Here is a 115,303-nt window from a genome sequence, read left to right as displayed (position 1 = left end):
CGGGGTCTTGGTGGGGGGTTTCCCCCCTTTTCCCGGCGTCCTTTCACCGGGTGCCATCGTCTTTCACCCCTACACCCCCCTCGCACCCCTTGAAACGCTGACCCCTTGAATCCCCTGGACACACGAAAGCCGCCAACTCTGGGCGAGTTTGCGGCTTAGGTGCGCTATGCTTTGGCCATCACAGTAGCAGGAGAGAGACTCGAACTCTCGACCTCACGATTATGAGTCGTGCGCTCTAACCGGCTGAGCTACCCTGCCCCACTTCCCCAAACTTCTCACAATCCCCACTCGATCGCAAACCCAAAACTCGAGTGCCGGGACGCAAACGGCCGGCCCTTGCGGACCGGCCGAGTGCAGATGGCGGGGGCGGGATTTGAACCCGCGACCTTCGGGTTATGAGCCCGACGAGCTACCAGGCTGCTCCACCCCGCGTCAGAAGGAGTAACCTAGCGTCAGGGCAGCGAGAGTCAACCCCGACGAAGCGAATTGTGCCGCGCCAGCCGAAGCGCGCACTACGGCGCGCGCGACGTATCCGTGCGCATTCGGTACAGCAACTCTTTCTCGCCGCGCACCATGCCCCACTCTTCGCGCGCCATGCGCTCGAGCCGGACCGGATCGCTCGTCACCGCTTTCAGTTCCGCGCGCAGCGAGTCGACGTCCTCAACCAGCATGTCCACGTTCTGCGCCAACGCGGCTTTGCGGTCACGTTGCGTGAGCAGGTCGGAGGTGCCGTACTCACCGCCCTCGATCGCATACACGAGGACGGCGAGTGCGCCAACACCCCAGGCCACACGCTTCATCAGGGGCGTCATGGGTGCATCAGAGGCCGAAGAGCGCGCCACCCGGATACTCCGCGTAGCCTTCCAGCTGCTCTTCGATGCGCAGCAGCTGGTTGTACTTCGCCACACGATCGCTGCGCGACGGCGCGCCGGTCTTGATCTGACCCGCCTGCGTCGCCACCGCCAAGTCGGCGATGAACGTGTCTTCGGTTTCGCCGCTGCGATGCGAGATGATCGCGTTGTAGCCGGCCGCGCGCGCGAGTTCGATCGCTTCGAACGTTTCGGTAAGCGTGCCGATCTGATTCACCTTCACCAGAATCGCGTTCGCCACTTCGGCTTCGATGCCCTTCGCGAGGATCTCGCTGTTCGTGCAGAACAGGTCGTCGCCCACTAGCTGGCAACGGTCGCCCACGAGCTCCGTGAGATATTTCCAGCCATCCCAATCGTTTTCGGCCATGCCGTCTTCGATCGACACGATCGGATAGTTCTCCAACCAGCCGGCGTACTTGTCGGCGAGCGCCTGCGGGCTCAACGACTTCGCACCGCTCTTCTTGAAGTGGTACTGGCCACCCTGAAACATCTCGCTGGCCGCCACGTCGAGCGCGAGCGCGATGTCATGACCGGGGCGGAAGCCCGCCGCCTGAATGGCTTCGATGATGATCTTCAGCGCGTCTTCGTCGCTCTCGAGGTTCGGCGCAAAGCCACCTTCGTCGCCCACGCCGGTGGCCAGCTTGCGCGCCACGAGCACCTTCTTGAGCGCGTGGAACACCTGCGTGCCCATGCGCAGCCCGTCGCTGAACGACTCGGCGCCAACTGGCACGATCATGAACTCCTGGAAGTCGACGGTGTTGGTCGCATGCGCGCCACCGTTCAGGATGTTCATCATCGGCACCGGCAACGTGCGCGCCATCGGGCCACCGAGATAGCGATACAACGGTAGTCCGACTTCGAGCGCGGCGGCACGCGCCACGGCCATCGACACGCCGAGCAGGGCGTTGGCTCCAAGACGGCCCTTGTTCTCGGTGCCGTCGAGATCCATCAGCGCTCGGTCGATCGCGATCTGATCAGTCGCGTCCATCTCCTCGAGCGCTTCGTTGATCTCGGTGTTCACGTTGTTCACGGCGGTCAGCACGCCCTTGCCACCATACCGCTCCGGATCGCCGTCGCGCAGCTCCACCGCTTCACGCTCGCCGGTGCTGGCACCGCTCGGTACAGCGGCGCGACCGGCGCTGCCCGTTTCAAGAATCACGTCGACTTCAACAGTGGGATTGCCGCGGCTGTCGAGAATCTCGCGCGCGCTGATGGAAACGATAGCAGCCATATGATAAAAGCGAAGTAGGGAGTAAGGAGTCGGGAGTACGGCGTAGAGCTAGGCGGAGGCTTGCTCGGCCTCCTGCGGTACGGCAGGGCGAACCGGCTCGATTGCCGGATCGACCCCGTAATGTGCACGTAAACAGTCGGCCATGCGCTGACGGACGCGCTCGGCGAGGTCGTCGCGGTCGGCGTAGGTAAGGCCTTCCGTTGGAATCGGCTCCAGCAGATGCACGTGCACGGTGCCGGGTGAGGCGCGGAATTCGGTGCGGGGGTTGACCTCGATCGTGCCGTAGATGACGACGGGGACGATCGGGGCGCCGGAGCCGATGGCCAGTACGAACGGGCCCTTCTTGAAGGGGCGCAGGGCGTAGGAGTAGCCGCGGGTGCCTTCGGGGTATACCAACACGGGGTGCCCGGCCCGGATTTTCGACGCGGCGTCGTCGTACGCGCTGAAGGCGGCTTTCCGGTTTTCGCGGTCGATGTAGATCACGCCCACGGCGCGTGCGGCCGGTCCGAACAGCGGGATCTTCTCCAGCTCACGCTTGGCCACGAATCCGTAGTGCGGCAAGGCGGCGATCATCGACGGGATGTCGAACCAGCTCACGTGGTTCGCCATGAACACGCGCGGCGCGCCCTCGGGCAGTTGGTGTTCGTCATGCACCACCACCTTCACGCCGGCGGCACCCAGCAACCACGAGGCCCACCAGCGGGGAGTCTTCTCGTAAATGCTGTTTGGGCCGTGCGGGCGCCCCAGCAACTCGGCCAGGAGCGTGATGCTGCCGAACAGGACCGTTCCAACCAACAGGGCCAATGCCGTGAATGCGGTACGCATTACCGCAAGGTCACCCATTACGGACCCGAATTCAACGCGGGATCTGACCCATCGCAAAGTGGTCGAAGCCGCGAGCTCCCGAGGGCACGGTCGCGGTCGGTTGCGCGTCGGCCGCGTCACGAACCACGCCGACCACCGTGAGTGGCACGGCACTGATCGCCGCCCAACCCGCCGCCAGTTTCTCATATGCCTCTACCGGAATACAAGCGAGCAGCTCGTACTCTTCCCCGCTCCGCATCGCCGCCTCGGCCGATATCCCGGGACCGGCGGGCACCAGTGCCGCGTCCAGCTCGAGCACCACGCCACTGGCTGCCGCCACGTGCCGAGCATCGCCGGCCAATCCGTCGCTGACGTCGATCATCGCCGTGGCACCGGCCAACGCCAAGGCCTCGCCTTCGGTCCAGCGGGGCCGTGGGGACGCGAAACGCCCCCGGGACCATGCAACGGGGCTCTGGCCGGCATCCCAGGCCTGTATGGCCGCGCCAGGCCCTCCCAGCAGGCCAGTGACCAGCACCAGATCACCGGCCCGCGCACCACTGCGCGAGACGACCCGTTGCGCACACCCGATCACCGTGGTCGTAATCGAGAACACCGCACCGTGGCTGAGATTCCCCCCCACGATACGCGCACCGGCCTCGCGGATCACCGCGCCCATTCCGTCGGCCACCTCGCTGAGCGCCTCCCGCCACGTGTCGGGTATGACGAAAGCAATCAGCACGGACTCCGCGCGGGCACCCATCGCCGCCAAGTCGCTCAGCGCCGCCACCGCCGCCCGCACACCCACTTCGCGCGCTGAAATCCAGGCGCGGCGGAAGTGCACGTCTTCCACGCAGGCATCAACGCTGACCACGCGCGTGCCGTGTGTGCTCGGCGCCAACACGGCGGCATCGTCGCCGATATCCACGGCCAGATCACCCCAACGCGCCATCAGCGCGCGGATCGTATCGAACTCCGCCCCCTCGCGCATGGCCTGATGCGGCCGCGGCTCGAGACTCACGCCGGCCTCGTGAACGCGCTCATGGCAACCCGCCATCACCGCGTCGTCGCAGGCGAATCAAACCCTGCGGCGTGCCGAACCACATGTAGTCGCGATTCACTGCGAGGTCGAGCACCGGTCCCGGCAGATCGCCCGGCACACGCAACACGCGCGTTGCGCCATCACGACGCGACACGACCACCACGCCGTCGGTGCCGGCCAGCCACATGGTGCGCTCGTCGATGGCCACTTTGGTCACGCGCCCCACCTGTCGCACGTCGAGCAGGTCCACGCGCACTGGCTCCACCCCTCCGCGCGGCGCGAGACGCAGCACTGCATCGTCGGTGGCGGCCAGCAGCACGGTATCACTCCACGCCAGCGCGCGTACGGCGCGACGCAGCGCAGGGTCGCTGCCCACCGGCCGCGACACCACGCCACCCACACTCCCATTCGGCGATACGATCGCCATCACGCCCGCTTCGGTACCGATCCACAGCGTGTCGCCCGTGAACTGCAGCGCGTGCACCGGCATGTTGTCGAGCAGCCGCACCCCGACACCACGCGTACGCACATTGCGCGTGTCGCTGCTGTCGCTCACGTACACAAGACCACGCGCCGTACCGGCCCATGCGCCGTCGTCGCGCGTGGCCACCGAAAGCACCCGTTCATCCGGGAGGCCATCGAGCACGCCCCACACTCGCATCGTCTGTGTGCCATCGAGGCGCACGCGCACGAGGCCACGATCGGTACCGAGCCACGCGCGAGAGGCCCGCGTGATCAGCGACAGACCGCGTACGCCTACGAGTGGCACCGAGATGGTGCCGTCGATCCACCGGAATCGCTGCAGATCGCTGCCTACGAACGACAGGCCACCGCGATCGATCGACTGCCCGAGGCCGGCCGCCCACACGCCATCGGCCGCCAGCGCGAGCGCACCAACACCGGGCTCAATAAGACCGTACGGCAGCGGCGTGGATTGCATGAACGTCGGATCGAGCCGGAACAGGCCATCGCCGGCGGTACCGAGCCACACTTCACTCGCGCGCTCGGGCGAAGCCGCACCGCTGACGATCTGCACGTTGCGCAGCGGGCGATCGCTTTGCTGCGTGCGCAACAACAGCGACGGCTGTGTGCGCAGTGTCGGAAACTGCGTGTACAGATCGCTGAGCGTGCGCGGAAGAATGAGCGCGCTCGCCAACGGCGGCCGCACGATCGGCGTGGCGATACCCACGCGCGAGATGCGTGTCCACTCACCACCGGCGCGAACGATCGCGTCGCCAGTCGCCGCGCGATCGAACGCGATGAGATCGGGCACACCGGTCACGATGGTGCGCTGCAGCTGCTCGGTAAGCGGGCGATACATGATCACGCCGCCGGGCACGCCCAGCCACAGCGCGTCTTCCACCGGATCGCCGGCGAGCACGGTGATCTGTTGATCGGTCAGCCCGTCGTCGCGGGTCAGCGGCGGCAGCCAGCTGTTCATCATGCGATCGTAGATCGCGATGCCACTGCTGCCCGCCGCGAACACGTAGCGGCGCGATACGGCCACGGCCTGCACGTTGCTGAAGCTGCCGATGCGCTGTCGCTCGTCGCGTCGCCCAAAGCCACCGAGCGGGCCGGACGAGCCGTTACCCGAGCCTCCGCCGGCCCCACTCACCGCACACGATGACGAGGTCAGCACCCCGACCGACAGCGCCGCGAGTGAAGCGGTCAAGCGAAAAGAGCGCACAGTCAGGCGGGCGAAGGAAGGTCGGCGAGCACACCAGGAGGAAAGGTGACGGGCTGCTCGAGCAGGCGCCACGCCAACGGCAGCGCATCAAAGACGGTCTCGAGTGTGCCACCGCGAACGCCGCCGTGCTGCTTGGTCGCGAGTTCCGCCGCGCGCCCGTGCACGGTGGCACCGCACACGGTAGCCTCGAGCGGCGCCAGTCCCTGTCCCAACAGCGCGACGATCAATCCGCTCAGCATATCGCCGCTGCCCCCCGTGGCCAGCAGTGGTGTGCCATGCGGCACCACGGTGATCGGCCCACCGTCGGGCGTGGCGACGATCGTGGGAGTGCCTTTCAGCAGCATCGTCACGCCGCCGCGCATGGCGAACTGCCGCAGGGCATCCACGCGCGCATCCCACGACGCCGGCACGGGCGTGCCGAGGAGGCGCGCGAATTCGCCTTCATGCGGCGTACACACCACCGCACGCGAATGGCGCGTCCAGTGACGCATCAGGGCGGCGGCCTCGGTGCCGAGTGTATTCGCGACTTCGGCGATGAGCCAGAGCGCATCGGCATCAAGCACCAGCGGGCGATCGCGATGTTCGTTCACGACGCGCTCGAGCAGCTGCGACGAACGCGTACCACGACCGAGTCCGGGTCCAATCGCGAGCGCGTCGCAACGATGCAGCGTCGTGTGGTCGTCGCGCGCGCCTGATTTGGCAGCCGACTCGCGTACGGGCCACCGTTCGGCCAGCGCCTGCGGCACCGTGAGCTGTACGGCGGACACACTCGGGCCATCAACGATGGCGTGCGCCAAACCAGCGCCCGCGGACAGCGCGGCGCGTGCCGCCAGGATGACCGCACCGGCCATGCCTTCGTGCCCGCCCACGATCGCGATGCGTCCCCGACGGCCTTTGTGCGCATTCCACGCGATCGGCGGAAGCCATCGCGCCAAGTCCTGCCCGTTCGACAAATGCCACGCCCCATCGGCCCGATCGGGGTCGCGACCGAACTCCGCCCCGAGGCCAATGTCGAGCAGCACGATGCGACCGGCATGACCGCGTGACAACAGAAGCCCACGCTTGATCGTGCCGAAGCAGAGCGTCGTGTGCGCCGCCGGACTCCCCTCGGCGATGTCACCCGTGGTGGCATCGAGTCCGCTGGGCACATCGAGCGCGATGACCGCGGCGCCTCCATCGCGCGCGAGGGTGATGCGCGTGCAGGCCGCCCAAACGGGCTCGCGCAGCGCGCCATGATGCCCCGTGCCAAGTAAGCCATCGACCACCAGTCGTTCATGGCCGGAGGGTGCGCCGTGCACGAGCGCCGGTGCGGCGAGGTGCATCGCCCGTATCGCCTCGGGCGTGCGCGGTGGAGCTGCGGCGTGCAGGCGCACCGCCACACCGGCGCGTGCGAGCTGCGCGGCGACGATATAGGCATCACCGCCATTGTTGCCGCTACCGGCGAACAGCGCGACGCCGCGCGAGAGGTGCGTGCCCCAGTCGCGGACGATAGCGGCGGCGGCTGTGGTGCCCGCCTGCAGCATGAGGTCGAACGACGCGGTACCGGCGGCAATCGCCGCGTGCTCGCGCGCCGCGGCTTCGGCGGCGGTGGTGACGCGCAGGGCGTTCACCGGCAGGTCATGCGGTAGACGCGCCGCCGATCAGACGTGCGCGGTGCTCCAGGGATACTCGCGGCCAAACGCATCCTCGAAGTTGAACACTCCGAAAAAATCATCGCGCGAGTCCTGCGGCTGGCTGATGAGCAAGCCCATGTCGACGAGCGTGAATACGATGTCCCCGATGTCACTCGTGGCCTTGAGGCCCCAGTGCTCGAGCACGAGTCCTGCCATGACGCCGAAGCGCTGCAGCGCCAATTCACGACACGAGTGCGCGAGCTCGGGACCCGTGATGTGTCGACGTTCCGTGAGTCGCGCCTGGCAATGCTCGAGTGACGCGAGCACGAACAGATACGCGCGTTCGTCGAACCGCTGCTCGCGCAGACGGATCTGATCCATGATGCCTTCACGGAACGCCAACTCGGTCACTGCTGCTGCTCCTGAACGTGTCTGTGTCGTCTCTCCGCACTGGACGCACGCCCGTCGCGCGGTGCAACGGATGCGCGACGCCGATCCGCCGAAATGCAGCGGGCCTCCAGTGCACGAATACTGGAGGCCCGGGCACCACCTGACAACTCCTTGCGAACGGCGCCGCGCTTGGTCCGTAAACCCGCGTTATACCCGCGCCACCGACCGGTACAGCGGATACGCGTCGGCCAGCACCTTCACGTCGGCCTTCACTGCCGAGATCGTGTCGAGATCTTCCGGCGCCGAGAGCACGCGGTCAATGAGCGCGGCGATCTGGCGCATCGCGTCGGCACCCATGCCACGCGTGGTTACCGCCGATGTGCCGATGCGGATACCGCTCGTGACAAACGGCGACTGCGTCTCCTTCGGCACGGTGTTCTTGTTGACCGTGATCCCGGCTTGATCGAGCACTTTCTCGGCCACCTTGCCGGTCAGGCCCTTGCTGCGCAGATCCACCAGCATAAGGTGATTGTCGGTGCCTCCGGACACAATGTGATATCCGTGCTCCATAAGCGCCTTGGCCAGCACGTGCGCGTTTTCCACAACTTGACGGCAGTACGCCGTGAACGACGGCTGCAGCGCCTCGTGGAACGCAACGGCCTTGCCGGCGATCACATGCTCGAGCGGCCCCCCCTGCATGCCGGGGAACATCGCCTTGTCGATCGCCTTCGCGTGCTCGGCCTTGCACAGAATGATGCCGCCGCGCGGACCACGCAGCGTCTTGTGCGTCGTGCTGGTGACCACATCGGCGAACGGCACCGGCGACGGATACACGCCCGTCGCGGCGAGTCCGGCGAAGTGCGCCATATCCACCATGAAGATGGCGCCGACTTCTTTCGCGACATCAGCGAACGCTTGCCAGTCGATCGTACGCGAGTACGCGCTGTAGCCGGCGATGATCATCTTCGGCTTGTGCTCGCGCGCCTGCGCTCGCATCTGCTCATAGTCGATAATGCCGTCTTCGGTGACACCGTACGACACCGCCTTGTACAGCAAGCCGGAGAAGTTCACCGGCGAGCCGTGCGTGAGGTGCCCGCCCTGCGAGAGGTCCATGCCGAGGAACGTGTCGCCCGGCTTGAGGAACGCGAGGAACACCGCGGCATTGGCCGACGCACCGCTGTGCGGCTGCACGTTGGCGTGATCGGCACCGAACAGCTGCTTGACACGGTCGATCGCCAACTGCTCGATCTTGTCCACCACTTCACAACCGCCGTAGTAGCGCTTGCCCGGGAGTCCTTCGGCGTACTTGTTCGTGAGCGTCGAGCCAACGGCTTCCATCACGGCCGGCGACACGAAGTTCTCGCTGGCGATCAGCTCGAGACCGTCGCTCTGCCGCTGCGTTTCCTCGTCGATCAGATGCGCGATGTCCGGATCCGCCTGCGACAGGGCATCCCCCGGCGGCAAGCGATCCCACTGCGACCAGTTCGCGCTGGCTCCACCACTCATGTCGTGCTCCCCGAGGCGTCAGCCTCACTGTCTTCGCGTTCGATCTTCGCCACGCGGCCCTGATGACGACCGCCTTCGAACGGCGTCGTCAGCCAGGCCTGCAGAATGGCGAGGGCATCTTCGTCGGACACGAATCGCGCCGGCAGCACCAGCACGTTCGCGTCGTTGTGTTTACGAGCGAGTGCGGCCACGTCGGGGTTCCACGCCACCGCGGCGCGCACGCCCGGATAGCGGTTCGCCACATACGACATCCCGAGTCCGGTACCGCACAGCAGCACCCCGCGGGCCGCCTGCCCGTCGGAGACTTCCTGCGCCAGCGGATGGGCATAGTCGGGATAGTCGGTGCTCGCGGTGCTGTGCGTCCCGATGTCTGCCACTTCGTATCCCATCTCGGCGAGGGCCAAACGCAAGCGCTCCTTCAACTCGAAGCCCGCGTGGTCGGACGCGATGGGGATACGCTCCCCCGGCTTTGCCACATCCACCATGGTCAGTTGCTCCGTTGACTGCTCAGGATTCCTTGTTGGGATACTGCGGCCACGTCTTGATCATACCGCGAACGGCGTGGATCCGCTGCTCCGCCACGCGATCGGCGGCCTTGTACGTCGGAATGCCCGTATCCTTGGCGAGGCGGAAGACGCTCAGCACGGTCTGGTAGATCTCGTCCGCCTTGCGCAGCGACCGCTCGCGGCTCCAGCCGGTGAGCTCGCTGTACACGTTGATCACCCCGCCGGCGTTCGCGACGTAGTCGGGTGCGTATAAAATGCCGCGCGCCTCCAGCGCGTCACCATGTCGATCTTCGAGCAGCTGGTTGTTCGCCGCACCGGCCACGATCTCGACGTTGAGCTGCGGGATCGTGTCGTCGTTGATCACGCCGCCGAGTGCGCAGGGCGTGAAGATGTCTGCCTTCGCGCGGTAGATCTCGTCGAGCGCCACCGCCTTTGCCCCCATCTCGTCGACGACGCGCTTGATGCGGCCGGCATCGATGTCGGTCACGATCATCTTGGCGCCCGCGGCATGCAGCTCCTTGGCGAGATAGTAGCCCACGTGGCCAAGGCCCTGAATCGCGATCGTACGGCCGTCAAGGCTGTCGCTGCCCCACTTCTGGCACGCCGACGCCTGAATGGCGCGGAACACCCCATGCGCCGTCACGCTCGACGGGTCGCCTGACTTGGAGCCGATGCCGGTCACGTGCTTCGTTTCCATGTGCACGAAGTCCATATCCTCGACCGTCGTGCCGACGTCTTCCGCCGTGACATAGCGCCCGCCCAGCGAATCCACGAAGCGACCATGCGCGCGGAACAGCATTTCGCGATTGGTCGTCTTGTTATCGCCGATAATGACCGACTTGCCGCCGCCGAGGTTGAGTCCGGCGACCGCATTCTTGTACGTCATGCCGCGCGAGAGCCGCAGCGCGTCGACGATGGCCGCTTCTTCGGACGCGTAGTTCCAGAAGCGGCAGCCGCCGAGCGCGGGGCCGAGCGTGGTGTCATGAATCGCGATGATACCACGATAGCCGGACGCCTTGTCATGGCAGAACACCACCTGCTCATGACCCATCTCGGCGATGGTTTCGAAATAATGCATAGGTGAGAACCGGAAAATCAGTCTGGAAGAGATCCGTCGTTCGCGGCCGCTGCGGCCAAGGTTTCGCGGGCGATCACGATGCGCTGAATCTCCGACGTGCCTTCGTAGATTTCAGTCACTTTCGCGTCGCGAAAAAAGCGTTCGACGGGATAGTCGGTCACGTAACCGTAGCCGCCAAACACCTGCACGGCCTGCGTCGTGACCCACATGGCCGTCTCGGTTGCAAAGAGCTTGGCCATGCTGCTGAAGCGCGTGATTTTCTCCCCGCGCTGCTTGGCCGCCGCGGCCGCATGCAAGAGCGTGCGGGCGGCGGTGATACGCGTCGCCATGTCGGCGAGCTTGAACTGAATCGCCTGAAACTCGGCGATGGGCTTGTTGAACTGCTTGCGCTCGCCGGCATAGCGCACGGCGGCTTCGAGCGCCGCGCGCGCAATGCCGATGGCCTGCGCCGCGATGCCGAGTCGCCCGTGATCGAGCGAGCCGAGCGCGTACACGAAGCCCTTCCCAACTTCGCCCAGCAGCCGGTCACCCGGCACGCGGCAATTGTCGAGATTGATCTGCAGCGTCGGCGACGCGCGCAGCCCCATCTTGTTCTCCTTCTTGGCCAGATGAAAGCCGGGCAGATCGGGCGTGAGAATGAATGTTGAGATGCCCTTGCTGCCTCTGCGGTCGTCGGGCGAGTCGGTGCGCGCCATGCAGAGGATCACGCCCGCTTCACTGCCGTGCGACACCCATGCCTTGGTGCCACTCAAGAGCCAGTCGTCACCATCACGCACGGCCTGACAGCGCAACGCGGCGGCATCGGAACCGGCCTCCGGCTCCGACAGCGCGAAGGCACCGAGGAGTTCACCGCGCGCCATTGGCGGCAGGAAGCGCTGCTGCTGCGCGTCGGTGCCGAATTCGAGAATCATCTGCGTGGGCAGCGAGTTGTGCACGCTGAGCAACACGGCCGCCGAGGCATCACCGACCGCGATTTCTTCGAGCGCGAGCAGATAGCTCTGCGCATCAAGATCGAGTCCGTCGAAACGTTCCGGCGTGAGCATGCCGAAGAATCCCAGCTCGGCCATCTGCGTGACCATCACGCGGTCGAAGCGCGACTCCTGATCGCGCTCACCGGCCAGAGCGACGAGTTCGCGCTGGGCATAGGCGCGCGCGAGCGACTGGATTTCCCGCTGCGTTTCGTTGAGATCGAGAAGAGACATGGCGGGTCAGTACTGGTAGAAGCCGCGGCCGGACTTGCGTCCGTACCAACCCGCCGCGACGTACTTCCGGAGCAGCGGGCACGGACGGTACTTCGGATCACCGAGACCGTTGTGCAGCACCTCGAGAATCGCGAGGCAGGTATCGAGGCCGATGAAGTCGGCGAGCGTGAGCGGTCCCATGGGATGATTCATACCGAGCTTCATCACCGTGTCGATGGCTTCGGGCGTGCCGACGCCCTCCATGACGCAGTAGATGGCTTCATTGATCATCGGCATCAGGATGCGATTCGCCACAAAACCCGGGAAATCGTTCACCTCCACCGGCGTTTTTCCGAGCCCCTTGGAGAGACGCATGACCGTGTCGGTCGTGGCGTCGCTGGTAGCGAGGCCGCGAATGACCTCCACCAGTTGCATCACCGGCACCGGGTTCATGAAGTGCATGCCGATCACCTGCTCGGGGCGCTGGGTGCGCGCGGCGATCTCGGTGATGGAGATGGAGCTCGTGTTGCTGGCGAGGATCGCGCCGGTCGGCGCGAACCGATCGAGGTCCTCGAAGATGCGGAACTTGAGATCGGTACGTTCGGTGGCCGCTTCCACGATGATCGCGGCATCGGCCACGGCATCGAGCGAGGTGGAGGTCGCGATCCGCGCGAGGGCCGCTTCGGCAGCACTCGCCTCGATCGCGCCCTTCTTCACCTGCCGATCGAGATTCTTGGCGATCGTGTCACGCCCCTTGGCGAGCGCGTCGGCGTTCACGTCGATCAAGGTGACGGCGTGACCGCTGGTCGCGAACACATGCGCGATGCCGTTGCCCATCTGCCCCGCGCCCACCACAGCGGCGCGATCCAAAGCTGCCTGCACAGGCTCCTGCATATCGTGTCGACTCCAAAAAGTTAGGTCTGTGTCAGTGAACTGCGGCGTCGAAGTCCGACGGCCAGCGATCCACCCAACACCAGCATCGCCACCAGCCCGCCTTCCGGGCCCCATGCGCCGCCAGTAATCCAATCCGACCCGCTCAGTGCTGCCCGGTAGCCCGGTGTCGCGAACGGCAGTCCGCTCACCGGCACGTGCAGCACCGCCGCCATCACCCAATTCCAGGCGAGATGCGCCGTCCACGCGGCCGGCAGACTCGCGGTGCGCTCCCGCACGAGGCAGAGGCACAGACCGGCCAGCATGACCACCAGCGTGGTGCGCACGTTCGCGCCGGGATTCATCAGGTGCACCGCCCCGAACGCCACACTCGAACTCAACCGGGCCACCCACAGGCCCGCAGCCTCTTCGGCCACGGCGTAGAGGTAGCCACGAAACACCAGCTCTTCCCACAGCGCCGCCGGCCCCAGTAGCAACAGGAGCCGCAGCGCCGTCCCTCCCCAGCTGTCCTGCACGAACGCGGCGCCATCGATGCTTGCCGTGGCCGTCGCTTCGATCCGCATCGCGCCAACCGCCCACAACACACCCGCCGTGCCAACGATCGCCGCCGTGCCCAACAACGCGCCGGTCCGGAGGTGCTTCCAGTTCCACGTCCCCGGCCCAAGCGCCATCACCGACCACGGCACGTCGTCCACAAAACGCAACGCTGCAGAGCAGGCCGCCGCGACGCCGATCAGCATCGTAAACGGATACATCGGCACCGTTTCGCCGACGCTCCGAGACAGCAGACCGAACAACGGTCCGAGTACCGACTCGGCGATCCCCTGGGCGAGAATCCAGGCGACGCCGAAGCTCAGGAGCCGCCAGGGAACCCGCAGAACTTTGTTCACGACACGACGATCAGTCGACGCGCTCCACGGACAGCGCCACCGCGTCTCCACCGCCCAGGCAGAGCGTGGCGATACCCGTCTTCTTTCCACGATCGGCCAGCGCATGCAACAGCGTGACGAGCACGCGTGCGCCGCTGGCTCCGATCGGATGGCCGAGGGCAATCGCGCCACCGTTCACGTTCACGCGGGCATCATCCCACGACAGGCCGAGACCGTCGGCCAGCGCCTGCGACGCGAACGCTTCGTTGGCTTCGATGAGGTCGTAGTCGGCGATGGTAGTGCCCGACTTCGCCATCAGGTTCTTCACCGCCGTGATGGGCGCGAAGAACAGATCCTGCGGCTCGCCGGCGCCCGTGGCATACGCCGTGATGCGGGCCAGAATCGTGAGGCCATGTTCGCGCGCGTACGCTTCCGACGTGACGACCACCGCGGCCGCCCCATCGTTCAGCGACGAGGCATTGCCGGCCGTGACGGTGAGGTTGCTGTTGTCGCCCTTGCTCGGGAACGCGGGACGCAAGCCGGCCAGCGATGCTTCGGTCGTATCGGCGCGCGGGCCTTCGTCCACCGAGATGATCGTCGGTCCCTTCCGCCCCGGGATCTCCACCGGCACGATTTCGGCGGTGAACTTGCCAGCCTGTTGCGCGGCGACGGCCTTCGCATGCGAACCCGCGGCAAACGCATCCTGCTGCGCCCGCGTGACGCCGGCCTTCGTGGCCGTGTACTCGGCATGCACGCCCATGTGGACGTTGCAGGTAGGGCACCACAGACCATCCTTGATCATACCGTCGACCATCGTCTGGTCGCCCAGCTTTACTCCGCCACGCATCCCGAACACGTAGTGCGGCGCGTTACTCATGCTTTCCTGGCCGCCGGCCACGATCACCTGCGCATCACCGGCCTTGATGGCCTGCGCGGCAAGCATCACGGCCTTGAGGCCGGAGCCGCACACCTTGTTGATCGTGAGGGCGGATGCCGTGGCGGGCACGCCTGCCTTGAGCATGGCCTGACGTCCGGGAGCCTGGCCCGTACCACCCTGCAGCACGTGGCCCATGATCACTTCCTGCACCGCGTCGGAGGCGACGCCGCTGCGCTGAAGCGCGGCACGGATCGCGATGGCGCCAAGCTCCGGCGCAGAAAGGGGCGAGAGGCCCCCGAGATACCGCCCGATCGGCGTGCGCGCGGCACCCACGATGACAGGCTGGCGAGATAGGTCGCTCATGTAGGACAAGGAGTGGCGGGAACGTGCAGGTACAGCCTCTCAGGTGCAGCCTCTGAAAATAACCGATCTCACAGCGAAATCGGCGAATTCCGGAGGCGATGCCCCTCGAATTTCGCCGATTTCGTTTCGTCCCAGCCTAGCGGCCGGTCATCCCTTTGATCTGCTTCACGGCATAGTCGACCTTCATCTCGAACAGCTTCTTCCCCAGTTCCTTGCTGGCTTTCCGGGCGTCGCCGGTGATTCCGTTGTTTTTCCGTGGCGGCGCATTGGGGTCTGGAGCGGCCCCACGCGGACCGGTCGGCACCGGATCGCCGACGGCGTTGGGAAGCTGCTCGAGTCGGACCCAGGTGCCGTCGCCGAGGTACAGCATGCTCGACGTGTCGGGAATGCCGGCGTGCGAGCTGGACGGGAAGCCGTTGGCCTTCAGATACGCGTCGAAGTCGGCGTTGGCCGTGGAATACACGGCGTCGCAGTACAGCACCTTGATCCCCTGCGCCGCGTACTTCTCGCTCAGCGACTTGGCCACGTCGGCATAGACGTTCGGCTGGCCACCACCGTGATCGCCCATGAGCACGACGGTCTTGAAGCCGGTGGCGATGGACTGTTCGCTGATGCGCTCGAGGATGCCCTTCAGCAGCTCGGGCGTGAGCCCGATGGTGCCGGGGAGCGTGGCACTGGCGTTGTTCGGCGTGTACGGCAGCACCGGCATGGCGATGGCATCACCGAGCTTTTCGGCGATCGTGCGCACGATAACGCGTCCCATGAGATTGTGGCCGCCGTTCACGTTCTGCGGTCCACGCTGCTCGGTGCCCCCGGTGTAGAACAGCGCCGTCGTCTTGCCGGCGGCGAGCGCGTCCTTGACCTCGGGCCACGTCATCATCTCGAATTCCACGAGCGGCTTGCGCGGCTGCGCCTGCGCGGCGGCAGCAGGCGAGAGCAGAGCGGCAGCGAACAGCGCAGCGAGCGCGAGGCGACTGGTCATGTTGGCGATTTGCGGTGGGGAGTGTGGCAGGGGACTACCGGTATGCTACGCCCTAGGTGCCCGCTTTGCTGCCCGCGTGGGAGGGGGACCTGCGGTCGGCATGCGGGTCGGGCGGGTTTAGGGGAGTCGCGCGCGGAACCGCGCTGTTGCGACCGGACGAGATCGAGAGAATAGATCGCGCCCTAGACCACGCGGAGCAGTGTGCACTAAGTTCTGCCGCGTGGAGACGCTCACGATCGGAGCACCAATCCCATCCGGTGCGAGCGGCGGCCCTCGGGTAATTCGTACCAATCACGAGAACTGACAATGTCTTCGCACGGACGCGGAATCGACGAGCGGTCCAGCCAGCTCGGGCGGGCAACAGCTACAGGCCGCCGCTTTCGCTCGGTACTTGATGGATGGGTGGTGGCACTCGTGCTCGTGCCCACGGGCTTTGCGTTGCTGATGGTCCTGCTGGAGGCCGGCCTCACGTCGCGACGCGCGCTGGTGGCCGCGGCCCTCGTGCTTGGAGGTGGGGTGCTCCTCCCCGCAGTGCTATACGCTGTCACCGTGTACCATCTCACCGACAGCGAGTTGCTGGTTCGCGTGGGACCGTTCACGACCCGCGTTCCGTATGCGTCCATACGGACTATCGAACCGTCGAGGGACATGACGTCTGCTCCAGCATTTTCTCTCGACCGCTTGCGGGTTGAGTACGGTGAAGGCCAGTACGTGCTGATCTCCCCAATGCAACGGGAGGCGTTTCTCGAGTTGCTCGCGACGCATCGACGCGCGGTCGCTTCGCTTCCTCGATTCTCGTAGCCCGCGTCTCAAAAAACTGTCGCGTGTGCGCACGTCTCGCGGGAACCGTCGCACTCGCGGAGGCAACAGTACCCCCAACGCTGTTCCCCGCGGCGAGTGCGAGGCCCGGCACCGATCTCTCGCTCCCCCACTGCAGCGGCGACAGCCGCCTCCGTGTCAGCCGGTCGGGACGGGCGGTCCCTGCAGCCGCCTCTGCGAAGGAGGGGCCGGCGCCTCCGGCGCGCGGCCATCCCGCCGCAGAAAGCGGCGAAAGGGATCCACCCGGCACGACCGAGCGCCGCCCCAGCGCAGTTTCAGCGCCGTCTCAACGCAAGAAACCGCGAGCAATCAGTCGTCGTAGCCGACCACGAGGTTCATACCCGCTTGCTGAGCGCGCTGCACCGCCGTGCCCGTCGCCGTAAGCAAGCCGTCCACGCTGATCACGGAATCCGTCACCTCGGCCACCCCCACCGACAGCGTGCACCGCACGCCCTGCACGTCGCCGCTGAACACATGGCGTTGCATGCGCTCGCGGATACGCTCGGCCAGCACCAGGCCGCCGGACAGCTCCGTGCTGGGCAGCAGTACCGCGAACGCTTCGCCACCCACGCGACCGACCACGTCGGTGGTACGCGATTCCTGACGGCACACCCACGCGATCGCGCGCAGCCACTCGTTGCCGAACGCCTCACCGTGCTGCTCGTTGATCTCGCGGAAATTGTCCGGATCGACCAGCAGCATCGTGAGCGGCTGCCCGTAGCGGCGCGCGCGCGCCACTTCGGACGACGCCACATCGAAGAACGCCCGACGAGCCGACACGCCGGTGAGGTAATCGGTGGTGCTCGACGCATCGTCACGCAGACTATCCTCGAGACGGCGACGCTCCGACACATCGTGTGTGACCACCGAGAATCCATTCGCCGTGCCATCCGTGGCGCGGAGCGCGGCCACCACCGTGCTGGCCCAGAACAACGAGCCATCTTGACGCTGGCGATGCCCTTCTTCCTCGCACCACCCGTTACGGGCGGCCAACGCCAGCGTGTCCTGCACGTACGCATCACCACCGCTGTCCGGCGGCAGCAACAGCGTCATTGGTTGCCCCACCACGGCGGCGGCGGGAAACTGGTGTACGCGCTCCGCCGCTTCGCTCCACGAGTCGACCGTGCCCTCGGCGTCGACGGTGAAGATCGCGTAATCGCGCACAGCGCCTTCCACCGCCCGCAACCGCTGATCGGCACGCGACAGTTGTCCGCGGGCCGACGCCAGCGCGCCGGCGTCGTTCACCACGGCCACGATGTGCCCCGGCGACACCTTCACCAACGACAGGTGCACCCCGCGTTGCTCGCCGGGGGCCAGCAGTTCGAGGGCATCGACAATCACGCCACGCGGTGAGTCGAACCCACGCACACGTGCGGCGAGGTCGGGCGCGACCGCTCCCAACGCCACGAACAGGTCATCGAGCGAACCTGCGCGCGTGAACGGCGTGAGCAGCGTGCGCGCCGCCAAATTGGCGACTTCGACTCGCCCTTCTTCGTCCACCTCCACGAGGCCGACAGGCGCCAGCACGAACAGGTCGAGCAGCGCCTCGGGGGTCACGTGGTCGCCCCCGTCTGTTCCGTCGAGTTGGCGGCCGCGTCGCTGGCCGCAGCCACAACATCGGCCGGAATCGCCAGTGTGCGGTCGGCGACTTCGTGCAGCACGCGTGCGATGAACGCATCGGACGACATGATGTCCTGCTTCTTGCCCGCTCCACGCGACCGCAGCGCGACCGTGTTCTCATCGGCCTCGCGACGGCCGATCACGCACATGTACGGCACCTTGTTCACTTCACCTTCGCGCACGCGGTAGTTCAGCGTTTCGTTGCGCGCGTCGAGCGTGGCGCGAATGCCGGCGGCTTTCATTCTGGCCACCAGCGCTTCGGCATGCTCGTTGTAATCGATCGCGATCGGAATCACGCGCACCTGCTCGGGAGACAGCCACACCGGGAACACTCCGGCGAAGTGCTCGATCAGGATGGCGATGAACCGCTCGAACGATCCACTCACCGCACGGTGGATCACCACCGGACGATGCGGCGCGTTGTCCTCACCCGTGTAGGTGAGGTCGAAGCGCTCGGGCGCGTTGTAGTCGAGCTGGATCGTACCGAGCTGCCAGGCACGCCCGATGCTGTCCATGACGTCGAAATCGATCTTCGGGCCATAGAACGCGCCGTCCCCTTCCTTCATTTCGTACGGACGGCCAGTGCTGTCGAGCGCGGCGCGCAGCGCCGCTTCCGCCCGATCCCACAGTTCATCGGAACCGATGCGCTGCTCCGGACGCGTCGCGAACTTGAGCTTGGCGGTGAGCCCGAACGTGTCGTAGTAGCCGAGAATGAAATCCATGAGGAACTTGACTTCGTCGGCGATCTGATCTTCACGCAGGTACACGTGGCAGTCGTCCTGCGCGAACTGCCGCACGCGCGTGAGCCCTGACAGCGCGCCCGACAGTTCGTTGCGGTGCAGCACGTCGAACGTGACGTAGCGCATGGGCAGATCACGATACGAATGCTTGCTCGACGCGAAGTACAAATGGTGCGACGGGCAGTTCATCGGCTTGAGCGACATGTCGTGCTCGCCGGTCTCACTGTCGAGCACGAGGAACATGTTCTCCTTGTACTTGCCCCAGTGGCCCGACTGCTCCCACAGCGCCTTGTTATACAGCAGTGGCGTCTTGATTTCCTTGAACGCGTCCTGCTGGCGCTCGCGCACGAACGCTTCGAGCGTGTTGTACAACGTGGTGCCCTTGGGCGTCCAGAACACAGCGCCAGGCGCGACGGGAAACAGCTGGAACAGGTCGAGCGCCTTGCCGAGCACGCGATGGTCGCGCTTCTTGGCCTCCTCGAGATTGTGCAGGTGCTGCTCGAGGTCGTCCTTCTTGAAGAAGGCCGTGGCATAGATGCGCTGCAGCATCTGGCGCTTCACATCGCCGCGCCAGTAGGCGCCGGCGGTCGTGAGCAGCTTGAAATGCTTGAGGTATGACGTATCCGGGACGTGCGGGCCGCGGCACAAATCGATGAACGGGCCGTCGGTATACGTCGAGATGACTTCGTCGCTGCCCTCAAAATCGTCGAGGCGTTCGAGCTTGAGCGGATCGTCGGCAAAGCGCACGCGCGCTTCACTGAGCGACACTTCTTCGCGCACGAACGGATACTTCTCGGCCACGACCTTCTTCATCTCGGCTTCGAACGCGGCCAGATCTTCGGGCGTGAACGGCTTCTCGACTTCGAAGTCGTAGTAGAAGCCGTCATCGATCGCGGGACCGAACCCGATCTTGGCATCGGGGCGTAATCGGCGCACCGCCGTGGCCAGGATATGCGCGCCGGAGTGGCGCAGCACCTGCACGGCACGCGGGTCCTTCTCCGTAATGACCACGAAGGAACCCGAGGCGCGCAGCGGGGTCATGAGGTCCAATACCTCTCCATCCACCGCGACGGCCAGCGAGGCCTGCAGCAGGCGCGCCCCGATCGAGCCCACGACATCGCGCGCCAGCGTCCCGGGTGGGACCTCGCGAGTGGAGCCATCGGGGAGAGTCAGGACGATGTGCGCGTGAGCAGCAGCGTCAGCAGCAGATTGCGAACCGGCAGTCATCAGGAGCGGGCAGAAAGGTGAACGCCCTCGCCGAGCGAGGACGGTCAAGTTATCCTTGCACAAGGAGTCACGCCAAGTTCAACCGCGATCCTCTTCTCGTTCGTGGTGAGCTGGCGTCGCGTCACGGAGGTGGCATCATGGCACAATCCCCATTCAGGAAGCGTCCGACGCGAACGTCTTCGGTGCTGTTGGTAGCGCTCGGCGCAGTGGCTGGCGTCGCGCTGGGCATGCTGGTGGCCGATCGCGTCGGCGGTGTGGACGGACTGCTCCGCCGCGGTGGCCGTGGCAGCCGGCGGCAACCCGGCCCTGAGGGGTGGCGCGGCGATGAGCGCCGCACCGACTCGTTTGATGAGCTCGCCGACGATGATTCGGAGCTGTCTGGCGAGTCGATCGCCCACATGCACGTCCGTCGTCGTGGAGAGCCATCGGCGTCGGTCCCTGAGGCTATGCCGGACCGCCTGTCCACCCGCGAGCGTCTCCGGGACCGCATGCGCGACCGGCGCACGCGCTCCATGGAGCCCCAGGCTGCCGTCTCACCGCTGGCCGACGCGGTCGTCATTCCGATGGGTCCATCGGTGCCGACCCACGAGGAGCTCGAGTCCCGCGTGCTCGAGGCGTTTCGCCATGATCCGGTGCTTGAGGCCCGGGCCATCGACATCGGTGCCGTCGGCGCGGGCACGATCGAACTGACCGGCTGGGTAGAAAGCACCGGGGAGATCGCGCATGCGCTCACGCTGGCCCGCGGGGTTCCCGACGTGACCTCAGTGGTCGATCACCTCGCCGTTCGCGGGCCGGGATCGATTCAGAGCCACCGGACGGCGCAGTACGAGACACCGCACCGACGGTGAGCCGGGCGTGAGCCGGTCGCGTGCCGATCGGTGTTATCTTGGGCCATGACTGCGCCCGACACGAATTCGCTTCCGACGACCTACGACGCTGCTGCCACTGAGTCCACCTGGTACGCCCGGTGGACCGAGCACGGCGTGTTCACGGCCGATGCCGAACGCGCCGCCACGCGCGAGCCGTTCGTGATCGTGATCCCGCCACCCAATGTGACGGCCGTACTGCACATGGGGCATGGCCTCAACAACACCGTGCAGGATGTGCTCATTCGCTGGCGCCGCATGGCCGGCGATGAAGCACTCTGGCTGCCGGGCACCGACCATGCCGGAATCGCCACGCAGAACGTGGTGGAGAAACAGCTCGCCGCGCAGGGACAGACGCGCTTCGACGTGGGTCGCGGGCCGTTCGTGGAGAAGGTCGCCGAGTTCGTGGAACACACCGGTGGCGAGATCCTGAATCAGCTCAAGGCCATCGGATCGAGCGCCGACTGGTCGCGCACGGCCTACACGTTCTCCCCCGCCCTCTCGAAGTCGGTGCGTGAGGCGTTCGTGCGCTTGCACGAAGACGGCCTGGTGTACAAGGGCCATCGCGTGATCCACTGGTGCCCGCGCTGCGGCACCTCGCTGTCGGATGAAGAGGCGGAGTTCACCGACACGACGGGCAAGCTGTATCACCTCAGGTACCCCCTCGCCGACGACCCGACGCAATCGATTACCGTGGCCACCACGCGCCCGGAAACGATGCTCGGCGACGTGGCCGTGGCCGTCAATCCCGAAGACGAACGCTATCTCACGATGATCGGCCAGCAGGTTGTGCTGCCGATCAACGGCGTGCGCATTCCCATCATCGCCGACACGTACACCGACGCCGCGTTTGGTACCGGTGCCGTGAAGATTACGCCCGCGCATGACGCCAACGACTTCGACGTGGGCAAGCGTCACGGCTTGGCGATGCCGGTCATCATCGATGCCGAGGGCATCGTGCGTGAAGTCGAGGACGCGGCCGGACGTGTGCCGGCCGCGTTGGCGGGGCTTGATCGCGCCGAGGCGCGCACGGCCATCGTGAAGCTGCTGGAGGCTGAAGGCGCGCTGGTGAAGGTCGAGCCGCATGCGCACGCCGTGCGTCATTGCTATCGCTGTGACACGGTGGTGGAGCCACGCCTGTCCGATCAGTGGTTTGTGCGTATGCGTCCGCTCGCCGACAAGGCGCTCGACGTGCTGCGCGGGGGCCAGCTGCGTATTCTGCCGGATCGTTGGGAAGCGGTGTACGTGAACTGGCTGGAAGGCATTCGCGACTGGAACATCTCGCGGCAGATCTGGTGGGGGCATCGCGTACCCGTGTGGTATTGCGACAATCCGGCCTGCTCGCAGGAGCCGATGGTGTCGCGCACGGACGTGACCGCGTGCCCGTCGTGCCATGGCACGGTGCGTCAAGACGAGGATGTGCTCGACACCTGGTTCTCATCGTGGCTGTGGCCCTTCTCCACGCTGGGCTGGCCCGACGAAACGCCGGACCTCAAGGCGTTCTACCCGGGCGACGTGCTGGTCACGGCGCCGGAGATCCTGTTCTTCTGGGTGTCGCGGATGGTGATGTCAGGGTGCTGGTTCCTCGACCAGACGCCGTTCCACACGGTGTATCTGCATGGCACGGTGCGCGACATGCAGCACAAGAAGATGTCGAAGTCGCTAGGCAACGGGATCGATCCGCTCGACGTCGTGAAGCTGTACGGCGCCGATGCGCTCCGCTGGACGATGACGGCCGGTCTCGGTCTCGGCGTCGACGTCATGCTCGACCCCAACGATCTCGAGAAGTCGTTCGCGCCCGGGCGCAACTTCTGCACGAAGCTCTGGAACATCGGGCGCTTCCTGTTGTCACGCGTTGGCACCGAACCGTTGCAGTCGTTGTCGTCGATCGCGCCCGAGCGACTCACGGCCGCCGATCAGTGGATCCTCGATCGTCTCGATCAAGCCATTCTCGACTGCGACGCCGCCTTGGGTCCGCCGCGACCGGCCAACGGGCACAGCTGGACCGAAGCGGAACGCGGGCGCGGTCTTCGCTTGTCGGAGTACGCCGAGGCGGCCCGCCGGTTCGTGTGGAACGAGCTGGCCGACTGGTATCTCGAGGCGCTCAAGCCGCGCCTGTACGCCACGGAGGGTGAAGACCGCGAAGTGGCGCGTACGGTGCTGGCACACGCCTTCGATGGGGCGCTGCGGTTGCTCCAGCCGGTGGTGCCGTTCATTACCGAAGCACTCTGGCAGCAGCTGCCGAACACACCGTCGGGCGCGTTCCTGGCCCAAGCCGCTTGGCCGCGGTCGCGTCGGGCCGATGGCGCGACGCCGGCTGGCGCACAGGCCTTCGAGTACGCCCGTGATGCGGTGCAGGCGATCCGCAGCGTGCGTTCGGAGTACAACGTGAATCCGGGTGCGTGGGTGGAGGCGATGCTGGTGGCTCCGGCCGGTATCGCGGAGTTGCTCGATGCGCAGCGCGACACGATTGGCTCGCTGGCGCGCGCGCGCGTCGCGATGGCGTCGGTGAACCCCGGAGGCGCGTCGGCGCAGCTGTTACTGCGTGACGGCGTGGAACTGGTCGTGCCGCTCGCCGGCATGGTGGATCTCGAGAAGGAGAAGCAGCGCTTGCAGGCAGAACTCACGCAACTCGAAACGCAGCTCAATGCGCTCGACGGCCGTCTGGCCAACGACAAGTTCGTCGCGAAGGCGCCGCCGGCGCTGGTCGAGGCAGAGCGCGCCAAAGCCGAAGACTGGCGCGCGCGCTGTGCGTTGATGCGCACCAAGCTCGGTACGTTCGGCGCGTGAAGTCCGCGATGAAGGCCGTTGCGCTGCGGGCGGCCGCGCTGCTGCTGCTCACCGCTTGCGCCAATCAGACAGCGCCGCCGGGCGGTCCCGCTGATCTGGCGCCGCCGCTCGTGCTGAAGGTGACGCCGCAAGACAACGCCGTCGGCGCCAAGCCGAAGGCCGTCGTGCTGCAGTTCGACGAAGTGATCAGCGAAACGCCCAAGGGTGCAAAGGACATCGCCGACCTGGTGTTCATCAGTCCCAAGAGTGGCGTGCCCAAGGTGGACTGGGGACGCTCGAAGATCGAGATCCGTCCGTCGAAGGGATGGAAGCCGAACACCGTGTATTCGGTAGTGATCAAGCGGGGCCTGCAGGACCTTCGTAGCAACGGCATCGACAGCACCATACGATTGGTATTCAGTACCGGCGGACCGATTCCGACCACGCGCATTACCGGCGTGGCCTTCGATTGGGCGGCCGGCAACGGACTCTCGGGGGCATTGGTCGAAGCCATCGCGCCAGACAGCACCACGTATCAGGTGGTCGCCGATTCCACCGGCCGGTATGTGCTGCAGTATCTGCCACCCGGCCCGTACCTGTTGCGTGCGTATGGTGATCGGAACACCAATCGCAGTCTCGATCCCATCGAAGTGTGGGACTCGGTGAGCGTGACGCTCACGCAGTCGGCCGACATCGAGTTTTATGGCTTCGCCCACGACACGGTCGGCTTGCGCGTATCAGAAGTGACGCCGCTGGACAGTGCCGTGCTGAAAGTGGTGTTCGACAAACCGTATGCACCGGGGCGCCTGTTCGGCCCCGAGGATGTGCTCATCAGGCGCAACGATTCAACGATCGTGCGCGTGAAAGCGGTGCAGACGATTCCCGAGCGCAATCTGGCCGACTCGCTGCGAGCGAAAGTGCGTGCCGACTCGGTGGCGCGTGTGGCGGCGTTGCGCGATTCCACACCGGCGTTGCGCGCCCGTACCGATTCCTTGGCGCGCGTCAAGCGCGCCGATAGTCTGGCCGCCGTGGCACGCACCGAACGCGAGGCACGGGCCCGTGCGGCGGCGCGTCGAGGCCGCCCGGGTGCCCCGATCGACACGACGCCGCCGCCCAAGCTTCGTCGCCCGCTGCTGTACAAGGAGATCTACGTCACGCTCGACACGGTACTGGAGCCGCAGAAGCAGTTCCGGCTTACCGTAAGCAACTTGCGCAGCCTCTCCGGCACGGTCCGCTCACCGGCGCGCACGTTCACCACGCCACGCGCCCCAAAGCCCGACAGCACGAGCGATGCTGCCAAGCGAGACAGCACGAAACGCGATACCACCGCGGTACGACGGTGACCGCGTCGCCCGCTGAACACGCACCGGTTCCCGCGCTGTTCATCGACCGCGACGGGACACTGATCGCCGATGCGCACTACCTCGCCGATGCCAGTCGCGTGCAGCTGATTCCTGGTGCGGCCGCGGCCGTCGCCACAGCGAATGCGGCACAGGTGCCGGTGGTCGTCGTCACGAACCAGTCGGGCATCGCTCGCGGACTGATCACGACGTTCCAGTACGAAGCGGTGCGTGATCGCACCAACGCGCTGCTGAGCGCCGATGGCGCGGCGGTACTGGCCACCTACCACTGTCCGCACTGGGGACGTCCCAAGGAGCCGTGCGAGTGCCGCAAGCCGGGCCTCGGCATGTATCGCGATGCGGCCGCAGCCTATGCGCTCGACCTGGCGCACAGCGCGTATATCGGCGATCGGTGGCGCGATGTGCAGCCCGCGCTGGCCACCGGCGGCATCGGTATTCTGGTGCCCGGCATCGAGACGCCCTCGGCCGACGTGGAAGAAGCCCGCTCGGCGCTCTCGGCCCGCATCTTCATGGCGGACACCATTCTGGAGGCGGTGTCGATTGCGTTGGCGATGATCGGCGCCCGAACGCCCCTGCAGCCACCGTCGGGAGCGCAGTAGTTTGGGCGCTATGACGTCACGAGCGCGTATCTCGGTGCTGGCCTCGGGTGGCGGGTCCAACCTCCAGGCACTGATCGACCACTTTACCGGTCCAGACGCCAGCGCCGGTGCGATCACCTTTGTTGCGTCCGATCGAGCGGAGGCGGGCGCGCTCGATCGCGCGCGCACCGCGGGAATCGCCACCGGCGTGCTCGACGCGCCGAACGACGGCGATGCCATTCTCTCGCTGCTCGATACGGCCAAAACCGATGTGTTGGTGCTGGCCGGCTACCTCAAACTGGTGCCCGAGGACGTCGTGCGCGCCTTCCGCGGACGCATCCTCAATGTGCATCCCGCGTTGCTGCCGGCCTTCGGTGGCCCCGGCATGTACGGCATGCGTATTCATCAGGCCGTGCTCGATCACGGGGCCGCGCTCACCGGCGTGACTGTGCACTTCGTCGACGAGCACTTTGATCGCGGACCGATCATCGCGCAGTGGCCGGTGCCGGTCCTGCCGGGCGACGACGCGACCTTGCTGGCGGCGCGCGTGCTGCGCACCGAGCATCGCCTGTTGTCGCTGTGCGTGGCCGCCGTGGCATCGGGCGCGATCGTTCTCGGCGATGACGGTCACGTGCACGGACATCTCGACAACCCCGTGTCGGTGCATGCCCCCGAATGGCGCTTTGCGCTGGCCGAGGACGCCGCAGGTCCTTCGCCTGATTTTGCCAGCGATGTCGCGCGACTCTTTCCGCGCTGATTCTCTTCCGCGGTTCTTCTCCCTCTTCTGCTCCCGTCTCCATGCGCGCGTTGCTTTCCGTTTCCGACAAGTCCGGTCTTGTGCCATTCGCCACCGGCCTCGCTCAGCAGGGATACGAGCTGGTCTCCACGGGCGGAACGGCCAAGGTCCTGCGGGAAGCCGGTCTTGCCGTGAAGGACGTCAGTGAGATCACCGGATTTCCGGAGATGCTCGACGGACGCGTGAAAACGCTGCACCCGGTGATTCACGGTGGACTGCTGGCGCGACGCGACATGGCCGAGCACATGGAGGCGATCAAGGCGCACAATATCGGCACCATCGATCTCGTGGTCGTGAACCTGTATCCATTCCGCGAGACGGCCGCCAAGCCGAACGTGCATGCGGAAGAAGTCATCGAGAATATCGACATCGGCGGCCCGTCGATGTTGCGGTCGGCGGCGAAGAACTTCGCGTCGGTGTGGGTGATCGTCGATCCCACCGACTACGCGCATGTGCTCGAGATCGTGCAGTCGGGTGGCGACGACCTTGCGTTCCGCACCCTGCTCGCTGAGAAGGTGTACGCGCACACGAGCGGCTACGATTCGGCGATTGCGCAGTGGTTTGCGCAGCAGCGCGGCGAGCCGTTCCCCGATCGCTATCCCATTGCCTTCGAGAAACAGCAGGCACTGCGCTACGGCGAGAACCCGCAGCAGCGCGCTGCGTTCTATGTGGAGAAGCCGGGCGCCGGCCTTGGCGCCTTGGTGCAGAAGGGCGGCAAGGAGCTCTCGTTCAACAACCTGCTCGACCTCGAGGGCGCGCTGCTCGCGATCGAGCCGTTCGCCGATCAGCCGGCGTGCGCGATCATCAAGCACACCACGCCGTGCGGCGTCGCCACCGGCATCGACGCGCTTTCGGCGTACAAGAAGGCGCTGGCCTGTGATCCCGTGTCGGCATTCGGCAGCGTGATCGCGTTTACCGTGCCGGTCGATGTGGCGGCGGCGGAGGCGATCTCCAGCCTGTTCGTGGAGTGCATCGTGGCGCCGTCGTTCTCCGATGAAGCGGTCGAGATTCTTGGCCGCAAGAAGAACCTGCGTGTGCTGGAAGGTCGCGCGACGTGGGCCAAGGGCGGCATGGACTACAAGCGCGTGCGAGGTGGCCTGTTGGTGCAGGATCGCGCCCCGGCGCCGATGGAGCCGGCCCAGTGGAACGTGGTGACCAAGCGGCAGCCCACGACCGACGAGATGGTGGACCTCCACTTCGCGTGGAAGTCGGTGGCGAGCGTCAAGTCGAATGCCATCGTGCTCGTGCACGACGGCGCCACGATCGGCATCGGAGCCGGTCAGATGTCGCGTGTGGATGCCAGCTTTCTGGCCGTGCACAAAGCGACGAGTGTGGGCCATGTCACCGAGGGGGCGGCGCTCGGCTCCGACGCCTTCTTCCCGTTTCGCGACGGGATCGATCAAGCAGCTGCGGCTGGTGTAAAGGCTATCGTGCAGCCCGGTGGGTCGGTGCGCGACGCCGAAGTCATCGCGGCGGCCGATGAGCATGGTATCGCGATGGTGTTCACCGGCGAGCGCCTGTTCCGCCACTAAGTTCCACGTCCCTCGTTGTCTATTTACGTCATCTTCAGCGACATCACGATTCATGATCACGTTCTCCCGTGCCACCCGTGCCGCGCTGGTTTCGGCCACCGGCCTGCTCCTACTTTCCGCCTGCTCTGATAACACGCCCACGAGCCCTGCGGACCGAGCGCGCTTTTCGTCGGCCGTGGTGTTCGGCGCCAGTCTCGACGACACGGGGAACGCGTGCAGTGTCAGTCCCGCCAGCTGCCCGCCAACCCCATACTTCAACGGTCGCGCCTCGAACGGCCCGTTGTGGGTGGAGCTGGTCGCGGCGAATTACGGCACGACGGTTACGCCGTCGCGCAACGGCGGAACGAATTATTCGTATCTCGGCGCGCGCACCGGTGGCATTCCCGGTACCACGCAGGGCGTGCCCAACATGACTCAGCAGGTGGAGGCGTATCTGTCGGCCAGTGGCGCGGTGGCGCGCGCCAACACGCTGTTCGTGCTGAACGCCGCTACGGTCGGCAACGACATCAACGACGCGCTGACGCAGTCCTTCACGAATCCACAGGCGCCCACGACGATCATCGGCAGTGCCGTGGCCAATACGGTCGCCATGATCAACCGCCTCTATGCGGCCGGCGGACGACACATTCTGCTCGTGAACAGCACCGACATCGGCCGAACGCCACTGGTGCGCGCGCAGGGTCTCGCCGCAGCCGCTGGTGCGACACAGCTCTCGATGCAGTTCAACGCGGCCATCGCCACGCAGCTGACGACGCTTCGCACCACGTTGCCGTCGTTGAACCTAGACCTGCTCGACCTGGGCGCACTGACCGCCACCGTTTTGGCCTCCTCGACGTCCTTTGGGTTCACCAACGTTACGCTGCCGTGCGTGAGCTCGGCTCCGCCGTCGCTCTGCACGACGCCCGACAGCTTTTTTTACTGGGACGGGTTCCATCCGACTGCCTCCGCGGGTCGCTTGGTCGCGCTTCGCGCCATCGCGGTGCTGGATTCCGCAGCAGCCGCGCGTTGAGCGATGGAATGCCCGGGGCCTCCCATCGCCATCGCGTGGCACCTCTGGATACCATGCGGGTTAGAGATTCGGTGTCGCCTCCCTCTGCCGGAGAGTTCGTGATGGTTCGACGTGTGACGTTGCTCGGCGCCGCCGCTTTCGGCGCCATCATGACCGTGACGGTCGCGGTCGCCCCACTCGCGGCGCAGAGCAAATCGGCGAAGGCGATCGCCACGCCATCGCCCGTGCTGGTCGGCGGGTGGAGCGGCACGGCCACCGTGCCGCTGCCGGACAGCGTGATCGTGGTACCGGTGCTCTACACCTTTACACAGATCGGTACCACGATCGCCGGCCAGGCGATGGTGCCCGGTCAGGGCTCCGGGCCGATCTCAAACGTGGTGCTCACCGGCAAGCAGGTGCGCTTTCGTGTGACTGCGCCCGAAGGGAAGCTGCTCGAACATGACGGCAGGTTCGGCGCCGACGGCAACATCGAGGGCATGGTGAGCATGGACAAACAGCCCATCGCCAAGTTCAAGATCTCGCCGAGAAAGGACTCGAAGTCGACCCCGAAGAAGTAGGCGCCACCGGCACGGGTGGCTCAATCTTGAGCGCCTGGAACGCCGCGTTCGACACCAAGCAGTACGCGGCGAAGCAGTAGAAGCCGGTGCCGGCCGCCGCCGAGAGATTGGCGGTGCCCTTCCCGACCAGCAGCGCGATGAGCATGCCGACGGCAAACACGTCGGCCATCGACCATTTGCTCATCGCCTGCACGACGCCGTACAGCCGATACGAGGTCGCGCTGCCACGCAGCGCAAAGATTGGCACCAAGAGCGCCGCCTTGAGCACCGGAACGAGCACGCTGAACAGCACGATCAGTCCGGCTACGAAATTGTTGCCCGTGTTGTGCAGGCTCTGAATCGCGCTGATCACGCTGCGGGTTTCGTTGGATAGTTCGCGCGTGTTGCCGAACAGCTCCATGGTGGCGCGAATCGTGAGCACCGGTTGCACGAGTCCCGGCCACAGCAGCACCAGCGAGACCAGCGCCAGTATGATCGCGAGTTTGTTTCGTGGTGTCATGGGAATGAGCTAAGCGGTGAGTTGCGTGATCGCGCGAACGAGGGCATCCAGTTCGGCGGTCGTGGTGAAGAGCTGCGGCGTGACGCGCACGCCGGTCACACCGGCGGTGTCGATCGCCACCGTGAGAATCTTGAAGCGATCCATGAGTGCCGTGGCAAGATCACCCGGTGTCATGCCGTCGATGCCCACGTTGGCGATCGCGCCGGTGCGCGCGGGATCCGTCGGCGTGAACAGCCGTACGCGCGGCACAGCGCGCACCTTCGTGGTCCAATACTGCTGTAGCCAGCGCAAGCGGGCTTCCTTTCGCTGAATGCCGATCTCCTCGTGGAAGGTGATCGCGTCCTCGATGGCGAGATCGGTGTGGACGGGATGCGTGCCGGTGTGATTGAGCTTGGCGATGCTGCTCGCGGGCTGTCTTTCATCGCCGTAGATCGGCCACAGCTGCTCGATGGCATCGCGCCGCACGTACAGCAGGCCGGCACCGAGCGGCGTGCCAAGCCATTTGTGCAGGCTCGCCCCGTAGAAGTCGCAGCCGAGGTCGGGAATGCGGAAGTCGAGTTGAGCGAAGGCATGGGCGCCGTCCACCATGACGGGCACGCCGCGTGCGTGGGCCATGTCGCAGATCTTCTTCACCGGCAGCACGTGACCCGTGATGTTGATCATGTGACAGACCATCAGCAGACGGGTGCGCGGCGTGACGGCATTGGCGTACACCTGCACGATCTCGTCGTCGCTGCGCGGGTCGAGCGGCACGGTGACCTTGCGATTCACGATGCCCCAGCGGCGGCCCATCAGCGCGAACTGATCGAGCATGGCGCCGTAGTCATGCACCGCCATCACCGCTTCATCGCCGGCCTTCCAGTCGAAGCCGGAAATCACGGTATCGAGCGACTCGGTGGTATTGCGGGTGATGATCAGCTCATCGGGCGAGCATCCCGCCAATGCCGCCAAGCGGGCCTGCACGCGCGCCTTGTTGCTGCCCTGCACCGTGCGCATGTAACGCGAGCTCTGGGCGTTCACGGCCCGGACGTGGCCGATGAACTGCTCCAGCACCGGCTGCGACTGCATGGAGTAGTAGCCGTGCTCGAGGTGGATGTAGTCGACGGGGACCAGATACTTGGCCCGGATCACGTCCCAGAAATCGGCTCGACTCGCCAGCTCATCAACTGGCAGGCGGGAAAAGGCCTTCAGCTGGGCCGGACTGAACAGTAGGCCCAGAGAGGCGCCTCCCAGCGCGCCGCCCACGGTACGGAGAAATTCACGCTTGTCCATGCGTCGGGGGAGATGAGGGGCCCGGACCCGGCGGGAAGCAGTTGTGCCCCCCGTCGCTGCCTGCGAACTTACCTGATTGTGTCAGCTCCGGCCGCCCCCGGTCCGGAGCCGCCCCACCTTCCGTCCAGTCCATGACCGTCGCAGCCACCGCTACCGCGACTGCCGCTTCCCGGCCAGCCGCCGCCATGAGTGCCGGCGCGGCCGAGCTTGATTACCGCCCGTCCTACTTGGCCGCCGGAATCGCCGGCCTCGTCGTGTTTCTCCTGTACCTCGTCACGCTGGCCCCGACGACGTCCATGTGGGACACGAGCGAGTATATCGCGGCCGCGTACGTCCTCGGGATTCCGCACCCACCGGGCAATCCGTTCTTCGTCCTGATCGGACGCGTCTTCGCGATCCTGCCGATCGCGCCCACCGTCGCCATGCGTATCAATGTGCTGGCGGCGCTGTCGAGCGCGGTGTCCGCCGGGTTGTGGTTCCTGATCACCGAGCGCGTGCTCGTGCAGTGGATGCCGCGTCGCTGGCAGCGCATCGCCGGTGGTGCGCTCGCCGCCCTCATCGGCGCCACCGCATTCACGGTGTGGAATCAGTCGGTCGTGAACGAAAAGGTGTACACGGTCTCACTGGTGGGCCTCGCCATCATTTGCTGGCTCACGGTGCGCTGGTGTGATGATCCGGAAGGCCCGGTGGCCGACCGCTTGCTCGTGCTCATCGCCTACCTGCTGGGACTCGGCTACGCCAACCACATGGCTGGCATGCTGGCCGCGCCGGCGGTCGGACTCGCCGTACTGATCCGTCGTCCGTCGTCGATTCTGCGCTGGAAGTTGCTGGTGGCCTGCGGTGCAGCGCTGGTGTTCGGCATGACGCCGTTCGCCACGCAGCCGATCCGCGCCGCGCACTTCCCCGCGATCAACGAGGGCGAACCGACGGGCTGTGTGACTGAGCTCAAGATGGATTGCACCTTCTCGGCGCTCACGTACGACCGCTTCATGTACAACTTCAACCGTGGTCAGTACGGCAAGCCGGAGCTCGGTGAGCGCCAGGCGCCGCTGACCGCGCAGGTCGGTATGTACTGGTTGTACTTCAAGTGGCAGTGGCTCCGTGACGCGTACCAGGAGAACCCAGGGCTGCAGAACGGGCTCGCCGTGTTCTACTTCATTTTGTGCATCCTCGGTGGCTGGATGCACTTCAAGAAGGACCGACGCAGCTTCTGGTTCTTCGGCCCACTCATCGGCACGATGACGTTCGGGCTGATCTTCTACTTGAATTTCAAGTACGGGCACAGTCAGGCGCTTGAACTCGGCGAATCGGTGCCGCGCGAAGTGCGCGATCGAGACTACTTCTACCTCTGGAGTTTCTCGGCGCTGAGCGTGTGGGCCGCGCTTGGCCTGATCTATCTCTGGGAAACGGTGGCGAGCCTCTTCGGCGCCGATGAAGTGAAGCTGGGTCGCGATACGGTGGTGGAGCCACGTACACGCAGCTTCCTGTTGGCTTCGCCGTTGCTGGCCGTGGCGTTCATCCCGCTGTTCGGTAACTGGCAGCAGGCGTCGCGGAATAACCAGACCGACACGACCGATTTCGCGCGCGACCTGCTCAACTCGGTCGAGCCGTACGGCATCCTGATCACCGTCGGCGACAACGACACCTTCCCGCTCTGGTACGCGCAGGAAGTCGAAGGCATCCGGAAGGACGTCATCGTAGCGAATACGTCGCTGATGAATACCGACTGGTACACGCGACAGATGATCCGTCGCCCGGTGTTCGAGTACGATGCGGCCAAGGGTCCGGAGATCTACCGCAATCAGCAGTGGAAGAAGCCGGTCGGTCCGCCGGTGAAGATGACGTTCGACGAGGCAGATGCGCTGCCACTCGCCATTCAGACGCCGCCGAACGCCGCGTTCCAGAAGGGCGATATCATCGCCGCACCACGCTCGCCGCAGCTTATGCGCGCCGATCAGCTGGTATACTTCATGATTCGCGACACGTACCCCGATCGGCCGATATACTTCAGCCGCACGGCCGGCGGATACCCGTACGAACTCGGTCTCGAGCGCTATGTCCTCACGCAGGGCATGGCCAAAAAGCTCGTGAGCCAGCAGATCATTCCGGGGCGCGACACCGTGCTCATTCAGGGTGAAGGCATGGTCGATGTGAAGCGCTCGTACGACCTATGGACGAAGGTGTTCACGGCCACGAAATCGCTGGCCGCCCGCAAGGGCTGGGTAGACGACGCGTCGGTCGGCATTCCCGATCTGTACGTGATCAGTGGCGTCACCCTGGCCGAGGCGCTCGCGCAGACGGGCCAGGTCGCCCGCTCCGACTCGGTGTATCAGCAGTCGAAGGGCATCGCGACGGCCATGCGCCGCGCGCAGGTGTTCGGCTTCGACCGTCAGCCGGCGATGCCGGTGGTGCCGGGCGCCGACGTCGGTCCGCAGCAGCAGTTGCTGGTGCCGCAGACCAAGCCCGACTCCAAGTAAGCACGACCACTCTGTCGAAGGCCGGGGATCAACGACATGTTGATCCCCGTCTCGTTTCCCACCTTAGGAGTTTGCCCCGTGCGTCGCTCCCGTTTTGTGTTTGGGCTGTCTTTCGGCCTCTCGATCGCGGCGTCTCTCTCGCCGTCTGCACTCGTCGCCCAGCAGCCGCCCGCCACTCAACCGCAGCCTCCGCGCGGATTCCGCGGTGGCACCTCGATCAAGCCTGGCGAGGAATGCCCCGCCGGCACGACGGAGATCCGTCCGAACAACTGCCTCGCGCCGGCGTCACCGCCGCCGAGCATTGTGGACTATCGCCCCAAGTCGACGTTGATCGTGCCCGCGGCCGGCATGAAGTGGAAGGCGAAGTATCCGGTCGTCGATTTCCACGGCCATCCGTCGGGACTGCTCGGCAATGCCGACGGCATCGCGCGGCTCGGCGCCTCGATGGACTCGGTGAACGTGCGGCTCATGATCGCCGCCGACAACGTGAGCGGTGATCGGCTCACGCGCACGATGGAGCTGGTGAATGGCTCGCCCACCATGAAGAATCGCGTGCGGCTGTTGACCGGCGTGAACCTGAATGGCGTGGGCCCTGGCTGGGCGGCAAAGGCCGTGGCGCAGCTCGAAGCCGACGTGAAAGGCGGCGCGGTCGGTATCGGCGAAATCGGCAAGGGCTTCGGCTTGAGCACGAAGAAGGCCGACGGCACGCGCTTGCGGCTCAACGACCCCGATCTCGATCCCATCTGGGAAGCGGCGGCGCGTCTCAAGCTGCCCGTGTTCATTCACACCGCCGACCCGCAGGAGTTTTTCCGCGAAGTCGACAACACCAACGAACGGTGGCTCGAGCTCACGCTCTTTCCCGAGCGGCTGTATCCGCAGGACAAGTATCCGAGCTTCAATCAGCTCATGGCCGAGCGCGACAGCCTGTTCCTGCGCCATCCGAAGACGACGTTCGTGGCCGCGCACCTGGGCTGGCACGCCAACGATCTCGGACGACTGGGTCGCATGTTCGACAAGATGCCGAACGTGCTCGCTGAAGTGGGCGCGGTGCTGTACGACATCGGTCGTCAGCCGCGCAGCGCGCACGACTTCTTCATCAAGTATCAGGATCGCCTGCTCTTCGGCAAAGACTCGTTTCAGCCCGAAGAGTATCCGTACTACTGGCGCGTGTTCGAAACGCGTGACGACTACTTTGACTACTACCGCGACTATCACGCCTTTTGGAAGCTGTACGGCATCGACCTGCCGGACGTCGTGCTGAAGAAGGTGTATTACCAGAACGCCCTGCGCATCATGCCGGCGATTCAAATTGCGGGCTGGCCGAAGTGATTTCGGTGCTGCTGAACGATCGTTGAACTGATCACACAGAGGTGAGGAGAAAAGGAGACAAAGAGAACATTCGTTTTGTCTCCTTTTCTCTTTACCTCTTTGACTCTGTGTGATCAGTTCAGCGATCTCGCCCCAACACTGACGCCGCAATCGCGTCGAGCCCGCCGCGCATCGGATCGCACACCGGCACACCGAGTTCTGCACCAACTCGCGCCGCGTACTTACGCCACGCGTCGTCGGACAGCGTGGAGGAATTGATGCTCACGCCCGCCAGGCGCACGTTGCGGTTGGTAACGCGTGCGGCGGTGAGATACTGCGCCACCGCAGCGGCGAGCGGCGGAATGGGATGATTCGGGCGGTACTCGATCGTGAGCCGCGCGGGGTCGTGACAGAGTACGATGCAGTCGGGCTGGGAGCCGTGCAGCAAGCCCAGCGTGACACCGGCGTACGCCGGATGAAACAACGAGCCCTGCCCTTCGATCACATCCCAGTGATCGGGCGCGTTGTCGGGCGACAACACCTCGGCCGCACCGGCAATGAAGTCGGCCACCACCGCGTCAATGGCGATGCCTTGGCCGGCGATCATGATGCCCGTTTGTCCGGTGGCGCGGAACGTGGCCTTGGCGCCCCGCGCGCGCAGCGCGTTGGTGAGCGACAGCGCCGTGTACTTCTTGCCCAGCGCGCAGTCGGTGCCCACCGTGGCCACGCGCATGCCGGTGCGCTTGTTCCCCGTGCCGGCGGGGAACGTGGCATCGCTGTGCCGCACGTCCATGAGGCGCACGCCGTGCTGCTGAGCGGCGGCCACGAGACTCGGAAACGATGTGAGCCTCGTGTGCATCCCGCTCACGATGTCGAGCCCATTGGCGATGGCCGCTTCGAGATCGGGGAGCCAACTATCGGGCACGCGTCCGCCCACCGAGGCGATGCCGATCACGAGGCTGCCGGCCCCCCGCGCGGCGGCATCGGCGGGCGACAGGCGAGGCAGCCCAACGCTGACGGTAGCCTGCGGCAAACTCCACTCGCCGATCACGTCATCCGGGCACCAATCGCGCAGGCCGCAGGCGGTCTTGGCATCGGTGGGGTGGGTGGAGTCGCCCAGGTACAGGAGGTACGGTTTGCGGAGTTCAGGCATGGCGTGCACTCACGAGGCGGTGGCGTGAAATCCTATGTCGCGTGCGCATGATCGACGCTACGAGGGAACACGCGCGGTCAGCACGAAGAGTCCCCAGAAGCGGTCGATCTTTTCGCGCGCGATGTCGATGCGCTCAAAGTTGGCACCGGTCACGAGGCGTTGCACGTCGACCGAGGAGAATGTGTGCGCATGGGCGCGGTCGACGACTCGCAGGACCACGTCGAGCGCGCGCATCGTCAGAAAGTCCGCGCACCAATCGACGAGGACCAGGCGGCCGCCGGGGGCGAGCACGCGACGCATTTCGCGCAGGGCGCGTGGAGCATCGTCCACATAGTGCAAGGCGCTGGTGCTCACAACCGCGTGCACGCTCGCATCGGCCAACGGCAGCGCCTCGCCACTGCTCTCAGCCAGCAGCACCGCCGGAGCGAGTCGGGCGCGGGCGCGGAGCAGCATGCCGACCGTGGCGTCCACCCCGATCAGCCGGGCTGACGGCTCGCGGTGGTGGAGCTGCGCCAGCAGCGCGCCGGTGCCGCAACCCACGTCGAGCAGCCACTCGTTCGGCGTGAGTTCGAGCCGGGACGCCGCCAGCGCCGTGGAGGCGGCCACGTACCCCTTCCACCGCTGGTCGTAGTGCCCTGCCAGCGCGCCATACTCCCGCTGGACGGCGCGGAGGCTCACGGGCGGCCTGCGTGGCTCAGAACGGCGCCCGGGGGCAAGCGGCGCGGCGAAGACATCGAGGACCCGTTGGGGGTTGCCCGCGCGGGGCCCTCGCCATTTTCTTCACTGAGGGCAGCGGCAGCGATGTCGCGCACGAGAAGGCGTGGTGGCCGAGTGGTTTAAGGCAGCGGTCTTGAAAACCGCCGAACCTGAAAGGGTTCCGTGAGTTCGAATCTCACCTACGCCGTATATACAAAGAAAGACGCCCGCGATCGGCATGCCGATCGCGGGCGTCTTCTGTTTCGAGCAACGCTTACGGCGTCACGACCGCGCGCAACGTGACCGCCGAATACGCCGTGTAGCCGACCACACGCACGCGCCAGGTACCGGCGACGACATTCGTCGTGATCGTACAGGTCTCGTTGGGACCTGCCGTTTCGGCGATGCAGGCGGCCGTCGTCGCGCCAGGACGATACACTTCAATGTCCGGGTCCTGGCTGCCGGCGCCCGTCGTCGTGACCGTGATGCCCGTCGCACCAGCCGGAACATCGATGAGGAACACGTAGGCCGAGTTGAGCGGGCCGGCGATCACCTGCGCGACGTTGTTCAGCAGCGGATTGAATGTCAGACTGCCCGTCTTCCCTTCGCTCGTCGCGGACACCGTGAAGGTACCGGGCGTCAGCGCGGTCACCAGACCGGTCGCGGACACGGATCCGGTGGCGACCGCGGTCGAGGCCCAAACAATCGGACGATTCGACAAAACGTTGTTGTTCGCATCGCGCAGTGTTGCGGTCAGCTGCTGCGTGCCGCCGGTCGCAAGGACCTGCGTCGTCGGCGAGAGCGCGACGGTGTTCACCGGAGCCAACGCTTCAACGATCACGTTCACAGTGGCCGTCCGGCCCTCGCTTGTTGCGGTGATGACCGAAGTACCAGGCGCAATACCGATAACCACGCCGTCAGTGTTGATGGTGGCGACGGAAGCCGCCGACGACGACCACGTGACGGAGCGCGCGACCAAGACGTTGCCCGATCCATCAAGCGTTCGGAATGACAGCGGGAATGCCTCACCGACGGCCACCGGACGGGCCAGACTCACGATGGACACCGTCGCCACCGACGCCACGCCCTGCAGCGAGGCAATGCCCGTCACGCCGTCGATCGTGGCCCGAATGGCCGTGCTGCCCGTCGTCAGCATGGTGACGAGACCGGCCGACGACACGGTGGCGATCGTCGGCTCAGCCGAGGTCCACGTGACCGTGCCCCCGGAGATCGTGGCGCCAGCCTTGTCGAGCAACGTGGCCGCAAGCTGCTGCGTCTGGCCGACGCGGAGACTCGAGACACGCGGCGTGACGGCGACGGTGTTGGTGTTGATGACCGGCGCGGTGACGGCATCGTCATCGTCGTTACACGCGGCCATGCCGCCCACGAGGAGCGTGGCACCGAGAAGCAGGCGGGTCGCGACAATCCCGCGACGAAGAGAGCGAAGCTGAAGCATCGTCAGAAGGCTGGAGGGGCACAGCGCGGGATCGACACGATCCCGGTGATCTCGAACACCCTCTAAGAGAATCAGCGATCCCCTGATTTCGCTAGGGATTTCGTCACGCGATTGCGTAAGTAGCTTCACTCCTATGGTACATTCTCCGCGTCGTCTCCGTCGTTCGTCCCAGCGCCTCCCCGTGCTGCTGGGTTCGCTGGCGTGGCTCTTCAGCACCTCGCTGGTCGGACGCGCGGCCGAAGGGCAAACGCCGACGCCGGCACTGGCCCCGGCCGTCCGCATCACTGAGCAGACCAGCGGCACGTCCAAGCTGCTGCAGGCGGTCCATGCGGTGTCCGAGCGCGTGGTGTGGGCGTCGGGGCACAGCGGTGTCGTGCTGCGTTCGATCGACGGCGGCGACAGCTGGGAGTCCCGTCCGACCAGCAGCGGCGACTCGCTCGAGTTCCGCGATGTGCACGCGATCGATGCCGACACCGCGTGGATCATGTCGGCCGGCAGCGGCGCGAAATCGCGCATCTATCGCACCACCAACGGCGGTGCGTCGTGGACCCTGCAGTTCATGAACCCTGATACCGCGGCGTTCTACGACTGCATCTCCTTCGGAAGTGGTCGTGGTCGCACCGGCGTCGCGTTCAGCGATGCATCGGGCGGGCGCACGAACATTCTGCACACAGACAACGACGGCGCGTCGTGGCGGTTGTTGGCGCCATCGGTGGTGCCGGCGCCGTTGCCCGGCGAAGGCGCCTTCGCGGCGAGTGGGTTATGCGTGGGGCACGGTGACGCACGCACGGTGTTCATTGCCACCGGCTCCCCCGGCGCGCGCCTGCTGCGCAGTCGCGACGGCGGCAGCACGTGGGACGTGGAAAACACGCCGTTCACGCGCGGCACCGTGGCCGGCCTCACAGGGCTCGCCTTCAAGGATGGACAGTACGGCATCGTCGTGGCCGCCGACATCAACCGACTCCGCACCGATTCGTCTACCGCCGTGGTGGGCATCACCACCGACGCCGGACGCACGTGGGAGCTGCGCCCGCGTCCACCCCTGCCGGGCGCGCTGGTCGGGGTGGCATGGGTGCCGGGAGCCGGCAGCGAGACGGCCGTGGTCACGAGCTACGGCGGCGCGTTCATCACCAGCGACGCCGCCCGTACGTGGCGCACGCTCACCAACGCGCTGACCACCGGCGTGAGTGCGGTGGGGTCGCGGGCATGGGTCGTGGGCGGCGCCGGTAAGATCACGCGACTCGACTGGTAGCAAGACGTCGGACAACGCGGCATGATTGGAGGATGGACTCTTCCTTTCTGCGGCCCCGCCGCTTGTCGCGCTCCCCGCGCGCCATCGCGCTGCTTCTGACAGCAACCTTTACGTCGTTCGCGGCCTGCAGCGCGGGCGACGAAGCGCCGGTCCAAGCGCGTGCTCCCAGTGCCGACGCCGCGCTCGCGCCCGCCCTCGCGGCCATTACCGCCGATGGTCTGATGGCCCACACCAAGGCCCTGAGCGACGATTCGCTGGAAGGCCGCGCACCGGCCACGCCCGGCGAAGACAAGACCGTCGCCTATCTCCAGTCGCAGTTCGCCGCGATGGGCCTCAAAGGCGGCATGCCCGATGGCTCGTTCGTGCAGAAGGCCACCTTCGCCGGCATCACCGGCAAGCCGGAAGCATCGTTCCGCATTGGGTCGCGCGTGATGCCGCTGTCCTTCCCCGCCGACTACATCGCGCGCACGCGTCACGAAGTGCCGGTGATCGATGTGGACGCCGAGATGGTGTTCGTGGGCTACGGCGTCGATGCGCCGGAGTACGGATGGAACGACTACAAGAACGTGGATGTGAAAGGCAAAGTGCTCGTCATGCTGGTGAACGACCCGGCGGTGCCCGATCCGAACGACAGCACGAAACTCGACAGCACGATGTTCAAAGGCAAAGCGATGACGTACTACGGTCGTTGGACCTACAAGTACGAGATCGCCACCGCGAAGGGCGCCGCCGGTGCGCTCATCATTCACGAGACGGGTCCGGCCGGCTATCCGTTCGAAGTGCTCAGTGGCAGCGCCGCGCTCGAACAGTTCGACATCGCCACCGCCGACGGCAACAAGAGTCGCACCAAGGTGGAAGGCTGGATCACGCAGCCCAAGGCCGAAGAACTGCTGAAGGCCGTTGGCAAAGACTTCGCCGCGCTCAAAGCCGCCGCACGCCGCAAGGATTTCACGCCGGTGTCACTCGGCGCCTCCGCCAAGATGCACATCAGCAACAGCACCCGCCGCGTGGAATCACGCAACGTGGTCGCCACGCTCGAAGGCAGCGACGCCGCGCGCAAAAACGAGTACGTGATCTACAGCGCGCATTGGGATCACCTCGGTCGCGACACCAGCATCAAGGGCGACCAGATCTTCAACGGCGCGCTCGATAACGCGAGTGGTACCGCGCAGCTGCTGCAGATCGCGAAGGGCTTCAGTGCCCTGTCCACCAAGCCGGCGCGCTCGATCATGTTCGTCGCACTCACGGCGGAAGAGAAAGGATTGATCGGCGCCAAGTTCTTCGCCGCGAATCCGCCGGTGCCGTTGGCCAACGTGCTCGCCAACATCAACATGGACGGCTTCAGCCAGTGGGGCCGCACGAAGGACGTCACCGTCATCGGCCTCGGCAACAGCACGCTCGATGACGTGCTGGCCGATGTCATCCGCCCCGCCGGTCGCGTACTCTCGGGTGATCCGGAGCCGGAGAAAGGGTTCTTCTACCGCTCCGACCACTTCGAGTTCGCCAAGCAGGGCGTCCCCGCGTTGTACACCGAAGCCGGCGTGCAATTCGTGGGCAAGGACTCCACGTACGGCATGAAGAAGCGCGAGGAGTACACGTCGCGCGATTATCACCAGCCGAGCGACGAAGTGAAGCCCGACTGGGATCTCACCGGTGCGGTGGAAGACACGCAGGTGCTGCTGCAGGTCGGCTATCGCGTGGCGAACGGCAATGTCTGGCCCACCTGGAAGCCCGGCACCGAGTTCAAGGCAAAGCGTGACTCGGTGCTGAAGGCTGCCGGCAAGTAGGGCGAATTACGTCGGCTCTGGTTCGAGGTGCGACTCCACGAACCAGAGCTGCTTGTCGGTCTCGCTGGTAATGCGCGTGAGCAGATCGGCGGTAATGGCATCGTCGGCGTCCGCTGCTTCCTCGATGTTGGCGCGTGCCGCGTTGGCGCAGCAGGCCAGCGCGTCCGACACCACGCGCACCCACTCGTCGGCGTGGTCGACCACGAGCGGCGCCTTGGGCAGCCGACTCCGTTCGGCGATCACCGGCAACGTGCCCTCAGCCGGGACGCCAAGCTGACCGGCGCGCTCGGCCAATTCGTCAGACCAGCCAACCGCGAGGGCGGCCGTGGCGTCGAACAGTTCGTGCAGCTGCTGGAAGCGGGCGCCACGGATATTCCAGTGGGCCTGCTTGGCCTGTCGCTCGAGATCGAGATAGTCGGCCAAGCGCTCGTTCAGGATCATCCCCATGGCCGCGCGGGTCTCGGCTGGCAGGTTGATGCGGGTATGAAAGTGCGTCGTAAGGTCGGTCTTTTTTGACATTCTGAACTCCCGAAGGGTCTGGAAACCTGCGAAAAACGGACGGCGCATTCCGGTAGTGCAAGGGGCGCGCCGATACGTTCTGCCGAATTTTCCGCAGAATTTACCGACCTCGCGAACGGTTGACCCGGGGCGCGTTCCGGGTCAGATTGCTCCTCTGATCTACAACGAAGTACAACTGGCCTGCACCGCTGCCTCCGGGCACCGTCGGCAAGCTTGGGAGGGGTGGCCGAGAGGCTGAAGGCACCGGTTTGCTAAACCGGCATAGGGGGTCAACCTCTATCGCGGGTTCGAATCCCGCCCTCTCCGCTGCGCGGGTCCGCTGCACTGTCGGCGGGCCCGCGCTGTTTTTTTATCCAGTCCTGTAGCGTTCCCGATTCTTCGGTCTGCCGCATATATGTCGTCGTCAGAGTCTCCCGTGAAGCGCCCCCGTGTGCGCTTCGCTCCGTCCCCGACTGGCTTTCTCCACGTCGGCGGCGCGCGTACCGCCCTTTTCAACTGGTTGTACGCGAAGAAGTTCGACGGCGACTTCCTGCTCCGCATCGAAGACACCGATCGCGCCCGCAGCACCGACGAAAGCACCCGCGCCATTTTTGAAGGGCTCGAGTGGCTCGGTCTCACGTGGGACGAAGAGGTCGTGTATCAGGGTGCCAACGTTGAGCGCCACTACGCCGATGCCCATCGCCTGCTCGACAGCGGCGCGGCGTACCGCGATTTCACGCCGCCGTCGGAGTCGGAGCGGCTGCGCAACGAGGCCGACGCCCGCGGCGAGTCATACCGCTTCGATCGCGACACGGCGATGCTGAGTGAGGCGGAGATCGCCGATAAGCTGGCGCGCAACGAGCCGTACGCCATCCGCTTCATGGTGCCCGATGGCTACACCGAGTGGCCCGACCTCGTGCACGAGCGCATCGCGTTCCCGAACAAGGACATAGAGGATTTCATCATCCTCCGGTCTGATGGCACGCCCGTGTACAACATGGCCGTGGTGAGCGACGACATCGCGATGCGCATCACGCTGGTGATGCGCGGTGACGATCACATCTCGAACACGCCGAAGCAGATCTTGTTGTATCGCGCGCTGGGCGCCGAGGTGCCGCAGTTCGGGCACGTACCGATGATTCACGGCGCCGACGGCAAGAAGCTGTCGAAGCGTCATGGCGCGACGGCGGTGGGCGACTATCAGCACTTGGGTTTCCTGCCGCAAGCGATGCTCAACTTCCTCGCGCTGCTGGGCTGGTCGCCGGGTGAGGACATCGAAGTGATGCAGCTGCCGGAGATGATCGAACGCTTCAGCGTGCATGGTCTGCACGCGAAAGCGGCGATCTTCGACACGAAGAAGCTGGAGTGGATGAACGGCCAGCACTTGGCGTTGATTCCGATCGCCGAGTTGGCGCAGGTGGTGGCGCCGCTGTTCGAGAAGGCGGGGCTGGCCACCGTGGCCGAGCTCGAGTCACGCCCCGTGTGGTTTCACGGCGTGCTGGAGCTTCTGCGCGTGCGGGCGCGTCTCACCGACGAGATCGTGCAGTTGGCCACCTCGTTCTTCGGCGAAACGGTGGAGTACGAGGCCGAGGCCATCGGTAAGCAGTGGCGTGATGCGGCAGTGACCGGCGAGATCCTGCAGGCCACACACGATCGACTGGCGACGCTCGACACATGGGAGCCGGCGGCGATGGAAGAGGCGCTGCGGAAGCTGGCCGAGGAGAAAGGCATTTCCGGCGGCAAGATCTTTCAGCCGCTGCGCGTGGCGCTCACGGGCAAGACGGTGAGCCCGGGCATTTTCGAGGTACTGCTGTATGTGGGTCGCGAGCACTCGCTGGCGCGTGTGGCGGCGGCGGTGTCGTTCTTGAAGCAGGACGCGTAGCTCACGTTCATTGCAGGTCAATGCGGAGGGGTGGTGACGATTCGATTCGGTACTCAGGGAAGGCTGCTGCTGTCGGGATTGCTCGCGGTCACGGCGGGCTGTGCAGATAGCGTTTCGGACTCGACCACGTCGCCGTTCGGCCTGACCGGGGTCGCGAGCGTGACTGGCCGCGTTATCGATGGCACGCGTGGCGTTCCTCTCGACTCGTTCCAAGTTGGCGGTGGCGTGCTCGGCGGCCTTGCGATGTATTACGCACAGACCTCCGTCTCCAATACGATTGGGCGTTTCACGATGCGCGTGGAGCGTGTCGGAAGCAGCCCCCCGTATGTACCGGATTCGGTGTTGTTGATCATCAACACGCAGGCACTCAGACCAGTCGATCGCAGGGCCGACGGTTCGCCTCGTCGGGCGAGCGATTCGCTCTGGATCCGCTTCGCTGAGCTCTCGGCGCCGCCGTACGAGATCACGCGCGACCTGCGAGTGCCGGATTGAACTGCGCGGGTGGAGCGCAGGATTGCCGGAAGCGTCTCGCCACCAATTACATGAGGTTGGAATGGTTTCAACGTGTCGAATCTTAGCGCGGCGGCCTACCACGACGTTCGTGCTGACGTGCGCCGTATCGCTCTCGGCATGTAGCGCTGAGGATATCATCTGCGGCGGCGTAGGCACGCCGGGCATTGTGCTCAATGTGGTCGACGCCGCAGACCGTCGAGCGTTGACGCCCTCGACAGTTGTCGTTCGTCAGTTGGATGCACCGTTCACCACCATGACCGGCACCGCTGATGAGGCGCTGCGCATCGCCGTCAACGCGGGTCGGTACGAGGTGTCGGTGACGGTGCCGTCGTATAGAAGCGCAACCGACACCATCACAGTGGCGAACCGCCAAAGCGACGGATGTGAAGTCATCGATCAGCAGGTGACCACGATCGCGCTGACTCGGCTTCCGTAGCGAACAGTTGCGCCGTAGCACGAAGATGCTACTTTTGTAGCATACCCGTGCTACGGAGTCGACATGGTTCGTGAACTGACGTTGCGACAGGTTGGCGGTTCGATCGGAGCCACCATCCCCAAGGACATGGCCGAGCGGCTACACCTCGAGGTGGGCGACCGTGTGCTCGCGATCGAGACCGATCGTGGCATTCTGCTCACGCCCTACGACCCTGACGTCGAGGCCGGTTTGGCGATCGCGGCTGAGGCGGCCAAGAAGTACCGAAACGCACTCCGCGAACTGGCAAAGTAGCGCGTGCGTGAGCCACGCTGGGTGCAACGCTTGGTCGTCGAGGCCACGCATCTTGACCAGTTGCGCGAGCATGGGGGCTTGACCGGGCTTCGAAACGAACCTGGCCTGGAAGCAGCGTTCGCGCGACCGAAGCAGAAGTGGCATTTCGACCCGAACGTCGACCTCGCTCTGCTAGCTGCATCCTACGCCTTCGGACTATCCACGGCGCATGCGTTCAGCGACGGCAACAAGCGCATCGCCTTCCTCACCGCCGTCATCTTTCTCGGTCTGAACGGGAAAGAGCTGGATGCGACTGAACCCGATGTGGTCGCGACCATGACCGCGCTGGCGGGGGGCACGCTCTCGGAAGACGAGCTGGCGATGTGGATACGCGAGCACCTCGTTCGGCGGTCCCGCTAACAACGCCCCCACAGCCCTACCGGTCGCCGCCACTCTTCAGGGGCGCGGCCACCGTGGCACTCGGCGCCTTCAATCGATTCCGCCGCTCGGTCTCACGACGATCGCGCAGTTCATTCACGATCTTTCGGAAGTCGGCTTCACCCATGCCACGCTCGGACATGCGCATGATGTCGGTGCGCGATGCCGATAGGCGACGCTCGGCCTCCATTTGCGACATGTTGCCGCTCATGCGACCTGCCGTGCCGGCGTTGAGCGGCAGCAGCGCCAGCAGTGCGTTGGGAATCATGACCTTGCCCAAGCGAATGCCTTGGCTATCCCAGCCCCACTTCTCGCCATTCTTGCCGGTCTTGGTCCAGTCGCCGGGTTTGCGACCGGTGCGACCCTGCGCGCGATTCAGCGAATCGAGCGAGTCGGCCGCCTGCGTGAGCATGAAGCCCATAATGCTGTCGAGGTTGTCGGCGCGATCGCCGCCACCGCCACCGCCGGCATTGCCGACCACAACCGGATCACGCCACACACGCCCGTCGAAATAACCGGGCCGTATGCCCCGAACATTCGGGTCGCCGGCGCCGATGCCGCTGCCGTCGCCCTGCCCCACCGCCGCACCGCTCCCGGTGTCGCGCGGCGCCGACGGAGCCGACACGACTTCGGGGCCCGACGTGACCGGTGTGTTTACCGACGGTCGCGTGGTGGTCGTGGTCTGCGGCGTCGGCTTCTTGACCTGCGCCACCGGCTTGGGCTGATCGCGCGGCGCGACGTACGTGAGCCGCTCTTCAATCGGCGGCTCGCCGACGCCGAAACGGAGCCACGACGGGATGCCGTGGCCAAAGGTGAGGAGCTGCACCAGCACCACGCCGACCACCACGTGAATACCCACCGCGATGAGCACCGCACGCGACGTGCGCTGCTTCTCGCGAACCGCCCCGCCCGAACGCGTCCGGGCACTGAGCGCGCCCCGTGTGCGGTTGGCGTTCGGTGCACCCGAGTCCCCCGCCGGCGGAACCGGCGGCGTGTCACCAGAGGGCTGGCGACCGCGGGAAGGGGGAATCGTCGGCATATCCGAAAAGATACCCTGGAATTCGGCTCAGGTGCCCGCAACCACGGGATTGGTCACGATGCTGAGCCCCACCAGCTCGACTTCGACCACATCGCCCGGGTGCAGGGCTTTCGTCCCTGCCGGGGTGCCGGTGGCCACGATATCGCCCGGCTCGAGGGTCATGAACTGGGAGATGAACGACAGCAGCATCGGGATCGGAAACACCATGTCGGCCGCGGTAGCCCGTTGACACTCCACGCCATTCACCCGGGTGATCAGCGTGATGCCGGACAGATCGGCCGGGAGCGGGTTCTCGGGGCCGATCGGGCAGAAGGTGTCCATCCCCTTGGCCCGCGACCACTGACTGTCGCTGCGCTGCAAATCGCGCGCGGTCACGTCGTTCAGCGCCACCACACCGGCAATGCCGGCGAGAGCCTCTTCTTCGGTGGCCTTGGTGAGACGACGGCCAATCACCAGCGCGATCTCACCTTCGAATTCGATGTGCGACGAAATCGGATGCAGCACGATCGCATCGCCATCACGGATGATCGACGACGGCGGCTTGAGAAAGAACATCGGCTCGGTGGGCACGTCGTTGCCCATTTCACGGGCGTGGGCGACATAGTTGCGGCCAACGCAAACGATCTTTGACGGCGTAGACATAGGAGTCGTAGGTCCGGAGTTCGTGGAGCGTGCAGAGTGCCTACAAGAAGCTACCGCTTGGCCAGTTCGCCCGCATAGAACCGAGACACGTCATCGCGCACCGTACCCCACGGTCCGGTCACTCTTTTGGCCGGCGGTAGCGCGTTCAACAAGTCTCGCCCGTAGCGCTTGGTGACCACGCGTGGGTCACTGATGACGACCACCCCCGAGTCGGTGGCGGTCCGGATGAGACGGCCGAAGCCCTGCTTGAGGCGCAGCGAGGCATGCGGTAGCATGAACTCCACGAACGCATTGCCACCGCGCGCTTCGATCGCTTCGCACTGCGCCGCCACCATGGGCTCGGTGGGCACGCGGAAGGGCAGCTTCGCGATCAGCAAACCGCGCAGCGCGTTGCCCGGCACGTCTACTCCTTCCCAGAAAGTCGCAGTGCCCAGCAGCACGGCGCGACCGGAATCGCGAAAGCGCTGCAGCAACACATCGCGCGGCTCCTCACCGTGCACCAAGAGTGGAGTCGGTCCATCCATCCCCATCTCGCGCAGCTGCTGCGCCATCTCGCGCACGTCGCGATGGCTGGTGAACAGCCCGAACAGTCCGCCATCGCTCGCGATGATCAAGTCGCGCATCTGCTGCACGACCGCCGCGAAGTGTTCGCGCGGATGTTCGTTCGGCGCCGGCAAATCCGTGGGCACCACCAGCAGCGCCTGACGCGGATAGTTGAACGGCGACTCGAAGATCGCCGTGCGCTTGGTGAACGTGCCCTGGTCGAGCCCCAGCCGCTGTTCGAGAAAGCCGAAGCCGCCGTCAGTGGCCAGCGTGGCACTCGTAATCACCGTCGTCTCCACGCGACCGAAGAGGTCGTCGCGCAACACCGGCGCCAAGTCCAGCGGCACGCAATGCACGGCCACGTTACGCTCGGTGGCGGTCGGCTTGCCCTGGAACTCCATCCAGCGCACCACGGGATCCTTATCCTTGGGCGGCTGCAGTCCGCGCGACAACGAATCACCGGCGCCCGCCAATCTGCGCGTCACCGCCCGCACTTCGTTCAGCAGCGGCGCCATCTCTTCACTGCGCTTCTGATCGCTCTCCAATCGCTCCGTCACCAACCGCAACCCATCGGAAAGCGACGCGATCTCGATGAGCAGATCGGCCAGCGTGTCTTCGATGCCGTTGATCCAGAGCGCGTGCTGCTGAAAATCGTCGGTGAGCCGCAAGATCGGTGCACCAGTGCCCTCGAGCACCGCCGACAGCAGTTCGAACAGCAGCTGTGTGCGATCACGCGCCGTGGCCGCACTCGATACCATGCGCGTTTGCACCAGATCGAGACTGGCCACGCTGTGCAAATCGCTGAAGCCGCCAAGCTTGGCCGCGAGTGCCGGCAACAATCCCTTGCCACGGCGCTCGAGTCGGTTGAACAACCGAGCCAGTGCGCGCCGCGTGATCGAGCTGCCCAAGTGCGACGCGGCCGCATCTTCGAGATGATGGCCCTCGTCGATCACCAGTCGCTTGTAAGCGGGTAACACGGCCGAGTCTTCCCAGTTCTGCGCCTGACGCCGTACGGCAACGTCCGACAGCAGCAGGTGGTGATTCACCACCACGACGTCGGCCGCCGCCGCTTCCTTGCGCGCCTTGAACAGGAAGCACTTGTCGTAGAACGAGCACTTCATGCGCCCGCACAGATCCGGCTCGGCCGCGACCTCATCCCACACATCGGGACGCGGCGGTGTCGGCAAGTCGGCCAGCGAGCCGTCCTGCGTTTTCTCCGCCCATTCGGCGATCTGCTCCACGTCGCCGGCGCCAGCAGCATCGAACAGGGCGGCCCCGGCCCCGCGCGCCTGCTCCAAGCGCTGGAGACAGAGATAATTCCGCCATCCTTTCAACAATGCGAAGCGCACCTTTTGATCGGTGAGCGCGCGTTGCAAAAACGGCAAATCCTTGGCGACCAGCTGCTCCTGCAGCGTGATCGTGTTGGTCGACACGATCGTGCGTTCACCGTTGGCCGCCGCCCATCGCAACGCGGGCACGAGATAGCCCAACGACTTGCCAACGCCCGTGCCGGCTTCCAGAAGGGCCACGCCACCGCGATTGAATGTCTCCGTCACCGCGGCCGCCATCGCGCGCTGACTGGGCCGGTCTTCGTAGTCGCGCGACCCGCTCACGCGCTGCATGGTTTGCGCGATCAGACCGTAGGGCCCGAGCGTGACGTCCACATCGTCGAGCGACACCGGCAGCTTCTGTTTGCTGCGCGGCACTTCCGCCACCACGTACACACGCGTGGCCTCGTTGTCCACGATGGCGAAGCCCACACCGTTGCCGTGAATGCGCGCCGCCACTTCGAGATCTGCATCACTCGGTTCGAGCAATCCCGACGGATGGTTGTGCAGCATCAACTCGCCGCGCTCGGCCACCCCCGGCAGCGCCAGTACACTGCGCACGTCGCCGCGGAACACCACGCGCGCCGTCGTGATCAGGTTCTCGTCGTCAACGGCGCAGACGAAGCACACTTCGTTCCCGCCGGCGAGCTTGATCGCCACCCGCACCGCGCTGGCGGCCTTCGGGGACAGGCGCGTCTCACCGAGAGTCTTCGCGCCGGCCTTCACTACACGCTTGCCCGTCACGTCTTGCGCGGCTTCTTCTTCGCAGCGGGAAACAGGACGTTGTTCAGGATAAGCCGGTAGCCGGGCGAGTTCGGGTGCAACGACAGATCGGTGGGCGCGCTGCCGATGGCGTGCTGCGCGTCTTCGGGGTCGTGACCGCCCAGGAAGGTCCACGAACCCTTACCCGCGTCACCGTGCAGATACTTGCTCCATGGCGCGCCATCTTCGCTGGCGAGCACGGTCACGCCGGGCTTCACGATGGCGCGATTGAAGCTCGTGGTCACGCCGTAGAAATCGGGCACCACGGTGCGATGATTCTGCACCAGCATCGTGGCCACCGGATCGAGCTTGGCCGAGAAGTCGAACAGCGTGAAGGTGCCGAGCGGCTGACGACGGGCCGGCACATTGACCTGATGGCCGTCGATGTCGCTGAGCGCGTTGATGTATGGTGACGGTTCGACATGCGCGCCCGTAAAGGCCAGCGCTCGCGTCCAATCCATGCGCGCGTCAGCGTCGGGGGCCGGCGGAGTGCCATCGGAGAACGGTCCCGCGATGTCGACCGTGAACGCCGCAATCGCGAGATCAAGCGACTCCGTGGCACCGCACATGGCGAACAGAAAGCCGCCGCGATCGACGAAGCCGCGAATGTTGTCGGCCACCGCTTTCTTGAGCCCTGGCACGTCAGCCTTGCCGAAGCGCTTGGCCATGGCGATGTCGCGTTCGCGCTGCGCGACAAACCAGGGCGCGTCGCGATAGGCGAGATACAGCTTGTTGAACTGGCCCGTGAAGTCTTCGTGGTGCAGGTGCACCCAGTCGTACTTCGACAAGTCACCCTGCATCACGGCATCGTCCCACACCGACGTGAATTCGATGCCGGCGTAGGTGAGGGCGAGGGTAACGGCGTCGTCCCAGGGTGGCTGATCGACCGGACGGTAAATCGCGATCTTGGGGGCGCGCTCCAGCACGACGGCGTCCATGTTGCCGCCCGCCACTTCGGCGCGCATCGCGGCCACGGCGGCGTCGGTCATCAGTTCGATGCTCACGCCGTCGAGCGCGGCGCGGCGACGCAGGTCGGGCGCATCGGGCAACAGGAACGAGCCGCCACGATAATTCAGCAGCCACTCGGCCTTCTGCCCGTTCTTGAGCGCGAGGTACGTGACGCCGTAGGCTTTGAGGTGATTGCGCTGACTGTCGTCCATCGGCAGCAACATCGATTGCGCCGACAGCGAGCGCGCCATGGTGAGTGACACCATGGTGACGAGCAGGGCCGCGATCACGCGGCTCCAGAGCGTGCTACGAACGAACGAGCGCATAGGGGAAATGTACCCGCGAACGCTCAATGAGTCACAGGCGGTACCTGCCCTTTCATCCGCTCGAGTTCACGGCGCGCCTGAGGGGCCAGCGCACTGGTGGAATAGTCCACGAGCAGCGTTTCGAAGCGCGTCGTGGCGCCCGTTTTGTCGCCGGCGGCCAACAGCGCGCGGGCCGAAGCCAGCAGCGCTTCGGCAGCTTCCGGACTCTTGGGCCAGGAGGCGATGATGCGATCCCACAGCGTCATGGCGCCGGTTTTCGGCGACAACCGCGCCGCCATGGAGAGCAGCGCCGGCGCCGCCGGTCCAACCGAGTCGGAGAGCGCAATAAAGCGCGCTGCCGCACCGGCGGAATCCCGTCGCGCCAGCGCGAGAAACGCCGCGCCGAGTCCCGCTGATTGATCCACTCTCGTACGCGCCAGAATGCCGAGGGCGTCTACCAACTCACCGCGCTGCGTAGCGGCGCGCACGAGTCGTTTGCGTGCGGTGGTGAGATCACCGTCGTACAGCGCCAGCCAGCCGGCGGTCTCGTCGTCGTCTTCGAGGTCGGTGCCTTTCACGGCTTCCTTGGCCCGCGTCAGGTCGCCGGCGCGCAGATAGGCGCTCACCAGCGGTCGCGCCATCGCCGACCGGGCGGTTTCGTCGAGCAGCTTGCCCGAGGCCTCGATCCGTTGCTGCGCTTCCGAGGCCCGACCGAGTTCACCAAGGGCGGCGATCTCGATGGGCAGCAACGCACGGGCGCGCACCACATCGGAGCCAGGGCCTTTGCGCGACGTGAGCTGCAAGGCACCCGCGGCATCGCCGGCGTTGAGCGCATCCTGCGCCGCACGCTGCTGCGCTTCGAGGTCACCACGCTTCTCGAACACCGCCGTCCACGCGTCACGCGCCACCAGCCATGACTGCGCCAGCTCAGCGCGCTCACCGAACGCACGCCACGCGGCCGACGTGGAGTCATCGGCCTTCACCGACGCCAGCGCGAACCACGCGCGGCGAGGCTCGCCCCACGCCAACTCGAGCGCTGAGAGCAATCGGCGCGGCGCTAACACGGCGGGGTCGGCCAGCAGCACCGTGCGGATGGAGTCACGCGTGGGTGCCGGGGCACGATTCAGCGCGAACATGGCCGCCGTTTCGAGATACAGCTCGTCGCGCAACGCCTCGCGAAACGCCACGGCGGCCGCATTCCAACGTCCCAACGCCACATGCAGCTGCGCCACTTCTCCCGAAAGGGCGCCACCAGAACCCAACAATCGGCCCGCGTCGCCGAGGACGGAATCAGCTGCCAGCGCGCGCCCTTGTTGCAGCAGCAGCCGGGCATATTCGCGGAAGGGCGCACCGTCGTTGCCGGCGGCACGACGCCACGACGTGAACGCGAGGCGCGCCTCGTCGTCGCGCCCGATCGTGACCAAGGCGCGCAACTGAATGCTGCGCGCCACCGGATCGGTGGGACGCAACTGCACCACGCGTTGCGCGACCGGGATGATGGAATCGCGCATCCCCAACTCGGCCCACACGCGCTCGAGCCCGAGCAACGACAACGCCACCTTATCACCGTCGGAGTTGCCGGGAATGAGCGCGCGCTGCAGCACCTCGCGGTAGGCGAGGGCGGCCTTCTTCATGTCGCCCTTGTCTTCAGCGTCCAGCGCGGTCCCCAGCGCGTCGGTGGAGTCGACGCGCGTGGCAGGCGGACGTGCGCCGCCCTGCGATCCGCTTTGCGCGTGTGCGCTCGTTGATGCGATCGACAGTGCGCCGAACGACAGCGCGAAGATCACCCGAGGCAACACGAGCACCTTACGGCGGCGTCGTGCCATTGAGCTTGCGGAAGTACTCGATCACGATGCGACGCTCGTAGGGACCGAGGCCGCGCAGTTCGTTCCACGTGGGCGGCGCAAACTTGTTGGCCGCCTTGCCCGACGGCGTGCCATCCACGCGCCCGGAGGCGCCGTTGCCGTTGGCCGCCTTCGCCTCACGCGGGCCCTGATCGTCGCGCTCATCCTGCTCGAGGAAGCGACCGGCATCGAGCAGTCGGCGATACAGCTGCGCCTGACGCGCCGCGACCGCGGGGTCGATGCCGTTCCGTTCGATCTGCTGCGACAACGTTTGCGCTTCCTTCGCCAACGCATCCATGCGTCCGGTCTGATCGGCATCCGACACGTCGTTCAATGAGCGCGCCACATCACGCTGCTGCTTGGCGAGCACGCGCGACTGCTGCCTCGCGGCGTCACCCTTCGCGCCGCCGGGCAACATGTTGAGCCCCTGCATCTGGCCGTTGAGCTGCCCCTGCTGCTGCGCGAGCTGCTTGAGCTGCTCCATCATTTCCGTGAAGCCCGACGCCGACTGCGCGCCGTTCATCTTTTCGCGATCGCGCACCAGCGACGACAACGCCTGATTGAGCGCCTCGCTGGCGTCCTTCATCGCGTTCTGCGCCTGCTCACTGCCGCCAGGCTGCCCCGACTGCTGCATCTGCTGCGTGGCCTGCTCCACGCGACGCTGCGCTTCGCCCATGGCCTTCTGCGAACGCTGCGACAGCAAGGACGAACTGCGCCCGGCCTTCTCGAGCCGCTCGGCCGCCTGTTGCACACCCTGCTGCAGCGCGCTCTGCTCGCCTTGCATGCCCTGCGCACCTTGGCTACGGGCCTTCTGTTCGAGCTCCGACTGCTGACGCGCCAACTGCATCGTTTCGTTGATGGACTGATCGAGCTCGCTGGACAACTCTGTCTTCCAGGCATCGACCTGCGCGTCGCGCGCGGCCGACAGCTGCTGCGCGGCCTTGTCCATGGCGTCAGCGGCCTTGCGGGCTTGATCACCAGGGTCGCCCTGCTGGCCCGCTTGCGGCTTGCCGCCCTGCTGGCTCTGCCCCTGCTGGCCTGGCTGCGGCGTGCCCTGTTGCCCCTGCTGACCGTTTGGCTGCGCGCCCGACTTCTCGGCGCCCGGTTTGGGCTCGCCGCCAGGCTGCTTCTGCCCCGCCGCGCCGTCTTGGCCTGGCTCCTTGCCCGCCGCGTTTGGATCCTTCTCGCCAGGCTTGGGCTGGCCCTGTTCACCCGCCTTCTCGCCGGCCTGCTTCGGGCCGTTTTGCTGCTGCGCCTGCGCCGCCTTCTGCATGGCATCGGCCGCCTGGTTCACCAGCGGCTGCGCGGCGCGCGTCTTCGAGGCGCCGGGCTTGGCGCCAGCCTCTTCCAGACGCTTCGCCAGCGCCTGCACTTCGCGCTCGAGTTCACGCGCGCGATCGGCCAGCTCCTTCGGACTCGAGGCGGCGCTCTCCTGACGTCCTTCGCTCTGCCGGCTCTCGCTCTGACGACCATCCATGCGATCGGCCGCTTGCTTCTGCTCCTTCGCCAAGTCCTTCGCGTCGTCACGCAGCGTCTGCATCGCGCCTTCGAGCGCGGCGCGCTTCAGCATCTCAGCGCTCTTCTCCAGCTGCTCGCGCATCTGCTTCTGCTGCTCACCTAGCTGCTGCATCGACTTCTGCGCTTCGGTGCCGCTGAGTCGATCGGAATTCTTGGATAGCTCCTCGAGCTGCTTCTGCATCTCGGGGGTCATCGCATCGCGCAACAACTTCTGGATGTCTTTCATCCGCGACGCCAGCGCCGTGTCGAGCGCGTTCGCGTTCTTCAAGCGCGACTCGAGCTCCTTCGCGTTCTGTCGCAGTGAATCCACCTTGGCGCCCAGCTGCTGCTGATCGCGCGCCAACTGCTTGGCCTTCTCGGCCGCCGAGAAGCTCATCGACTGGCTCTTGCCGCCTTCGGTCTTGGCCGTACCGTTGGCCTTCGCCTCTTCCGATGTGCCGCCACCCTTCAGGTCGCGATTGCGGGCGGCGTTATCGGTGTTCTGCTGCAGCCGCTTCTCCTGCTGCGCCAACCGTTGCGCCTGCGCCGCCAGCGAATCGGCCAACGCGCGAGCCATCGCCCGCTGCTCGGTGAGACTCGGCACGCGCAACAACACTTCGGCGCTCACCGTAGTCTGGCGCCACGGCGAATCGTCGGTGGCCACCGCGGTCACATGCAACCGATCACCCGGTTCGAGCTTGCGCCCGTCGAGTGTGATCGACGCGCCACCTTGGAACAGCGGCGACGACGGCGACGCCACATCGATGCGCTCACGCGTGACCGCACCCGTTGCACCGGCACTTTCGCGCCACACCTGCAGCGACACGTTGCTCACGCCGTGATCGTCGCTGGCGTCGACGTATACCGGCACGATACCGGTCGGACCGATCGCGGTATCGGAGCCTGGCGAGACGATGGCGACTTCCGGACGTTTGTCCGGCACAACGGTGAACGCGAGCGCATCAGGTAGTTCGGGCGGCAACGTCGCAGCGTCGGCGCTCGGCGTGGCCGCCGCGATCCAGCTCCAGCTGCCATCGTGGTCGAGCGAAATCCTCGCCGATACCGCGGCCCCGTTCACCGACGCAGGGAAGCGCACGGTATCACGACCATCGGTGAGCATCGCATCGCGCGCCCCACCACGCAGCATCGCCGTCACGCGCACGTGCGTGCCACGCGGCACACGCAGCGGCGGCACCGGCTCCATCGATTCATCGGTGCGACGGAGATACGCCGGATAGTCGGCGAACAGCGCGACGTCACCGATCCAGCCGCGATCGGCCACGGTGATGAGGCCATTCAGTTCCGGCGCCCGTCCGTCGTTCACGCGAACCGTGATCGGCGCCGAGACCGCACCGAGGGCCAGCGTGACCATTCCATCAGCGCGTACACTCAGCGTGGTGTCGCGCCAGGCCTCACCTTCGGCCCGGCGCGAAATCGTCACGCTGTTGCGGCCGTCGGCGCGCACGCGCAGCGATACGGGCATCCCGCGCGGCACGAGCGTGGGGAGTTTGTCGAAACCGAGGGCCGGCAGCAGAGTACCACGCCAGGCGCGCACCGGATGCACCGTGGCCGCGAAGCCATCGGGGGCTTCGCGCGCCGACCACGAAAGTGCGCCCACCGTGATCGCAGCCAGCACGCCGGCCACCGTCACGCCGCGCCCGAGTCGCTGCGCCACCTGCGGCGCCAGCGCGCCCGGCGCCAATCGGCGAGCGACATCCTGCGAGGCGCGCGCACCGAGCGCGCCGGTTCGTGCTACTTCCAGCGCACCGCGCAGAGAGCCCGAGCGCAACACCTGCTCACGTTCGATCGCCGCGGCAAGCGACGTGAGCGATAACACATCCGCATTGCGCTTGCGCAGCGACCACACGAGGCCAGCGGCGGCGGCCACTGCCGCAACCCACATGGCGATCGGCACCGCGCGTGGCAACGTCATCCAACGTCCGTCGGCCATCAGCCACGCGCTGCAAACCAACGCGAGCGCGACAACGCCGATCACAGCGAGAACCACGGCCGCCATCGAGCGGGCGCGCAGCGTGGACTGTTCGCGGGCGAGTCGCGTTTCGAGTGTGTCCGAGGACGTCGCCGATGTGCGCAGCGCGGGGGCCGTCACGGCGTAACCCGGCTGGTGACCGCGTAGGTAAACAGATTCACGCCCATGCGGATGGCCTGTTCATGGAGCAGCGGCGGATCGGGATAGGTGCCCACGTCTTCCCATCCGTTGCCGAGATCGGCGGAGTAGGTGTAGTACACGGCGAGTCGGTTGCCGATGAAGATGCCCATCCCCTTCGCCGGCTTGCCATCGTGCTCGTGCACTTTCGGCGGCCCATTCTCGAAGTCGTACACCAGATGGTAGATCGGGTGGCTATGGGGCACATCGACCAGCGGCCGGTCGGGGAACACCCGCTTGATCTCGCGACGGAAGCTGTCGTCGAGTCCGTAGTTGTCGTCCACGTGCAGAAAACCACCGCGCGTGAGATACTCGCGCAGGCGCTTCACTTCGATGTCGCTGAGCTTTATCTCGCCGTGTCCCGTGATGTGCAGGAACGGAAAGTCGAACAGCGACGAATCGGTGAACGTGACCTTTGCCTCGGCGCGCTCGATCGGCAGCGCGGTGCGCTCGGCGATCGCGCGAATGAGATTTGGCAAGCTGGACGGATTCGCGTACCAGTCACCACCGCCTTCGTACTGTACGCGGGCGATCGCCAAGCGACCCGGGCCACGTAGCGCAGCGAATGGCGTGAACGCCAGCGATGCGCCGACGACAGCGGCGAGCAGAGCGAAGCGGAGGGAACGACCGGCCGGAAGCCGCATCAGGTATCGTGAGCGAGACGGTAGGCGAGATTACGGCTGGCACCATGTTCGTCCATGAGCCGCTGGACGATGTCACGAGGACGGAACCCTTCCTCGCGCAGGGCCACTGCCACCGCCTGAAGGCCGTCTTCACTCGGGGCGACGACCGACGCGCCACCCAGAACGATCACGATTTCCCCGCGCGGTGGCGTGCCCTCGTAATACGCGGCCACCTCCTCGAGCGTTCCGCGTTTGACCTCTTCAAAATGCTTCGTCAGCTCGCGGGCCACCGCAACCGGGCGGGTGGTGCCGGCAATGGCGGCCAGATCACGCAACGTGTCGACCAAGCGGTTGGGCGATTCGTACAGCACTACGGCGTGCGGCAGGCGGGCGGCGAGGGCCAGCTGCTCCTCGCGCTCCTTCCCCTTCCGCGCCGGGAATCCCAGCATGGTGAAGGGATGCGGTACCATGCCCGATGCCACGAGAGCGGCCAGCACGGCGGACGCGCCCGGAATCGGCACCACCCGTACACCAGCGATTGCTGCGGCTTCAGCCAGTCGGGCACCGGGATCGGACACCAACGGCGTCCCGGCGTCGCTGATCAAGGCGATGGCTTCGCCCTCTTTCAGGCGCGCAACCAGGCGCGGAATGACGCTGGCTTCGTTGTGCTCGTGCACGGCAATCGTGGGCGTCCCGATGCCATAGCGACTGAGCAGGGTGCGCGCGTGCCGGGTATCCTCACAGCAGATCACCGCGCATTCCTTGAGCACGGCGAGGGCACGCAGGGAAATGTCCCCCAAATTCCCGATCGGCGTGCTGACGATATGTAACGCCCCGGACATGGCCGCGGTCGGCCAGAGCGTCGCCGCCCGGTCGGCGAGATCGGAGGCAAGAACCTCCGATTCGGCCGAACCGGGCGCGTCGCCCACCTTGGTCAGGCGTGCTCCTTGAACTTGGCTTCGAGCGCCGGGCGCGGAACCGCGCCGACGACCTGATCCACCAGCTTGCCGTCCTTAAAAAACAGGATCGTGGGGATCGACCGCACGTTGAAACGCGCCGCGGTCCGCTGGTTGTTGTCGACGTCGAGCTTGGCCACCTTCGCCTTGCCCGCGTATTCGGTGGCCAGCGCTTCCACGATCGGCGCGATCATGCGGCACGGCGCACACCACGTGGCCCAGAAATCCACGACCGCGAGCCCTTCGTACTGCTCGATCTCGGCCGCAAAAGTGTCATCCTTCACTTCAACTGCGTTCGCCATCATGTGCTCCGTTGGCGCGGCTTCCGGCCTTTACCGGTTGCTCTCGCGCCCGTCTGCAGGATTAGAATTCGGAATTCGTTCACGCCCGCATCAACACCGCCGAACATGACCGACTCCGTACGCCGCGGCACGCGCATCGCCCACATCGGGATCGCTGTGCGTGCCCTCGACGAGCTGCTTCCCTTCTACCGCGATGTCCTCGGCCTGCCCGAGGTTCCACTGGACGATGCCGACGGCGCCACCATTGCGGGACTGGCAGCCGGCGAATCGTTGGTAGAGCTCCTCGAAGCGAAGTCCGACGACTCTCCGATCGGCAAGTACGTCGCCAAACGAGGCCCCGGTATTCACCACGTGTGTTTCGCGGTGGACGACCTCGACGGCACGATGCAGCGCTGCCGTGATGCCGGCCTCCGACTTATCGATGAAACACCACGCCTGGGCGCGGAGGGGAAGCGCATCGCGTTTCTCCATCCAAGCGCTACCGGCGGCGTGCTCGTCGAACTGTCCGAATACTAGTCTGGGTGTCCAGCGTCACCAGTCCAGGTCGCTACTGTTTAGCGGCAGAACTCTTTCAGCGGGAGGAGGTTGATGTCCTCCACGAACCAGCGGCCACCAGGCCCGCTCACGGTCAGAATCGAGGTCTTGGCGGACCGCGGTCCCTGGAAGAACTCAAGCTGGAACTCCTGTCGCCCGCCCGTCTGCAGACGGGGCCGATCTTCGATAAACGCCCATCGATCGTGCGTGAGCGTGCACTGCATGATGATGAGGCGCTTTTCGAGGTCCTCGCGCTTCATCTGGTCGCGCGCGGCGCCCTTGGTGGTGCCCCAGATGGCGCTCATGGTCTGGAGATCCTGCGCTTTCACGGCCTTCAGGAAGCCCTCCACCGCGGCCTTGCCCGTGACCGCACCGATGGCATCCGGCGCATCGCCCCGCACCGACGGCGCGGCCGCGCCAGGAATCGAGGTCTCGGTGCTCTGGATCGTTCGGGTGCACGCACTCAGGCCGCTCGCCGTGGCGAGCAGCAGAGAGTACATGAGTACACGGTTTTGCATCATCTTACGCGGCACGCAGGCCTCCTACCCACGGTGTTGACCAGCTTGACGGTTCGTCCGCGTGCAGACCTGTCGTTCACAGGCACCAAACACGGTCCCGTCCGTTCGTCGGGGAGAAAGGTACCCCACACGTTCTTCTACCGGATACCCCAGTGACGTCGCTTCGCTACCAGCGCCTCTATGTAAACATCGACCACGTTGCCACGGTCCGGCAGGCACGTCGCAGTGCCGAGCCCGATCCGGTGGCGGCGGCCGTGCTGTGCGAGCAGGCCGGCGCCGACGGCATCACCGCTCACCTGCGGGAAGATCGACGGCACATGCAGGACGTGGACATCCATCGCCTCGCCACGACCGTCACCACCGCGCTCAATCTGGAGTGTGCCGCGACCGAGGAGATGCTGGCCTTGGCCGAAACGCTCCGCCCCGTGGCGGTGACCCTGGTGCCCGAGCGCCGGGAAGAAGTCACCACGGAGGGTGGCCTCGATGTGTTCCGCGCGGCGCCTCAGCTGCGGGAGTCCATTGCGCGTCTGAAACGCGCGGGGGTGCGCACCAGTCTGTTCATTGACCCGGACGCGGCGGCGGTTCGTGCCGCGCACGAGTTGGGCACCGATGCCGTCGAGCTGCACACGGGTCAGTACGCGCACGCTCCGACGGAGCCGCGCACGTTGCAGGCGCTGGCCGCCGCCGCCGCGCTGGCGTCGTCACTGGGAATGGCGGTGCACGCCGGGCACGGCCTGTCGGTGCAGAACGTCGGACCGGTGGCGGCGATTCCCGAGATCGAAGAATTGAACATCGGGCACGCCATCGTCGGGCGCGCCATCTTTGTAGGACTGTCCGAAGCCGTACGCGAGATCCGTCAGGCCATGGACGACGCGCGCGAGGCCGACCGCTTCTAGTCTCGTCCGTGCATCACCCGACTCACCTTCTTCGTCCGAGCTGCCGCGCATGAGTGCACCGCACGCCCTCATCGAGTTCTTCCAAAAGGAAGCGATGGAGTATCTCGGCCGCCTCGACCAGATGATGGCCGACGCGGAAGAGCAGACGCCGGACGCCGCCGCCTTTCTCACGAACGCGCGCGCGCTCCGCGGCAGCGCGACCATGACGCGGCTCGAAGGGCTGCCCGACCTCGCGTCTACCATCGAACGCATCGCAACCGGGCTGCGTGACAACGAACTGCGCTGGGATCAGCGGCTGCACTTCGCCGTGCGCGGCGCGCTGGTGGAATTGCGCTCGCTGGTGGAACGCGCGGGCGTGTGGACCGACGCCGAGCAGCGCCGCAGTCGGACGCAGTCGGTGGCGCTGGCCGCGGTCGCCGCCGGGTATCTCGCCACCGATACACCGGCGGCGTCTCCAGCCACGCACGTCGTACCGATTTCGCGCTTCTTCCCGGATGACGGCATGCCGGCGATTCTGCAGCGAAACGCCGCGCCGCCAATCACCTTGGCACAGCGCTTTCGCACTGATATCGCTGCCGCCGCCGATGGCGTGGCCCGCGAGTCGGCGGCGCTGGCGAGCAGCAACGCCGGCCCGTCACAGCTCGCCCTCGCCGATGGCATTCGTCGCTCGCTGCTGGGACTGGCGGACGTGGCCGAGAGTTATGGTGCGGCCAGCATCGCCAATATGGCGACACGCATGGCGCGGGCGCCCTTGGCCACGGCCCACGAGCGTCAGGGCGTGCAAAGTGTCGCACGGCTGCTGATGGACCGGGAAATCACCGACCAACAGCTCGCACAGCAAGTGAAGCAAGCGAGCATCACGTGGTCCGGCGCATCGGAAGCGCCGCCGGCCGTGGCGCCCGCGGTGATTCCGATCGAGTCCCTGCTCTATCGCGGACACTCGGCCATCACGCGCGCGCGCGCGGTACGCGACGAACTCAAGACGCATTGGCAGCGTGGCACGCTGGCCGAACCGACCGCGCACGCGCTCTTCGAGGAGCTGTCGGACTTGCTCGATCTCGCGGTGACGACGTGAGCGCAGTCCGGAGGTGCGCGCAGTGAAGCTGGACTGGAAGAGTGGACTGGGGATCGCGTTCAGTGCGGTCCTGCTCTGGTGGACGTTGAAGGGCGTGAATCTCAGCGAAGTCTGGTCGGTGCTGCGCACGTCGAACGTGGTGTTGTTCGCCGTCAGTCCGATCGTCGGCACCTGCATCTTCCCGCTGCGCGCGCGTCGCTGGCGCACGATTCTCGAGCCGGTGGCCGGGCGCATTCCGTTCGGCCCGCTGTGGCGCAGCACGGCGATCGGGATGATGATGAACAACGTGTTCCCGTTTCGCCCCGGTGAGTTCGCCCGCGCGTTTTCGATCACGCGTGAAGTGCCGAGGGTGGCGATCACAACCGCGCTCGGCTCGCTGGCCGTCGACCGCATCTTCGATGCGATCGTGATCTTCGCGATGATGTTCGCGGCGATGCTCGACCCGCGGTTCCCGTCGGGCGTGACCTTGGCCGGGCGCACCGTACCCGAGCTGGCGCAGTTCGGCGTGGGCGGTATGTTGGCGCTGCTCGTCGTGTGCTATGCCATGGTGATGCAGGCGCCACGCGTGTTGTCGATGGTGCGCTGGGTGGCGCACCGCGTACTGCCGCGCTTCGAGGATGTCATCGTGGGCTTCGTCGAGAACGCCATGGGCGGTCTCGCAGTACTACGAGACGGTCGCCGCTTTCTGGCGGTGTTGGGGTGGGCAATCGCGCACTGGGCTGTGAACGCCTTCGCGATGTACATCGGATTTGTCGCCGTCGGCATGGATGTGCCGCTAAGCGCCGCGTTCTTCCTGCAAGGTGTGGTCGCGCTGGCCGTGGCCTTGCCGAGTTCGCCCGGCTTCTTCGGCGTGTTCGAATTGTCGTCGGTACTCGGACTCGCGGTGTACGGCGTTGATGACAAAATCGCCGTCAGCTGGGCGCTCGCATATCACCTGCTCAGCTTCATTCCGATCACGATCATCGGTGCCGTGTACTTCGCACGACTCGGACTCAGCGTGGGCACGCTGAGCGGCAAGAGTACGACCGACGACACGACACCATGACCTGTGAATCCCGCTCCGAGCGCGCGCACGCCAAGATCAACCTTGTGCTGCGCATTCTGGCCCGTAAAGCGAGTGGCTACCACGGCATCGAGACGCTGTTTCAGTTGCTCGAGCTGCACGACCTCGTGCACGTGCGCGTGGGAACGATGGCCCCGTCACTCACCTGCGCCGGCCCTACCATGCCCGTCGCCGGACTTGGGCCCATGGAGCACAACCTCGCCTGGCGCGCCGCGGCGGCGTACACCACCGCGAGCGGATGGAACACGGGCTGGGAGATCGAGATCGAGAAGCAGATCCCAGTGGGCGGCGGCCTCGGTGGTGGCAGTGCGGACGCGGCGGCGGTGTTGCGCGCGTTCGAGGCGTTGAGTCCCGCGCCGCTCGGCATGGAGGGGTTGCTGCAGATCGCCGGGACGCTCGGCGCCGACGTGCCCTTTCTCGTGAGCGGCGAGTCGCGGGCGTGGGCATGGGGGCGCGGTGATCGACTGCTGCCGCTGCCGGCGCTGCCGACGGCGTCGGTGTGGCTCGCCGTGTTCGCCGATGGTGTGAACACGGGCGCCGCCTACGCTGCATTCGCGCGAGCCCGCGAGGCGCGTGGTGATATAGTGCCGGCGTTCGCCTATCCGGCCGACGCGTTTTCGTCATGGGCATCGATCGCCGCGCTGGCCGTGAACGATTTCGAACCCGTTGTCAGCGCGATGCATACGGGCGTCGCCGGTTACCTGCCGCTCCTCCGGGAGATCGCGAGCGAGAGGCGAGCGAGCGGCGCACCAGCCATCGGCATGATGAGCGGCAGCGGGGCAACGTGCTTCCTGTTGCACACCGGTGCGATGGGCCTGCGCACCGATGGACTCGTGGCCTTGCTGCCCACCTTCACCCGCTGATCAGAACAGCGCCACGCGCTTCTGAATCATCTCGGCCAACTGCGTTTCAAACACGCCCGTTGAGCCACATGCCACCGGATCCTTCGACACGCCTTCCACATCCTGCGCACCGGCGAGCAGGCCGACCCGGATGCGCGTCTCCGTTGCTGTGACCGGCTCGAGCCACACGAACACCGCCATCGTGACGCGCCAGCCGTCGGCGTGCGAACCGCTCATGCCTTGCCCGCAGCTCAGATACGACGACAAACGCTCGCGACCGAGCTTGCGAATCATGCGCGCGCTGCCACTCCCCAACACGCGCATGGCGGCATCCTGCGTGGTGACCGGGATCTTGAGCTCAGTCAACACCGCGTTGACGGCCTTGTAGGTTACCTCGCGCGACGCCGCAACGGCCACCGGCGCCGCGGCAACCGAGTCGACCGACATCGGCGTGAAGTAGCCGGGAAGTCGCAGCCGGATGGGCGGCGATTGCGCCGATAATCCCGCGGGAGCCAATGCGCAGACGCACCCAAGCAGCGCGACGGATACGTGCGAACGGACAGACCGGGACGTGAACAGCGGCATGGGCAGACTCGGCGTGGCACGGTGGGAACGACGGATGCGCGAATCTACCGTTGCGATGCGCACCGCATCAACGCCCGCTTGCAGTGGTCGCTGACCAGCAACCACGCGCGCGCCGGTCGTTCAGGCGGCGGGGAGATATACCTCGAACGTCGTGCCACGCCCAACCGTCGACTCCAGCACCACGTCACCCGCGACCTGCTTCGCAGTGCCGTTCACCGTTGCAGGGCCGAGTCCGATGCCTTGTCCCACCGACTTGGTCGTGAAGAGCTGCTCAAAGATCGAATCGCGAATCTCGGCCGCGACCAGCGACGTCGTGATCACACGCGACAGGGTCCGATCGTTCCAGACCGCGCCGCTCCACGACGAGAACATGTTCAGGAACGCAGCGAGCGCGAGCAGTCGCCAATCGCCCGCCATGGCCTGCATGGCCGGTCGGCCGACGTGCCGCGCGACGCCATGCTGTGCGGCAGCGAACCCGATGATGACAGCGCTCTACGGCAGCGTCGAACCCAGATTGATTTGATCGAACGACGGCAGCGAGTCGAATCCGCTCAACGCCGCGACGGCCGCCCTGGATCGCGTCAGGCCAGTGCGGCCTGAGCCGCCGGCACGCGGCGATCACCCGTCTGCCGGTACTCGCCATCGGCGTGCAGTTCCCACGCCGTGCCGTCCCGCAGATACGCGTCGAGAATCGTGTCGAGCCGGGCGTGGAAGGATGCCCCGGCCACCGGCACCAAGACTTCGACCCGCCGCCGGAGGTTGCGTGACCGCAAGTCGGACGACCCGATCAGATACTCCGGATGTCCGTTGTTCTCGAACCGGTAGATTCGCGAATGCTCCAGCAGGCGTCCGACGATCGACGTCACCCGAACGCGGTCGGAGACGCCGGGAACACCGGGCCGTAGAATGCAGATGCCGCGGACAATGAGGTCGACCTGCACGCCGGCCTGCGACGCCCGCTCGAACGCCTGCACCATTTCGCGATCGCCGAGTCCGTTGATCTTGATCGTGATGCGCGCAGGCTTTCCCGCTTTAGCGTGCTGGATTTCCCGTTCGATGTGTTCCAGCAATCCCGTCAGCAGCTGATGTGGAGCCACCAAGGCACCATGCGGCAGGGCCGCCGGCGGCGCATGACGCTCGGTCAGACCGGCGAAGAGCACGTCCATGGCATCGGCGAACTCTGGGCGCGCCGAGAAGAGACTGAGGTCGGTATACTGGCGGCCCGATCGCGGATTGTAGTTGCCCGTGCCGACGTGCACGTACCGCCTCGTCGCGCCGCCCTCGACGCGCGTGACCATCGCGACCTTGGCATGCACCTTGAGGCCCGCGATTCCGTACGTCACATCGACACCTGCGGCCTCGAGCGCGCGCGACCACTGCACGTTGTGCTCTTCGTCGAACCGCGCTTTGAGCTCTACCACCACGGCCACGTGCTTCCCTGCCTCCGCGGCCTTCACCAGCGCATCCACGATGGGCGATGGGTTGCCCACGCGGTACAACGTGGCCTTGATGGCCGTGACGTCGGCATCGTCGGCGGCCTGCTGAAAGAAACGCACGACGCTGTCGTCGAACGACTCGAACGGATGATGCAACAACAGGTCGTCGTCGCGCAGCAGCGCGAACATCGAGCGATCGCCGACGGCCTGCTTCGTGGGCATTGGGGGGAACTCGAGCGACGGAGCCTTCGGCAACGGCAGCGACTGCAAACAGCGCAGATCGAGCAACCCGTCCACGTGCTGCACCGATGTGACCGTGAGCTCCATGTCGCGCCCGATCGCCTCACGTCGTAGTGTGTCGAGGATCAAGGCGCCGACGGCACCTGGCATGCTGCGCTCGACTTCCACGCGCACGGCCGGGTTGTGCACCCGTCGCTCGGTGGCCAGTGCCACGGCGCCCAGCAGACTGCCCGTTTCATCGTCCATGATCGGGAGATCGCCGCCGCGCGTGACGCGGAAGAGATACGCGCTCTCGACGATCGTGCCCGGATGTAGCAGGTGCGCATTGGCCCGCAGCACTTCCTCGATCGCAATGACGGCGCCAGCACGATCCGGCACCGCCAGCAAACGCGGCATATCGACGGGCAAATCGTGCTCAGCGAGCCGCACGCGTTCGCCCGGGGCCATGCGGTAGAGCACGGCGAGAAAGAGCCCCAAGTGCGGCAAGTGCGGCAGCGGATGCCCGGGACTGAGCGTGATCGCCAGCGGGCGCAGGTCCGGCTGGATTTCCTCGAGGTACTGAATGCGCAACTGCTGCTGCTCGTCGATCGTCAGCTCGTGCCACGCCAGCAGGCGCACCCCCACCCGCTCGGCCTCGCGCAGGCATTCGGTGGCGCAACGCGACTGGCGTGCGAGGAGCTCGTCGAGACCCCGCTCGACCGCCAACAACCGCTGGCTGGCCTGCCCCGGCTCGTCGATCGCTGCACGGCGCAGCTCCGCCATACGCACCATGTACAGCTCATCGATGTTGCTGGTCACGATGCCCAGAAATCGAAGCCGCTCGAGCAGCGGCACGGCGTGATCTTCGGCCAACGCGAGAACCCGGCTCTGAAAGGCCAGGAGACTCAGTTCGAGGTCGATCTCCACGTCGTCGGGTGAAATGGTGGGTCGTCGTGTCGTTCCGGGAGCGGACGCTATGAGCGAAGCTACAGTCCCCGCGGCCATATTGCAGCATGTCCGAGCAATCCGATCTCCCCATGCACTTCGAACCGCGCCCCGGGGACCCGACGCCGCGGCGCATTCGGCAGATCGGACGCCTCGTGGCCGTGTTCGCGGTCGCCGTCATGTTCATCGCCATGCTGTGGGTATTCACCGGTATTCCCACGCCCGTGGCCACGGCGATGAACGACGCGCTCTGGGCGCCCTGCCCGGCGCAGTATCTGACGGCACGCACGGCGGTCGATTCCGGCCTGGCGGATGGCTACGTGCTGCGCCCCCGGACCCGATTCGAGCGCGCGATCACTTGTGGCAGCGAGCGACGTCGGCGTGCGGCGGCGGCAGGTGCTCCGGACTTCTAGCGACGGCGCGGGCCGACCGCGCGTCTTTCGGCGGTGCGTGCGAGAGTGGATACTTCAGCATGCCCACCACGCTCCCCGCTGTTCCGACGATCGACGATATCCGCGCCGCCGCCGCGCGCATCGCGCCGCACGCGCAGGTCACTCCGCTGCTCACCTCACCGGCGCTCGACGCGCGCGCCGGCGGCCGCGTGCTCCTCAAGGCCGAAGTGCTGCAACACACCGGGTCGTTCAAACTGCGCGGCGCGCTCAATCGCCTGCTGCAGCTCACCGACGACGAACGGTCACGCGGCGTGGTCGCCTATTCGTCGGGCAATCACGCGCAGGCAGTGGCCTACAGTGCCACCTTACTCGGCATGCGCTCGGTGATCATCATGCCGAAGGATGCACCGGCGTTGAAGATCGAACGCACGCGCGTTTTCGGTGGTGAGGTGGTGCTGTACGACCGCTACACGGAAGACCGCGTCGCCATTGGCGGTGCGATCGCGCAAGAACATGGCCTGACGATCGTGCCGCCCTTCGAAGATCCACATATCGTGGCGGGACAAGGCACGCTGGCGCTGGAGGCGCTCACTCAGGCGGCGGCGATGGGCTGCACGCCCGACACCCTGCTGGTGTGCTGCGGCGGTGGCGGCCTGACGGCCGGGTGTGCGCTGGCGGCGGCGGCCGTGTCGCCGACCACCGTGGTGCACCCCTGTGAACCGGCGGAGTTCGACGACACGGCCCGTTCACTGCGACTCGGGCATCGTGTGGCGAACGAGCCGGGCCAGCGCTCGATCTGCGATGCGATCGTGACCGAGATGCCCGGCGAATTCACCTTCTCGATCAATCAGCCCCGTGTCGGTGCCGGACTTACCGTGACCGACGACGAGGTGCTGGCGGCGATCGCCTTCGCGGTGCGCGAACTCAAGCTGGTGGTGGAACCGGGTGGGGCGGCGGCACTGGCGGCGCTGTTGTCGGGTAAGCTCGAAACGAAGGGGCGCACGACGATGGTGGTAGTCACCGGCGGCAATATCGATCCGGCGATGCTGGCGCGAGCGATCGGTGTCGTCTGACGCCCCAACCATGATCCTGCTACTCCCCGGGCTGTACGACTCGGGGCCGGCGCATTGGCAATCGTTGTGGCAAGCCCACGCCACCACGCTGCCCGTTGAGCGGGTGGTGCAACAGGATTGGGCGGCGCCGCGCTGCGCCGACTGGGTCGCGCGACTCACGCAGGTGATGCAGGAGCACGCCGACGATGTCGTGCTGGTCGCGCACAGCAGCGCCTGCGCCATGGTCGCCCACTGGGCGCGCGAGGCGCCATTGGCGCTCATCCTGCGGGTGCGCGGCGCGCTGTTGGTCGCGCCCAGCGATCCGCTGGCACCGGTGTATCCCAGTAGCCCCGCGGGATTCGCACCCGTGCCGCTGTCGGCATTGCCCTTCCCCAGCACCGTCGTGACGAGTCGCAACGACGAGTACGTGACGTTCGCCCAGGCCGAACAGTATGCCGCCGCGTGGGGCAGCAAGCTGTGGGATCTGGGCGAAGCCGGCCACATCAACGCCGCCGCCGGATACGGCCCGTGGCCCGAGGGCTGGCGCGCCGTCGAGGACATGGCGGCGGCGCCGCAGTGTCGCGTGGCGCGCTTTACCGACGTACCGGCACTATCGGCGTTGATCGAGGCCTCCGTGCGCCGACTGGCGGCGGGGTACTACACCGACGCGCAGATCGCCTCGTCGCTGTCATACGTGTTCGGCGTCGACTCGAGTCTCATTCACGATCGCAGCTACTTCGTGCTCGAGCAGCACGGCACCATCGTGGCCGGCGGCGGCTGGAGCGATCACCAGACCCTGTTCGGCGGCGATCAGTTCGACAGCCGCGGCGAAGGTCGTCTCGATCCGGCCACGTCACCGGCGCGCATCCGCGCTTTTTACGTGCACCCGGATCACGCCCGCCGCGGCTACGCGAAACGACTGTTGGGCGTGTGCAGCGCCGCCGCGCAACGCGCGGGATTTACCTCGCTGTCGCTGATGTCGACGCTGCCAGGTGAGCCACTGTATCGGGCGCTGGGGTTCGTGCCTGACGTGGGAGTGGACTATCCCATGCCAGACGGGACGACACTACCGCTGATTCCGATGACGAAGGCGATCGCGTAGGGTTCGCTAACCGCCACGGGAAAGCAACAGCGGGAACACGGAGCGAGCGGATTTCACCGATTACACGGATAAGCCAACAGCGCCATTTGCTTATCTGCGTAATCGGCGCCATCGAGTTTGATCCGTGTTCCGGCGGTTACGGAGCTTTCGACGACACTGCCAGCGGCCGGAATACGCCCGGACCGCAAGCCCGAAACCGAAAAGCCCAAAGTGGTGTTTCATTACTGAGGCATTGCCTGGCCACGTAAACCGTTCTCATCCGATACCAACACCAACTCATGAACGCTTTCGCCTACACCGCCCGGCTCGCCGCCGGCACCGCTCTACTCGTCGCCGCCGCCACGACCGCCGGCGCCCAAGCCACCCAGCCCGACTACGCCGCCGCGATGCACCGCGAGCATATGAACGAAACCCCGACCGCATCCGCCGGCGCCCGCATCGCGCCGCGCATGGACGTGGTGGGCGAGACCGTGACCTACGGCACGATCAACGGGAAGGCCATCAAGGGCTTCCTCGCCAAGCCGGCCGCCGGCGCCAAGACGGGCAAGGCGATCATCATGGTGCACGAATGGTGGGGCCTCAACGAAGGCATCCAGGCCATGGCCAAGCGCTATGCTGGTGAAGGCTACACCGTGCTCGCCGTCGATCTGTTCGGCTCCGTCGCCACGACCCCCGATGCCGCCATGAAGCTGTACCAGGCGGGCATGGCGGACATTGCCGGTGGTGAGAAGAACCTCGGCGAGGCCATCACGTATCTCAAGAAGGCGGGCGCCACCTCAGTCGGCTCGGTGGGCTACTGCTACGGCGGACACTGGTCGCTGCGCACCGGCCTCGTGGGCGGCGCCAACCTCGACGCCGTCGTGATGTACTACGGCGCGCCGATCACCGATCCGGCGCAGCTCGCGCGCCTCAAGGCGCCGGTGCTGGGGCTGTTCGGCGGCAAGGACACCGGCATCCCGCTCGACAGCGTGCGCGCGATGGAAGCGGCCATGAAGAAGGGCGGTCGCAAGGTCACCATCAACGTGTACGAGAACGCCAACCATGCGTTCGCGAACCCCACCGGCCAGGCCTACGACAAGTCGGCTGCCGAAGACGCGTTCGCCAAGACGGTCGGCTTCTTCAAGACCAACCTGAAGTAACTCGCACGGCCCACGCGTGACCTCATCCGTCGGTGGCGATACATTCGTGACATGACTACTCGTCGCGATTTTCTCGTCACCGGCGGCGCCGCACTCGGCGCGCTGGCGATCGGCCCGAGTGCGCTGCGTGCACTGCCCGGGTTCAAGCCGCTGCCCGCGCTCTACACCGACGCGGCGACCCGCGAGCTCATGATGGAGGCGCTCGACGCCGCCAAGCGCTACGGCGCCTCATGGGCCGACGTGCGCATCTCGCGCAATCGCAACAACAGCATCCAGACGCGCGAACGACAAGTCACCGACGTGGTCGACACCGACACCATGGGCTGCGGTGTACGCGTGCTGGTCGATGGCTGTTGGGGGTTCTGCGCCACGCAGGAACTCACCAAGGAAGGCGTCGGTACGGCCGCGCAGGAAGCCGTGGCCATTGCCAAGGCCAATCGCATCGCGCGCGACCGACGCGTGGAGCTCGCGCCGTCGCCCGCGCACCCGAACGCCACGTGGCGCAGCGCGTACCAGATCGACCCCTTCACCGTCCCGGTGGAGACCAAGGCCGACCTGCTGCTGCGCGCCAACGCCGAAGCGCTGAAAGTACCCAACGTGCGCTTCGTGAATTCCGGCCTTTCGTTCGTGAAGGAAGAGCGCAACTACGCGAACACCGACGGCTCGGTGATCACGCAGGACTACGTGCGCAGCTGGGTCACCATGAGTTGCACCGCCGTGGCGCCGGATCGCTCGGGCACCGCCGTGCGCGGCCCCGAAGTCGTGCAGCCCGCCGGTCGCGGCTGGGAGTACGTGCTCGAAGCCGACATCGTGAAGAACGCCACCAAGTGGGGCGAGGAAGCCGCGGAAAAGCTCACCGCCAAGCCGGTGGAGCCGGGGCGCTACGATCTCATTCTGCATCCGTCGCAGCTGTTCCTCACCATCCACGAATCGCTCGCGCACCCCACCGAGCTCGATCGCGCGATGGGCTACGAAGCCAACTACGCCGGCACCAGCTTCATGGCGCCGCCCGAAAAGGTGCTCGGCTCGCTCAAGCTCGGACCGCCGATGATGAACCTCGTGGGCAACCGCAACGAAGTGGGCGCGCTGGCTACCATCGGTTACGACGACGACGGCGTGCAGCCCGACACCTTCCACATCGTGAAGGACGGCATTCTCAACGACTACCAGACCACGCGTGAACAGGCGCCCTGGCTGTCGTCGTGGTATGCCAAGAACGGAAAGCCCGTACGCTCGCACGGCTGCTCGTACGCGCAGAGCTGGGCCGACGTGCAGTTCCAGCGCATGCCCAACGTGTCGCTGCAGCCCGGCGCGAAAGACCTGAGCTGGGATGATCTCATCGCTGCCACCGACAAGGGCATCGCCATGATCGGCCGTGCCTCGTACTCCATCGACCAGCAGCGCTACAACGCGCAGTTCGGCGCGCAGCTCTGCTACGAAGTGCGTAAGGGCAAGATCATCGGTCAGGTGAAGGACGCGGCGTATCAAATGCGCACGCCGGACTTCTGGAACACGCTCGACATGCTGGGCGGCAAGAGCAGCTACGAGTTCGGCGGCACCTTCAACGACGGCAAGGGTCAACCCGGACAGGCCAACGCCGTGAGCCACGGCTGCCCGCCCACGCGCTTCAAGAACGCGAACATCATCAACACGGGACGCACGGTATGAGCGATTCCATGAGCGAGTCCTCGAGCGATACCATGCGCGACACGAAAGCCATGGCCGCCATTGGCGTGCTCTCGCGTGAACAGGCACAGGCGATCGTCGACCGCGCCGTGAAGCTGTCGAAGGCCGACGCCGTGCGCGTGTCGGTGAACAGCTCGCGCGAAACGAATCTGCGCTTCGCAGACAATCAGATGTCGACGTCGGGTGTGACGACCAACAGCACGATCCGCATTCAGAGTGTGTTCGGCAAGCGCAAGGCGAGTGTGGTCACCAACGATCGCAGCGACGAAGGACTGCGTCGTGCCGTCGAACAGTCGGAAGCGCTGGCGCGACTGGCGCCGGAAGACCCCGAGTATCTCGGTGAGCTGCCGCCGCAGACATATGCACCAGTGAACGCGTGGTTCGATCGCACCGCCGATCTCTCGGCCGAAGATCGCGCCAAAGCCGCCATGACGGCGCTCGCGCCGGCGCGCGCCGCCAAGGATCTCACGGTGGCCGGGTTCATCATCTGCAACGCCAACGCCAGCGCGATCGGCAACAGCGCGGGGTTGTTTGCGTATCATCGCGGCACGAGTGCGAACTACACACTCACTGCCCGCACTACCGACGGCACGGGCTCAGGTTGGGTGGGCAGTGAAAGCACCGACTGGAGCGCCATCGACTTCCAGTCGGTGGCCGACCGCGCCATCGACAAAGCACGTCGCTCGCGTAATCCGGTAGGTATCGAGCCCGGTCGCTACACCGTGATCTTCGAGCCCGAGGCCACGGCCAATCTCGTGAGTCTTATGGGTGGAGCCTTTCAGGCGCGCTCGGCCGACGAAGGGCGTTCGGCCTTCTCGAAGGCCGGCGGTGGCACGCGCCTCGGCGAGAAAATTGTCGATGAACGCGTCACGCTGCTCACCGATCCCGCCGACCCGCTCATTCTCGGGTCGCCGTTCGATGGCGAAGGCATGCCCACAGGCAAACAGACGTGGGTGCAGAACGGTGTGCTCAATTCGCTCGCGTACAACCGCTTCTGGGCCAACAAGCAGGGCAAGACGGCCACCGGCGGTGCGCAGTCGCTGCGCATGGCCAGCGGCAAGGACACCATCGAGTCGATGATCGCTGGCACCACGCGCGGTGTGCTCGTCACGCGTTTGTGGTATCTGCGTCCGCTCGACGCGCGCACGCTCATGTACACGGGCCTCACGCGCGACGGCACGTTCTTGATCGAGAACGGCAAGATTGCGCGCTCCATCAAGAACTTCCGTTTCAACGATTCGCCGTTGTTCATGTTGAACAACCTCGAAGGCGTGGGCGCCGCCGTGCGCACCGCTGGTGGTGAAGGTGGTCCCGGGGTGGCGATGCCCCCCATCAAGGTGCGCGACTTCAATTTCTCCAGTTCGTCGGACGCGGTATGATCGACCCACGTGCAGCGCGCCGAATGCAGCTCTCTACGCGCGCCGCGGCGAGCGCGGTGAGCCTGTTCGCGCTGGGGGTCATCTTCTTCGCCGGGCCACGTCCCAGCGTGGAGTGGACCGACACGAGCCCGTACGCGGCCACGATGCACGTGGTCGCGACGGCACTTCCCGATAGCATCGCGGCGTTTCCTGAGTGGTTCGCTACCCAGGAGCGCGCCGCCGGGGTGACCGATCCCGACGTGGCAAAACGCGTCGTCTTTGCCGACAGCGCGCACCCGGCGAAGACACCGTGGAGCGTGGTGTACCTGCACGGTTTCTCCGCCACGCGGCAGGAAACGTCACCGCTCAGCGAAGAGGTGGCGCGCGCCCTCGGCGCCAACCTGTACGAAACGCGACTCCGCGGTCACGGCCTGCCCGGCGATTCTCTTGGGCACGTGCAGGCGCGCGACTGGATGGGCGACGCCGCGTTTGCCCTCGACGTGGCCCGTCGGCTCGGTGATTCCGTACTCGTGATCGGCACCAGCACCGGCGGCACCCTCGGCGTGTGGCTGGCCACGCTGCCCAAGCCCGTGCGAGAGGGGCTGCACGCCCTCGTGCTCATCTCGCCCAACTTCGGGCCGAAAGATCCGGCCGCCGGTCTCCTCACGCTGCCGTGGGCCGAGGTCGTGCTGCCGCGTTTCATTCCGCAGCGCGAGTGGACCGCGAAGAACGAGGAGCAAAGGCGCTTCTGGACGATGCGGTATCCATCGACCGCCCTGTTTCCGATGCAGGCGCTGGTCGAACATGTGCGCGACGTGCCATTGGACGGGTACGATGTTCCCACACTGGTCTTTTACCACGAGGGTGACGAGGTCGTGGATGCGAAACGTACGACGGCTTGGCTCGATGCACTCGACGCGTCAGGTCGCGTGAAAGCGGAGCGGGTGCTCGTGATTCCGACCGCCGGTGAAGACGGCCACGTCATCGCCGGTCGTATCGTGGCACCCAGTCAAACGGCCACGTTTCGCGATCGCATCGTGGCCTTCGTACGACGCTAGTCCGTCGGCGCGCCGCTACGCGCCGTACTTCCAGTTCCGCGCCTTCCCCTCGGCGAGCATTTCGATCGCCTGCTCCACCCGCTTCGCTTTCGTCTCATCGCGCTTCGCTTCGGCAATCCACTCGCAGTACTCGCGCTTGTGCGACGGACTGAAGGCATCGAACGCCGCCTTGGCCCCCTCATGACGGGCCAGGGCCACCGCCAACTCCGACGGCACGACCACCGGTTTTGCCGTGGCGCCCTTCTTCGCGGCCGGTCGCGAGAGCTTCACGCCCGCGTCGTTTAGCGCCATCGCCTTCTTGATGTACTTCTTGAGCGTGGTCTTGTTGGGCAGGTCCTTCACACTCGTGATGCGTCCGAACTGTCCCATCGCTTCGTCCGTCATCTTGTCGCCCAACACCTGACGCCCCAGCCAGAAGTTCAGCGCGCAGTGCGCTTTGAACGACGCCATGCTGCACATCATCGTGCCGTGGTAGTCGAAATGCGGGAAACCCCATTTGATGGTTTCCTCCACGTCGGGACATGCTTCGTGCACGACCGCCCGGATATGCTCGAGGATCGGCTGGGCGAACGGGGCTGACTTCGCGATATACGCGTCCATGCGGGGATCATGTAAACCCATGCGCAGTCCTCAAGGATCGCGGAGTCTGATCAGTCCTTCCTGCGCCACTGACGCGACGAGGGTTCCGTCCTGCGTGAAGATCTCGCCGCGCACAAAGCCGCGGGCTCCCGCCGCCGCCGTGCTGTCCATGCTGTAGAGCAGCCACTCGTCGGCGCGAAATGGGCGGTGCATCCAGATCGTGTGGTCCAGCGATGCTAACTGCAGCCGAGGGTCACGATAGGACACCTGATGCGGCAATAGCGCCGTGGGCAGGAATCCGTAGTCCGAGGCGTACGCCAGAATCGCCTGATGCGTGATCGCGTCGTCGGGGAGCGTGTCGATGACCCGGAACCACACGAAGCGCTTCGCGCCACGTGATTCATCGGTGCCTGGCACGTGCGACGTGAACGAGCGGAAGTCGATGGGGCGATCCTGCGTGAGCACGGTGCGCAGTTCCGGCGGCAACACCTCCGCCCGCTCACGGATCTGCTCGAGCTCCGGCATCAGATCCTCAGGCGGCGGCACGTCGGGCATATCGCTCTGATGCTCGAGCCCGTCGATGTGCACGTGAAACGACGCCGACAGATGGAAGATCGCCTCGCCATGCTGGATCGCCGTGACCCGGCGGCTGGTGAAGCTGCCACCGTCGCGCGGTCGGTCCACGAAGAACACGATCGGCGCCTTGAGATCGCCGGCCCGCAGGAAGTACCCATGCACCGAGTGCGCCTCGCGCGGCTCATCCACCGTGCGTCGGGCCGCCACCATCGCCTGGGCGAACACCTGTCCGCCGAACACGCGACCGGTGCCGAGATCGCGGTTCTGGCCACGATAGATATTGACCTCGAGCTTCTCGAGCTCGAGTAACGACAGCAGTTCTTTCACGACGCTCATGAGGTGGAATATGGACGCGAGTTGTGGCCGACGCGACGCGGCGGTAGCATGGGCGCATGAATCGCGCGCTCCGCTCCTTCCTGTTGGCGTTGGTCTGTGCCGTCGCCGCCTGGTCACTGGCCCGTACCAAGGGCGCGTCGCCGCCGACGCAGCTTTCGCCGGCGTCGGCCCCAGCTTCCGTTCCATCAACGGCACCGGCCGCAACGCTGGCATCGTCCACCAGCGCGATTGGCTTCCGCTCCACGGCGCGCCTCGTAGAACACTACGAAAAGCACGGCCGCGAATTCGGCACCGTCTCGCAGGCCCAGTACCTGCAGCTGGCGCAGCAGTTGCGTGATGCGACGGTGGGCGGCGACGTCCTCGAGGTCGTGCGACAGGCCGACGGGGTAATCTCCCGCTTCGACAAAGCCAGCGGCGCGTTCCTGGCCGCCGACCCGGACGGCACCATCCGCACCTTCTTCAAGCCCAACGACGGGGAGGCCTACTTCCGTCGGCAGGCCCGCCGCTCCCCCCGATCGTGAACCCGGTTCAGACGACACTTCACACCCCATCATGATCAGCGCCGACCAGCTGCTGGAGCAGTGGGCCCGAACGGTAGACGACGTGGAGCACGGCTACGCGCTCACTTACGAGGATTACCTCAACGACCTGGACGTCCGGCGGGCCCTCGACGATGCCCCCCTGACCCACGCGGCGCGGGAGCGCCTCGCCGCCCTCGACGCCCGCTTTCAGGAGATCACCTTTCCCTCCGGAGAGTGCGTCTGGGGGGTGGAGAACGAGGAGGCCGAGGGGTGGGACCGGATCACCCACTGGTACTACTGGCGGCTGCCGACTCACCCCGGACCCGCCTTTCACGACGAATGACCGATTAGCTTTCAGGGCTATGTCCCAAAGTCCTGACTCCGTGGAAGCCAGTCTCAGCCTGTCCGAGCGAGTTCGTGCCGCGACCGAGCTGCTCGAACAGTTCGCCGTGAACCGGGCCGATCTGCTCCATATCTCCGACGACGATCGCAATCGCCTGCTCAAGGCCGCCGGCGAAGTGTCGCGCCCCGATGCCATCCTGCGTCGCCAGATGGTCAAGGCGACCAAGCGGAAGAAGCGCGTCGAGAAGACGATCCGCACGCAAGAGGCGGAGTCGCAGCTGCAGGAAACCGGCATCCGCCGCCTGCGCCGTCAGACGGTGTTCACCACGCCCAATTATCTGCTGCCGGCCTCCGACGAGCAGACGACGGTCGAGTCCGATCCCGACTTCCGCGAGGCGCTGGAGGAGCAGCATTGCTACGTGTGCAAGCGCGACTTCACCGTGCTGCATCACTTCTACGATCAGCTCTGCCCGTCGTGCGCCGAGTTCAACTATCGCAAACGTGGCGAGCTCGCCGACCTCACGGGACGCACCGCGCTACTCACCGGTGGTCGCGTGAAGATCGGCTATCAGGCCGGCATCAAGCTGCTCCGGTCGGGCGCGCATCTCATCGTGACCACGCGCTTCCCGCGTGACTCCGCCGCACGCTACGCCGCCGAAGCCGACTTCGAGCAGTGGTCGCATCGCTTGGAAATCTTCGGACTCGACCTGCGACACACGCCCAGCGTCGAAGCGTTCTGTCATCACCTGATGGACACGCACGATCGTCTCGACTTCATCGTGAACAATGCCTGTCAGACGGTGCGTCGTCCGCCCGACTTCTACAAGCATATGATGGACGGCGAGACGACCGCCCTCAGCAGCATGCCCGAACAGGTGCGCAAGCTGCTCGGCGCCTACGAAGGCGTGCGGGGCTATCACATGCTGCCGGGTTCCACCGACGCCGAAGACGGCGAGATGCTCACGCCGAAGAATCTGCCGCGCGCGCTGGCCGAAGTGGCGGGCATTACGCACGCTGCTGAGCTGTCGCAGGTCGCGCTGCTGCCGGAAGAACACACCGATCGCGGTCACCTCTTCCCCGAAGGCAAGCTCGATCAGGACATGCAGCAGGTGGACTTGCGTGACCGCAATTCCTGGCGATTGCTGATGCACGAAGTGCCGAGCGTGGAACTGCTCGAAGTGCAGCTGGTGAACGCGATCGCGCCGTTCCTGCTGAACGCGCGGCTCAAGCCGCTGATGCTGCGTACGCCGGAACGCGACAAGCACATCGTGAACGTGTCGGCGGTGGAAGGACAGTTCTATCGCAAGTTCAAGACGACGCGTCACCCGCACACGAACATGGCCAAGGCCGCGCTCAACATGATGACGCGCACCTCGGCCGCTGACTATGAGTCCGACGGCATCCACATGAATGCGGTGGATACCGGCTGGGTCACGGACGAAGATCCCGTCCACATTGCGGAAAAGAAGGTGGCCGAGCATCGCTTCCATCCGCCGCTCGACATCGTGGACGGCGCGGCCCGCATCGTCGATCCGATCATCGACGGCATCAACACCGGCGAGCACGTGTGGGGCAAGTTCCTCAAGGATTACACGCCTACGGACTGGTAGATTTCGGAATGGCCGAACCCACGCAGTCGTTTCCGATCGATCGTCCCGCCATTCCGGGATTCCGCCCCGTGCCGCACACGGGCGTCATTTACGTCATGGATCGTGCTCGCCAACTGGGCTTCCGCCCGGGCAGCACGGATTGGTGTAATTTGGGTCAGGGGCAGCCGGAAACGGGCCCCCTGCCCCATTCGCCGCCGCGGCCGGCCGATGTGCACATTTCGTCGGACGACTACGAGTACGCGCCGGTGGGCGGCATGGAAGCGCTGCGTCGCGCGGTGGCCCACTTGTACAACGCACGCTATCGCGTGGGGAAAGCGTCGCAGTACGGCCCGGAAAACGTGTGCATCTGCGGCGGTGGCCGTTCGTCGCTCACGCGGGTGGTGGCGTCACTCGGCAACGTGAATCTGGGCCACGTGCTGCCCGACTATACGGCCTACGAAGAACTGCTGGAAATCTTCGGCTCGTTCAGCGCGATCCCGCTGCTGCTCGAACCGGAAACGGGCTACGCGCTCTCCACGCGCGACCTGCGCCGTGAGATCACCGGCCGCGGTCTCGGCGCGCTGCTCATGTCGAATCCGAGTAACCCCACCGGACGTGTGTTGCGAGGCAGTGCGTTGGCGTCGGCGGTGCACGAGGCGCGCGACCTCAAGTGCACGCTGATTCTCGACGAGTTCTACTCGCATTACCTGTGGGATGAAGCACTGGTGTCGGGTACGACGGTGAGTGCCGCCGAGTATGTGGACGATGTGAACGTGGATCCGGTCGTGATTCTCGATGGGCTCACGAAGGGCTGGCGCTGTCCCGGCTGGCGCCTCAGCTGGATTGTCGGCCCGGCCAGTGTGATCGACGCCGCCACGAGTGCCGGCAGCTTCCTCGATGGCGGCGGCAATCGTCCGCTGCAGGACGCCGCCTGCGAACTCCTGGACCCCCCGCGCGCGCGCCAGGAAGTGATCGCCATTCACGAAGCGTTCGCGAAGAAGCGTCGCTTGTTGGTGGACGGTCTGCGTGCGGCCGGCCTCACGGTGGAGCACGAGCCCGAAGGCGGCTTCTACGTGTGGGCCAGCGTGGCCTCGCTGCCCGCGCCGCTGAACGAAGGCGATGCGTTCTTCGAAGCCGCGCTCAAGGAGCACGTGATCACCGTGCCAGGCAGCTTCTTCGACATCAACCCCGGTAAGCGCCGCGCCGATCATACTTCGCGCTTCCGTCAGTATCTGCGCTTCTCGTTCGGCCCTGATGAGGCGAGTGTCACGACGGCGGTGGAACGCATCAAGGCGATGGTCGCAAGAGCGGGCGAGGCGTAAACAGCAAAAGCAAAAGGTTCACGCGAAGGGCGCGAAGGGCCGCGAAGAGACGCGAAGAACAGCATTTTCTTTGCTTTTCTTCGCGAGCCTTCGCGTTCTTCGCGAGCTTCGCGTGAACGAGCTGTTGCTTTTGCTGTTAAAAGCTCAACCCACGCAGATACTCGAAGTTCGCCTTCGCACTCGCCAGTTCATCGGCGGCCCCTTCCTGCTCCACGAAGCAGGGCTTCTCGGCCAGTTCCGGCACGGCGGCCAGAAAGGCGCGCAGATTAAACGTGCCCGCGCCGAGCTCCGTGTCTTTGGAGCGGTCGGCCACGACATTCTTGAGGTGGAACGTCCCGATGCGGTCCTTGTAGCGGTTCAGGTAGTCCATCGGATCGCCGCCGCCCATCAGCATGTTGCCGACGTCGAGTTGGAAACGCACGAACTTGGGCTCCGTGCGCGCCAAAAATACGTCGAGCGGGATCTCGCCCTCGACCTTTCGCAGGTGATCCGGCTCGTTGTGGAAGGCGAGCCAAATGCCGGCGCGGCGGGCCTCTTCGCCGGCCACATTGAAGCGGTCGGCCCAGATTTTCCAGGCGTTGATCGAGCGCTTCGTTTCGCTGGGCAGGCTGGGAACCACCAAGTACTGATGCCCGAGCGTCTTCGCCGTGCGGAGACTCTCCGACCACTCGCTGAGGAGCGTTTCCGGGGCCATGTGGGCCGACGTGGCGGTGAGCCCTTCGGCCTTGAGCGTCGCCTTCACCTGTTGCGGCGAGCGATCGAAGTTCTTGAAGCTCCAGAGGAGCTCCACGTCGGTGTAGCCGATGGCGCGGATCGCGGCCAGCGTCTTCTCCGGGTTCTCCTTCATGGCTTTCCGCACGGCGTACAGCTCGAGGCCGATGCGGTCCAGACGGCCGGCGGCGCGCGGGGCATTGCCAGCCGAAGCGCCGCGGCACGCCAGGAGGGTACCGGCGCCCATGGTGCCAGCACCGAGAGCAGCGAGAAAGGAGCGACGGGGCATCGGGTTCGTCATGCCTTGAGGTTACCGGCGAAAAGCTGAACGCGCGACCGTGCGGGCGCGTAAACTTTCCGAGAGTCTCTCCCACCTCCGGAGTCGAGCATGTTTGTGATGTCCCCCCGACGGGTCGCGTCCCGTCTGGCTACGGCCCTCGTTGTCGCAACACCCACACTCGTGCAAGCGCAGAATGCCAACGGCGGGTGGGATGCGCAGCAGATCCTGCGCGCCGAATCATTCGTCAAACCGCCCGAGAATCTCGTGCGTATCATTACCACGCCCCGGGTCGATATTTCGTTCACGAACGCGAGCCCTGATCGTCGCTGGTTCTTGCGCGCGACCGGCAGTGACCGTGGCGACATCAAGGCGTACGGCGCACCGCACATCTGGCTTGGTGGCGTGCAGGTCGACACGCGAGCCAATCGCGCGCGATCGCTGACCACCAGCAATCGCCACGGCCTCACGCTCGTCGATCCGAAGACGGGCACCACGCGTGCGCTCAGCGTGCCCGCCGGTGCGTCGATCTCGTCGCCGGTGTGGTCACCACGCGGTACGCAGGTGGCGTATATCGCGAATTTCCCGACCGGCTCGCACGTGTACGTGGCCGATGTCGCGAGCGGCAAGTCGACGCAGCTGTCGCGTCGTGCGCTGCTGGCCACGCTCGTGACGACCATCGAGTTCACCGCCGACGGTCGCTACATCGCGGCGGTGCTGGTACCGGAGAACCGTGGCGCGGCCCCGGAGCATGGCGACGGCGGCATCGAAGATGGCCCGCAGGTGCGGCTCACCGATGCGCGCGCCGTGCCGCAACCGGTGCATTTCAGCTTGCTGCAGGATCCGCACGACAAGGCACAGCTCACGTATTACACCAAGGGGCAGCTCGCCCTCATCGACGTGAAAGCCAAGGCCGTACGCGCGATCGGTGCGCCGGCCACGATTCGCGATATCGACGCATCCCCCGATGGAGCCTTCGTGCGCGTGACGCGTATGGCGGAGCCGTATTCGTATCTCGTGCCGGCGTCGGCCTTCGGTTCGGTCGAAGAGCTGTGGGACGCCAGCGGCCGTGTGATCACGACGCTCGCCACCACGGCGCTCCGTGAAGGGGCGCCCGCCGACAACGGCGATCCCACCGCCGCACCCGGCGCCGCCCGTCGCGGATTCGGCGCCGACAGCGCCAAGCGCAACATCCAGTGGAATCCGATCGGCACCGGACTGCTGTACGTGCAAACCGGCAAGGTCGTGCATTGGCGCGCGCCGTTCGGCGCCAACGATACCACAGTGCTGTATCGCGGTAGCGCGCAGCTGTCGACGGTGCTGTACAGCAGCGACAGCAGCACGATGTTCGTGACCGACAGCGGCGCGACGATCGGCGTGCGCGTGAAGGACACCTCGAAGCGCTACAACCTCGGTCGTACGGTCACGCTGCCGGCCGCTATTGCCGGCTTCGGTGGCGGCGGTGGTGCCGCGCGAGGCGCCGCAGACTCCACGCAGGGTGCGGTGCTGCTGCGTACCGCACCTGGTGGACGTCGGTACGTGCTGCTCGCCAAGGACGGCAAGTCGATCGCGCTCTCCGGCACGCGGGCGTATGGCGCCAAGTGGGCCACGCAGGCGCCGCGTCCGTGGGTCGACAAGCTCGACATCGAATCGAAGACCCGCACGCGCGTGATGGATAGCCCGGCGAACATGTACGAAGAGTTCGTCGCGCCGCTCGACGATGACGTCTCGCAGTTCATCGTCACGCGCGAGTCGAACACCACCATCACCGATGCCTGGCTGCGTACGGCGGGCAGCACCGACGCCAAGAAGCTCACGACGAATCGCGACGTGGCTCCCGAAGTCACTGGTGCGCAGTTCAAGCGCCTCGAAGTCACGCGCCCGCGCGACGGCACCAAGTTCTGGGTGGAAGTCACGGTGCCGCGTGACTGGCAGCCGGGCACGAAGCTCCCCGGCGTGATCTGGTTCTATCCGCGCGAATTCAGCAGCGCGCAGGACTACGAGCGCACGCGCTATACCACGAACATCAACAAGTTCCCCGAAGTCCCGTCGGCGCGTCCGGCCACCGCCACCAAGCTGTGGGTGAGTCAGGGCTACGCGTTCATCGAACCCGATATCCCGATCTTCGGCGACGCCGGCAAGATGAACGACAATTACACGCGGGACCTCAAGGAAAATCTTGATGCCGTACTCGACGCCGTCGTGGAAGCCGGCTTCGTGGATCGCGACAAGATGGGCATCGGCGGACACAGCTACGGCGCCTTCAGCACCGTCAATGCGCTCACGCTCATGCCGAACTTCAAGGCGGGCATTGCCGGCGACGGCATGTACAACCGCACGCTCACGCCCTTCGGCTTCCAGAGCGAGCGTCGCAACTTCTATCAGGCGCAGGACACGTACCTCGACATGTCGCCGTTCCTGCGGGCCGACAAGATCTCGGGGGCGCTGCTCATGTACCACGCCATCGAAGATCAGAATCAGGGCACCGATCCGATCAGCTCGCGTCGCATGTTCCTCGCGTTGCAGGGACTCGGCAAGCAGGCCGCGCTCTACATGTATCCGTACGAAGATCACAGCGTGGCCACGTACGCCAGTGACCTCGACCTGTGGGCGCGCTGGGTGGCGTGGATGGATACGTACGTGAAGAACCCGAAGCCGGCACAGGCCAAAGCGGCGCTCGTTCCGTAGATTCCGCTGGTGACCACGCCACCGACTCCGCACTACTTCGCCAGTGCCGCCGACTTCCGGCGCTGGCTCGCAACCCACCACGACTCGCATCGCGAGCTCGTGGTGGGTTTTCACAAGGTGGGCACCGGTACGCCATCCATGACGTGGACCGAATCGGTGCGCGAGGCGCTCTGCTTCGGGTGGATTGACGGCGTGCGTCGCCGCGTCGACGACGCGCGCTATTCCATCCGCTTCACGCCACGTAACGCCGGCAGCATTTGGAGCGCGGTCAATCTGCAGCACGTCGAGTCGCTGATCGCCGAGGATCGCATGCAGGCGGCCGGATTGGCGGCCTATCACGCGCGCACCGACGCGAAATCGAAGGTGTACGCGTTCGAGCAGGCCGACGTCGCGTTCACGGACGCCGATCTCATCGAGTTCGCCGTCAGCCCGCACGCGCTCGCGTTCTTCGAGCGGCAGCCGGCCGGGTATCGAAAGCAGGCGACCTGGTGGGTGATCGGCGCCAAGCAGCCCGCCACCAGGGCCAGACGTCTCGCCCAGCTAATAGCCTGTTCGGGTAACGGAGAGCGCTTACCGCAGTACAGGCGCTAAAGTCGGGCTCGCTATAACGTCAGGCTTGCGTCCTGTTTTAGCCTCGCCTAATCTTTTCTTATGCCCATGCGACACCTGATTATTCGCTTACTCTCGATCTGCGCCCTCACGGCCTCCGGTTTGTCGGCCAGAGCGCTCTCGGCCCAGCAACAGCCCGCCGACAGCTCGAAGCGCGACACCACCGCCCGTGCGCTCCCGACGCTGCAGGTCACGGCGACCGCCGTGGCCACCGAGGCGCGCCGCATTGCGCAACCCACGGCCCTTCTAACCGGGGCCGAACTCCGACGCGCCAACTCCGCCTCGCTTGGCGAAACGCTGCAGCAGATCCCAGGCATCCGGTCGCTCTCCATGACCACCGGCATCGGCAAACCCGTCATCCGCGGGCTGACCAATAATCGCGTGGTCACCCTCGCTAACGGCCAGCGCACCGAGACCCAGCAGTGGGGACACGACCACTCCCCGAACGTAGAGTCGGCCGACGCCGAGCGACTCGAGGTCGTGAAGGGACCGGCCAGTGTGCTGTACGGGTCCGACGCGCTGGGTGGCGTGGTCAACGTGGTGCGGCGCCCGCTCCCGATCGCGGAGCACGGCGAGCGCGTGACGCGTGGCCGCATCGCGACGGCGTGGAACAGCGCCGCGCATTCGCCCTCACTCACCTTGGTTGGCGAAGGCGCGAGCGCAGTAGGTGCGGGCTCGCTCGGTTGGCGACTCAGCGGCACCGGCCGACGCGCTGTGGATCTGCGCACGCCAGGCGGCATCGTGCCCAATACCGGCAACATGACCGGCTACACCGAAGGCGCGTTGGGTTGGCAGGGGGCGCGCGCCGACGTCACCGGCACCGGCTCGCTGCGCGACGAGCGCATTCAAGTGGCCGACGACCCGATCACGGCCCCGAACTACACTGGCCGGCAGCAGATCCGCACGCTGCGCGGTACCGTCGACGCCAACGTGCGACGCGGCGGTCAGCGCCTGCAATTGCAGGCCGGCATCGAACAGAATCGACGGGCCGAGTTCGGCGACGATCGCACGAAGACCGTAGCGCTCGGCTTGCTATCACGCACGGCGTCAGGCTTTGCCCATTGGCACCACACGCCGATCGCCGGTGCCACCGGCGTATTCGGCCTCGCCGTGCAACACACACGGTTCAGCACGTTCGGTTCGCAGACGCTGATCCCTGACAACACCGCCCGCTCGTTGGGCGTGTATGTGCTGGAGCAGCGCAACGTGGGCGACTTCGCGCTCTCCGCCGGCGCGCGTCATGATTGGCGCACGTTGTCCACGCCGGGCAATGGCGTGCTCGGCCTCCTGCCAACCGATCGCGCCTTCACCGCGACCACGGGCACGCTTGGCGCGGTCTATCGACCCACCTCCCCGCTGTCCGTGGCTGTGAACGTGGCGCGCGGATTCCGCTCGCCGAGTGCGTCCGACCTGTTCGCCAACGGCTTTCACGAAGGCACCCGAGCGTTCGAGATCGGTCGCGCCGATTTGCGGGTGGAGTCGAGTGTGAACGTCGACGCCGCGTTACGCCTGCGCACGACTCGCGTGACGGGCGAACTCACCGGATACGTGAATCGCATTCGCGACTACATCTACCTCACGCCGGTCGGCATGCCGGGGCGCGCGCTCGACTCGCTGCAGATCGAGCAGGGCAACGCGCGCTTGGTCGGTGCCGAGCTGGGAGCGGCCGTGTCGCTTACCCGCACGTTGTCGCTGCAGACCACCGCCGACGTCGTGCACGCCACCAACACGAGCGACCGCACCGCCCTGCCCTTCGTGCCGCCGCCGCGCGCCGTGCTCACGATGCGATGGGATGAACGCGCGCCCGGTCGTCACGCCTCGCTCTCGAGCGAGTGGAACACCAAGCAGACGCGCACCTTCCGCAGCGACTTTGCACCTCAGGCGTGGAATGTCGTCTCAACGTCGGCGGGGTTCAGTCGCCTCACACCGCGCGGACTCGTGCACGTGGATCTGAGCGTGCGCAACCTGTTCGATACGCGCTACCGCGACTTCATGTCCCGCTACAAGGAGTTCGCGGACGCGGCGGGACGCGCCTTTGTGCTCCGCGTGTCGGCCGATTTGTAATTGGCTCGACGGCGAGATCGTGGTGCGGTTGCGCGGCGGATTGTTCGTCGGCGTGAAAGGGCGCCGCGTTCGGTGACCGGCATGCGGTTCGGGCGCGTGGTCTCCCCTTCGCGGCTTTTCTGCGGGCGGATGGCCGCGCATCCTCGTGCATCCGCCAAGCGCGCGCCCTCCCCCGTAAAGACCGGCGTCCGCTCGGGGCAAGTCGCGCACACTGTTCGGTGGCACAAGCGCCTCGGTGACGTCACGCCCCGCGCTCGCCGCCGGCGCCTTGCCGTCGCGACGACCCGTCACCACCAGGGCGCGACGGGGGTCCCTGCAGCCGCCTCTGCGTGGGAGGGGCCGGCGCCGGAGCGCAGCGACAGGCGCGCGGCCATCCCCGCGCAGCAAGCGGCGAAAGGAATCCGCCCGCTCGCGCCGGACACTGCCACACCGAAGCCGCCGTCACGTACCACGAGCCAGCGAGCCAATAGCTGAGCGAAACGAGCCGCGAAGTTGAAGCGCCGTTAACTGCGAACCTTCAACAGCAACGCCGGCACCACCACCGCGTTCACATGGCAGGTGCCAGCCGTGACGCGGACGTTCGACGCGTTGAAGTTCTGATAGCCCGCCAGGCGCACCTCGACGCTGTACGTCCCCGAACGCTCCAACGCCGCCGCACGCGTGTCGGGGGCGACGAGGACGAGCGAGTCCACGTACGCGCCGTCGCGCACCACGCCGCGCGCCGTCGCGGCCAGCGGCGCATTCGTCTCGGCATCCTTGATCGTGACCGTGATACCGGCGCGCGCCGACGTGTCACACACGACGGGATCGGACGGCGAGTTCGAGCAGGCGCCGAGGGTGCACAGCGCCGTCAGTAGCAGCACCGACGGCGACCTCAATAAGGGTCTGGTCATAGCTCAATCTTATCGCGCGAACCACCATTCGGTTCCCCAAACGCATCCGCAGCTACTTGCCAGCGGACGTCCACCCAGCATGATCTACAGATGCTAATTTCCCGCTCCCCCATCGCCGTCGCCACGGTCGTGCTGGCGATTGCTGCCCGCATCGGACACGCGCAAGCAGCCCCAGGAACAACAACGCCCAGCTGGGCGCCTCGCCTCGACAGCGTGGCCCGCGTGGCCCTCGCCACGTCGAAAGCGCCCGGGGCCACCGTGGCCGTGGTCGTCGACGGCAAGCTCGCCTATGCGCAGGGCTACGGCCTCGCCAACGTCGAGACCCAGCAACGGATGACTGCCGACATGCTGCTGCGCGTTGGCTCCGTCACCAAGATGTTTACCGGAACGATGCTCGCCGAATTGGCCGAGCAACAGCGCATCGACATGTCGGTGCCGATCGCCGACATCGTGCCGTCGCTGAAGGGGAAGAAGGTCGGTGCCGTCACGACGCAGCAACTCATGACGCACAGCGCCGGGTGGCTCGACAATGCCGTCGCGTATGGGCGGATGGGTGAAGGCGCACTGGGCGAAGTGATGCGCGAAGTCGGCGATACGCTGTTCTATACCGAGCCCGGACGCACGTTCTCTTACTCGAACCCCAGCATCTCGATGGCGGGCTACGTGGCGGAAGTGGCCGGCAAGCAGCGCTTCGCGGCGCTGGTGGAATCGCTCGTGATGCGACCAGCCGCGATGAAGCTCAGCACCTTCAAGCCGCTGGAAGCGCTGACGTATCCGATTGCGATGGGGCACCAGGCCGGCGCCAACGGCATGCAGATGGTGCGCCCGATGACGGAGAATACCGCGCAGTGGGCGGCGGGATTTCTGTTCGCCACGGCGCCGGAGTTGGCGCGATTTGCGATCGCCCTGATGAACGGTGGTATGATCGACGGCGCGCAGGCGTTCTCGGCCGGTGCTGTGCGCCGTGTCACCACCGGCTACGTGGCCCACCCGGGCGGTTCAGGACTCGACTCCGCGATGTACGGCTATGGCCTTGTGGTTGGACGCTCGGGCAAGGATCGCGTCTGGACGCACGGCGGGGCGATCAACGGCTACAACGCGAGCGTCACCATGCTCCCCGACCGCAAGGCCGCCGTGATCGTGCTCGTCAACGGCCCCGGCTCGGGGATCGATGCGATCGAATCGGCCGCCCTACAGTTGGCGGTGGGCTATGCCCAGCCGAAAGTCACGGCAGCGGTGCCGCGAGACGCCAACGCCGCCGAGCGCGCGGCGCTGGTGGGCCGGTATGTGCAGGGACGCAACGTCCTCGAGGTGCGCGAACAGGACGGCGCGCTGAAGATGTTGCAGGGCGGCATCACGATGACTGTGAAGATGGTCGGGACGCAGGAACTGGAAGTGACACCGCCGCAGGGGGCGCCGAGGCGTGTGTACGCGCGCACGGACAACGGCAAGGCCGCCTATCTCTACGCCGGCTCACGGGCCTTCGCGCGGCAGTAACCGGACCGGCAGTAAACGGACCGGCCAAGACCGGACCCGCTCAGGCCGGGTGCATGTACGCCGAGAAGAGGGTGACCATGTCGGGCGGAATGCGCGTGATCCGTCCCGTGTCGCGTGAAATCAGCGTCCACAGCGACCGGCCGCGGGCCAGCACGTGATCATCAGCGGTCCGCACGATTTCGGTATGCCGCTCGAATCGCCGTGAATCGACCGCGCCGATCCAGGTGCGCGCCACAATCGCGTCTCCGAACACCGCTTCCCGGCGATAGTCGATTTCGTGGCGCGTGGCGACCCAGCCATACACCGCTTTCATCGCGTCGGAGGCGCTGGCGTTCCAGTGGGCCAGCGCCACGTCGAAGATCCAGCGCAGGTACACCACGTTGTTGACGTGGTCATTGTCGTCGATGTCCGCCGGCACCACCGTGATCGGGATATCGAAGACCTGCAGGCCATGCTTGGCGAACGACATTCGGGGGGAGGGGTTGAGGTCCTTGAAGCCGGAGCGGAAGTTAGCACGATGCGATTCTCATCGGGACGAGCCCTCCGTGACCAGCACGCCCATGCCGTGACCTTTTTCGGCATGTCCGGCGTGGGCAAAACCTCGCTCGCCGGACTGCTGCAGAAGCACGACTGGTTCCAGTATTCCGTCGACTATCGCATCGGCACGCGATACATGGACGAGCACATTGTCGACAACTTCAAGCGGGAGGCGATGCGGAATCCCTTCCTGCGCCAGTTGCTGCGCTCCGACTCGATTTACATCCGCTCCAACATCTCGTTCGAGAATTTGAGTCCGCTGTCCACCTATCTGGGCCAACCGGGCGATCCCGAGCGGGGCGGTCTGTCGTTCGACGAATACCGGCGCCGGCAGGCCCAGCACCGAGTGGCGGAGATCCGGGCGTTGCTCGACGTGCCCGAGTTCATCGAACGCGCCAAGGACATCTACGGCTACACGCATTTCGTCTGCGACTCGGGCGGCAGTCTGTGCGAAGTCGTCGACCCGTTCGACGAGCAGGATCCCGTTCTGCGGTGCCTCGCCGATCACAGCCTGCTCGTATACATCCGCGGGTCGGCGGAACACACGCGCATGTTGGTGGATCGCTTCCGCGCGCATCCGAAACCCATGTACTACAATCCGGCATTCCTCGATGCGAAGTGGACCGAGTACCAATCGTTGCGCGGCATCGGGCACAACGACGCGGTCGATCCAGACGACTTCGCGGTGTGGGGATTCGAACAGCTGCTCGCCCACCGTATTCCACTCTATGAGGCGATCGCTTCACGCCATGGCTACGTGATCGACATGCACGACGTCCCCGGCGTCCACACCGAGTCCGACCTCCTCGACCTCTTGGCCCGCACCATCGACGCGCAGGTCGCCACATGAGCGCGCCGATCACGACCGCGATCGGCGCCCCCAAGTCGGCCCGCAGTCGCCTGCGCTCCATCGTGGGCGGCTCGGTGGGCAACCTCGTCGAATGGTACGACTGGTACGTGTACTCGGCCTTTTCGCTCTATTTCGCGAAGAGCTTCTTTCCACCCGCCAATCAGACCGTGCAGCTGTTGAACGCGGCAGCGGTATTCGCCGTGGGCTTTCTCATGCGACCCGCCGGTGGCTGGCTGATGGGCCGCTACGCCGACAAGCACGGACGTCGCGCCGCGCTCACGTTGTCCGTGTTGCTGATGTGCGGTGGCTCGCTGCTGATCGCGATCACGCCAAGCTACGCGAAGATCGGCGTGATCGCGCCGGCCATGCTCGTGCTGGCCCGCCTGCTGCAGGGACTGAGCGTGGGCGGTGAATACGGCGCCAGTGCGACCTATCTCAGTGAAATGGCCGGCAAGACGCATCGCGGTTTCTGGTCGAGCTTTCAGTACGTCACGCTCATCATGGGCCAGTTATTGGCGCTGGCGATGCTGCTGTTGTTGCAGCGCACGATGGCGCCGGCCGAATTGGAGTCGTGGGGCTGGCGTATTCCGTTCATCGTCGGTGCCGCGTTGGCCGTCGTTGCCGTAGCTATGCGCCGCGGCCTCGAAGAGACGTCGGCGTTCGAGAAGGATCGCGCATCACGTCCGCCCCAGAGCGCGGCCGCCACGGCGCGTGGCCTCATGGCGCACCCGCGCGCCGTGCTCACCGTGGTCGGCCTCACCGCTGGCGGCACCGTCGCGTTCTACACGTTCACGACGTACGCGCAGAAGTTCCTGGTGAACACCGCCGGCTTCAGCAAGAGCGACGCGACGTATATCAACGCGATCTCCCTGCTGATCTACATGATGCTGCAGCCAGCCATCGGCGCCCTCTCCGACCGCATCGGTCGACGGCCGGTCCTCACCGCCTTCGGCGTTCTCGGCACCCTTGGCACAGTGCCCGTGCTCACCGCGCTCGAAGGGGCCCGTACGATTCCGCAGGCGCTCACGCTGCTCATCATCGCGCTCGTTGCCGTCAGCGGCTACACCGCCATCAACGCCGTCGTGAAGGCCGAGCTCTTCCCGACCAGCATTCGCGCCCTCGGCGTTGGCTTCCCGTATGCCGTCGCGGTCTCCGTGTTCGGTGGCACCGCGGAATACTTCGCGCTCTGGTTCAAGAACATGGGCCACGAGCGTTGGTTCTACTGGTACGTCACCGGCTGCATTCTCGCCTCGCTGGTCGTGTATGCCACGATGCCGGAAACGCGCGACAACACGCACATGGACGAGTAGTGCGCGCCGGTGCCGCGACTACGGGCGCCACACCACGTCGGTACTGGCGTTGCCCACCTTGTCGATGGCGTTGACCACGACGCCATCCGTTCCCGCCGATGGCACATCCACGGTGAGCGCCGTGACTCGCTGCACACGCTGCGACCACGTGCCGTTGGTGCGCCAGCGGACGAGGTACCACGACAGCGGTTCACTCGTGACCGGCGTGATCGACACGCGCAGCACGGCACCGAGCGACGTCACGCCGATCGTCGGTGCCGGCGGCGACACCGCGTCGAGCCAATCGGTAGCGGGCGGCAATGCGCGGGCGGCGAACACGCCACTCGTGAGCAACGAACGCAGCCCGCCGCGATCGTTCAGCACCACGGTCGTGTTGTAGAGCAATGATCCGGTCGAACCACCCGCCGCGGCGTTCTGCCCGCGCGTGAGCTGCACCTGCGCCGGAATTTCCGCCGCCGTGTACGGACTCGTGCTGCCGTCGCTGACACGATACGCCGCCAGGCCGGGCCAGAGATGACGACGCATCGTGTTCTGCTGTCCCCACCACGACAGCAGCGCACCAAAGCTTTGGCCGGTGGACGCGATCGACCAATACAGCTGCGGCGCGAAGTAGTCCACCCAGCCGCGTTGCAACCACGTGCGTGAGTCGGCGTAGATCGAGGCGTACGAGTCGAGTCCGACGATGCCCGCCGGGCTCCCCGGACGCCAGATACCGAACGGGCTGATGCCGACGCGCGCCGTCGGCGACACCACGTGCGCCTCCCGATACAACCGCTCCACGAACCGGTTCACATTGTCGCGGCGCCAGTCGGCGCGAGCCAGCAGCCCTCCGCCCCGTAGATACGTGGCGTACGTGGTACTGTCGGGGAAATCGAGCCCCACACATCTCGTGTCGGGATACGGATAAAAAAAGTCATCGAGATGCACTGCGTCCACGTCGTAACGGCGCAGCACATCGGTAATCACGGCGATCGCCTGATCCTGCACGGCGGCTTCACCCGGATCGAACCAGAGCTGCGTGCAATACTTGCGCGTGAGATCGGGACGACGAACGGCGAGGTGCGAACTCGCCAGTCGCAGCGTGTCGCTGAGATTCGCGGCGCGGAACGGATTGAACCAGGCGTGCACTTCGAGGCCGCGCAGTCGCGCCTGCGTGATCGCATAGGCCAGTGGGTCGTAGCCAGGGTCGACACCCTGCGTACCGGAAAGCGAGCGCGACCACGGCTCGAGCGTCGACGGGAACATGGCGTCGCCGGCCGCGCGGACCTGCAGGACCACGGCGTTCAACCCGGCCTGCTCCGCCGCGTCCAGGATCAGCGAGAACTCGGTCTGCTGCTGTGCCACCGAGAGGCCGCTGCGCGATGGCCAGTCGATGTTGGCGACGGTCGCGATCCACATCCCCCGGAACTCGCGCACGACCGCCGGCACGGTAAAGACGACCGGCGGCGGGGGTGGGGGCGGCGTGACCGGCTCGGTCGGCGACTCGCCAGTTGCACACGCGCCGAGTATCGCGGCGACCGACACCGCCGTCAGAACACGTGGAGTAGCCTTCGTCCATTGCATGGCGTAGCTTCGCCCAAACGCCGCCAATGCGGAAGCCGTGGCAGATCGTTTTCGCTGGTCGACTGTCCCCCGACACGCCTCCTCATGTCCCGTCCGTCGAGTTCTGTGCGGTCCTGCGCGATTGTCCTCGCGATGATGCTCCTCGTCAGTGTGCCGCTGACCACTGACCTGGGTGCGCAGTCCGCACCGAGGCCCGCGTCGCGCGAAGCGACAACCCGACGCCAGGGTTTCGCGGTCGATCGGCTGGCCCGGATCGACTCCATGCTCGACGCCGCCGTGGCGCAGGACGAAATCGCGGGCGCGGTGGCCCTCGTGTTGCGAGACGATCAGGTGGTGTACGAACGTGCCGTCGGCTGGAGCGATCGCGAAGCGCAGCGGCGCATGACACCGGATGCCGTGTTCCGCATCGCCTCGCAGAGCAAGGCGCTCACCAGCACCGCCGTCCTCATGCTCCTCGAGGAAGGACGACTCACGCTCGCGACGCCAGTGAGCCGCTTCCTGCCGTCGTTCGCCCGGACCACCGTCGCCACACGCACCGACACCGGGGTGTCGATCGTCGCGGCCCGACGCGCCATCTCCATCCGCGATCTGCTCACGCATACCGCCGGCATTTCCTACGGCACCGACGCATCGGTGCGCGCCCGCTACGAACTACAGGGCCTCGGTCCCGCCGCCGGCTTCGGCTGGTACACCGCCGACAAGACCGAACCTGTCTGCACCACGATGGACCGACTCGGCACGCTGCCCTTCGTGGCGCAGCCCGGCGAGGCATGGGTGTACGGCTACAATACCGACATCCTCGGGTGCATCGTCGAGCGCGCGTCTGGCATGCCGCTCGACGCGTTTCTGCGCTCGCGTCTCACGCAACCGCTCGGCATGCGCGACACCCACTTCTTCCTGCCGGTCGCCCAGCGCAATCGCCTCGTCACGGTCTACGCCAACGACTCCGGTCGCGTGCGCCGTGCGTCAGACGGTGCGCGCGGTCAGGGGCACTACGTCGACGGGCCACGCGTGAGCTTTGCCGGTGGCGCAGGACTCGTGTCCACCGCCCGTGACTATGCGCGATTTCTGCAGATGATCGCCCACGGCGGCCGCTGGAACGGCCAGCAATATCTCGCGCCGCACACCGTGGCCCTGATGACCACCAATCAGGTGGGTACGCTGCACGGCACGACCACCGGATTTGGTCTTGGCTTCGAGACCACCGAACGCTACGGCGCGACCGGTTCGTCGTCGGTCGGCACGTACGGTTGGGGCGGCGCCTACGGATCGAACTACAAAGTCGATCCCGCCGAAGGGCTCGTCATCGTGTTCATGATCAATCAACTCCCAAGCGGCACCGACGTGGTCGGCCGATTCCAGACGATGTTGTACAGCGCGCTCGTCGATGCGCGCGCCATGCGATAGCGCGATGCGAGAGCGCGCTCCGGCATGCGACTGACTCAGTCGCGCACCGGTTGATCGAGCACACTGCGCACCCGACGTGACAGCTCTTGGATGTCGAAGGGCTTCGTGAGCAGTTCAACACCATCGGGTACGATGCCGTGCTGTGTGACTGTGCCCTCCGGGTAGCCCGACAAATAGAGGACGCGCGTCGTCAGGCATTCAGCCAAATACTCGCGCGCCAGTGTGACACCGGTCATGCCGGGCATCACGACATCGGTCACCAACAGGTCAACGGGACGGCCAAGCGCGCGGCCGATGCGTAGGGCTTCGAGACCTCCCGGTGCCTCGAGCACGTGATAGCCGCGACGCCGCAACGTCGCCGCCGTCACGCGGCGCACCGGCTCGTCATCGTCGACCACCATTAGCGTTTCATTGCCGTCGGCTGCGGGCTTCTCCGGCACCACGGGCGCGTCGGCCACACCTTCGGCAGCCGGGAGGACGATCGTCACCACCGTGCCCTCCCCCGGCACCGAACTGATCGACATGGTGCCGCCGGCCTGCGTGACGATACCATAGCTCGTCGCGAGCCCGAGCCCCGACCCCTTGCCGGCGTCCTTCGTGGTGAAGAACGGCTCGAGTGCGCGAAGACGTGTCTCTTCCGTCATCCCCGCGCCGGTGTCGCTGATCTCGAACACGACGACCGGGCCGAGCGGTGCATTCGGCAGCGCTAGCGAGTCGACGTCACCCGCCCGCAACGCGCACCGGATCGACAGCACGCCGCCGTCGGGCATCGCGTCACTCGCATTCACCGCAAGATTCATCAGCACCTGATCGAACAGCGCGGGGTCAACACGCACGCGACCGGCGTTGCCAGCGATGTCGAGTTGCAGACTGATGCGCTCGCGCAGCAAACGCCGAATCAGCGGAATGGCGCGGTCGATGATCTCCGTGACCTCCACTGTTCGCGGTGCCATCACGTGCCGCCGCGCGAAGCCCAGCAGCTGACGGCTCAGCGCCGCACCGGATTCGGCGGCCGCGCGAATCTGGCCCGCACTGATCGCCACGTCACCACCCGGCACGGCGTCGAACTCCAGCAGACTCGCTTCACCGATGATGGTGGTGAGCACATTGTTGAAGTCGTGGGCGATCCCGCCAGCGAGTTGTCCCACGCTCTCGATGCGCTGCACCTGACGGAGCTCATCTTCCAACTTGCGACGATCGGTTACGTCGATGAAGACCCCGTTCCAGACCGTTGAACCGTCTGAACCGCGCTGCGGCAGCGCCTGTCCACTGAGCCATCGCCACTGCCCGTCGTGCTGCCGGTCGATCACGCGGAAATCATACGCCCACGGGGTCAGGTCGCGCTGCGAACGGGCGGTCGAGTCCAACAGGCCCGGCAGGTCGTCGGGGTGCACGCGACGCCACGCCACCGAGGGCGCCCGCATGATCGACTCCAAATCCGCACCGATCGCGCGTTCGGCGAGTTGGCTGATGTAGGGAAACGATTCCTGCCCGTCGGCCGTGCGCACGTACTGGTACACGATACCAGGCATCACGGAGGTGATCTGATCGAGACGTTGATCGCGTGCCCGGAGCTCGCGTTCCGCCACGATCACATCGGTAATGTCTGTAACGCCGACGACGACCGCCTCGATCTTGCCCTTCTCGTCGAACAGCGGCGCACCGTTGATCGACAGCAACTTCCGTCGCCCATCAGGCCATTCGAGACCGTGGCGCACGTCGAACACGGGCTCGCCGCTGCGCAGCACTTGGGCAAACGGCTGGCGGTCTTCGGGAAACGGGCCACCGTCGAGATCGGTGTGGCGCCACGCCGGAGCGTCGAATCGACGGCCCTGCACCTCACTGACCCGCAGGCCAAGCACTTCTTCGGCCCGCGCGTTCGCGAAGATGATCGCCCCGCCGATGTCCACCACGATCACGCCGGCGATACTGGTGGCCAGAATACCCTCCAGCAGATCGCGTTCGGCGCGCTGCTGCACGTGGAATTCCTGCGTCGTGGCATACAGCTCCTGTACCCGGGCAAGTGCGCCGGAGAGCCGCGATTCGCGCTCGAGCGTACGCAGCTTGCTGCTGCGTAGACGCCCGCCGAAAAACGCGGCGATCAACGCCAGCACGTAGTACACGGCGAGCCGGTATCCGTCGGGGCCAAGTATGATCGCTTGCGCGTAGTCGGCATCAAGTAACGTGAGCGTGGCCGCGCCCCATCCGCCCAGCAGCAGAGGGCCAAACCCACCGGGTACCAGCAGCACCATGGTGAAGCCGGCCACGAAGGGAAACACCAGACCGAACTTGTGATAGGCGATCAGCACGAGGACGGCACCACCCACGGCGCCCAGCACCGCCAGCGTATACCATCGCGCTCTGGCCCGGGAGCTGGTCATCGACTCGCGCAGCGCAGCGGCAGTAGCCAAATGCTCTCCCGTCGATCCGATGGCGTCACCCATCGGAGCAGTGGCAGGATCGAAGGCCTGTGGAGAGGGTGACGGCATTCATGGAGCTTACGCGCCGCGCCCCGCGACAGCCAGTACGCATGGGCCGAGATATTTGGCGACACCCGCTAGTGCTCGCCGTCTGCAGTTGGCAATTTCCGCCATGCAGATCGGGATTGACGTGGGCGGCACCAAGATCGAAGGCATCGCGCTCGACGCGACGGGCCGGGAACTCCTGCGACAGCGCGTCGCTACGCCGCGAGACTATGACGAAACGGTGGCGGCGATCACCGCATTGGTCACGGCGCTCGAATCGGCGGCAGGACACCACGGGACCATCGGGGTCGGCATACCGGGCGCGGTGATACCGGATTCGGGGCTGGTGAAGAACGCGAATTCCGGGTGGCTCATCGGCCAGCCACTTGGCGCCGACCTCGCCGCCGCGCTGCAGCGAGAGGTCAGGCTCGACAACGATGCCAACTGCTTCGCGCTGTCGGAGGCGAGCGATGGTGCGGCCGCCGGTGCCGAGGTGGTCTTCGGCGTCATCATGGGTACCGGCGTCGGCGGCGGCATTATCGTGCGCGGACGCGGACTCTCCGGACCCAATCTCATTGCCGGCGAGTGGGGACATAATCCGTTGCCCTGGCCGCAGCCCGACGAGCTCCCGGGCCCCGACTGCTACTGCGGCAAGCAAGGCTGTATCGAGAGCTGGATTTCGGGACCAGCCGTGGCGGCGGATCATCGGCGCGTAACCGGTGCGGGGCGAACAACGCCCGATATCATCGCGGCGGCGGATGCGGGCCACGACGCCGCGCTGGCCACGCGTGCGCGCTTCGTCAACCGCGCGGCGCGCGGACTCGCGACCGTGATCAACGTGCTCGACCCCGATGTGATCGTGCTGGGCGGTGGTCTGTCGAACGTGCCTCGCCTGGCCGACGACATCGCCGCGCAGCTTCCGGCTTTCGTCTTCTCCGATCGCGTACGCACGTCCGTCGTGCACAATCGCCACGGCGACTCGAGCGGTGTCCGCGGCGCCGCGTGGCTATGGCCCGCGTCATAGCGGCACTGCTCTCCCTGTTGGTTCTGGCGGTCGCGGCCTGGGCGACACGCCGCTCTCTGCACGGCTACGCGCGGCGCGCCGGTCGTCGCACCGTGATGCGCGCGCGGGTGCGGATCGACCGCTACAAACTCACGCGAAAAGCGTATGTGATCGACGCGCTGCTCGCCGATGACGCCGTCGCCGACGCCGTGCGGGCGCATGTGGCGGACACCAACGACAGCGAAGCTGACACATGGCGCCGCGTGCGCCGCTATCTCGACGAGATCGTCCCCTTCTTCAACATTCTCGCCTACTATCGGCTTGGCTACTGGGTGAGCCGCGCCGCGCTCGGGCTGTTCTACAAAGTATCGGTGGAGTACGAGCGGCCCGACCCATTTCGCGGCGTGCCGCGCAATTCGGTCGTGATTTACCTCATGAACCATCGCTCGAACGCCGACTACGTCCTGGTGGCGTACGTCATGATGGGCGCCGTGTCGATCTCCTACGCCGTCGGCGAATGGGCCCGCGCGTTTCCGCTGGAGGTGCTGTTCAAGAGTTTTGGCTCGTACTTCATTCGTCGCCGCTATCGCGAGCCGTTGTATCACGCGGTGCTGCAGGCCTACGTGCAGTTGATCACGCGCAACAGCGTGACGCAGGGGATCTTTCCCGAGGGCGGCCTCACGCGCGATGGGGCGTTGCGCCCCGCCAAGATCGGCCTGCTCGACTACGCGCTGGGGGTGGCCCGCGATCCCGACGTGCGAGCGAGAATGTACGTGGTGCCGGTGGGCATCAACTACGATCGCGTGATCGAAGATCGCACCCTGCTCCGCGAGCTCGAAACGAAACGGCAAGTGCCCGCCCGCGACCGGATCGCGCAGGCTGCCAGCGTGGGTCGGTTTGCGCTCTCGAATCTGGGCCGCCTGGTCACCCGCCGGTGGCGACGCTACGGGCGGGCGGCGGTGACTATCGGGACCCCGGTGTCGGTCGATGCCTGGCTGGCGGGGCTCGAGGCGCAGGGCATCGCCCTTTTCGAGGCGCCACGGGCCGACCGTTTGCCGCTGGTGCAGCACTTTTGTGATGATGTGCTGCAGCGGATCGGCGCCATCATCCCCGTGACGCCCGTTCCGCTGGCGTGTGCCGCCCTGGCCAGCTTCGATGCCGATTACGTGACCCGGGCGGCCCTGCTGGAGCGCATGTCGGCCATGCGCGACGTGCTCAGGGAGTTCAACGCCCGGGTGCTGCAGGCCGACCGGGATATCGAGGAGACCTTCGACCGGGCCTATCGAATGCTCCGGATGCGGCGCGTGATCGCCCGGACAGGCGTCGGATTCCTGATTCTGCCCAAGGGAAGGCCGTTGATCCGCTATTACGCCAACAGCATCGTCCACCTGTTGGGCCCCTTCGGCGAGGGGCTGCGGGCCCGGGACGCGCTCCCGTTGCACGACTGGGAGCGTGACGCGCTTGTCCGCGGTCCGGCCACGGGATAGCATACGACTGTACGCAGACGGTGCGGCAGGTGGCCTATCGTATAACGGTTATTACCCCGGCCTTTGAAGCCGGTGATCTCGGTTCGATTCCGAGTGGGCCTATCGACACCAAACAGCGCGAATGGCGAGGCAGCGGATCCATCGCTGCCTCGCCATTCACGTTTCATGCAGACTGCGTATGCCGAGCGCTTGCCGGCGGCCGAGCGTCGGCGAGCCGGCACGCTGGCATCAGAACTGGTAGCGCAAACCCATTTGCATTTGGTACCGATTCCCCAACTTGATCGTGCGACCGAAGTTGGGGTTCACCCGATAGCGATACTCGCGAGAGGCCTGATCGAACCCGATCACGTTGAGCAGCGTCTGGTTGGCGCCCGGCACGGCACGCACCGCGCCCCAGTTGTGATTGATCAGCGCGGCCGCGTTGAACACATCGAGCGTGAGTTCGGCGCGCTGACCGCGAATCGACGGCAGCTTCTGCGTGAGGCGCAGATCGATTTGGGTGACAAACGGATTGCGAACCGCGTTGCGCTCCGCGATCTGCCCGAGCGTCGACCCCAGATAGCTCGACGCGATGTTCTGCGGGCTCGAGTACACCAAGCGTAGCGAGTCGGCGAAGCCGGCGCGCAGGCCCGGCGTGGACGGGTTGAACACGAAGGCGAGGTCATTCTGGTTGGCGAACGCGCTGCCGGCGCCGACGTCGTCGCCGTTGATGTCCTGCGCCACCGTCGCCGACCACGGTGAGCCCGACTGTCCGATCACGCGCGCGCTGAACTGGAAGCCCTTGATCTCGGGCGTCGCACCGTACAACACCAGCTTGTGCCGGAAGTCGGTGTTGCTGGCGCCCCAGGTGGGCGTCCGTGGATCGCCCGGCACCGGCGTAAACACCGACGTGATGGCAATGCAGCAATTGAACGAGCTGTTGTCGCGAGTCTGATTGAATGTGAACGATCCACTGATCGACCCGTTGCGCGGCAGACGCAACGCCGCGTCGACGAAGAACGCCTTCTGGTGCTGTCCGGCGTCGCTGCGCAGCTCCAGCACGCGCTGGAACTGCGAGAACGGACGCGCCAACACGGGATTGCGACCGCCGGCGGCGGTGATGCTCGCGGCCGGCACGAAGACCGGTCGTCCTGCTTCATTGACCAACGTGAAATCTGCCGTCGGGCGCAGGTTCAAGTCGACGTAGCGATACAGCTCGCTGGTGTGCGCGTACTGTGCCGCGGCGCCGAGTGTGAGGTTGCCGTTGAAGAGGCGACGCTGATAGGCCACGTCACTCTTCCACGTGCGCGGCACTTTGAAGTCCGCGCCGAACATGTTGATGTACGACGGCCGCGGACCACTACCGGCTGGGGCGCCCGGGACGTTCGCAAAGGACTGGCGGTAGCTGACAAAATCCGGCGTCGGCGCTGCCGTACCGGTCAGGAGCACATCGGCCAGCTGCGAGCCGTCATTCAGCAGGTTGTTGATGTGCGCCATGTAGTGCGGCTGCGACGTGAAGTACCCGCTTCCCACGCGCACCAGGTTCTTGCCGGCGCTGCCCGGCGTCCAGGTCAGCTGCGCCCGCGGCTGAATGGCAAAGTCGGTCGGCGACAAATCGGTACGCTTGCCGAAGGCGCTCTCAACGGCGGCGTTCGGGTTCGCACCAGTGAGGAACGCCGACAGATCGGCCCGCAAACCCGCCGTCAGATTGAGATTGTCGCGGACGCGGAACTCGCCTTGGGCAAACACACCACCGTCGTACACCCACTGCCGCATGCGTGGTTCGAGGTCCTGCAACGGCACCAAGCGCGCATACGACGACGGCCGACGCGCCTCGAGCGCTGCCAAGTTGGCGAACTGGAACAGGCCATCGGTTTCGATCGATACGAACATCGACAGGTTGTTCAGTGAATGGTCGGTGCCAACCGTGAACGCGCTGCGATCACCGTCGAAGCGCAGCACGTCGACCAGCTGATACGACTCTTCCGTCTGCAGCTCCGGGCTCGTGCGCTGTCCGCCGAACTGCAGGACCTGATTGCCGCCCGTCGCACCGCTCGGGAGCGTGGACGACACATTGACCAATCCACGCGGAAGGCGCGTGTTCGGCTCGTTCTCGAGGATGCGGTTGGTGTACGCCAGCCGGACATCGTTGGTGAGGCGACGGCCGAGATTCGACTTCACCGAGCCCATGGTCTGCACTTCGCGCGACTTCTGGTTGCCGCGGCTCTCGAGCACGGAAAGCTCGCGGTCGGGAATCGAGTTGCTGTACAGGAAGTCGGAATACGTGGTGCGCAGCGTGGCGCGATGCGCGTCGCTGATCTGGTAGTCGAGACGTCCGAACACGGTGTTGAGCGTGTTGGCACGATCGAACGTGCCGGTCTGGCGGTCGCTGCCGAGCCCGTACGAGCGGCGCAAAATATCGAGGAAACGCGTCACACTGTCCGGTGCCACCTGCAAACGCGTCCAGTCGGCGTTGTTCTCCACCTGCAACGTGGAGAAAGGCTCGGCCACTTGCTGCCGATCATACGCCACGAAGTAGTGCAGTTTGTCCTTCACGATCGCACCGCCCATCGACCCACCGAACTGCAGATTGTCGAAGTTGGTGACCTTCTGCCCGAGGAAGTTGGTGTTCGTGGTGAGCGCCTGATTCCGGTTGTACACGAAGAGCGACCCGTTGGTCGTGTTGGTGCCGGCGCGCGTGGCAACGTTCACCGCGCCGGCCCCCTGCCGACCTTGGGTCACGTCGTACACGTTGGTCACCACTTCGAACTCACGCACGGCTTCCACCGAGATGGAATACGGGCCGCGACCAAAGCCGGCCCCCCAAATCGTGTTCTTGGCCTGGACGCCATCCACGCGAATGTCGGTGCCGGTCACACGGCCACCGGCAATCGACGAGGACGACGTGATGATCCCGCCGGTGCCGGCACGCGACGTCGTCGGCGCCAGAATGGCGAGATCGGCGAATGAGCGGTCCTGAATCGGCAGCTGCCGGATTTCCTTCTCGGTCACCACGGTGCTGCCCCCGACACGTTCCGCGCGCTTGCTCTCGCGGTCGGCACGGACGTCCACCGCCGACAGTTCGGTGGCGGACGGGTCCAAGGACAGATCGAGGGTGACGCGATCACCGAGATTCAGCATCAACCCGCTGCGCAGAGCGGGGCGGAATCCCAGTTGACGCACGGTCAGCGTGTACGGGCCACCGATCGGCAGCTGCGCGAAGACGTAGCGCCCGCGGGCGTCCGTCTGTCGGGTTTGTTGGGTCCCGGTGGACAGGTTGCGCGCGGTCACGGTCGCGCCGACCACCGCCATGCCCGAGGCTGACCGCACCTGTCCGGAGACAAAGCCCTCGGTGCCTTGGGCGTTTGCCGGCACACAGGGCAGTCCGGTGCTGACGAGGGAGAGCAGCACGCACGTGAAGCGGCGAACAAGGGAGTTACGCATGAGACGTCAGGGGATAGGAGGGGCATCGCCATCGATGGCGAGCCGTAGAATTCGATCCCCGTGCGACGACCTGACGACAGCATCACCACGATGTTGTCACGGGGTGATGACGAACGCGCAACGAGCTGATCCGTACCCACTCCCTCTCAGCCGGGGGCGCAGCTATGTTTAAAGGCTGGTCAGGGACGGAGCCGCCGCGCCTTTCACGAGGTACCGGCGACACTCCGCCCCATTTGTTCTGGTTCCGTACCAACACCCTTCACGCAGGTCGAGACCTCCGGATGACTCCGTCGTTTGACGTACCGTCGCCGTCGCCACGTGGCTTCAAGATCCTGTCCGGCACGGCGAATCAGCCGCTCGCGGAAGAGGTGGCGAAGACGCTCGGCACCGAACTGTGCAAGGTGACCTGTACGCGTTTCGCCGACGGTGAGGTGTTCGTGCGCATCGACGAGAACATCCGTGGTGCGGATGTCTTCGTGGTACAACCCACGAATCCGCCCGGCGAGAATGTGCTCGAACTCCTGCTGCTCATCGACGCCGCGCGCCGCGCCTCGGCTGCCCGCGTCACCGCGGTGCTCCCCTACACGGGATACGCCAGGCAGGACCGCAAAGATCAGCCGCGCGTCGCCATCGGCGCCAAGCTCATGGCCAACCTCATCGAGACCGCCGGCGCCGATCGCGTCCTCGGTCTCGACTTTCATGCGCACCAGCTGCAGGGCTTCTTCGACGTCCCCGTCGATCACCTGTACGCCGCGCCGGTGTTCACGAACTATTTCCGCAAGAAGGGGCTCAAGGATCTCTGCGTCGTCGCCCCCGACGTCGGATCGGCGAAGATGGCGCGTGGCTTTGCCAAGCGGCTCGACGCCACGTTCGCCATCATCGACAAGCGTCGCCCCAAGGCCAATGTGGCTGAAGTGATGAACGTCGTCGGTGAAGTCGAAGGCCGCGATTGTCTCATTCCCGACGACATGATCGACACGGCCGGCACGGTCTCCGAAGCCGCCCGTGCGCTGAAGAATCTCGGTGCGAACGACATCTACGTGTGCGCCACGCACGCGCTGTTCAGCGGCCCGGCCGTGGAACGGTTGACGAACGCGCCGATCAAGGAAGTCGTGGTGACCGACTCCATCAATCTCCCGCCCGAGCGACGCTTCCCGTCGCTGCATGTCCTCTCGGTGGGCGAGTTGCTGGCGAAGGCCATCCGATTTACGCACGCCGATCAGTCGGTGTCCGTACTGTTCGAATAACGGCGAAGTAGAGAAGGCAGTAGGGAGTACGGGGTAAGGAGTACCCCATACCCCCTTCTCCCTACCCCATACTCCGCCGTTACTGGCCGGGCCGACCATTTCCGGTTACTCCCGAACCACTTTTTTCTCAGAGGCTAGTTCCCATGTCCACCGCTTCTCTCTCCGCGTCCGTTCGCGCCGAAACCGGCAAGGGCGCCGCTCGCAAGATCCGTCAGGCCGGCAACATCCCCGCGGTGATCTATGGCCACGGCCGCGAGGCGCAGTCGCTCATGATCAACGCGCGCGATACCGATAAGCTCCTCAAGAGCATCGCGATCAGCAGCACCGTGATCGAGCTTGCGATCGACGGCAAGACGGCCCGCACGCTCATCCGTGAAGTGCAGCGTCACCCGTTCAAGCGCACCATCACGCACATCGACTTCCAGGAGCTCGTGGCTGGTGAGACGGTGTCGGTACAGATCCCGATCGTCTATGTCGGCGTGCCGGAAGGCGTGCGTCTCGAAGGTGGCTTGCTCGATCAGATCATGCACCAGCTGCACATCGAAGTGGATCCGTCGTCGATCCCGAACCACATCGACGTCGACGTGTCGTCGCTGAAGATCGGCCACACGCTGCACGTGTCCGACCTTGTGCTGCCCGCTGGCATCAAGGTGCTCGACGAGCCGGGCAACACGGTCTGCATCGTGCAGGTGCCGAAGGTTGCCGTGGAGCCCATCGTCGAGGGTGCCGCCGAGCCGGAAGTGATCCGCGCGAAGCCCAAGGCCGACGAGAAGTAAGTCGCGTACGGGGCGCGGAATTCGTTCAGCATGGTCACCCCACGCTGGCGCATTCCGCGCCCCGCCCGTTTACCCCTGCTCATGAAAGTCATCGTCGGACTCGGCAATCCCGGCCGGGAATACGAACACACGCGTCACAACGTGGGCTGGTGGCTCGTCGACCACCTCGCCCATCATTGGCATTTCGATCCGTGGCGCAAAGACGGCGACGCCGTCACCACGCAAGGCACGGTTGGCGGCAAGAAGGTGAAGCTCGTGAAGCCGCAGACGTTCATGAATCTGAGCGGCGCCGCGCTCCGCCCATATCTCAAGCGCGAAGGCTGGAAGGCCGCCGACGATCTCATGGTCATCGTCGACGAAGTCGCCGTGCCCGCCGGCGAGTATCGCTTGCGCGCGGCCGGCAGCCCCGGAGGACACAATGGGCTCAAGAGCATCGAGGCCCACCTCAAGTCGCCCACGTATCCGCGCTTGCGAATCGGCATCAAGCCGGTCGACGACCGCCGCCAGATCGGCGACCTCGCCGACTTCGTGTTGCACACGATGCCGCGCGACGAGCGCGAACTGGTGGAGGCGCTCTATCCGCGCATGGTCACCGCAATCGAGCTCTGGATCGCCGACGGCACCGAGAAGGCCGTGAGCACGATGGGCCGCTGACGCCGCGGCTCCCGTAACGCGTCGCCCGCAACGCGTCGCCGCGCGGTACCTTGTCCGCATGCGACCCTCTCTCAACACGCTGACACTCGCGATGTCCACCGCCGTTGCGCTCAGCGCAGCGCTCGCGACACCGGCCACCGCGCAATCCGCCCCGGCGGCCCGCGTGACCGCCATCCACGTCGACCGTGTCATCGTTGGCGATGGCACACAGATCGCCGACGCCATGGTCATCGTGCGCGGCGAACGCATCACCGATGTGGGGCCGGCCACGAGCGTTCGCGTGCCCGCCGGGGCGATCCGACTCGAACTCGCCGGCTACACGTTGCTCCCGGGCTTCATCGACGCGCACACACACCTCACGTCGATCGACAACGACGGTGGCGACCTGGCGGTGCTCAAGGAGACGCCGGCACACGGCGCGATCTACGCCACCATCAACGCCAAGAAAACGCTCGACGCCGGCTTCACGACCGTGCGCGAGGCAGGCAGCACCGACTTCGTCGACGTCGTGGTCCGCGATGCCATCAACCGCGGCCTCATCCCCGGCCCCCGTATTCACGCGTCGGGACCGGCGCTAGGCAGCACGGGCGGGCACGCCGACGTGAACGGCTGGAGCCCGTTCCTCGCGGTGCCAGGTACCGGTGCGATCGTTGACGGCGCCGACGGCGTGCGCAAGCAGGTGCGCACGAACGTCAAGTACGGCGCCGATCAGATCAAGATCGTCGCCACCGGCGGCATTCTCTCAGTGGGCGACGCGGTCGGCGCGGCGCAGTTCGGCATGGATGAACTCACCGCCGCCGTGGCCGAAGCGACCAGACTTGGCCGCAAAGTCATGGCGCACGCGCACGCCGGTGATGGCCTCAAGGCGGCGGTGCTGGCAGGCGTCGCCAGCATCGAGCACGGCAGCCTCGTCAACGACGAAGCCATCGGCCTCATGAAGGAGAAGGGGACGTACCTCGTGCCCACGCTCATCATTCTCGAGGAGATCGTCACGGACGGCGCCCGCAAGGGTGTGCCCGCGAATTCGATCGCCAAGGCCACGGCGATTGCCGGCGATCGCCGCGTGCGCCTGCGCGCAGCCTACAAAGCCGGCGTCAAGTTCGCCCTCGGCACCGACGCGACCAGCGACATTCACGGCCGCAACGGTGAAGAGTTCAAGTATATGGTCGACATTCTCGGTGCCACGCCGATGGAGGCCATCACCGTCGGCACCATGAACGGCGCCACCCTGCTCGGCGTGGAACGTGAACTCGGCAGCGTGACCACCGGCAAGCTGGCCGATCTCGTGGCCGTCAAGGGCGACCCGCTGCGCGACATCTCCCTCCTGGCGCGCGCGGCCTTCGTGATGAAGGGCGGCGCCATCGTGAAGCAGCCGTAGCCGTCTACCGCTTCGCGTTGATATGCTGCTTGGTCCAGAGCACGACTACGGCACATTGATTGCCCGCCGTCTGAAAGCGCGCCGGCGCCTGCATCTCGTTGTTGAAGATCTCGACGGCGGCGATTTCGTCCTTCGGCAATCGGGCAATCAGGTTATCAGGGGTGTTCGGCTCGCGCACCGCGTTCACCCACAGCGACGCCATGCAGTCGCCACGACCACGAATCACGAAATCGTTCGGCACGCGCCCCACCTGCGTCCGAATGCCCGGCAGCAGATCGAGGGCCTGACGGGTGCGATCGTACTTGGCGAAGTGCGTGGAATCGACGAACCGGCCAAGCCCCGATGTTTTGCGCTCGTCGAGCTCCGTGGCATCACGTGATTTGATACGCGTGGAGCGGATGTTGACCCGCTCCACCAGCGTGCCCTTCTCCACCACGACCTCCAAACCGGTCACACCCTTCTCGAACACGTCGAGCTGTTTCGGCACGGTCACGTAACCGATCTTGCGGGCCGACACCATGCGGCTCCCGGTCGGCACATTGTTGATCGTGAAGCGTCCATTGGGCCCCGACATGATCTCAGTCGCGAAGCCGCCGAACGTCACCATCGCGGCCGGCACCGACGCGCCCTTCTCATCGACCACGCGCCCCTGCACCGTCGCGGTGGCCGTCGGACCGCCCGTGGCGCCGAGGATCAGATCGACCCGGCGCAGTGAGGCCGCGTCGGCATCGACCAACACGTTGTCGCTGCGATACTGCGAGGACGACGCCACCAGCGCGGCCGGTCCGAACTCCTGCACGCCGCAAAAGATGTAGTTGCCGAGCGAGTCACTACGCACCGTCATCGACTCGAACTTGGGCGTGCTGTCCAGCAAGCTCTTCACCGCCTGCCACTGCAGCACGAGACCCACGCCCGCCACGCGGGTGCCGCCGTCTGCGGCGGTGGTGGAGCCGAAGAGAATGCCGCCCATGCCGTTGGCCGGCCGACGCCGCGCGACGCACAACCGGGCCCACGCGGTGTTCATGCCGGGGGTCGCCACGATCGGGCGTTCCCACGCGCCCTCACCATCAGGGCGCACGGCAATGAGGTCGCCAAGACCCAATCGATCCGCGCGCTCGTGAAACGCCACCAGACGCGACACGCGCACTGGGCTGTAGATCGTGAAGCGCCCGAGCGAGTCGCTGACCGCCGTTGCGCCGCCAGGTTCGGCGGTGATGAGCGCACCGGCCATCGGCCGGAACGCAAGGCTGTCGTAGGCCAAACCGCGCAGCGTGTCCGGACGCTGCGACGCTGGCGACAGCTGCGCACCCGCCGTCGCGCTTGCTTCCAAGCTCACCAGCACACTGGCCAACAGGATCGAATGTCTTGCCGCACGCATCACACGCATCATCCGCGAAGAGAGTTTTTGGTCCAGACTAACAGTACCGCACACGATGCGTACACCGGTCGGAACCGAACCGGTGCGAACTCGCCGGACGGGAAGAGTTCCATCGCGGCGATGTTCTCCGGCGGCAGCATCGCGAGATATGCACTGCTTTCCGTCACGCCATCGACGTACAGCGACGCTTGACAGCGTACCCCACCCGATCTGACTCGACCCAGGATCGTGAAATCAACGCCATTATTTGCCGTCGCGATTTGCAAGGCAGGAAACTGCCGTAACGCCGACTGTGTCCGCGGGTACTTCATGATTTCCGTGGATTCCATGACCGTCCCCATCCCGAGGCGCTTGCGCTCTTCGAATTCGCGACGATCGCGGGACACGGACCGCCGGGCGGTTACGCGCACGCCTTCAATCGACACCCCGCGTTCCACCACGGCGACGTAATCCGGTACGCCCACCTCGGGTACGTCAATCGACGAGAGATACGGCAGAAAGCCGATCTTCCGCACCGACATCATGCGGGTTCCCATCGGCACGCCGCTCATGCTGAAGCGGCCATCCGCAGCGGAGCGTACGGGCTCCGCGACGCCGTCGACCGTCACCTGCGCGTCGCTGATGCTCTGTCCGTTGTCGTCGCGCACGCGGCCCTGTACCGTCGTGCGTACCGAATCGGCGATCGCACCCAGCATCACATTTGCCCGACGGATCGGCACCACATCACCCGGCAGCAGCAGCGCCGCCGATCGCAGCGTCGCAGTCGACGCGATCACCCCCGCCGGCCCGAACTCCTGCACGCCGCAGAACACGTACTCGCCGACGCTGTCGGTGCGCACGACCTGCGATTCATACCGAGGGATCGTATCGGCCCGCAGCCTAGTGGACTCCCATTGCAGCTCGATCTGTGCCCCTGCCAAGCGCGTCGCTCCGTCCGCCGTTATGGCGCGCCCGAAGACGATACCTCCCACGCCGTTCCGGGGCCGCCGTCCCGTGCAGAAGCGGGACCAGACCACGTTCATGCCGGGTGTGGTCAGCGACGGCCTCCAAGGCTCGGTGCCATCCGGGCGCTCGGCGCTCAACGCCCCAACCCCGATCCGATCGAGCAATTCGTGATAGGCCACGACCCGCCGTACGGGCGCGGCTGCGCTGAGAACGAATCGTCCGGTCGAGTCGGTCCGCGCACTCACCTCGCCTCCGTCGCCCACCACGAAGGCTCCCTCGAGCGGCATGCCCGAGAGGCTGTCGAAGACCACACCGCGCACGGTATCCGGTACACTCGGTATTACCCGAACCGAAACGGGCTGTGCCGCGGCGGTCGTCGAGGTGACCAGCCATGTCGCCACGGCAGCCGACAGCCGCCGGCGCTTCATTTGACCAATTGAGGACGCAAATGCGCTCTGCATGGTTGATCGGGACGGAGTTGACGCGCAACGTTCATGAATGCCTTCTCAATCTCCTGCGCCGCGATGGCCTTCCGCCAGTCTCGCCCTGGGACTCTCTGTGAGCCTCGCGATGTTGACCGCCGCCTGCGACACGGGCACGGGCGCCGCGAAGCCGCCGAAGACCACCACCCTTGGCGTGGTCGAAGAGTTCGCGGCGCCGGCGCCGGCGGGCAGTCGAACGTCCATGATCGTCACCGACGACAAGGGCTCCGCCTACCTGTCGTGGACGGAGCAGCGCGCTGACTCATCGTTCGCGATCCGCCTGGCGAAGTGGAATGGCGCCACGTGGGATTCGACGCGCACGATCGCCGCCGACCGCCCATTCTTCGTGAACTGGGCCGACTTCCCGGCTATCACGAAGCTCGGAAACGGCGATCTCTCCGCGCACTGGCTCGAACGCGAGGGCGCTAGCACGTATGCGTATGGCATTCGCACGGTGCGATCGCGGGACGATGGACGCACCTGGAGCGCCCCCGTGACGCCACACACCGACGGACTGGCCGCCGAGCACGGCTTCGTGTCGCTCTGGGCCGACGGGGGCCGTAACCTTGGTCTCGTGTGGCTCGATGGACGCAAGAGCGCCATGAAGGACTCCACGCGCGAGATGACTGTTCGCACGGCGGTCGTGCGCGAAGACGGGACGATCTCGAAGGAAGCCGTGCTCGACGCCCGTACCTGCGATTGCTGTCAGACGGCAACCGCCAAGGGCACCCTCGGGCGCGTGATCGTGTACCGCGATCGCTCGGACAAGGACATCCGCGATATCGCCATCGTGCGCGAATTGGTGGGCGGTTGGAGTCCGCCGGTGCTCGTGCACGCCGATGACTGGTACTACCCTGGCTGCCCCGTGAATGGCCCCCAGGTGGCCGCCAGCGGCAAGACGGTGGTCGTGGCATGGTACACCGCCGCCCACGACACCGCACGCGTATTGGTGGCCACCTCGACCGATGGCGGCGCGACCTTCGGGGCGCCGGTCCGCATCGACGAAGGGGATCCGATCGGCCGCGTGTCGATCGTCCTCGACAGTCGGGCCGAACCGATCGTGGCGTGGCTCGAGCAGCGCACCACCGACGAAGCCGAGGTGCTGGTGCGTCGCGTGACCGGCACGACGGTCAGTGAAACCCGCAGTCTGGCCCGCACGTCGGGAGCGCGGCAAAGCGGCTTTCCGCGTCTCGCCGTGCTGCGTGATACCCTGTTGGCCACCTGGACAACCACGAAGCCGGCACCTCAGGTCCACGTGGCGCGTCTTCCTCTTTCTTCGAGTGCTCGATGAGTGCTGTGGTAATCCGTACGGTGCAGTGCGCCGCGTCGATCCGAACGTTGCTCGCAGCGGTCACGCTCGCCGCTGGTGCGCTGCCGTCATTCGTGAACGCGCAGGACGTACCCAAGTCGCAGCCGGTCGCCACCGCGCCGGCCCCGCGCACCACGCTGCCGCTCAAGCTCGCGCCGCGTCCGACCAAGAGTGCGATTACCGCCGACGATCTGATGACGCGGCTGTACATCTTCGCCGATGATTCGCTCATGGGACGCGATGCCGGCACGGAGGGCAGCTTCAAGGCCACCGAGTTGTTGGCGCGCGAAGCGAAGCGTCTCGGGCTTCAACCGGCCGGCGATAGCGGCACGTTCTTTCAGACGCTGCCGCTCAAGAGCAAGAAGGTCGATCCGATGTCGTCGTTCATCGCCGGTGGCGCGTCGCTCGAACTCGGCAAGGAATGGGGCTTCATGAGCGGTAGTACGATGACGTTCAACGACACGCCGGTGGTGTTCGGTGGGGTCATGGGCGAGCAGTCGTTGCTGCCGGCCGAGCAGGTGGCGGGCAAGCTCGTGGTGCTCACGGTGCCGGCGTCGCGGTCGGCGCTGCAACAGGCACTCGAGGGGAATGTCGATGTGCCCGCCGGCGCGTCCGGCATCGTGCTCGTGCTGCCGCAGCAGGCCGCCGGCTACGTCGGCTACGTGTTGAGCACCGGACTGTTCGTGGACGATCCCGCGTTCGGCGGTCCACGCCTGATCGTCGGCGCCACTGTGATGTCGAAGCTGTTCACGTCGCCGGCGAGCGAACTCAAGGCCGGCACGGTCGGCACGAGCGTAAACGTGAAGGCGATCCTCGATGTGGTGCCGTCACCGTTCCCGGCGCGCAACGTCGTCGCGATTCTGCCGGGCAGTGACCCGAAGCTCAAGCATCAGTATGTCGCTGTCGGCGCACACAGCGATCACGTGGGCATGTCCCGTCGCGCGGTCGATCACGACTCGGTGCTGACCTTCAACCGCATCGTGCGCCCGGGTGGCGCCGAGAACGACGACAAGATGGGCAACGCCGAACAGTTCACGCAGATCAACGCCGAGCTGGCCGAGATGCGGAAGTCGAGTCCCACGCGCCGCGATTCGATCTTCAATGGCGCGGACGACGATGGCTCGGGGTCGGTGGCCGTGCAGGAGATCGCCGAACTGCTGTCCACCATGAAGGTCAAGCCGAAGCGCTCGACGCTGTTCGTGTGGCATGTCGGCGAAGAGAAGGGCTTGTGGGGCTCGAAGTTCTTCACCGCGCACAGCACCGTGGCACGCGACTCGATTGTCGCGCAGCTCAATATCGACATGGTGGGTCGTGGGTCGGCCACCGACGTCACTGGCATCTCGAAAGAAGGCCAGGATCTGCGCGGTGGCCCCGACTACCTGCAGCTGGTCGGGTCGCGCCGCCTGTCCACCGAGCTCGGCGATCTCGTGGAAAGCGTGAACAAGGCCAAGACGCACAATCTGCTGTTCGACTACGGCATGGACGCCAACGACCATCCGATGAACATCTACTGCCGCAGCGACCACTACGAGTACGCCAAGTGGGGCGTCCCCGTCACCTTCTTCACGACCGGTGGCCACTCAGCCTATCACCAGCTCACCGACGAACCGCAGTACATCGACTATCCGCATATCGAGCGGGTGGCCAAGCTGATCGCCGACGTGGCACAGGAGCTGGGCAATCGCCCGGGACGTCCGGTGGTAAACCAAGCCAAACTCGACCCGCGCGGCGTCTGCAAGCAGTAATGTTCCTCGACCATTTCGCCCCTCCAACTACTCCCCATGTTTGACCAACTTCCGCTGCTGTCTTTGGGTGCGGGCGTCGTCGGCCTCATCGCGACGTTCCTGACCTTCGGCGGCATTCGCCGTCTCTCCCCCGGTACGCAGGCCATGCAGGATCTGGCCGGCGAAATCCACGTCGGCGCCATGGCATTTCTGCGTGCCGAGTACGTGGTCCTTCTGCCCTTCCTGCTCATCGTGGCCGGCCTGCTGGGCTGGGCGATCGGTGTGAAGACGGCGATTGCTTACGTCATTGGTGGACTGCTCTCGGTGGCGAGTGGCTGGATCGGTATGCAGGGCGCTACGGCGGCCAACGTGCGAACAGCGGAAGCGGCGCGCTCGAGCGGTCAAGCGGCCGCCCTACGCGTCGCCTTCAGCGGAGGCTCGATCATGGGCCTCGCGGTCGCGTCGCTCGGACTCGCCGGTATCGCCATCGTGTTTGCCTTCCTCGCCAAGGGCGAAGTCACGGCCGATGCGAAGGCGTTTGCGGAGATCATCTCCGGATTCGCGATGGGCGCTTCGTCGATCGCGCTGTTCGCGCGTGTCGGCGGCGGTATCTACACGAAGGCGGCCGACGTTGGCGCCGACCTGGTGGGCAAGGTTGAAGCGGGCATTCCGGAAGACGATCCGCGCAACCCCGCCACGATTGCCGACAACGTTGGTGACAACGTGGGTGACGTGGCCGGTCTTGGCGCCGACATCTTCGAGAGTTATGTGGGCGGCATCGTGGCCACCATCGCCCTCGCGGCGACGAGTGTGCTGATCCCCGAGGCGACGCGCGTGAACGCGATGCTGCTGCCGGTGGCGTATACGGCGGCCGGACTCGTGGCGTCGCTGATCGGCATCTTCATGATGCGCATCCTCGCCAAGGGTGACCCGGCCAACGCGCTGCGCTTGGTCACGTTCATCGCCGCCGGGCTGTTCCTCGTGTTCGCGTATTTCATCACAAACATGGTGCCGCTGGGCATGACGACCGAAGCGGGCGTGGCCCTGCCCGCCCTCGGACCGTTCTACGCGGTGATCGCCGGTACGGTGTCGGGCATCTCGATCGGCCTCGTGACCGAGTACTACACCGCTGCCGGCCCGGTGCGCCGTATCGCCGAGGCCTCGCAGACGGGGCCGGCCACGAACATCATCGCCGGTCTCGCCGTCGGCATGGAAAGCTGCATCGTGCCGGTGCTGCTCATCTGCGGCGCGATCTGGGTGTCGTTCACGTCGGCCGGCTTGTATGGCATCGCCATCGCCTCGGTTGGTATGCTCGCCACGGTCGGTGTGACGATGTCGGTCGACGCGTACGGTCCGATCTCCGACAACGCCGGTGGCATCGCCGAGATGAGTCATCTCGGACCGGAAGTCCGCAAGATCACCGACGGTCTCGACGCGCTCGGCAACACCACGGCCGCCATCGGCAAGGGCTTCGCGATCGGATCGGCGGCCCTCACGGCGCTAGCGCTCTTCTCGGCCTACGCCTCGGCCGTGAACCTCACGGTGCTCAACCTCATCGACCCGATGGTCGTCATCGGCATGTTCGTGGGCGGCGTGGTACCGTTTTACGTCGGTGCCTCCACGATGACCGCGGTGGGTCGTGCGGCCCAGGGCATGGTGGAAGAAGTCCGTCGACAGTTCCGCGAGATCCCGGGCCTGCTGGAAGGCAAGCCGGGTGTGAAGCCCGACTCGGCCCGCTGCGTCGAGATCTCCACCAAGGCCGCGATCCGCGAAATGATCGCCCCCGGCCTCGTGGCGATCCTGCTGCCGGTGTTCGTCGGCAAGTTCCTCGGCGTCACGGCGCTGGGCGGCCTTTTGGCCGGTGCCACGGTGACGGGCGTGATGATGGCCCTGTTCATGGCCAACGCCGGCGGCGCGTGGGACAACGCCAAGAAGATGATCGAAGGCGGCATTCTGGGCGGCAAAGGCTCCGACCCGCACAAAGCCGCGGTTGTGGGTGACACGGTGGGCGATCCGTTCAAGGATACCAGCGGCCCGGCGATGAATATTCTCATCAAGTTGATGAGCGTGGTGAGTCTGGTGCTGGCGCCGTGGTTCTTACGGTAACGGCGAAGTAGGGGGTACGGAGTATGGGGTACGGAGACTTCGTCTTCGTACCCCTCCTCATTTCTGCGAGCGACGGTGCGTGCTTTCTGACAGATCGTGCTGCTGTCGGACGCGGCGTTGAAGGGCGATCAGCATGCGCCGGATCGCGATGGTCTCGGCGGCGAGTGTGTCGTGCACGTCGGGCGCTATGGCGCGAAGACGCTTGGCGAACGCCAGGTGGCTTTGTGACTCCGAGGCCGACGCGATCGCGATCTGCAGGTACCTGGCGACCTGCGGCCGACTCCCGGATCGACAGCCCTCGGCGATCGATGCGTGAATCGATGCCGAGCTCCGCGCGAGTTGGTACTGCACGTCGCGGCGGGATCGCACCGACTCACCGCGCAGGGCGTCTCGTACCGTTGCCGCGTAGTCGAGCGCCCGCGCATAGACCAGAAGCTTCTCCGGGTCCTGCATCGAATAGTCGGTCATCGCGCCAATCTGCCCCCTCCCCCGCCCCACGCCGTCACCAATTCCCTGCCCCCCGCTACATTTCACCGCAGGCGGAGCGCGTCGCGACTCCCTACCCCGTACTCCGTACTCCCTACTTCGTTTTTCATCGTGCTTCAACTCGGCATCGTCGGTCTCCCCAACGTCGGCAAATCCACGCTCTTCAACGCCCTGACCTCGGCCAAGGCGGAAGCGGCGAACTATCCCTTCTGCACG

At 65.8% G+C, this 115,303-nt stretch carries 98 protein-coding genes and 5 tRNA genes (1 of these 103 running past the window's edge); 54 read left to right on the top strand and 49 right to left on the bottom strand.

Annotated elements, in window-relative coordinates; genetic code table 11:
* Nucleotides 1-184 precede the first annotated feature (184 nt).
* From RMP10_RS03505 to RMP10_RS03425, 17 genes are all read right to left on the bottom strand, one after another.
* A tRNA-Met gene (locus RMP10_RS03505) sits at nucleotides 185-258 on the bottom strand.
* Nucleotides 259-358: 100 nt separating this feature from the next.
* Nucleotides 359-432: transfer RNA gene (locus RMP10_RS03500), tRNA-Met, on the bottom strand.
* Nucleotides 433-512: 80 nt separating this feature from the next.
* On the bottom strand, nucleotides 513-812 hold the full coding sequence (locus RMP10_RS03495) for a septum formation initiator family protein (RefSeq protein WP_310569052.1): 300 nt from the start codon (nucleotides 810-812) through the stop codon (nucleotides 513-515).
* 7 nt (nucleotides 813-819) lie between these two features.
* Nucleotides 820-2,100, bottom strand: a complete 1,281-nt coding sequence (gene eno, locus RMP10_RS03490; protein ID WP_309671594.1) for a phosphopyruvate hydratase — start codon at nucleotides 2,098-2,100, stop codon at nucleotides 820-822.
* 48 nt (nucleotides 2,101-2,148) lie between these two features.
* A complete protein-coding gene (locus tag RMP10_RS03485; RefSeq protein WP_310569051.1) occupies nucleotides 2,149-2,925 on the bottom strand; it encodes a lysophospholipid acyltransferase family protein in 777 nt (258 codons plus the stop codon).
* A 31-nt stretch (nucleotides 2,926-2,956) separates the two neighbouring features.
* Nucleotides 2,957-3,922, bottom strand: a complete 966-nt coding sequence (gene thiL, locus RMP10_RS03480) for a thiamine-phosphate kinase (RefSeq protein ID WP_310569050.1) — start codon at nucleotides 3,920-3,922, stop codon at nucleotides 2,957-2,959.
* A 19-nt stretch (nucleotides 3,923-3,941) separates the two neighbouring features.
* The gene (locus RMP10_RS03475) at nucleotides 3,942-5,615 is read right to left on the bottom strand and encodes a hypothetical protein (RefSeq protein ID WP_310569049.1); all 1,674 of its coding nucleotides are present in this window, start codon (nucleotides 5,613-5,615) and stop codon (nucleotides 3,942-3,944) included.
* A 17-nt stretch (nucleotides 5,616-5,632) separates the two neighbouring features.
* Complete coding sequence (locus RMP10_RS03470; protein ID WP_310569048.1) at nucleotides 5,633-7,240, bottom strand: NAD(P)H-hydrate dehydratase; 1,608 nt, start codon at nucleotides 7,238-7,240, stop codon at nucleotides 5,633-5,635.
* A gap of 30 nt (nucleotides 7,241-7,270) precedes the next feature.
* The gene (locus tag RMP10_RS03465) at nucleotides 7,271-7,654 is read right to left on the bottom strand and encodes a Minf_1886 family protein (protein ID WP_309671589.1); all 384 of its coding nucleotides are present in this window, start codon (nucleotides 7,652-7,654) and stop codon (nucleotides 7,271-7,273) included.
* 186 nt (nucleotides 7,655-7,840) lie between these two features.
* Nucleotides 7,841-9,139, bottom strand: coding sequence for a serine hydroxymethyltransferase (gene glyA, locus RMP10_RS03460; RefSeq protein ID WP_310569047.1), 1,299 nt, complete (start codon nucleotides 9,137-9,139; stop codon nucleotides 7,841-7,843).
* Nucleotides 9,136-9,624 (bottom strand): ribose 5-phosphate isomerase B, encoded by a 489-nt coding sequence (rpiB, locus tag RMP10_RS03455; protein ID WP_310569046.1) that lies wholly within the window; start codon nucleotides 9,622-9,624, stop codon nucleotides 9,136-9,138. Before rpiB ends, glyA begins: the two co-directional genes overlap by 4 nt.
* A gap of 22 nt (nucleotides 9,625-9,646) precedes the next feature.
* Complete coding sequence (locus RMP10_RS03450) at nucleotides 9,647-10,723, bottom strand: Glu/Leu/Phe/Val dehydrogenase dimerization domain-containing protein (protein ID WP_310569045.1); 1,077 nt, start codon at nucleotides 10,721-10,723, stop codon at nucleotides 9,647-9,649.
* Nucleotides 10,724-10,740: 17 nt separating this feature from the next.
* Complete coding sequence (locus RMP10_RS03445) at nucleotides 10,741-11,925, bottom strand: acyl-CoA dehydrogenase family protein (RefSeq protein WP_309671585.1); 1,185 nt, start codon at nucleotides 11,923-11,925, stop codon at nucleotides 10,741-10,743.
* 6 nt (nucleotides 11,926-11,931) lie between these two features.
* Nucleotides 11,932-12,798: a 3-hydroxybutyryl-CoA dehydrogenase gene (locus RMP10_RS03440; RefSeq protein ID WP_310569044.1), complete on the bottom strand. Its 867-nt coding sequence runs from the start codon at nucleotides 12,796-12,798 to the stop codon at nucleotides 11,932-11,934.
* A 20-nt stretch (nucleotides 12,799-12,818) separates the two neighbouring features.
* Nucleotides 12,819-13,685, bottom strand: coding sequence for a CPBP family intramembrane glutamic endopeptidase (locus RMP10_RS03435; protein ID WP_310569043.1), 867 nt, complete (start codon nucleotides 13,683-13,685; stop codon nucleotides 12,819-12,821).
* Between the two features lie 10 nt (nucleotides 13,686-13,695).
* Nucleotides 13,696-14,904 carry an acetyl-CoA C-acetyltransferase gene (locus tag RMP10_RS03430; protein WP_310569042.1) on the bottom strand — a complete coding sequence of 403 codons (1,209 nt, stop codon included), beginning with the start codon at nucleotides 14,902-14,904 and terminating at the stop codon, nucleotides 13,696-13,698.
* Nucleotides 14,905-15,040: 136 nt separating this feature from the next.
* Nucleotides 15,041-15,886, bottom strand: coding sequence for a creatininase family protein (locus RMP10_RS03425; protein WP_310569041.1), 846 nt, complete (start codon nucleotides 15,884-15,886; stop codon nucleotides 15,041-15,043).
* A gap of 405 nt (nucleotides 15,887-16,291) precedes the next feature.
* On the opposite strand from RMP10_RS03425, the gene RMP10_RS03420 reads away from it, so the two are divergent.
* Nucleotides 16,292-16,687: a PH domain-containing protein gene (locus RMP10_RS03420; protein ID WP_310569040.1), complete on the top strand. Its 396-nt coding sequence runs from the start codon at nucleotides 16,292-16,294 to the stop codon at nucleotides 16,685-16,687.
* 327 nt (nucleotides 16,688-17,014) lie between these two features.
* Here the strand turns inward: RMP10_RS03420 and RMP10_RS03415 are convergent, their stop codons facing one another.
* The gene (locus RMP10_RS03415) at nucleotides 17,015-18,262 is read right to left on the bottom strand and encodes a sensor domain-containing diguanylate cyclase (protein ID WP_310569039.1); all 1,248 of its coding nucleotides are present in this window, start codon (nucleotides 18,260-18,262) and stop codon (nucleotides 17,015-17,017) included.
* Nucleotides 18,259-20,292 carry a threonine--tRNA ligase gene (gene thrS, locus RMP10_RS03410; RefSeq protein ID WP_310569038.1) on the bottom strand — a complete coding sequence of 678 codons (2,034 nt, stop codon included), beginning with the start codon at nucleotides 20,290-20,292 and terminating at the stop codon, nucleotides 18,259-18,261. Before thrS ends, RMP10_RS03415 begins: the two co-directional genes overlap by 4 nt.
* A gap of 137 nt (nucleotides 20,293-20,429) precedes the next feature.
* Between thrS and RMP10_RS03405 the strand changes: the two genes are divergently transcribed.
* From RMP10_RS03405 to RMP10_RS03370, 8 genes are all read left to right on the top strand, one after another.
* Nucleotides 20,430-21,140 (top strand): BON domain-containing protein, encoded by a 711-nt coding sequence (locus tag RMP10_RS03405; RefSeq protein ID WP_310569037.1) that lies wholly within the window; start codon nucleotides 20,430-20,432, stop codon nucleotides 21,138-21,140.
* A 45-nt stretch (nucleotides 21,141-21,185) separates the two neighbouring features.
* Nucleotides 21,186-23,948 carry a valine--tRNA ligase gene (locus tag RMP10_RS03400; protein ID WP_310569036.1) on the top strand — a complete coding sequence of 921 codons (2,763 nt, stop codon included), beginning with the start codon at nucleotides 21,186-21,188 and terminating at the stop codon, nucleotides 23,946-23,948.
* Complete coding sequence (locus RMP10_RS03395) at nucleotides 23,945-25,270, top strand: Ig-like domain-containing protein (protein ID WP_310569035.1); 1,326 nt, start codon at nucleotides 23,945-23,947, stop codon at nucleotides 25,268-25,270. The genes RMP10_RS03400 and RMP10_RS03395 overlap by 4 nt, the downstream gene beginning before the upstream one ends.
* Nucleotides 25,267-25,887, top strand: a complete 621-nt coding sequence (locus tag RMP10_RS03390) for an HAD-IIIA family hydrolase (protein ID WP_310569034.1) — start codon at nucleotides 25,267-25,269, stop codon at nucleotides 25,885-25,887. Before RMP10_RS03395 ends, RMP10_RS03390 begins: the two co-directional genes overlap by 4 nt.
* Before the next feature lie 10 nt (nucleotides 25,888-25,897).
* The gene (gene purN, locus RMP10_RS03385) at nucleotides 25,898-26,623 is read left to right on the top strand and encodes a phosphoribosylglycinamide formyltransferase (RefSeq protein WP_310569033.1); all 726 of its coding nucleotides are present in this window, start codon (nucleotides 25,898-25,900) and stop codon (nucleotides 26,621-26,623) included.
* A 41-nt stretch (nucleotides 26,624-26,664) separates the two neighbouring features.
* A complete protein-coding gene (gene purH / locus RMP10_RS03380; RefSeq protein WP_310569032.1) occupies nucleotides 26,665-28,194 on the top strand; it encodes a bifunctional phosphoribosylaminoimidazolecarboxamide formyltransferase/IMP cyclohydrolase in 1,530 nt (509 codons plus the stop codon).
* A gap of 52 nt (nucleotides 28,195-28,246) precedes the next feature.
* Nucleotides 28,247-29,203 carry an SGNH/GDSL hydrolase family protein gene (locus tag RMP10_RS03375; RefSeq protein WP_310569031.1) on the top strand — a complete coding sequence of 319 codons (957 nt, stop codon included), beginning with the start codon at nucleotides 28,247-28,249 and terminating at the stop codon, nucleotides 29,201-29,203.
* Nucleotides 29,204-29,301: 98 nt separating this feature from the next.
* Entirely contained in the window at nucleotides 29,302-29,760 is a 459-nt protein-coding gene (locus RMP10_RS03370; protein ID WP_310569030.1) for a hypothetical protein, read from the top strand.
* Here RMP10_RS03370 and RMP10_RS03365 read toward each other — a convergent pair.
* Complete coding sequence (locus tag RMP10_RS03365) at nucleotides 29,714-30,259, bottom strand: paraquat-inducible protein A (RefSeq protein ID WP_310569029.1); 546 nt, start codon at nucleotides 30,257-30,259, stop codon at nucleotides 29,714-29,716. The genes RMP10_RS03370 and RMP10_RS03365 overlap by 47 nt on opposite strands.
* A 9-nt stretch (nucleotides 30,260-30,268) precedes the next feature.
* A complete protein-coding gene (locus RMP10_RS03360) occupies nucleotides 30,269-31,531 on the bottom strand; it encodes an aminotransferase class V-fold PLP-dependent enzyme (protein WP_310569028.1) in 1,263 nt (420 codons plus the stop codon).
* Nucleotides 31,532-31,662: 131 nt separating this feature from the next.
* Here RMP10_RS03360 and RMP10_RS03355 point away from each other — a divergent pair, with 131 nt between their 5' ends.
* On the top strand, nucleotides 31,663-34,008 hold the full coding sequence (locus tag RMP10_RS03355; RefSeq protein ID WP_310569027.1) for a DUF2723 domain-containing protein: 2,346 nt from the start codon (nucleotides 31,663-31,665) through the stop codon (nucleotides 34,006-34,008).
* A 78-nt stretch (nucleotides 34,009-34,086) separates the two neighbouring features.
* Nucleotides 34,087-35,337, top strand: coding sequence for an amidohydrolase family protein (locus RMP10_RS03350; protein WP_310569026.1), 1,251 nt, complete (start codon nucleotides 34,087-34,089; stop codon nucleotides 35,335-35,337).
* Between the two features lie 118 nt (nucleotides 35,338-35,455).
* On the opposite strand, the gene RMP10_RS03345 is transcribed toward RMP10_RS03350, so the two are convergent.
* Nucleotides 35,456-36,469: a DUF1611 domain-containing protein gene (locus RMP10_RS03345; RefSeq protein WP_310569025.1), complete on the bottom strand. Its 1,014-nt coding sequence runs from the start codon at nucleotides 36,467-36,469 to the stop codon at nucleotides 35,456-35,458.
* Nucleotides 36,470-36,526: 57 nt separating this feature from the next.
* Nucleotides 36,527-37,147: a class I SAM-dependent methyltransferase gene (locus RMP10_RS03340; protein ID WP_309671762.1), complete on the bottom strand. Its 621-nt coding sequence runs from the start codon at nucleotides 37,145-37,147 to the stop codon at nucleotides 36,527-36,529.
* A 139-nt stretch (nucleotides 37,148-37,286) separates the two neighbouring features.
* Here RMP10_RS03340 and RMP10_RS03335 point away from each other — a divergent pair.
* Nucleotides 37,287-37,373, top strand: a tRNA-Ser gene (locus RMP10_RS03335).
* 66 nt (nucleotides 37,374-37,439) lie between these two features.
* Here RMP10_RS03335 and RMP10_RS03330 read toward each other — a convergent pair.
* Nucleotides 37,440-38,621: an Ig-like domain-containing protein gene (locus RMP10_RS03330; RefSeq protein WP_309671763.1), complete on the bottom strand. Its 1,182-nt coding sequence runs from the start codon at nucleotides 38,619-38,621 to the stop codon at nucleotides 37,440-37,442.
* Nucleotides 38,622-38,754: 133 nt separating this feature from the next.
* Between RMP10_RS03330 and RMP10_RS03325 the strand changes: the two genes are divergently transcribed.
* A complete protein-coding gene (locus RMP10_RS03325) occupies nucleotides 38,755-39,873 on the top strand; it encodes a hypothetical protein (RefSeq protein ID WP_309672270.1) in 1,119 nt (372 codons plus the stop codon).
* Nucleotides 39,874-39,905: 32 nt separating this feature from the next.
* Entirely contained in the window at nucleotides 39,906-41,660 is a 1,755-nt protein-coding gene (locus tag RMP10_RS03320; RefSeq protein ID WP_309672271.1) for a M28 family peptidase, read from the top strand.
* Between the two features lie 6 nt (nucleotides 41,661-41,666).
* Here RMP10_RS03320 and dps read toward each other — a convergent pair whose 3' ends face one another.
* The gene (gene dps, locus RMP10_RS03315) at nucleotides 41,667-42,179 is read right to left on the bottom strand and encodes a DNA starvation/stationary phase protection protein Dps (protein ID WP_309672272.1); all 513 of its coding nucleotides are present in this window, start codon (nucleotides 42,177-42,179) and stop codon (nucleotides 41,667-41,669) included.
* A gap of 216 nt (nucleotides 42,180-42,395) precedes the next feature.
* Here dps and RMP10_RS03310 point away from each other — a divergent pair.
* The 6 genes from RMP10_RS03310 to RMP10_RS03285 all read left to right on the top strand — a co-directional run bounded on the left by RMP10_RS03310 (nucleotide 42,396) and on the right by RMP10_RS03285 (nucleotide 45,679).
* A tRNA-Ser gene (locus tag RMP10_RS03310) sits at nucleotides 42,396-42,485 on the top strand.
* A 109-nt stretch (nucleotides 42,486-42,594) separates the two neighbouring features.
* Complete coding sequence (gene gltX / locus RMP10_RS03305; RefSeq protein ID WP_309670066.1) at nucleotides 42,595-44,040, top strand: glutamate--tRNA ligase; 1,446 nt, start codon at nucleotides 42,595-42,597, stop codon at nucleotides 44,038-44,040.
* A gap of 33 nt (nucleotides 44,041-44,073) precedes the next feature.
* Nucleotides 44,074-44,532, top strand: coding sequence for a hypothetical protein (locus RMP10_RS03300; RefSeq protein ID WP_309670065.1), 459 nt, complete (start codon nucleotides 44,074-44,076; stop codon nucleotides 44,530-44,532).
* A 109-nt stretch (nucleotides 44,533-44,641) separates the two neighbouring features.
* Nucleotides 44,642-44,989 (top strand): hypothetical protein, encoded by a 348-nt coding sequence (locus RMP10_RS03295; protein WP_310569024.1) that lies wholly within the window; start codon nucleotides 44,642-44,644, stop codon nucleotides 44,987-44,989.
* Between the two features lie 63 nt (nucleotides 44,990-45,052).
* The gene (locus RMP10_RS03290; RefSeq protein WP_309670063.1) at nucleotides 45,053-45,280 is read left to right on the top strand and encodes an AbrB/MazE/SpoVT family DNA-binding domain-containing protein; all 228 of its coding nucleotides are present in this window, start codon (nucleotides 45,053-45,055) and stop codon (nucleotides 45,278-45,280) included.
* Between the two features lie 30 nt (nucleotides 45,281-45,310).
* Nucleotides 45,311-45,679, top strand: a complete 369-nt coding sequence (locus tag RMP10_RS03285) for a type II toxin-antitoxin system death-on-curing family toxin (protein ID WP_310569023.1) — start codon at nucleotides 45,311-45,313, stop codon at nucleotides 45,677-45,679.
* Nucleotides 45,680-45,695: 16 nt separating this feature from the next.
* Here the strand turns inward: RMP10_RS03285 and RMP10_RS03280 are convergent, their stop codons facing one another.
* Genes RMP10_RS03280 through trxA form a run of 9 tightly spaced genes read right to left on the bottom strand, consistent with a single transcriptional unit; the run spans nucleotide 45,696 to nucleotide 58,653 of the window.
* Nucleotides 45,696-46,736 (bottom strand): hypothetical protein, encoded by a 1,041-nt coding sequence (locus RMP10_RS03280; RefSeq protein WP_310569022.1) that lies wholly within the window; start codon nucleotides 46,734-46,736, stop codon nucleotides 45,696-45,698.
* Nucleotides 46,737-46,763: 27 nt separating this feature from the next.
* Nucleotides 46,764-47,378, bottom strand: coding sequence for a fumarylacetoacetate hydrolase family protein (locus RMP10_RS03275; protein WP_310569021.1), 615 nt, complete (start codon nucleotides 47,376-47,378; stop codon nucleotides 46,764-46,766).
* Nucleotides 47,379-47,428: 50 nt separating this feature from the next.
* Nucleotides 47,429-49,993, bottom strand: a complete 2,565-nt coding sequence (locus RMP10_RS03270; RefSeq protein WP_310569020.1) for a helicase C-terminal domain-containing protein — start codon at nucleotides 49,991-49,993, stop codon at nucleotides 47,429-47,431.
* The gene (locus RMP10_RS03265; protein WP_309670058.1) at nucleotides 49,990-51,285 is read right to left on the bottom strand and encodes a hypothetical protein; all 1,296 of its coding nucleotides are present in this window, start codon (nucleotides 51,283-51,285) and stop codon (nucleotides 49,990-49,992) included. The genes RMP10_RS03270 and RMP10_RS03265 overlap by 4 nt, the downstream gene beginning before the upstream one ends.
* 23 nt (nucleotides 51,286-51,308) lie before the next feature.
* On the bottom strand, nucleotides 51,309-53,090 hold the full coding sequence (locus RMP10_RS03260) for a hypothetical protein (protein ID WP_310569019.1): 1,782 nt from the start codon (nucleotides 53,088-53,090) through the stop codon (nucleotides 51,309-51,311).
* Nucleotides 53,071-56,715 (bottom strand): hypothetical protein, encoded by a 3,645-nt coding sequence (locus tag RMP10_RS03255; RefSeq protein ID WP_310569018.1) that lies wholly within the window; start codon nucleotides 56,713-56,715, stop codon nucleotides 53,071-53,073. The genes RMP10_RS03260 and RMP10_RS03255 overlap by 20 nt, the downstream gene beginning before the upstream one ends.
* The gene (locus RMP10_RS03250) at nucleotides 56,712-57,416 is read right to left on the bottom strand and encodes a DUF4159 domain-containing protein (RefSeq protein WP_310569017.1); all 705 of its coding nucleotides are present in this window, start codon (nucleotides 57,414-57,416) and stop codon (nucleotides 56,712-56,714) included. The genes RMP10_RS03255 and RMP10_RS03250 overlap by 4 nt, the downstream gene beginning before the upstream one ends.
* Nucleotides 57,416-58,324 carry a 16S rRNA (cytidine(1402)-2'-O)-methyltransferase gene (gene rsmI, locus RMP10_RS03245; protein WP_309670054.1) on the bottom strand — a complete coding sequence of 303 codons (909 nt, stop codon included), beginning with the start codon at nucleotides 58,322-58,324 and terminating at the stop codon, nucleotides 57,416-57,418. Before rsmI ends, RMP10_RS03250 begins: the two co-directional genes overlap by 1 nt.
* Nucleotides 58,325-58,329: 5 nt before the next feature.
* Nucleotides 58,330-58,653 (bottom strand): thioredoxin, encoded by a 324-nt coding sequence (gene trxA / locus RMP10_RS03240; protein ID WP_171227594.1) that lies wholly within the window; start codon nucleotides 58,651-58,653, stop codon nucleotides 58,330-58,332.
* Nucleotides 58,654-58,758: 105 nt separating this feature from the next.
* Here trxA and mce point away from each other — a divergent pair, with 105 nt between their 5' ends.
* Nucleotides 58,759-59,169, top strand: coding sequence for a methylmalonyl-CoA epimerase (gene mce / locus RMP10_RS03235; protein ID WP_309670053.1), 411 nt, complete (start codon nucleotides 58,759-58,761; stop codon nucleotides 59,167-59,169).
* A 38-nt stretch (nucleotides 59,170-59,207) separates the two neighbouring features.
* Here mce and RMP10_RS03230 read toward each other — a convergent pair whose 3' ends face one another.
* Nucleotides 59,208-59,687 (bottom strand): hypothetical protein, encoded by a 480-nt coding sequence (locus RMP10_RS03230; RefSeq protein ID WP_310569016.1) that lies wholly within the window; start codon nucleotides 59,685-59,687, stop codon nucleotides 59,208-59,210.
* A gap of 170 nt (nucleotides 59,688-59,857) precedes the next feature.
* Here RMP10_RS03230 and RMP10_RS03225 point away from each other — a divergent pair, with 170 nt between their 5' ends.
* The 4 genes from RMP10_RS03225 to RMP10_RS03210 are packed head-to-tail and all read left to right on the top strand — an operon-like array spanning nucleotide 59,858 to nucleotide 63,602.
* The gene (locus RMP10_RS03225) at nucleotides 59,858-60,601 is read left to right on the top strand and encodes a pyridoxine 5'-phosphate synthase (RefSeq protein WP_310569015.1); all 744 of its coding nucleotides are present in this window, start codon (nucleotides 59,858-59,860) and stop codon (nucleotides 60,599-60,601) included.
* 49 nt (nucleotides 60,602-60,650) lie between these two features.
* Nucleotides 60,651-61,676 carry a hypothetical protein gene (locus RMP10_RS03220; RefSeq protein WP_310569014.1) on the top strand — a complete coding sequence of 342 codons (1,026 nt, stop codon included), beginning with the start codon at nucleotides 60,651-60,653 and terminating at the stop codon, nucleotides 61,674-61,676.
* Nucleotides 61,677-61,698: 22 nt separating this feature from the next.
* The gene (locus RMP10_RS03215) at nucleotides 61,699-62,721 is read left to right on the top strand and encodes a lysylphosphatidylglycerol synthase transmembrane domain-containing protein (protein WP_310569013.1); all 1,023 of its coding nucleotides are present in this window, start codon (nucleotides 61,699-61,701) and stop codon (nucleotides 62,719-62,721) included.
* Nucleotides 62,718-63,602: a hypothetical protein gene (locus RMP10_RS03210; RefSeq protein WP_310569012.1), complete on the top strand. Its 885-nt coding sequence runs from the start codon at nucleotides 62,718-62,720 to the stop codon at nucleotides 63,600-63,602. Before RMP10_RS03215 ends, RMP10_RS03210 begins: the two co-directional genes overlap by 4 nt.
* Here the strand turns inward: RMP10_RS03210 and RMP10_RS03205 are convergent, their stop codons facing one another.
* The 3 genes from RMP10_RS03205 to ppk1 form a co-directional block, all read right to left on the bottom strand.
* On the bottom strand, nucleotides 63,603-64,166 hold the full coding sequence (locus RMP10_RS03205) for a hypothetical protein (protein WP_310569011.1): 564 nt from the start codon (nucleotides 64,164-64,166) through the stop codon (nucleotides 63,603-63,605).
* 120 nt (nucleotides 64,167-64,286) lie between these two features.
* A complete protein-coding gene (locus tag RMP10_RS03200) occupies nucleotides 64,287-64,592 on the bottom strand; it encodes an ATP-binding protein (protein WP_310569010.1) in 306 nt (101 codons plus the stop codon).
* 155 nt (nucleotides 64,593-64,747) lie between these two features.
* On the bottom strand, nucleotides 64,748-66,748 hold the full coding sequence (ppk1, locus tag RMP10_RS03195; protein ID WP_310569009.1) for a polyphosphate kinase 1: 2,001 nt from the start codon (nucleotides 66,746-66,748) through the stop codon (nucleotides 64,748-64,750).
* A gap of 86 nt (nucleotides 66,749-66,834) precedes the next feature.
* Here ppk1 and RMP10_RS03190 point away from each other — a divergent pair, with 86 nt between their 5' ends.
* The 7 genes from RMP10_RS03190 (at nucleotide 66,835) to RMP10_RS03160 (ending at nucleotide 74,553) form a co-directional block, all read left to right on the top strand.
* Nucleotides 66,835-67,179, top strand: a complete 345-nt coding sequence (locus RMP10_RS03190; RefSeq protein ID WP_309670043.1) for a hypothetical protein — start codon at nucleotides 66,835-66,837, stop codon at nucleotides 67,177-67,179.
* Between the two features lie 59 nt (nucleotides 67,180-67,238).
* Complete coding sequence (locus RMP10_RS03185; RefSeq protein WP_310569008.1) at nucleotides 67,239-68,231, top strand: threonine/serine dehydratase; 993 nt, start codon at nucleotides 67,239-67,241, stop codon at nucleotides 68,229-68,231.
* Entirely contained in the window at nucleotides 68,221-69,312 is a 1,092-nt protein-coding gene (locus RMP10_RS03180; protein ID WP_310569007.1) for a GNAT family N-acetyltransferase, read from the top strand. The genes RMP10_RS03185 and RMP10_RS03180 overlap by 11 nt, the downstream gene beginning before the upstream one ends.
* A gap of 278 nt (nucleotides 69,313-69,590) precedes the next feature.
* Nucleotides 69,591-70,451, top strand: a complete 861-nt coding sequence (locus RMP10_RS03175) for a dienelactone hydrolase family protein (RefSeq protein WP_310569006.1) — start codon at nucleotides 69,591-69,593, stop codon at nucleotides 70,449-70,451.
* 51 nt (nucleotides 70,452-70,502) lie between these two features.
* Nucleotides 70,503-72,119 (top strand): TldD/PmbA family protein, encoded by a 1,617-nt coding sequence (locus tag RMP10_RS03170; RefSeq protein WP_310569005.1) that lies wholly within the window; start codon nucleotides 70,503-70,505, stop codon nucleotides 72,117-72,119.
* Nucleotides 72,120-72,127: 8 nt separating this feature from the next.
* Nucleotides 72,128-73,516 (top strand): TldD/PmbA family protein, encoded by a 1,389-nt coding sequence (locus tag RMP10_RS03165; protein WP_310569004.1) that lies wholly within the window; start codon nucleotides 72,128-72,130, stop codon nucleotides 73,514-73,516.
* Nucleotides 73,513-74,553 carry an alpha/beta hydrolase gene (locus RMP10_RS03160; protein ID WP_310569003.1) on the top strand — a complete coding sequence of 347 codons (1,041 nt, stop codon included), beginning with the start codon at nucleotides 73,513-73,515 and terminating at the stop codon, nucleotides 74,551-74,553. The genes RMP10_RS03165 and RMP10_RS03160 overlap by 4 nt, the downstream gene beginning before the upstream one ends.
* Before the next feature lie 15 nt (nucleotides 74,554-74,568).
* On the opposite strand, the gene RMP10_RS03155 is transcribed toward RMP10_RS03160, so the two are convergent.
* Together RMP10_RS03155 and RMP10_RS03150 are read right to left on the bottom strand one after the other, a co-directional pair.
* Complete coding sequence (locus RMP10_RS03155) at nucleotides 74,569-75,174, bottom strand: YdeI/OmpD-associated family protein (protein ID WP_310569002.1); 606 nt, start codon at nucleotides 75,172-75,174, stop codon at nucleotides 74,569-74,571.
* Between the two features lie 9 nt (nucleotides 75,175-75,183).
* Nucleotides 75,184-76,044: an acyl-CoA thioesterase II gene (locus RMP10_RS03150; protein ID WP_310569001.1), complete on the bottom strand. Its 861-nt coding sequence runs from the start codon at nucleotides 76,042-76,044 to the stop codon at nucleotides 75,184-75,186.
* A gap of 56 nt (nucleotides 76,045-76,100) precedes the next feature.
* Here RMP10_RS03150 and RMP10_RS03145 point away from each other — a divergent pair, with 56 nt between their 5' ends.
* From RMP10_RS03145 to RMP10_RS03130, 4 genes are read left to right on the top strand one after another with little or no spacing between them, the layout of a single operon-like run.
* On the top strand, nucleotides 76,101-76,565 hold the full coding sequence (locus RMP10_RS03145; protein ID WP_310569000.1) for a hypothetical protein: 465 nt from the start codon (nucleotides 76,101-76,103) through the stop codon (nucleotides 76,563-76,565).
* Between the two features lie 31 nt (nucleotides 76,566-76,596).
* Complete coding sequence (locus tag RMP10_RS03140) at nucleotides 76,597-76,908, top strand: hypothetical protein (protein ID WP_310568999.1); 312 nt, start codon at nucleotides 76,597-76,599, stop codon at nucleotides 76,906-76,908.
* Between the two features lie 19 nt (nucleotides 76,909-76,927).
* On the top strand, nucleotides 76,928-78,517 hold the full coding sequence (locus RMP10_RS03135; RefSeq protein ID WP_310568998.1) for an SDR family oxidoreductase: 1,590 nt from the start codon (nucleotides 76,928-76,930) through the stop codon (nucleotides 78,515-78,517).
* Nucleotides 78,518-78,525: 8 nt separating this feature from the next.
* Nucleotides 78,526-79,818, top strand: coding sequence for a pyridoxal phosphate-dependent aminotransferase (locus RMP10_RS03130; RefSeq protein ID WP_310568997.1), 1,293 nt, complete (start codon nucleotides 78,526-78,528; stop codon nucleotides 79,816-79,818).
* A 136-nt stretch (nucleotides 79,819-79,954) separates the two neighbouring features.
* Here RMP10_RS03130 and RMP10_RS03125 read toward each other — a convergent pair whose 3' ends face one another.
* Nucleotides 79,955-80,830 carry a sugar phosphate isomerase/epimerase gene (locus RMP10_RS03125; protein ID WP_310568996.1) on the bottom strand — a complete coding sequence of 292 codons (876 nt, stop codon included), beginning with the start codon at nucleotides 80,828-80,830 and terminating at the stop codon, nucleotides 79,955-79,957.
* An 87-nt stretch (nucleotides 80,831-80,917) separates the two neighbouring features.
* Here RMP10_RS03125 and RMP10_RS03120 point away from each other — a divergent pair, with 87 nt between their 5' ends.
* The 3 genes from RMP10_RS03120 to RMP10_RS03110 all read left to right on the top strand — a co-directional run bounded on the left by RMP10_RS03120 (nucleotide 80,918) and on the right by RMP10_RS03110 (nucleotide 86,167).
* Complete coding sequence (locus RMP10_RS03120) at nucleotides 80,918-83,494, top strand: prolyl oligopeptidase family serine peptidase (RefSeq protein ID WP_310568995.1); 2,577 nt, start codon at nucleotides 80,918-80,920, stop codon at nucleotides 83,492-83,494.
* Nucleotides 83,495-83,503: 9 nt separating this feature from the next.
* Nucleotides 83,504-84,085, top strand: coding sequence for a YdeI/OmpD-associated family protein (locus tag RMP10_RS03115; protein ID WP_310568994.1), 582 nt, complete (start codon nucleotides 83,504-83,506; stop codon nucleotides 84,083-84,085).
* Between the two features lie 66 nt (nucleotides 84,086-84,151).
* Nucleotides 84,152-86,167, top strand: coding sequence for a TonB-dependent receptor (locus RMP10_RS03110; RefSeq protein WP_310568993.1), 2,016 nt, complete (start codon nucleotides 84,152-84,154; stop codon nucleotides 86,165-86,167).
* 503 nt (nucleotides 86,168-86,670) lie between these two features.
* On the opposite strand, the gene RMP10_RS03105 is transcribed toward RMP10_RS03110, so the two are convergent.
* Nucleotides 86,671-87,060, bottom strand: a complete 390-nt coding sequence (locus RMP10_RS03105) for a hypothetical protein (RefSeq protein WP_310568992.1) — start codon at nucleotides 87,058-87,060, stop codon at nucleotides 86,671-86,673.
* Between the two features lie 90 nt (nucleotides 87,061-87,150).
* On the opposite strand from RMP10_RS03105, the gene RMP10_RS03100 reads away from it, so the two are divergent.
* Nucleotides 87,151-88,557 (top strand): serine hydrolase domain-containing protein, encoded by a 1,407-nt coding sequence (locus RMP10_RS03100; protein ID WP_310568991.1) that lies wholly within the window; start codon nucleotides 87,151-87,153, stop codon nucleotides 88,555-88,557.
* Nucleotides 88,558-88,597: 40 nt separating this feature from the next.
* On the opposite strand, the gene RMP10_RS03095 is transcribed toward RMP10_RS03100, so the two are convergent.
* Entirely contained in the window at nucleotides 88,598-89,026 is a 429-nt protein-coding gene (locus RMP10_RS03095) for a thioesterase family protein (protein WP_309672506.1), read from the bottom strand.
* Nucleotides 89,027-89,074: 48 nt separating this feature from the next.
* On the opposite strand from RMP10_RS03095, the gene RMP10_RS03090 reads away from it, so the two are divergent.
* Both RMP10_RS03090 and RMP10_RS03085 read left to right on the top strand, forming a co-directional pair.
* Entirely contained in the window at nucleotides 89,075-89,944 is an 870-nt protein-coding gene (locus RMP10_RS03090; protein WP_310568990.1) for an ATPase, read from the top strand.
* Nucleotides 89,941-91,254, top strand: coding sequence for an MFS transporter (locus tag RMP10_RS03085; RefSeq protein ID WP_310568989.1), 1,314 nt, complete (start codon nucleotides 89,941-89,943; stop codon nucleotides 91,252-91,254). The genes RMP10_RS03090 and RMP10_RS03085 overlap by 4 nt, the downstream gene beginning before the upstream one ends.
* Before the next feature lie 18 nt (nucleotides 91,255-91,272).
* On the opposite strand, the gene RMP10_RS03080 is transcribed toward RMP10_RS03085, so the two are convergent.
* The gene (locus RMP10_RS03080) at nucleotides 91,273-92,817 is read right to left on the bottom strand and encodes a family 10 glycosylhydrolase (protein WP_310568988.1); all 1,545 of its coding nucleotides are present in this window, start codon (nucleotides 92,815-92,817) and stop codon (nucleotides 91,273-91,275) included.
* A gap of 132 nt (nucleotides 92,818-92,949) precedes the next feature.
* Here RMP10_RS03080 and RMP10_RS03075 point away from each other — a divergent pair, with 132 nt between their 5' ends.
* Nucleotides 92,950-94,224: a serine hydrolase domain-containing protein gene (locus tag RMP10_RS03075; RefSeq protein WP_310568987.1), complete on the top strand. Its 1,275-nt coding sequence runs from the start codon at nucleotides 92,950-92,952 to the stop codon at nucleotides 94,222-94,224.
* Between the two features lie 35 nt (nucleotides 94,225-94,259).
* Here the strand turns inward: RMP10_RS03075 and RMP10_RS03070 are convergent, their stop codons facing one another.
* On the bottom strand, nucleotides 94,260-96,713 hold the full coding sequence (locus tag RMP10_RS03070) for a PAS domain S-box protein (protein ID WP_310568986.1): 2,454 nt from the start codon (nucleotides 96,711-96,713) through the stop codon (nucleotides 94,260-94,262).
* Nucleotides 96,714-96,816: 103 nt separating this feature from the next.
* On the opposite strand from RMP10_RS03070, the gene RMP10_RS03065 reads away from it, so the two are divergent.
* The 3 genes from RMP10_RS03065 to RMP10_RS03055 all read left to right on the top strand — a co-directional run bounded on the left by RMP10_RS03065 (nucleotide 96,817) and on the right by RMP10_RS03055 (nucleotide 99,281).
* Complete coding sequence (locus tag RMP10_RS03065) at nucleotides 96,817-97,713, top strand: ROK family protein (RefSeq protein WP_310568985.1); 897 nt, start codon at nucleotides 96,817-96,819, stop codon at nucleotides 97,711-97,713.
* Complete coding sequence (locus tag RMP10_RS03060; protein WP_310568984.1) at nucleotides 97,698-99,179, top strand: 1-acyl-sn-glycerol-3-phosphate acyltransferase; 1,482 nt, start codon at nucleotides 97,698-97,700, stop codon at nucleotides 99,177-99,179. The genes RMP10_RS03065 and RMP10_RS03060 overlap by 16 nt, the downstream gene beginning before the upstream one ends.
* 31 nt (nucleotides 99,180-99,210) lie before the next feature.
* A tRNA-Gln gene (locus RMP10_RS03055) sits at nucleotides 99,211-99,281 on the top strand.
* A gap of 126 nt (nucleotides 99,282-99,407) precedes the next feature.
* Here RMP10_RS03055 and RMP10_RS03050 read toward each other — a convergent pair.
* Nucleotides 99,408-102,602 carry a carboxypeptidase regulatory-like domain-containing protein gene (locus RMP10_RS03050; protein ID WP_310568983.1) on the bottom strand — a complete coding sequence of 1,065 codons (3,195 nt, stop codon included), beginning with the start codon at nucleotides 102,600-102,602 and terminating at the stop codon, nucleotides 99,408-99,410.
* Between the two features lie 281 nt (nucleotides 102,603-102,883).
* Here RMP10_RS03050 and RMP10_RS03045 point away from each other — a divergent pair, with 281 nt between their 5' ends.
* From RMP10_RS03045 to RMP10_RS03030, 4 genes are all read left to right on the top strand, one after another.
* Nucleotides 102,884-103,849, top strand: a complete 966-nt coding sequence (locus RMP10_RS03045; protein ID WP_309673495.1) for a ribose-phosphate pyrophosphokinase — start codon at nucleotides 102,884-102,886, stop codon at nucleotides 103,847-103,849.
* 143 nt (nucleotides 103,850-103,992) lie between these two features.
* On the top strand, nucleotides 103,993-104,625 hold the full coding sequence (locus tag RMP10_RS03040) for a 50S ribosomal protein L25 (protein WP_309673494.1): 633 nt from the start codon (nucleotides 103,993-103,995) through the stop codon (nucleotides 104,623-104,625).
* A 30-nt stretch (nucleotides 104,626-104,655) separates the two neighbouring features.
* Nucleotides 104,656-105,279: an aminoacyl-tRNA hydrolase gene (gene pth, locus RMP10_RS03035; RefSeq protein ID WP_309673493.1), complete on the top strand. Its 624-nt coding sequence runs from the start codon at nucleotides 104,656-104,658 to the stop codon at nucleotides 105,277-105,279.
* A gap of 58 nt (nucleotides 105,280-105,337) precedes the next feature.
* Entirely contained in the window at nucleotides 105,338-106,657 is a 1,320-nt protein-coding gene (locus RMP10_RS03030) for an amidohydrolase family protein (protein WP_309673492.1), read from the top strand.
* Nucleotides 106,658-106,661: 4 nt separating this feature from the next.
* Here the strand turns inward: RMP10_RS03030 and RMP10_RS03025 are convergent, their stop codons facing one another.
* A complete protein-coding gene (locus tag RMP10_RS03025) occupies nucleotides 106,662-108,047 on the bottom strand; it encodes a carboxypeptidase-like regulatory domain-containing protein (RefSeq protein ID WP_310568982.1) in 1,386 nt (461 codons plus the stop codon).
* The gene (locus RMP10_RS03020) at nucleotides 108,044-109,408 is read right to left on the bottom strand and encodes a carboxypeptidase-like regulatory domain-containing protein (RefSeq protein WP_309673489.1); all 1,365 of its coding nucleotides are present in this window, start codon (nucleotides 109,406-109,408) and stop codon (nucleotides 108,044-108,046) included. The genes RMP10_RS03025 and RMP10_RS03020 overlap by 4 nt, the downstream gene beginning before the upstream one ends.
* A 130-nt stretch (nucleotides 109,409-109,538) precedes the next feature.
* On the opposite strand from RMP10_RS03020, the gene RMP10_RS03015 reads away from it, so the two are divergent.
* The 3 genes from RMP10_RS03015 to RMP10_RS03005 are packed head-to-tail and all read left to right on the top strand — an operon-like array spanning nucleotide 109,539 to nucleotide 114,601.
* Nucleotides 109,539-110,753 (top strand): sialidase family protein, encoded by a 1,215-nt coding sequence (locus RMP10_RS03015; RefSeq protein WP_310568981.1) that lies wholly within the window; start codon nucleotides 109,539-109,541, stop codon nucleotides 110,751-110,753.
* Nucleotides 110,750-112,516, top strand: a complete 1,767-nt coding sequence (locus tag RMP10_RS03010) for a M28 family peptidase (RefSeq protein ID WP_310568980.1) — start codon at nucleotides 110,750-110,752, stop codon at nucleotides 112,514-112,516. The genes RMP10_RS03015 and RMP10_RS03010 overlap by 4 nt, the downstream gene beginning before the upstream one ends.
* 36 nt (nucleotides 112,517-112,552) lie before the next feature.
* The gene (locus RMP10_RS03005; RefSeq protein ID WP_309673486.1) at nucleotides 112,553-114,601 is read left to right on the top strand and encodes a sodium-translocating pyrophosphatase; all 2,049 of its coding nucleotides are present in this window, start codon (nucleotides 112,553-112,555) and stop codon (nucleotides 114,599-114,601) included.
* Between the two features lie 57 nt (nucleotides 114,602-114,658).
* Here the strand turns inward: RMP10_RS03005 and RMP10_RS03000 are convergent, their stop codons facing one another.
* On the bottom strand, nucleotides 114,659-115,069 hold the full coding sequence (locus RMP10_RS03000; RefSeq protein WP_310568979.1) for a four helix bundle protein: 411 nt from the start codon (nucleotides 115,067-115,069) through the stop codon (nucleotides 114,659-114,661).
* 126 nt (nucleotides 115,070-115,195) lie between these two features.
* Here RMP10_RS03000 and ychF point away from each other — a divergent pair, with 126 nt between their 5' ends.
* Nucleotides 115,196-115,303 carry the start of a redox-regulated ATPase YchF gene (gene ychF / locus RMP10_RS02995; protein ID WP_345785772.1) on the top strand. Its footprint extends 996 nt past the window's final position, so 108 of the gene's 1,104 nt are visible here — the first part of the coding sequence; its start codon is at nucleotides 115,196-115,198; its stop codon lies off the right edge, out of view.

This window comes from Gemmatimonas sp. (assembly GCF_031426495.1).
Classification (GTDB): domain Bacteria; phylum Gemmatimonadota; class Gemmatimonadetes; order Gemmatimonadales; family Gemmatimonadaceae; genus Gemmatimonas.
This window is presented reverse-complemented; position numbering and strand designations above follow the sequence as displayed.

Bases quoted from the DNA above. Each gene is read 5' to 3' on its own strand.
- RMP10_RS03190 (WP_309670043.1), top strand. From the start codon at position 66,835: ATGTCCGAGCAATCCGATCTCCCCATGCACTTCGAACCGCGCCCCGGG.
- RMP10_RS03045 (WP_309673495.1), top strand. From the start codon at position 102,884: ATGACTCCGTCGTTTGACGTACCGTCGCCGTCGCCACGTGGCTTCAAG.
- RMP10_RS03080 (WP_310568988.1), bottom strand. From the start codon at position 92,817: ATGCAATGGACGAAGGCTACTCCACGTGTTCTGACGGCGGTGTCGGTC.
- RMP10_RS03005 (WP_309673486.1), top strand. From the start codon at position 112,553: ATGTTTGACCAACTTCCGCTGCTGTCTTTGGGTGCGGGCGTCGTCGGC.
- RMP10_RS03165 (WP_310569004.1), top strand. From the start codon at position 72,128: ATGAGCGAGTCCTCGAGCGATACCATGCGCGACACGAAAGCCATGGCC.
- RMP10_RS03400 (WP_310569036.1), top strand. From the start codon at position 21,186: ATGACTGCGCCCGACACGAATTCGCTTCCGACGACCTACGACGCTGCT.
- RMP10_RS03210 (WP_310569012.1), top strand. From the start codon at position 62,718: ATGACCTGTGAATCCCGCTCCGAGCGCGCGCACGCCAAGATCAACCTT.
- RMP10_RS03355 (WP_310569027.1), top strand. From the start codon at position 31,663: ATGACCGTCGCAGCCACCGCTACCGCGACTGCCGCTTCCCGGCCAGCC.
- RMP10_RS03260 (WP_310569019.1), bottom strand. From the start codon at position 53,090: ATGGCACGACGCCGCCGTAAGGTGCTCGTGTTGCCTCGGGTGATCTTC.
- RMP10_RS03445 (WP_309671585.1), bottom strand. From the start codon at position 11,925: ATGTCTCTTCTCGATCTCAACGAAACGCAGCGGGAAATCCAGTCGCTC.
- eno (WP_309671594.1), bottom strand. From the start codon at position 2,100: ATGGCTGCTATCGTTTCCATCAGCGCGCGCGAGATTCTCGACAGCCGC.
- RMP10_RS03325 (WP_309672270.1), top strand. From the start codon at position 38,755: ATGGTACATTCTCCGCGTCGTCTCCGTCGTTCGTCCCAGCGCCTCCCC.
- RMP10_RS03280 (WP_310569022.1), bottom strand. From the start codon at position 46,736: ATGCCGACGATTCCCCCTTCCCGCGGTCGCCAGCCCTCTGGTGACACG.
- RMP10_RS03405 (WP_310569037.1), top strand. From the start codon at position 20,430: ATGGCACAATCCCCATTCAGGAAGCGTCCGACGCGAACGTCTTCGGTG.
- RMP10_RS03290 (WP_309670063.1), top strand. From the start codon at position 45,053: ATGGTTCGTGAACTGACGTTGCGACAGGTTGGCGGTTCGATCGGAGCC.
- RMP10_RS03175 (WP_310569006.1), top strand. From the start codon at position 69,591: ATGAACGCTTTCGCCTACACCGCCCGGCTCGCCGCCGGCACCGCTCTA.
- RMP10_RS03120 (WP_310568995.1), top strand. From the start codon at position 80,918: ATGTTTGTGATGTCCCCCCGACGGGTCGCGTCCCGTCTGGCTACGGCC.
- RMP10_RS03135 (WP_310568998.1), top strand. From the start codon at position 76,928: ATGTCCCAAAGTCCTGACTCCGTGGAAGCCAGTCTCAGCCTGTCCGAG.
- RMP10_RS03495 (WP_310569052.1), bottom strand. From the start codon at position 812: ATGACGCCCCTGATGAAGCGTGTGGCCTGGGGTGTTGGCGCACTCGCC.
- RMP10_RS03450 (WP_310569045.1), bottom strand. From the start codon at position 10,723: ATGCATTATTTCGAAACCATCGCCGAGATGGGTCATGAGCAGGTGGTG.
- RMP10_RS03425 (WP_310569041.1), bottom strand. From the start codon at position 15,886: ATGACCAGTCGCCTCGCGCTCGCTGCGCTGTTCGCTGCCGCTCTGCTC.
- RMP10_RS03070 (WP_310568986.1), bottom strand. From the start codon at position 96,713: ATGCCGTCACCCTCTCCACAGGCCTTCGATCCTGCCACTGCTCCGATG.
- RMP10_RS03185 (WP_310569008.1), top strand. From the start codon at position 67,239: ATGCCCACCACGCTCCCCGCTGTTCCGACGATCGACGATATCCGCGCC.
- RMP10_RS03160 (WP_310569003.1), top strand. From the start codon at position 73,513: ATGATCGACCCACGTGCAGCGCGCCGAATGCAGCTCTCTACGCGCGCC.
- RMP10_RS03050 (WP_310568983.1), bottom strand. From the start codon at position 102,602: ATGCGTAACTCCCTTGTTCGCCGCTTCACGTGCGTGCTGCTCTCCCTC.
- trxA (WP_171227594.1), bottom strand. From the start codon at position 58,653: ATGGCGAACGCAGTTGAAGTGAAGGATGACACTTTTGCGGCCGAGATC.
- pth (WP_309673493.1), top strand. From the start codon at position 104,656: ATGGTCACCCCACGCTGGCGCATTCCGCGCCCCGCCCGTTTACCCCTG.
- RMP10_RS03100 (WP_310568991.1), top strand. From the start codon at position 87,151: ATGCTAATTTCCCGCTCCCCCATCGCCGTCGCCACGGTCGTGCTGGCG.
- RMP10_RS03200 (WP_310569010.1), bottom strand. From the start codon at position 64,592: ATGCAGGCCATGGCGGGCGATTGGCGACTGCTCGCGCTCGCTGCGTTC.
- RMP10_RS03020 (WP_309673489.1), bottom strand. From the start codon at position 109,408: ATGAAGCGCCGGCGGCTGTCGGCTGCCGTGGCGACATGGCTGGTCACC.
- RMP10_RS03125 (WP_310568996.1), bottom strand. From the start codon at position 80,830: ATGACGAACCCGATGCCCCGTCGCTCCTTTCTCGCTGCTCTCGGTGCT.
- RMP10_RS03110 (WP_310568993.1), top strand. From the start codon at position 84,152: ATGCGACACCTGATTATTCGCTTACTCTCGATCTGCGCCCTCACGGCC.
- RMP10_RS03095 (WP_309672506.1), bottom strand. From the start codon at position 89,026: ATGTCGTTCGCCAAGCATGGCCTGCAGGTCTTCGATATCCCGATCACG.
- RMP10_RS03265 (WP_309670058.1), bottom strand. From the start codon at position 51,285: ATGCGCTCGTTCGTTCGTAGCACGCTCTGGAGCCGCGTGATCGCGGCC.
- RMP10_RS03030 (WP_309673492.1), top strand. From the start codon at position 105,338: ATGCGACCCTCTCTCAACACGCTGACACTCGCGATGTCCACCGCCGTT.
- thrS (WP_310569038.1), bottom strand. From the start codon at position 20,292: ATGACTGCCGGTTCGCAATCTGCTGCTGACGCTGCTGCTCACGCGCAC.
- RMP10_RS03360 (WP_310569028.1), bottom strand. From the start codon at position 31,531: ATGGACAAGCGTGAATTTCTCCGTACCGTGGGCGGCGCGCTGGGAGGC.
- RMP10_RS03105 (WP_310568992.1), bottom strand. From the start codon at position 87,060: ATGACCAGACCCTTATTGAGGTCGCCGTCGGTGCTGCTACTGACGGCG.
- RMP10_RS03230 (WP_310569016.1), bottom strand. From the start codon at position 59,687: ATGTACTCTCTGCTGCTCGCCACGGCGAGCGGCCTGAGTGCGTGCACC.
- RMP10_RS03320 (WP_309672271.1), top strand. From the start codon at position 39,906: ATGGACTCTTCCTTTCTGCGGCCCCGCCGCTTGTCGCGCTCCCCGCGC.
- RMP10_RS03130 (WP_310568997.1), top strand. From the start codon at position 78,526: ATGGCCGAACCCACGCAGTCGTTTCCGATCGATCGTCCCGCCATTCCG.
- RMP10_RS03205 (WP_310569011.1), bottom strand. From the start codon at position 64,166: ATGCCGCTGTTCACGTCCCGGTCTGTCCGTTCGCACGTATCCGTCGCG.
- RMP10_RS03000 (WP_310568979.1), bottom strand. From the start codon at position 115,069: ATGACCGACTATTCGATGCAGGACCCGGAGAAGCTTCTGGTCTATGCG.
- RMP10_RS03330 (WP_309671763.1), bottom strand. From the start codon at position 38,621: ATGCTTCAGCTTCGCTCTCTTCGTCGCGGGATTGTCGCGACCCGCCTG.
- dps (WP_309672272.1), bottom strand. From the start codon at position 42,179: ATGTCAAAAAAGACCGACCTTACGACGCACTTTCATACCCGCATCAAC.
- RMP10_RS03220 (WP_310569014.1), top strand. From the start codon at position 60,651: ATGAGTGCACCGCACGCCCTCATCGAGTTCTTCCAAAAGGAAGCGATG.
- RMP10_RS03025 (WP_310568982.1), bottom strand. From the start codon at position 108,047: ATGATGCGTGTGATGCGTGCGGCAAGACATTCGATCCTGTTGGCCAGT.
- purH (WP_310569032.1), top strand. From the start codon at position 26,665: ATGCGCGCGTTGCTTTCCGTTTCCGACAAGTCCGGTCTTGTGCCATTC.
- RMP10_RS03060 (WP_310568984.1), top strand. From the start codon at position 97,698: ATGGCCCGCGTCATAGCGGCACTGCTCTCCCTGTTGGTTCTGGCGGTC.
- RMP10_RS03250 (WP_310569017.1), bottom strand. From the start codon at position 57,416: ATGCGGCTTCCGGCCGGTCGTTCCCTCCGCTTCGCTCTGCTCGCCGCT.
- RMP10_RS03365 (WP_310569029.1), bottom strand. From the start codon at position 30,259: ATGACACCACGAAACAAACTCGCGATCATACTGGCGCTGGTCTCGCTG.
- RMP10_RS03075 (WP_310568987.1), top strand. From the start codon at position 92,950: ATGATGCTCCTCGTCAGTGTGCCGCTGACCACTGACCTGGGTGCGCAG.
- glyA (WP_310569047.1), bottom strand. From the start codon at position 9,139: ATGAGTGGTGGAGCCAGCGCGAACTGGTCGCAGTGGGATCGCTTGCCG.
- RMP10_RS03375 (WP_310569031.1), top strand. From the start codon at position 28,247: ATGATCACGTTCTCCCGTGCCACCCGTGCCGCGCTGGTTTCGGCCACC.
- RMP10_RS03090 (WP_310568990.1), top strand. From the start codon at position 89,075: ATGCGATTCTCATCGGGACGAGCCCTCCGTGACCAGCACGCCCATGCC.
- RMP10_RS03485 (WP_310569051.1), bottom strand. From the start codon at position 2,925: ATGCGTACCGCATTCACGGCATTGGCCCTGTTGGTTGGAACGGTCCTG.
- RMP10_RS03275 (WP_310569021.1), bottom strand. From the start codon at position 47,378: ATGTCTACGCCGTCAAAGATCGTTTGCGTTGGCCGCAACTATGTCGCC.
- RMP10_RS03440 (WP_310569044.1), bottom strand. From the start codon at position 12,798: ATGCAGGAGCCTGTGCAGGCAGCTTTGGATCGCGCCGCTGTGGTGGGC.
- RMP10_RS03345 (WP_310569025.1), bottom strand. From the start codon at position 36,469: ATGCCTGAACTCCGCAAACCGTACCTCCTGTACCTGGGCGACTCCACC.
- RMP10_RS03085 (WP_310568989.1), top strand. From the start codon at position 89,941: ATGAGCGCGCCGATCACGACCGCGATCGGCGCCCCCAAGTCGGCCCGC.
- mce (WP_309670053.1), top strand. From the start codon at position 58,759: ATGACCGACTCCGTACGCCGCGGCACGCGCATCGCCCACATCGGGATC.
- RMP10_RS03155 (WP_310569002.1), bottom strand. From the start codon at position 75,174: ATGGGTTTACATGATCCCCGCATGGACGCGTATATCGCGAAGTCAGCC.
- RMP10_RS03010 (WP_310568980.1), top strand. From the start codon at position 110,750: ATGAGTGCTGTGGTAATCCGTACGGTGCAGTGCGCCGCGTCGATCCGA.
- purN (WP_310569033.1), top strand. From the start codon at position 25,898: ATGACGTCACGAGCGCGTATCTCGGTGCTGGCCTCGGGTGGCGGGTCC.
- RMP10_RS03065 (WP_310568985.1), top strand. From the start codon at position 96,817: ATGCAGATCGGGATTGACGTGGGCGGCACCAAGATCGAAGGCATCGCG.
- RMP10_RS03150 (WP_310569001.1), bottom strand. From the start codon at position 76,044: ATGAGCGTCGTGAAAGAACTGCTGTCGTTACTCGAGCTCGAGAAGCTC.
- RMP10_RS03170 (WP_310569005.1), top strand. From the start codon at position 70,503: ATGACTACTCGTCGCGATTTTCTCGTCACCGGCGGCGCCGCACTCGGC.
- RMP10_RS03430 (WP_310569042.1), bottom strand. From the start codon at position 14,904: ATGAGCGACCTATCTCGCCAGCCTGTCATCGTGGGTGCCGCGCGCACG.
- RMP10_RS03040 (WP_309673494.1), top strand. From the start codon at position 103,993: ATGTCCACCGCTTCTCTCTCCGCGTCCGTTCGCGCCGAAACCGGCAAG.
- rpiB (WP_310569046.1), bottom strand. From the start codon at position 9,624: ATGGTGGATGTGGCAAAGCCGGGGGAGCGTATCCCCATCGCGTCCGAC.
- RMP10_RS03140 (WP_310568999.1), top strand. From the start codon at position 76,597: ATGATCAGCGCCGACCAGCTGCTGGAGCAGTGGGCCCGAACGGTAGAC.
- RMP10_RS03145 (WP_310569000.1), top strand. From the start codon at position 76,101: ATGAATCGCGCGCTCCGCTCCTTCCTGTTGGCGTTGGTCTGTGCCGTC.